This is a genomic window from Agrobacterium sp. O3.4 (assembly GCF_041414895.1).
Taxonomy (GTDB): Bacteria; Pseudomonadota; Alphaproteobacteria; order Rhizobiales; family Rhizobiaceae; genus Agrobacterium; species Agrobacterium cucumeris.
Map to the genome: position 1 here is coordinate 115343 of NZ_JALPZP010000006.1, position 115343 is coordinate 230685.

General features: G+C 60.7%; 101 protein-coding genes (2 of these 101 running past the window's edge). 53 read left to right on the forward strand and 48 right to left on the reverse strand.

Annotated elements, in window-relative coordinates; translation table 11 throughout:
* The 5 genes from M0412_RS22030 to M0412_RS22050 form a co-directional block, all read right to left on the reverse strand.
* On the reverse strand, positions 1–312 hold the beginning of the coding sequence (locus tag M0412_RS22030; protein ID WP_046801001.1) for a carbohydrate ABC transporter permease. The gene continues 516 nt to the left of window position 1, outside the view; the window shows 312 of its 828 coding nt (coding positions 1–312); its start codon is at positions 310–312; its stop codon lies off the left edge, out of view.
* Positions 309–1211, reverse strand: coding sequence for a carbohydrate ABC transporter permease (locus M0412_RS22035; RefSeq protein ID WP_110758742.1), 903 nt, complete (start codon positions 1209–1211; stop codon positions 309–311). Before M0412_RS22035 ends, M0412_RS22030 begins: the two co-directional genes overlap by 4 nt.
* 113 nt (positions 1212–1324) lie before the next feature.
* Positions 1325–2557, reverse strand: a complete 1233-nt coding sequence (locus M0412_RS22040) for a sugar ABC transporter substrate-binding protein (protein ID WP_110758740.1) — start codon at positions 2555–2557, stop codon at positions 1325–1327.
* A gap of 62 nt (positions 2558–2619) precedes the next feature.
* Positions 2620–3522, reverse strand: a complete 903-nt coding sequence (locus tag M0412_RS22045) for a sugar phosphate isomerase/epimerase (RefSeq protein WP_269702424.1) — start codon at positions 3520–3522, stop codon at positions 2620–2622.
* 11 nt (positions 3523–3533) lie between these two features.
* Positions 3534–4568 carry a Gfo/Idh/MocA family protein gene (locus M0412_RS22050; protein WP_269702426.1) on the reverse strand — a complete coding sequence of 345 codons (1035 nt, stop codon included), beginning with the start codon at positions 4566–4568 and terminating at the stop codon, positions 3534–3536.
* Between the two features lie 140 nt (positions 4569–4708).
* On the opposite strand from M0412_RS22050, the gene M0412_RS22055 reads away from it, so the two are divergent.
* The gene (locus M0412_RS22055) at positions 4709–5737 is read left to right on the forward strand and encodes a LacI family DNA-binding transcriptional regulator (protein WP_110758735.1); all 1029 of its coding nucleotides are present in this window, start codon (positions 4709–4711) and stop codon (positions 5735–5737) included.
* A 56-nt stretch (positions 5738–5793) separates the two neighbouring features.
* Here the strand turns inward: M0412_RS22055 and M0412_RS22060 are convergent, their stop codons facing one another.
* A complete protein-coding gene (locus M0412_RS22060; RefSeq protein ID WP_269702429.1) occupies positions 5794–6672 on the reverse strand; it encodes a hypothetical protein in 879 nt (292 codons plus the stop codon).
* Between the two features lie 186 nt (positions 6673–6858).
* A complete protein-coding gene (locus M0412_RS22065; protein WP_174032298.1) occupies positions 6859–7632 on the reverse strand; it encodes an SDR family oxidoreductase in 774 nt (257 codons plus the stop codon).
* Between the two features lie 136 nt (positions 7633–7768).
* Here M0412_RS22065 and M0412_RS22070 point away from each other — a divergent pair, with 136 nt between their 5' ends.
* The gene (locus M0412_RS22070; RefSeq protein ID WP_269702433.1) at positions 7769–8668 is read left to right on the forward strand and encodes a LysR family transcriptional regulator; all 900 of its coding nucleotides are present in this window, start codon (positions 7769–7771) and stop codon (positions 8666–8668) included.
* Positions 8669–8763: 95 nt separating this feature from the next.
* Here M0412_RS22070 and M0412_RS22075 read toward each other — a convergent pair whose 3' ends face one another.
* The 5 genes from M0412_RS22075 to M0412_RS22095 all read right to left on the reverse strand — a co-directional run bounded on the left by M0412_RS22075 (position 8764) and on the right by M0412_RS22095 (position 13333).
* Positions 8764–9765 carry an ABC transporter ATP-binding protein gene (locus M0412_RS22075; protein WP_269702435.1) on the reverse strand — a complete coding sequence of 334 codons (1002 nt, stop codon included), beginning with the start codon at positions 9763–9765 and terminating at the stop codon, positions 8764–8766.
* Positions 9762–10556, reverse strand: coding sequence for an ABC transporter permease (locus M0412_RS22080; protein WP_269702438.1), 795 nt, complete (start codon positions 10554–10556; stop codon positions 9762–9764). The genes M0412_RS22075 and M0412_RS22080 overlap by 4 nt, the downstream gene beginning before the upstream one ends.
* Positions 10553–11377, reverse strand: a complete 825-nt coding sequence (locus tag M0412_RS22085) for an ABC transporter permease subunit (protein WP_269702440.1) — start codon at positions 11375–11377, stop codon at positions 10553–10555. The genes M0412_RS22080 and M0412_RS22085 overlap by 4 nt, the downstream gene beginning before the upstream one ends.
* Entirely contained in the window at positions 11374–12180 is an 807-nt protein-coding gene (locus M0412_RS22090; RefSeq protein WP_269702441.1) for an alkaline phosphatase family protein, read from the reverse strand. The genes M0412_RS22085 and M0412_RS22090 overlap by 4 nt, the downstream gene beginning before the upstream one ends.
* 109 nt (positions 12181–12289) lie before the next feature.
* Positions 12290–13333: an ABC transporter substrate-binding protein gene (locus M0412_RS22095; protein WP_046800982.1), complete on the reverse strand. Its 1044-nt coding sequence runs from the start codon at positions 13331–13333 to the stop codon at positions 12290–12292.
* A gap of 126 nt (positions 13334–13459) precedes the next feature.
* Here M0412_RS22095 and M0412_RS22100 point away from each other — a divergent pair, with 126 nt between their 5' ends.
* The gene (locus M0412_RS22100; protein ID WP_142842918.1) at positions 13460–14221 is read left to right on the forward strand and encodes a UTRA domain-containing protein; all 762 of its coding nucleotides are present in this window, start codon (positions 13460–13462) and stop codon (positions 14219–14221) included.
* A gap of 13 nt (positions 14222–14234) precedes the next feature.
* Here M0412_RS22100 and M0412_RS22105 read toward each other — a convergent pair whose 3' ends face one another.
* Positions 14235–15281: a GlxA family transcriptional regulator gene (locus M0412_RS22105; RefSeq protein ID WP_065117797.1), complete on the reverse strand. Its 1047-nt coding sequence runs from the start codon at positions 15279–15281 to the stop codon at positions 14235–14237.
* A gap of 85 nt (positions 15282–15366) precedes the next feature.
* Here M0412_RS22105 and M0412_RS22110 point away from each other — a divergent pair, with 85 nt between their 5' ends.
* From M0412_RS22110 to purU, 5 genes are all read left to right on the forward strand, one after another.
* Positions 15367–16620, forward strand: coding sequence for a sarcosine oxidase subunit beta family protein (locus M0412_RS22110; protein ID WP_110758711.1), 1254 nt, complete (start codon positions 15367–15369; stop codon positions 16618–16620).
* 65 nt (positions 16621–16685) lie between these two features.
* Positions 16686–17006: a sarcosine oxidase subunit delta gene (locus tag M0412_RS22115; RefSeq protein WP_269702457.1), complete on the forward strand. Its 321-nt coding sequence runs from the start codon at positions 16686–16688 to the stop codon at positions 17004–17006.
* On the forward strand, positions 17003–19993 hold the full coding sequence (locus M0412_RS22120) for a sarcosine oxidase subunit alpha (RefSeq protein WP_269702459.1): 2991 nt from the start codon (positions 17003–17005) through the stop codon (positions 19991–19993). The genes M0412_RS22115 and M0412_RS22120 overlap by 4 nt, the downstream gene beginning before the upstream one ends.
* A 13-nt stretch (positions 19994–20006) precedes the next feature.
* Positions 20007–20561: a sarcosine oxidase subunit gamma gene (locus tag M0412_RS22125; RefSeq protein WP_269702461.1), complete on the forward strand. Its 555-nt coding sequence runs from the start codon at positions 20007–20009 to the stop codon at positions 20559–20561.
* A 56-nt stretch (positions 20562–20617) separates the two neighbouring features.
* Positions 20618–21502: a formyltetrahydrofolate deformylase gene (purU, locus tag M0412_RS22130; protein WP_269702463.1), complete on the forward strand. Its 885-nt coding sequence runs from the start codon at positions 20618–20620 to the stop codon at positions 21500–21502.
* Positions 21503–21529: 27 nt separating this feature from the next.
* On the opposite strand, the gene M0412_RS22135 is transcribed toward purU, so the two are convergent.
* The 4 genes from M0412_RS22135 to M0412_RS22150 all read right to left on the reverse strand — a co-directional run bounded on the left by M0412_RS22135 (position 21530) and on the right by M0412_RS22150 (position 26488).
* Positions 21530–23620 (reverse strand): mechanosensitive ion channel family protein, encoded by a 2091-nt coding sequence (locus tag M0412_RS22135; RefSeq protein ID WP_269702465.1) that lies wholly within the window; start codon positions 23618–23620, stop codon positions 21530–21532.
* Positions 23617–24234: a ParB-like protein gene (locus M0412_RS22140; RefSeq protein WP_269702466.1), complete on the reverse strand. Its 618-nt coding sequence runs from the start codon at positions 24232–24234 to the stop codon at positions 23617–23619. Before M0412_RS22140 ends, M0412_RS22135 begins: the two co-directional genes overlap by 4 nt.
* A complete protein-coding gene (locus M0412_RS22145) occupies positions 24218–25849 on the reverse strand; it encodes a SulP family inorganic anion transporter (protein ID WP_269702468.1) in 1632 nt (543 codons plus the stop codon). Before M0412_RS22145 ends, M0412_RS22140 begins: the two co-directional genes overlap by 17 nt.
* A 243-nt stretch (positions 25850–26092) precedes the next feature.
* Positions 26093–26488, reverse strand: a complete 396-nt coding sequence (locus M0412_RS22150; RefSeq protein WP_269702470.1) for a cupin domain-containing protein — start codon at positions 26486–26488, stop codon at positions 26093–26095.
* Between the two features lie 307 nt (positions 26489–26795).
* Between M0412_RS22150 and M0412_RS22155 the strand changes: the two genes are divergently transcribed.
* The 11 genes from M0412_RS22155 to M0412_RS22205 all read left to right on the forward strand — a co-directional run bounded on the left by M0412_RS22155 (position 26796) and on the right by M0412_RS22205 (position 38460).
* Positions 26796–27818, forward strand: coding sequence for a substrate-binding domain-containing protein (locus M0412_RS22155; protein WP_269702472.1), 1023 nt, complete (start codon positions 26796–26798; stop codon positions 27816–27818).
* A gap of 103 nt (positions 27819–27921) precedes the next feature.
* The gene (locus M0412_RS22160; protein WP_269702475.1) at positions 27922–29415 is read left to right on the forward strand and encodes a sugar ABC transporter ATP-binding protein; all 1494 of its coding nucleotides are present in this window, start codon (positions 27922–27924) and stop codon (positions 29413–29415) included.
* Positions 29412–30356, forward strand: a complete 945-nt coding sequence (locus M0412_RS22165) for an ABC transporter permease (protein WP_269702477.1) — start codon at positions 29412–29414, stop codon at positions 30354–30356. Before M0412_RS22160 ends, M0412_RS22165 begins: the two co-directional genes overlap by 4 nt.
* 1 nt (position 30357) lies before the next feature.
* Complete coding sequence (locus tag M0412_RS22170; RefSeq protein WP_269702479.1) at positions 30358–31326, forward strand: ABC transporter permease; 969 nt, start codon at positions 30358–30360, stop codon at positions 31324–31326.
* 3 nt (positions 31327–31329) lie between these two features.
* Positions 31330–32352 (forward strand): LacI family DNA-binding transcriptional regulator, encoded by a 1023-nt coding sequence (locus tag M0412_RS22175; protein WP_269702481.1) that lies wholly within the window; start codon positions 31330–31332, stop codon positions 32350–32352.
* A 33-nt stretch (positions 32353–32385) separates the two neighbouring features.
* Entirely contained in the window at positions 32386–33435 is a 1050-nt protein-coding gene (locus M0412_RS22180) for a sugar phosphate isomerase/epimerase (RefSeq protein ID WP_269702483.1), read from the forward strand.
* A gap of 11 nt (positions 33436–33446) precedes the next feature.
* Complete coding sequence (locus tag M0412_RS22185; RefSeq protein ID WP_269702485.1) at positions 33447–34616, forward strand: Gfo/Idh/MocA family protein; 1170 nt, start codon at positions 33447–33449, stop codon at positions 34614–34616.
* Between the two features lie 129 nt (positions 34617–34745).
* The gene (locus M0412_RS22190; RefSeq protein ID WP_269702487.1) at positions 34746–35600 is read left to right on the forward strand and encodes a sugar phosphate isomerase/epimerase; all 855 of its coding nucleotides are present in this window, start codon (positions 34746–34748) and stop codon (positions 35598–35600) included.
* Between the two features lie 148 nt (positions 35601–35748).
* On the forward strand, positions 35749–37434 hold the full coding sequence (locus tag M0412_RS22195; protein WP_269702489.1) for a GMC oxidoreductase: 1686 nt from the start codon (positions 35749–35751) through the stop codon (positions 37432–37434).
* Positions 37434–37994 carry a gluconate 2-dehydrogenase subunit 3 family protein gene (locus M0412_RS22200; RefSeq protein ID WP_269702490.1) on the forward strand — a complete coding sequence of 187 codons (561 nt, stop codon included), beginning with the start codon at positions 37434–37436 and terminating at the stop codon, positions 37992–37994. The genes M0412_RS22195 and M0412_RS22200 overlap by 1 nt, the downstream gene beginning before the upstream one ends.
* 70 nt (positions 37995–38064) lie before the next feature.
* Complete coding sequence (locus M0412_RS22205; protein WP_269702492.1) at positions 38065–38460, forward strand: cytochrome c family protein; 396 nt, start codon at positions 38065–38067, stop codon at positions 38458–38460.
* A gap of 39 nt (positions 38461–38499) precedes the next feature.
* Here M0412_RS22205 and M0412_RS22210 read toward each other — a convergent pair whose 3' ends face one another.
* The 3 genes from M0412_RS22210 to nirK form a co-directional block, all read right to left on the reverse strand.
* Entirely contained in the window at positions 38500–39201 is a 702-nt protein-coding gene (locus tag M0412_RS22210; RefSeq protein ID WP_080820468.1) for a Crp/Fnr family transcriptional regulator, read from the reverse strand.
* A gap of 149 nt (positions 39202–39350) precedes the next feature.
* Positions 39351–40268 (reverse strand): formylglycine-generating enzyme family protein, encoded by a 918-nt coding sequence (locus M0412_RS22215; protein WP_269702495.1) that lies wholly within the window; start codon positions 40266–40268, stop codon positions 39351–39353.
* Positions 40269–40377: 109 nt separating this feature from the next.
* The gene (gene nirK / locus M0412_RS22220; RefSeq protein ID WP_269702496.1) at positions 40378–41520 is read right to left on the reverse strand and encodes a copper-containing nitrite reductase; all 1143 of its coding nucleotides are present in this window, start codon (positions 41518–41520) and stop codon (positions 40378–40380) included.
* Between the two features lie 236 nt (positions 41521–41756).
* On the opposite strand from nirK, the gene M0412_RS22225 reads away from it, so the two are divergent.
* The gene (locus tag M0412_RS22225) at positions 41757–42989 is read left to right on the forward strand and encodes an NnrS family protein (RefSeq protein WP_269702499.1); all 1233 of its coding nucleotides are present in this window, start codon (positions 41757–41759) and stop codon (positions 42987–42989) included.
* Positions 42990–43070: 81 nt separating this feature from the next.
* On the opposite strand, the gene M0412_RS22230 is transcribed toward M0412_RS22225, so the two are convergent.
* The 8 genes from M0412_RS22230 to M0412_RS22265 all read right to left on the reverse strand — a co-directional run bounded on the left by M0412_RS22230 (position 43071) and on the right by M0412_RS22265 (position 49809).
* On the reverse strand, positions 43071–43604 hold the full coding sequence (locus M0412_RS22230) for a DUF2249 domain-containing protein (RefSeq protein ID WP_080820475.1): 534 nt from the start codon (positions 43602–43604) through the stop codon (positions 43071–43073).
* A gap of 78 nt (positions 43605–43682) precedes the next feature.
* Positions 43683–43988 (reverse strand): DUF2249 domain-containing protein, encoded by a 306-nt coding sequence (locus M0412_RS22235; RefSeq protein WP_175422202.1) that lies wholly within the window; start codon positions 43986–43988, stop codon positions 43683–43685.
* A 145-nt stretch (positions 43989–44133) separates the two neighbouring features.
* Complete coding sequence (locus tag M0412_RS22240) at positions 44134–46032, reverse strand: nitric oxide reductase activation protein NorD (protein ID WP_269702503.1); 1899 nt, start codon at positions 46030–46032, stop codon at positions 44134–44136.
* 67 nt (positions 46033–46099) lie between these two features.
* The gene (locus M0412_RS22245) at positions 46100–46912 is read right to left on the reverse strand and encodes a MoxR family ATPase (protein WP_153515871.1); all 813 of its coding nucleotides are present in this window, start codon (positions 46910–46912) and stop codon (positions 46100–46102) included.
* A gap of 65 nt (positions 46913–46977) precedes the next feature.
* Positions 46978–48324 (reverse strand): nitric-oxide reductase large subunit, encoded by a 1347-nt coding sequence (locus M0412_RS22250; protein ID WP_110758675.1) that lies wholly within the window; start codon positions 48322–48324, stop codon positions 46978–46980.
* Positions 48325–48348: 24 nt separating this feature from the next.
* Positions 48349–48801, reverse strand: coding sequence for a cytochrome c (locus tag M0412_RS22255; RefSeq protein ID WP_269702508.1), 453 nt, complete (start codon positions 48799–48801; stop codon positions 48349–48351).
* 178 nt (positions 48802–48979) lie between these two features.
* The gene (locus tag M0412_RS22260) at positions 48980–49228 is read right to left on the reverse strand and encodes a hypothetical protein (protein ID WP_269702510.1); all 249 of its coding nucleotides are present in this window, start codon (positions 49226–49228) and stop codon (positions 48980–48982) included.
* A gap of 47 nt (positions 49229–49275) precedes the next feature.
* A complete protein-coding gene (locus M0412_RS22265; protein ID WP_269702512.1) occupies positions 49276–49809 on the reverse strand; it encodes a cytochrome c oxidase subunit 3 in 534 nt (177 codons plus the stop codon).
* A gap of 137 nt (positions 49810–49946) precedes the next feature.
* Between M0412_RS22265 and M0412_RS22270 the strand changes: the two genes are divergently transcribed.
* Together M0412_RS22270 and M0412_RS22275 are read left to right on the forward strand one after the other, a co-directional pair.
* Positions 49947–50102, forward strand: a complete 156-nt coding sequence (locus M0412_RS22270) for a hypothetical protein (protein ID WP_003520964.1) — start codon at positions 49947–49949, stop codon at positions 50100–50102.
* 12 nt (positions 50103–50114) lie between these two features.
* Complete coding sequence (locus M0412_RS22275; RefSeq protein WP_269702521.1) at positions 50115–50792, forward strand: NnrU family protein; 678 nt, start codon at positions 50115–50117, stop codon at positions 50790–50792.
* A 4-nt stretch (positions 50793–50796) separates the two neighbouring features.
* Here M0412_RS22275 and M0412_RS22280 read toward each other — a convergent pair whose 3' ends face one another.
* Genes M0412_RS22280 through M0412_RS22290 form a run of 3 tightly spaced genes read right to left on the reverse strand, consistent with a single transcriptional unit; the run spans position 50797 to position 53305 of the window.
* Positions 50797–51387 (reverse strand): UbiX family flavin prenyltransferase, encoded by a 591-nt coding sequence (locus tag M0412_RS22280; RefSeq protein ID WP_269702523.1) that lies wholly within the window; start codon positions 51385–51387, stop codon positions 50797–50799.
* Positions 51384–52898, reverse strand: a complete 1515-nt coding sequence (locus M0412_RS22285) for a UbiD family decarboxylase (protein WP_269702525.1) — start codon at positions 52896–52898, stop codon at positions 51384–51386. The genes M0412_RS22280 and M0412_RS22285 overlap by 4 nt, the downstream gene beginning before the upstream one ends.
* A gap of 56 nt (positions 52899–52954) precedes the next feature.
* Positions 52955–53305: a DUF488 domain-containing protein gene (locus tag M0412_RS22290; protein WP_269702527.1), complete on the reverse strand. Its 351-nt coding sequence runs from the start codon at positions 53303–53305 to the stop codon at positions 52955–52957.
* Between the two features lie 148 nt (positions 53306–53453).
* Between M0412_RS22290 and M0412_RS22295 the strand changes: the two genes are divergently transcribed.
* The 15 genes from M0412_RS22295 (at position 53454) to M0412_RS22365 (ending at position 67072) form a co-directional block, all read left to right on the forward strand.
* Positions 53454–53969, forward strand: coding sequence for an SCP2 domain-containing protein (locus M0412_RS22295; protein ID WP_269702529.1), 516 nt, complete (start codon positions 53454–53456; stop codon positions 53967–53969).
* Positions 53960–54937 carry a peptidase U32 family protein gene (locus M0412_RS22300; protein ID WP_262517434.1) on the forward strand — a complete coding sequence of 326 codons (978 nt, stop codon included), beginning with the start codon at positions 53960–53962 and terminating at the stop codon, positions 54935–54937. Before M0412_RS22295 ends, M0412_RS22300 begins: the two co-directional genes overlap by 10 nt.
* Positions 54938–54942: 5 nt before the next feature.
* Positions 54943–55881 carry a U32 family peptidase gene (locus tag M0412_RS22305; protein ID WP_269702532.1) on the forward strand — a complete coding sequence of 313 codons (939 nt, stop codon included), beginning with the start codon at positions 54943–54945 and terminating at the stop codon, positions 55879–55881.
* A complete protein-coding gene (locus M0412_RS22310; RefSeq protein WP_080830317.1) occupies positions 55878–56261 on the forward strand; it encodes a hypothetical protein in 384 nt (127 codons plus the stop codon). Before M0412_RS22305 ends, M0412_RS22310 begins: the two co-directional genes overlap by 4 nt.
* Before the next feature lie 97 nt (positions 56262–56358).
* The gene (locus M0412_RS22315) at positions 56359–58512 is read left to right on the forward strand and encodes a TonB-dependent receptor (RefSeq protein ID WP_269702538.1); all 2154 of its coding nucleotides are present in this window, start codon (positions 56359–56361) and stop codon (positions 58510–58512) included.
* A gap of 19 nt (positions 58513–58531) precedes the next feature.
* The gene (locus tag M0412_RS22320; protein WP_269702540.1) at positions 58532–59515 is read left to right on the forward strand and encodes an ABC transporter substrate-binding protein; all 984 of its coding nucleotides are present in this window, start codon (positions 58532–58534) and stop codon (positions 59513–59515) included.
* A gap of 5 nt (positions 59516–59520) precedes the next feature.
* Positions 59521–60330: an ABC transporter permease gene (locus tag M0412_RS22325; RefSeq protein ID WP_269702542.1), complete on the forward strand. Its 810-nt coding sequence runs from the start codon at positions 59521–59523 to the stop codon at positions 60328–60330.
* On the forward strand, positions 60327–61079 hold the full coding sequence (locus tag M0412_RS22330) for an ATP-binding cassette domain-containing protein (protein ID WP_269702544.1): 753 nt from the start codon (positions 60327–60329) through the stop codon (positions 61077–61079). The genes M0412_RS22325 and M0412_RS22330 overlap by 4 nt, the downstream gene beginning before the upstream one ends.
* Entirely contained in the window at positions 61076–62263 is a 1188-nt protein-coding gene (locus tag M0412_RS22335; protein WP_269702547.1) for an NnrS family protein, read from the forward strand. The genes M0412_RS22330 and M0412_RS22335 overlap by 4 nt, the downstream gene beginning before the upstream one ends.
* Before the next feature lie 198 nt (positions 62264–62461).
* Entirely contained in the window at positions 62462–62647 is a 186-nt protein-coding gene (napE, locus tag M0412_RS22340; protein WP_046800942.1) for a periplasmic nitrate reductase, NapE protein, read from the forward strand.
* A gap of 6 nt (positions 62648–62653) precedes the next feature.
* On the forward strand, positions 62654–63154 hold the full coding sequence (locus tag M0412_RS22345) for a ferredoxin-type protein NapF (protein WP_269702550.1): 501 nt from the start codon (positions 62654–62656) through the stop codon (positions 63152–63154).
* Positions 63147–63434, forward strand: coding sequence for a chaperone NapD (locus M0412_RS22350; protein WP_269702552.1), 288 nt, complete (start codon positions 63147–63149; stop codon positions 63432–63434). Before M0412_RS22345 ends, M0412_RS22350 begins: the two co-directional genes overlap by 8 nt.
* A complete protein-coding gene (gene napA / locus M0412_RS22355) occupies positions 63409–65913 on the forward strand; it encodes a periplasmic nitrate reductase subunit alpha (RefSeq protein ID WP_269702554.1) in 2505 nt (834 codons plus the stop codon). Before M0412_RS22350 ends, napA begins: the two co-directional genes overlap by 26 nt.
* The gene (locus M0412_RS22360) at positions 65883–66374 is read left to right on the forward strand and encodes a nitrate reductase cytochrome c-type subunit (protein ID WP_142842879.1); all 492 of its coding nucleotides are present in this window, start codon (positions 65883–65885) and stop codon (positions 66372–66374) included. The genes napA and M0412_RS22360 overlap by 31 nt, the downstream gene beginning before the upstream one ends.
* A gap of 2 nt (positions 66375–66376) precedes the next feature.
* On the forward strand, positions 66377–67072 hold the full coding sequence (locus M0412_RS22365; protein ID WP_269702659.1) for a NapC/NirT family cytochrome c: 696 nt from the start codon (positions 66377–66379) through the stop codon (positions 67070–67072).
* A gap of 30 nt (positions 67073–67102) precedes the next feature.
* Here the strand turns inward: M0412_RS22365 and M0412_RS22370 are convergent, their stop codons facing one another.
* On the reverse strand, positions 67103–67963 hold the full coding sequence (locus M0412_RS22370; RefSeq protein WP_142842877.1) for a LysR substrate-binding domain-containing protein: 861 nt from the start codon (positions 67961–67963) through the stop codon (positions 67103–67105).
* Positions 67964–68216: 253 nt separating this feature from the next.
* Between M0412_RS22370 and M0412_RS22375 the strand changes: the two genes are divergently transcribed.
* From M0412_RS22375 to M0412_RS22385, 3 genes are all read left to right on the forward strand, one after another.
* On the forward strand, positions 68217–74153 hold the full coding sequence (locus M0412_RS22375) for an Ig-like domain-containing protein (RefSeq protein ID WP_269702557.1): 5937 nt from the start codon (positions 68217–68219) through the stop codon (positions 74151–74153).
* Between the two features lie 110 nt (positions 74154–74263).
* Complete coding sequence (locus tag M0412_RS22380; RefSeq protein ID WP_269702559.1) at positions 74264–76015, forward strand: type I secretion system permease/ATPase; 1752 nt, start codon at positions 74264–74266, stop codon at positions 76013–76015.
* Positions 76016–76017: 2 nt separating this feature from the next.
* A complete protein-coding gene (locus M0412_RS22385) occupies positions 76018–77322 on the forward strand; it encodes an HlyD family type I secretion periplasmic adaptor subunit (RefSeq protein ID WP_269702561.1) in 1305 nt (434 codons plus the stop codon).
* Positions 77323–77684: 362 nt separating this feature from the next.
* Here M0412_RS22385 and M0412_RS22390 read toward each other — a convergent pair whose 3' ends face one another.
* From M0412_RS22390 to M0412_RS22415, 6 genes are all read right to left on the reverse strand, one after another.
* Positions 77685–79598, reverse strand: coding sequence for a PhoX family phosphatase (locus M0412_RS22390; protein WP_269702563.1), 1914 nt, complete (start codon positions 79596–79598; stop codon positions 77685–77687).
* Between the two features lie 129 nt (positions 79599–79727).
* Entirely contained in the window at positions 79728–80444 is a 717-nt protein-coding gene (locus tag M0412_RS22395; RefSeq protein WP_269702566.1) for a 4'-phosphopantetheinyl transferase, read from the reverse strand.
* Positions 80445–80470: 26 nt separating this feature from the next.
* Positions 80471–81226 carry a 2,3-dihydro-2,3-dihydroxybenzoate dehydrogenase gene (dhbA, locus tag M0412_RS22400; RefSeq protein WP_269702568.1) on the reverse strand — a complete coding sequence of 252 codons (756 nt, stop codon included), beginning with the start codon at positions 81224–81226 and terminating at the stop codon, positions 80471–80473.
* Between the two features lie 13 nt (positions 81227–81239).
* Positions 81240–82109 carry an isochorismatase gene (locus tag M0412_RS22405; protein ID WP_269702570.1) on the reverse strand — a complete coding sequence of 290 codons (870 nt, stop codon included), beginning with the start codon at positions 82107–82109 and terminating at the stop codon, positions 81240–81242.
* A gap of 84 nt (positions 82110–82193) precedes the next feature.
* The gene (locus M0412_RS22410) at positions 82194–83822 is read right to left on the reverse strand and encodes a (2,3-dihydroxybenzoyl)adenylate synthase (protein ID WP_269702572.1); all 1629 of its coding nucleotides are present in this window, start codon (positions 83820–83822) and stop codon (positions 82194–82196) included.
* 30 nt (positions 83823–83852) lie between these two features.
* Positions 83853–85028 (reverse strand): isochorismate synthase MenF, encoded by a 1176-nt coding sequence (locus M0412_RS22415; RefSeq protein WP_269702574.1) that lies wholly within the window; start codon positions 85026–85028, stop codon positions 83853–83855.
* An 81-nt stretch (positions 85029–85109) separates the two neighbouring features.
* On the opposite strand from M0412_RS22415, the gene M0412_RS22420 reads away from it, so the two are divergent.
* On the forward strand, positions 85110–89564 hold the full coding sequence (locus M0412_RS22420; RefSeq protein ID WP_269702576.1) for an amino acid adenylation domain-containing protein: 4455 nt from the start codon (positions 85110–85112) through the stop codon (positions 89562–89564).
* Between the two features lie 53 nt (positions 89565–89617).
* Positions 89618–90964, forward strand: coding sequence for a condensation domain-containing protein (locus M0412_RS22425; protein ID WP_269702578.1), 1347 nt, complete (start codon positions 89618–89620; stop codon positions 90962–90964).
* A 309-nt stretch (positions 90965–91273) separates the two neighbouring features.
* Here M0412_RS22425 and M0412_RS22430 read toward each other — a convergent pair whose 3' ends face one another.
* The 7 genes from M0412_RS22430 to M0412_RS22460 form a co-directional block, all read right to left on the reverse strand.
* Positions 91274–94099: a condensation domain-containing protein gene (locus M0412_RS22430; protein WP_269702580.1), complete on the reverse strand. Its 2826-nt coding sequence runs from the start codon at positions 94097–94099 to the stop codon at positions 91274–91276.
* A 75-nt stretch (positions 94100–94174) separates the two neighbouring features.
* Positions 94175–94453, reverse strand: coding sequence for a phosphopantetheine-binding protein (locus M0412_RS22435; protein ID WP_142842865.1), 279 nt, complete (start codon positions 94451–94453; stop codon positions 94175–94177).
* Positions 94446–95285, reverse strand: a complete 840-nt coding sequence (locus tag M0412_RS22440) for a siderophore-interacting protein (protein WP_269702583.1) — start codon at positions 95283–95285, stop codon at positions 94446–94448. The genes M0412_RS22435 and M0412_RS22440 overlap by 8 nt, the downstream gene beginning before the upstream one ends.
* A gap of 235 nt (positions 95286–95520) precedes the next feature.
* A complete protein-coding gene (locus tag M0412_RS22445; protein WP_269702585.1) occupies positions 95521–96474 on the reverse strand; it encodes an ABC transporter substrate-binding protein in 954 nt (317 codons plus the stop codon).
* Between the two features lie 22 nt (positions 96475–96496).
* Entirely contained in the window at positions 96497–97561 is a 1065-nt protein-coding gene (locus tag M0412_RS22450) for an iron ABC transporter permease (RefSeq protein WP_269702588.1), read from the reverse strand.
* Positions 97558–98571, reverse strand: a complete 1014-nt coding sequence (locus M0412_RS22455) for an iron ABC transporter permease (RefSeq protein ID WP_269702590.1) — start codon at positions 98569–98571, stop codon at positions 97558–97560. The genes M0412_RS22450 and M0412_RS22455 overlap by 4 nt, the downstream gene beginning before the upstream one ends.
* On the reverse strand, positions 98568–99368 hold the full coding sequence (locus M0412_RS22460) for an ABC transporter ATP-binding protein (RefSeq protein ID WP_269702592.1): 801 nt from the start codon (positions 99366–99368) through the stop codon (positions 98568–98570). Before M0412_RS22460 ends, M0412_RS22455 begins: the two co-directional genes overlap by 4 nt.
* Positions 99369–99582: 214 nt before the next feature.
* Between M0412_RS22460 and M0412_RS22465 the strand changes: the two genes are divergently transcribed.
* Entirely contained in the window at positions 99583–100884 is a 1302-nt protein-coding gene (locus M0412_RS22465) for an NtaA/DmoA family FMN-dependent monooxygenase (protein WP_269702594.1), read from the forward strand.
* Positions 100885–100886: 2 nt separating this feature from the next.
* On the opposite strand, the gene M0412_RS22470 is transcribed toward M0412_RS22465, so the two are convergent.
* Positions 100887–101663 (reverse strand): IclR family transcriptional regulator, encoded by a 777-nt coding sequence (locus M0412_RS22470; protein ID WP_269702661.1) that lies wholly within the window; start codon positions 101661–101663, stop codon positions 100887–100889.
* 300 nt (positions 101664–101963) lie between these two features.
* Between M0412_RS22470 and M0412_RS22475 the strand changes: the two genes are divergently transcribed.
* Positions 101964–104030 (forward strand): TonB-dependent receptor, encoded by a 2067-nt coding sequence (locus M0412_RS22475; protein WP_269702596.1) that lies wholly within the window; start codon positions 101964–101966, stop codon positions 104028–104030.
* 224 nt (positions 104031–104254) lie between these two features.
* On the opposite strand, the gene M0412_RS22480 is transcribed toward M0412_RS22475, so the two are convergent.
* Positions 104255–105442: an acyl-CoA dehydrogenase gene (locus M0412_RS22480; RefSeq protein ID WP_269702598.1), complete on the reverse strand. Its 1188-nt coding sequence runs from the start codon at positions 105440–105442 to the stop codon at positions 104255–104257.
* Positions 105443–105539: 97 nt separating this feature from the next.
* Here M0412_RS22480 and M0412_RS22485 point away from each other — a divergent pair, with 97 nt between their 5' ends.
* The 8 genes from M0412_RS22485 (at position 105540) to M0412_RS22520 (ending at position 114187) form a co-directional block, all read left to right on the forward strand.
* The gene (locus M0412_RS22485; RefSeq protein WP_142842856.1) at positions 105540–106466 is read left to right on the forward strand and encodes a LysR family transcriptional regulator; all 927 of its coding nucleotides are present in this window, start codon (positions 105540–105542) and stop codon (positions 106464–106466) included.
* Between the two features lie 127 nt (positions 106467–106593).
* Positions 106594–107655: a LacI family DNA-binding transcriptional regulator gene (locus tag M0412_RS22490; protein WP_269702601.1), complete on the forward strand. Its 1062-nt coding sequence runs from the start codon at positions 106594–106596 to the stop codon at positions 107653–107655.
* Positions 107652–108674, forward strand: coding sequence for an ABC transporter substrate-binding protein (locus tag M0412_RS22495; protein ID WP_269702603.1), 1023 nt, complete (start codon positions 107652–107654; stop codon positions 108672–108674). Before M0412_RS22490 ends, M0412_RS22495 begins: the two co-directional genes overlap by 4 nt.
* Positions 108675–108852: 178 nt before the next feature.
* On the forward strand, positions 108853–109680 hold the full coding sequence (locus M0412_RS22500) for an ABC transporter permease (RefSeq protein WP_142842853.1): 828 nt from the start codon (positions 108853–108855) through the stop codon (positions 109678–109680).
* Positions 109677–110456: an ABC transporter permease gene (locus M0412_RS22505; protein WP_125146475.1), complete on the forward strand. Its 780-nt coding sequence runs from the start codon at positions 109677–109679 to the stop codon at positions 110454–110456. Before M0412_RS22500 ends, M0412_RS22505 begins: the two co-directional genes overlap by 4 nt.
* Positions 110449–111474 carry an ABC transporter ATP-binding protein gene (locus M0412_RS22510; RefSeq protein ID WP_142842852.1) on the forward strand — a complete coding sequence of 342 codons (1026 nt, stop codon included), beginning with the start codon at positions 110449–110451 and terminating at the stop codon, positions 111472–111474. Before M0412_RS22505 ends, M0412_RS22510 begins: the two co-directional genes overlap by 8 nt.
* 2 nt (positions 111475–111476) lie before the next feature.
* A complete protein-coding gene (locus M0412_RS22515; RefSeq protein ID WP_269702606.1) occupies positions 111477–112397 on the forward strand; it encodes a nucleoside hydrolase in 921 nt (306 codons plus the stop codon).
* Positions 112394–114187 (forward strand): adenine deaminase, encoded by a 1794-nt coding sequence (locus tag M0412_RS22520; RefSeq protein WP_269702608.1) that lies wholly within the window; start codon positions 112394–112396, stop codon positions 114185–114187. The genes M0412_RS22515 and M0412_RS22520 overlap by 4 nt, the downstream gene beginning before the upstream one ends.
* A 27-nt stretch (positions 114188–114214) precedes the next feature.
* On the opposite strand, the gene M0412_RS22525 is transcribed toward M0412_RS22520, so the two are convergent.
* The gene (locus M0412_RS22525) at positions 114215–115138 is read right to left on the reverse strand and encodes a LysR family transcriptional regulator (protein ID WP_269702610.1); all 924 of its coding nucleotides are present in this window, start codon (positions 115136–115138) and stop codon (positions 114215–114217) included.
* A gap of 92 nt (positions 115139–115230) precedes the next feature.
* On the opposite strand from M0412_RS22525, the gene M0412_RS22530 reads away from it, so the two are divergent.
* Positions 115231–115343: the 5' end (the start) of an MFS transporter gene (locus tag M0412_RS22530; protein ID WP_269702612.1), read on the forward strand. 1135 nt of this gene lie beyond the right edge of the window; only the first 113 of its 1248 coding nucleotides appear in the window; it begins with the start codon at positions 115231–115233; the stop codon falls past the right edge of the window.

Sequence of the window (115343 nt, forward strand, 5' to 3'; positions counted from 1 at the left end):
GATATCCACCCAGACATTGCGATAGCGGGCCAGCACATAGGCGCAACCGACACCGAGAATGGTGATCAACAGCACGGCGCCGGAGGCGATCAGCACCGAATTCCACAGATATCGGCCCATGTTGCGGCTTTGCCAGACATAGGCATAGGTTTGCCATTGCGGGTCTGTCGGCCAGAAACCGGGCGGGTTGGCGAACATCTCCGAGCCGCTTTTAAGCGAGGTCAGATACATCCAGTAAAGCGGGAAGAGGTAGATGATGGCGAGCACGATGGCGATTGCCAGCATCAGGCGATTGCGGTTGGTGGTGCTCATCCGCGCACCTCATGCCGTGTGGAACGCACATAAACGATGGAAGCCAGCATGACGAAGACGATCATGATGACGGAGATCGTTGCGCCCTTGCCGAAATCATATTGCCGGAACGACAGGTCCCAGGCCCAATATTGCGCCACGTTGGAGCTGTTGTTCGGTCCACCATCGGTAATGGCGGCGAAAAGATCGAATTGCTGCAGGGTAAAGATCAGCCCGAGCGAGACGATCGCGCCGATGGTGGAGCGCATCATCGGCAGGGTGATGGTGTAGAAGCGTTGCCAGGCGTTCGCCCCGTCCAGCTCCGCCGCCTCGTAAAGATCGCCGGGAATTGAGGCAAGACCGACGGAAAGCAGGATCATGTTGAAGGAGGTGCCGAGCCAGACATTGGCGATGACGACGGCCCAGAGCGAAAAATTCGCATCCGAACGCCAGAAGATATTGCCTGAAATCAGGCCGCTTTCCCGCAGGAAGAAATTCAGCACACCGAAATCGCCGGACAGGATCCAGTTCCAGATGGCGCCGACGACGAGGCCGGGCATGACCCAGGACACGAGGAACAGGCCGCGCAGCCAGGTGGCGCCCGGAAAATTCACCCAGAAGAACAGCGCCAGACCGAAACCGATGGCGAACTGACCGGCAATCGAGGCAACCACGAAGGTGACGGTGTTCATCAGGATCGGCAGGGTTTCCGGCTGCCGGAACAGATCGACGTAATTCTTGAAGCCGACAAACGGACGCACGAAGGTGCCCAGGCTGAACATGTCGACTTCCTGAAAGCTCATGACAATGTTGTAGATGAGCGGTAGACCCGCCATGACGAACAGGAAGCCCAAGGGCAGGGCGACAAGGACGATGTCGAAACCGCGACCGTCACTGACGCTGGAAAACAGTTTTTTCATGAAACATCCTCGCAAGCTCCGCTTGGGGCCGCCGCCGCATTTTGCGACAGGCGACCCCACCGGGAGGAACCCTGCGGATGGGCGTCGGACATTCCGCTCGCCCGTCCATCCAATCAGCCTTCGACCAGCTTTATCTTTTCAGCGGCCTGATCGAGCGCGGCTTTCGGCGTCATCTGTCCCGACAGGGCGCCCTGGATGGCGTCCTGAATGGCCTTGGAAATCTTCGGCCATTCGGGTGAGGGGCCACGTGGCTGCGCATATTTCAGCTGCTCGACAAAGGTCTTCAGCGCCTCATCCTTCAGCGCATTGCCGGTTGGCGGCACGGGAACATCCGAGCGCGCCGGCAATTGACCGAAGTTCTTGAACATGTCCTTGTCTTGAGACGCAAAGAATTCGATGGCCTTGAAGGCCTCTTCCGGGTGCTTGGTCTTGGAGAAAATCGCCCAGTTATAATCGCCCATGGCCGAAGACCGGGGGGCGTCCGGTGTAGGCACCGGCAGCAGGGCAACACCCCAGTCGAACTTGGCGTCCTTCAGCATGCGGTCGATTTCCCATGGGCCGGAAATGACCATGGCGGCATTGCCGGCGTTGAAGGTGGCGGTGGAATCCCACTGGCTGCGCGTCAGCGTGTCAGGTGACGCCAGCTTTTCATCCAGCATCAGTTTCCACGTTTCGAGCGCTTTGACGGCACCCTCGGTATTGATGTTCTTGTAGGTTGCGCCCGCCATCTGCGCCCAGGGAAGGAACTGGAAGGTGCCTTCCTCATTGGCCTTGGCGCTGAAGCTGATGCCATAGACGTTCTTTGAAGGGTTGGTCAGCTTGCGGGCCGCTTCCACCAGCTCGTCCCAGGTCTGCGGCGGTTTTGCCGCATCGAGCCCGGCGGCCTTGAACAGGTCCTTGTTGTAATAAAGCGCAATCGTGTTCGTCGCCTTCGGCACGCCGAAATATTTGCCGTCCCACATCACCGATTTCAGCGGCCCGGGAAAATAGTTTTCCGTCTTGATGACATCCGACTTGGCGATCATGTCGGTCACGTCAAGAAAGGCGCCGCGGGCGGCGAACATGGCGTGGTTGGGGTTGTCGATGGCGATGATGTCGGGCGCATTGCCGGTCGAATAGGCGCGCATCGCTTCGCTCACCACATCATCAAACTGCAATTGCCGATATTCGATCTTGATGCCGTTATTGAGCTTGTTGAACTCGTTTATGAGGTTCGGCGCCGGCTGGATATCACGATCCAGCGACCACAAGGTCAATGTCACGTCCTCCGCGTGGGCGGCAATCGCGCCGGCGGATACGCCCGCCAGCACAAATGCGCCGGCCATCATGCATTTCGCGATACCCATAATCTCCTCCTTTTGGTTATCGTCGCTGCAGTTTTCGGAAATCTTCTCCCCAAAGGTTTCCGTTATGTCGGGTCGACGACGAAATCGCCGCCGCGGCATTTTTTCAGATAGTTCAGACCATGCACCTGGCCCGTCATTTCCAGCGCATCGCGATAAACGGGGTCATGCCAGCCTTCGATGTCGATGGAGCCGGACCAGCCGGCAAGGCGCAGTTCGGAAATAATGTCGGTCCAGTTGCTGTCGCCAAAGCCCGGCGTGCGCATGAAGACGAACTTCTCCTTGCCGAAAATGCCGTGCTCGCGAATGACGTCCCAGCGGATGGTCGCGTCCTTGCCATGCACGTGGAAAATCTTGTCCGCCCATTTGCGGATCTGAGGCAGCGGATCGATGAGATAGACCATCTGGTGGCAGGGTTCCCATTCGATGCCGATATTGTCATCCGGCGTTTCGTTGAACATCAGTTCCCAGGCGTCCGGGTTGTGGGCGATGTTCCAGTCGCCTGTCTGCCAGTTGCCGTCCATGGCGCAGTTTTCAAAGGCGATCTTCACGCCCTTGTCGGCGGCGCGTTTTGCAAGCTCGCTCCAGATTTCCCTGTATCGTGGCAGGCTTTCCGGCAGCGGCCTGCCGCGCAACCGGCCGGTGAAACCCGCAACGCAGGTGGCGCCAAAATGATGGGCATTGTCGATGCAGTCTTTCCAGCCCTGCAATGTCTGCAGGTCGATCTCGGTTTCTTCCAGCGGATTGCCGAACATGCCGAGCGTGCTGATGGTGATGTCGCGTTCGCCGATCGCCTCGCGGCAGCGCTTGCCGAGTTCAGCGATGTCCTGACCGTTGGTCGTCTGCCAGAAGAACGGCTCGAAGCTTTCAAAGCCGAGATCGGCTATCTCGCCGATGCGCTCAGCCGCCTGTCCCTTGGTGGCGCTGACCATGGTGCCGATACGGATGGATTTTGCCGGATTGCTCACGTCTTCAGTCCTTATGCTGCAATGGAAACACGCTGACCAAGGCGGGCGCTTTCAATCGCGCCGATCACCATGGCAAGGCTGTTGATATTGTCGAAAGAGGCTGTCTCCGGCATCCGGCCGGTACGGATGGACTCCAGGAATGACAGAATGACGCTGGCGTGGCCGCGTGTATCCCGTTCAGAAACGGTATCGGAAACGTTTACGGTCGTGAAGCCTCGCAAGAGGCCCTGTTCATCACCCGCCACCGAAGCCGAGAAACCGTCTTCACCATCCCAGAGGATCATTCCCTTCGAGCCGATCAGCCGCCAGCGGGCTTCCCAGCTGGTTCTTTCACCTTCGGCGCACCATGAGCCACGATAGGTGAAGACGACATCGTTGGAGAACTCAAAAATGGCATTGGCACTTGCCCCGTGGGCATACCAGGAACCGGCCGGGTTCTTTTCCACGCAAAAGACGGAGAGGGGCTTTTCATTGGCGACAAAACGGGCTGCGTCAAAGGTATGGATCGCCATGTCGAGAAGCAGGACGTTCTTCATCTCTTCACGGAAGCCGCCGAAATGAGGACCAAGGAAAAAATCACAATGAATGGCCGTCAAATCGCCAATGATGCCGTCTTCCACGGCGCGTCGTAAACGCCGGATACCCGCCACGAACCGCCGATTTTGCACCACCGCGTGGACTTTTCCGGCGTTTTTGGCAAGTTCCACCAGGCTTGCAGCCTCTTCCATCGATGCCGCAAGCGGCTTTTCGCTGAGCACATGGCACCCGGCCTCAAGGCCTGCCGCGACCACGGCAAAGCGCGCCTGCGGAATGACGACGTCAAATAATATGTCTGCTTTTGTTTGCGCCAGCACCTCACGGAGATCGGTGCCGATGACCGCGTCCGCAAGCCCGAATTCTTCGGCAAGTGCGCGGGCCGTGCCCTCGTTCAGATCAACCAGCCCGGCGATCCTGATCGCGCCGGCGATCTCCGGCGTGGATTGAATGGCGCGCAGCCAGCCTTTGGCCATGGCTCCGCACCCGCATAAAACGGCGTTGAATGTCATCTCATCTCCCCGGACTCTTTCGCAAACTCCTCTTTGCGCAAAGCGTCGTAAACGTTTACGAGACTATGACGATGATGTTAGATATGTCAAGACCGTAAAAGGGGCGCGTTGATTGCGCATCCGGTTTGGGAGGGGAATGCATGAAAGGAATCCGTCAGCTTGCCGATTATCTGGAGATATCGATAGGCACCGTTTCCCGTGCCCTCAACGGCAAGCCCGATGTGAACGAGGAAACGCGCCGTCGCGTTCTGGAAGCGGCGGAAAAGCTTGGTTATGTCGCCAATCAATCGGGGCGCAGCCTGCGGCAAGGCACCACCAATGTCATCGGCCTGATGACCGGCAGCGACGCGCAGACGGTAGAGAATTCCGATAACTTCTTCATGGGCGTGACGGATGGCCTGCAAAGCGTGTTTTCAGGCCACAATCTCGATCTGATCGTTCTTCCCTGTCCGGGGGAGGAAGATCCGGACGAATATCTAAAGCGCATGGTGGCGCGCCGCATGGTTGACGCGATGATCATTTCCTCGACCCGTCGGATCGACAAGCGTGTTGATTTCCTGAAACAGACCCGTCTGCCTTTTGTGGCGCTCGGCCGCACCTCGTCCAGCACGGACCATGCCTGGATCGATCTCGATTTCGAAGGCGTGGCGAAAAGCGCCGTCAACCGGTTGGTGGCCGCAGGTCATCGTACCATCGCTGTGGCGGCAGCCGATAACGACATCAATCTCGGTTATGTCTTTCTGGAGGCCTATAAACGCGCCCTCGAGGAAAACGGCATAACATACGATCCGTCTCTGGTTATCCGGACAAAATCGAGCGAGCAGGGCGGATATCATGCCGCCAGTGAGTGGCTGCAGATGCGACCGCGGCCGACAGCCATCGTGCTGATCTATGAGTTGATGGCGGTTGGTCTTTATCGGCGGCTTGCCGAAGTCGGTCTCAAACCGGGGCGCGATCTCGCCGTCATCGGTTTTCGCGATGGTCCGCGCGGCCAGTTTCTCGAACCGCGCTTGACCAGTTTTCGCATGTCGCTGCATGATCTTGGCGTGACGGTCGCCCAGACGCTTTTATCGACCATGCCGGCCTTTGCGCCTTTCTATCCCGATCAGGCCCGCCATTGCATCTGGCCGATGCAGCTTGTGGCGGGAGAGAGTGATCTTGCACCTTAGGTGCTAGCACCCGGGCATCAGGGCGATAGCATCGGTAGCGGCGGCTCGCCTCCATGTCAGAGTTTGTAGTCTTGAATGCTCACGACGCCGAACGGATTAAATTTGTAACTATCGTCCTCATACCGCATGTCATTGGACAGGGTGGCATGATGAGCCGTTACTGTCGTTTCCACACCATTGCGCGCCATCTGATCGGCAATATCGTCCATCAGCGCGGCGATCTTCAATTGCTCCGGATTGGTTGACGGCAGGTTTTCGTCTTTCCGGATGAAGCCCACCTCGATATCAGGCAGCCCGACCAGATGAAATCCGACGCTTGCCATGCCGTTGGCATCGTCGCCGATCGGTCGGCGTGCAAAAGCGAGACGGCAGGTTCTGGCGAGCGCCAGCAGATCACCTGACGCGGCGTCGCTGCGCGACTGCTCGAAAAGCTCTTTCCAGCGCCGTGCTCCATGCGCGACGCCTGCGCTTTCGCCTTTGACGGCGATGGCACCGTGGTCAAGCATATGTTGCACGAACTGCAGGGCCGTGGCCGATGTCGTGACCGCATTTTCCGCGTCCATCGACGGGCCAAGCACATAAAGAACCGAGCCGTGTCCAGCGACCGCCTCTTCGTCGGCCTCTTGATAGGTGTCCGGGTCAACTCGGTCCCAGCAGACATTGAAGGATCGCTCCATCCGGTCGTCCGGTTCATCCTGCGAATATTCCTCATCGATACTGAAATCGCCAGCAAATGTGTCGACTGCGGTGCGAGCGCTTTGTTGGAGCGCTGCCAGACCCTTTTCTGTTCCGAGGAAACACAGAACATGCCGGGGTTTATATTCGGACCGGGATTCGGCAAAGGCCGATGATTTGCTTGCTGCTTTGCCGAGGGATGGCGCGCCCAGAACAAGGCTGCCCAAAAAAGCGAGAACACCGCGACGCCCTGAATTCATCCGCTTCCCCCAAATGGCTCCGTCAACAGGATGGGGGAGTTTTATATCGGTATATTCATGCAGACCATATGACAGGCGTCTTTTTATGGTTCCTCAGCCGTCGAAATTGATCATACCCGCCAAAAGAAAGGTGGCGAAAACGCCTGCGCGCTTCGCCACCACAACATCGAAGAAGACCGACCGGGGTTATTTGGTGGTGTAACCGCCATTGACCAGAACGGTCTGCCCCGTCATCCACCAGCCGTCGGTAACGAGAAAGCGGATATAGGGAACGATGTCCTCGATATCGGTAAGGCCGGTCTTCGAGAAGCCGGAGAGGGCCGCTGCGCTCTTGTGATAGGCCTGTGCTTCCGGCGTCTCCTGACCGTAGAAAAACGGCGTGTCCATTGGTCCGGGGCCGATCGCCGTCACCGAGATGCCACGTTCGCCGAATTCCTTGGCGGCGGCGCGGGTGAAGTGCTCCACCGGTGCCTTGGTGCCGGCATAGCTGGCGTAAAACGGCGTGAATGCTCCAAGCAGGGAGGTAACGAGGGTGCAGATCTTGCCATTGTCATTGACGTGGCGGCCGGCCTGCTGGAGGAAAAAGAAGGCGGACTTGGCGTTGACGGCGGTCATCTCGTCATATTCGGCTTCCGATGTTTCAAGGATCGGTTTCTTCAGCACCTTGCCGACCGTGTTGATGGCGATATCCGGCCGGCCGATGGCGGCGACGGCATCGGCAAACAGTTTTTCGACCGCGCCAGCTGTGGTCAGATCGGCCTGAAGGGCAACGGCCTCCGCGCCGGCTGCCTTCACGGCCGCCACGGTTGCCTCGGCATCGGCCTTTGTGGCGGGGCTGTTATAGTGGATGGCGATTGCGCCTGCGCCCTGGCTGGCAAAATCGCGTGCGATCAGCCCGCCGAGGTTTTTCGCGCCGCCGGCGATGATGACTGTTTTACCTTTGATGGAATGATCGGTCATGGGGTTGGCCTCCTTTGCCGGTACGCAGCGATGACTGCCACGCTTTCATGTCGCAAGGATATCGTCTAGAATTGCGTGATAAAGGCCGCCATTCTGACATGACTTGTCAGAAAATCCGCACAGTGAGGGATGTCCGTTGGATCGCATCGACCTGTTCCGTATCTTCGCGCGCGTCGTAGACTGCGCGAGTTTCACGCGGGCCGCCGATACGCTTGGCATTCCGCGCTCCTCGGTTTCGGCGGCGGTGCAGGAGCTGGAGGCACGCGTCGGCGCCCGCCTGCTCAACCGCACCACGCGCAAGGTTTCTCCGACCGAGGATGGGTCGGCTTTTTACGAACGGTGCCAGCGGCTGATCGCCGATGTTGAAGATGCGGAAAACCTGTTCCGGCAAAGCGCGGCGCAACCCTCGGGGCGGCTGCGGATCGATGTGCCGGGCCGGATCGGTCGTCTTGTCATCGCACCCGCCCTCCCGGAATTCCTCGATCTTTACCCGCAGATCGACATCAGCCTCGGCGTGACGGACCGGGCCGTTGATCTGGTGGAGGACAATATCGATTGTGTGCTGCGCGTTGGTCCGCTCAGCGATTCCGGTCTCATCGCAAGGCCGATCGGCAAGCTGCCGCTGATCAATGTCGCCAGTCCCGCCTATCTGGAGCGTCACGGCACGCCGCAGCTTCCCCATGATCTTTCCCGCCACTGGGCCATCAATTATGCGTCGCCCTCCAGCGGGCGCGTGGAAAACTGGGAATGGCTCGAAGGCGAGGCGCTGCATTCGGTTTCCATGCGCGGCCGCGTCACTGTCAACAATGCCGAGGCCTACATCGCCTGCTGTCTGGCCGGTCTCGGTTTGATCCAGATACCCGCTTATGATGTCGGGCCGCACATCGAGAGTGGTGAACTTGTTGAGGTCATGCCCGCCCATCGGGCTGAACCGATGCCGATGACGCTGCTTTATGCGCATCGCCGGCATCTGTCGCGGCGATTGCAGGTTTTTGCGGACTGGCTGGAGGCTCTGTTGCGGCAACGGCTTCTTTAGGTCCCGGCGCTGGCCAAATCCGCCCCCGCCGTCCTCGCAACAGGCTTGCTACCCAGAGCGGTCGCAACCGGCCTTGCCTCAAGGTTGACGCATGGTCAGATGTAATGCAGCTGACGTTCGGCGACGGTGAGGGTGACGTGCTGGCCGGGCGGCGGGTAAAGCGCATCCTGCGCGCTTGCATGTTCGACCTTGAGTGCCACGCCGGCCGCATCCAACTGGTAACGGACTGTGGGGCCGACGATGCTGATGTCTTTCACCTCGGCAGTAAAGGCCACGCCAGTTCCGTCCGGCGCGTTGCCGATCGTGAAGGCGTGTGGCGGGATGATGCAGGTCCGCTCGAAGCGGTTGCCGGTGATGCGTGACATGTCTTCGGCGGTGATGATGTTGGCGTCACCGATGAAACCGGCGACGAACAGGTCGGCCGGCCGGTAATAAAGCTCCTGCGGCGATGCGGTCTGGGCGATGCGGCCGGCATTCATCACCGATATGCGGTCGCCCAGCGACAGGGCCTCGTCCTGGTCATGGGTGACGAGGATGCTGGTGAGGCCGCTTTCGCGCTGAATGCGTTTCAACTCGTCACGCAGGCGCTTGCGAATCTGGGCATCGAGTGCGGAAAGCGGTTCGTCCAGCAGAAGCAGCTTGGGTTCGAGCACCAGCGCACGGGCAAGCGCCACGCGCTGTTTCTGGCCGCCGGAGAGTTGGTGCGGCCGCCGGTCGGCGCGATCGCTGAGGGAAACGGTTTCCAGCGCGGCGGAGACTTTGTCGTCGATGGTCTTTTTTGCTAGCCGGCGCTGTTCCAGACCAAAAGCGAGGTTCTGCCGCACCGTCATATTGGGAAAAAGCGCATAATGCTGGAACACCATGCCGATGCCGCGATCCTTCGGCGGCAGGGTGTCGATGCGCCGGCCGTCCAGCGTGATCGATCCGGACGAAGGCGAAACGAGGCCGGCGATGGACCGCAGCAATGTCGTCTTGCCGCAGCCGGAAGGCCCCAGCAGCACATGCATTTCACCCGTGTCGATGCCAAGCTCGATAGCGTCGAGAACGGTAGCGTTGCCATAAATGGCGCTGATATTATGGATCGCGAGATGGGTCATGATGCACGCTCCGTTTCCCGGACCATCCGAAAGACGATCAGGGTAAAGGCAAGGATGAGCAGGAAATAGAGAATGACGATGACGCTGGTGATGCGGCCGCTGAGGCTGCGCTGGGCGAACATGTACATTTGCAGCGTTTCGAAATTGCCGCCGACCAGCATCTTGGCGTAGACGAATTCGCTGAACAGCGTCGCGAAATTCAGCACGATGGCAACCGCGATGGACGGCAGGATGCTGGGCAGGACGACGCGTCGCAGAATGGCGAGGTCGCTCGCGCCGATCAGCCGGCCGGCATCCAGAAGCTCGTTGATGTCGAGGTTGCGCAGGCCGTTCTTCACGGCGATGTAGAACATCGAAAAGCAGAGCGGCACATAGGTCAACACCAGTACCAGCGGTGAGCCGCCGATCTGCAGCGGTGGGGCGGAAAATATCCTGAGATAACCGACCACGAGAATGATGCCGGGTGCGGCATAGGGCAAGATCACCAGCCGGGCGAACCAGCGGTCAAGTGAAGGCCAGTAGATATGGGCGGAGACGACGGCAGGTACGATGATCAGGGTCGCGATCGTCAGGGCGGTTGCGGCAACCAGTGTGGAGCGCAGCAATGCCGCATGGAAACGCGGGTCCGACAGGATGGTGACGAAATTATCCGCCGTCAGCCCGGCCGGCAGCAGGGTTCCCGACCAGTCGGTCGCCACCGCATTCAACATCGTCGCCAGCAGCGGCGATATCATGATGAGCGCCATCAGCCACAGAAACAGGCTTGTGCCTTTGAAACCCTGCTGCGTCATCGGCGCTTTTCTCCCGCCAATATCTGGCTTGCGGTTATGGGCACGAGCAACACGAGCAGCAGGCATATGGCGATGGCATTGGCGAGATTGGGATCGGAGAAAATATCGCCGGATACCAGTTCGCTGATGCGGATGGTGACGACATTGATGCTTGTGCCGGTCAGAGCGAAGGTCGTCGCGAAAGTGCCCATGGCATTGGCAAAGAGCAAAATGGCGATTGCCAGCAACTGCCGCGCGACGGTGGGCAGGCCGACCCTCAACCAGAAACGCAGCTTGCCGACGCCGATCAGCGCCGCCGCCTCTTCGATATCCTGACCGACGGCAGCGAGCGCCGGCGTGATCAGCAGTGTGGCCAACGCCACCTGAAAGTAACAGTAAGCGATGATGAGCCCGGTAAAGGAATAGACGTTAAAATCGTCTATCAGCCCCAGTTCCTTCAGCAAAAGCGTGAACATGCCGTTCAGCCCGAAGAGGAAAATCAGCGCCATGGCGAGCGGTACACCGGCGAAGTTGGCGCCAATATTGGCGAAGGCCATGACGATGCGGCGGGTGCCGCCAGACCTTGCCCGCAGCGCCACTGCGACCAGAAAACCGAAAACGAGACCCGTTCCTGTGCTGATGAGCGAAATGATCGTCGTGGTCGCGAATGACTGAAGATAAAAGGCATCCGTGAGAATGGTGCGGTAATTGGTAAGCGACAGCGCACCGCCGGCGAAAAAGCTGTCAGTGATGACACTCGCCAGCGGCCAGAGGACAAGAATGGCGATCACGCCGAGAAACGGCGCTGCCAGCAGCCGCATTTTGCGGTTCTGCACACTCATGCGGATAACAGTCCTTGCGGTACGGGCAGGCCATGATCGGCAATGGCGAGAAGCGTGCAGAGCAGTCCGGCAATATCCGTCTGTGCAAGCTTCGCATCCGCAGCCGGCGTAAAGGCCTCGCCGAATGTATAGAACGGTACCAGAGCCTCGGTCTCATGCGGCCCGCCGTGATTTCCGTCATCGCTCATGCCGTGATCGCTGGTGACGATGATGCTGTAACCCGCAGCGCGCCAGGCTGGCAGATACCGCGCCAGGAGATCGCCGGCATTACGGGCGGCGTTACGATATTCCCGCGAGCTGCCGCCATGCTTGTGGCCTTCATTGTCGATATTCATCGGGTGGATCAGCAGGAAATCCGGGCCATGTCGGCGCAGCAGAACATCCGCATCGGCAAAGACATGGTCGTCCGGATAATGATCGGCCCAATAAAACGAGCCATGATGAATGCCGCCATCGAAATTCTCGATATGGCGGAATTCCGGGGAGAAGGGCGCCTGATTATAAAGTTCGAAATACCAGTGATAGGCGGAGGCGGCGGTGGTGCGGCCGGCCGCGCTTGCCAGCGAGAAGACATTGGGAAAGCGGGAGCGGCGAACCACACCATTGCTGGTGACACCATGAACCACCGGCGGCAGTCCGGTCATCAGCGTTTCGTAAAGCGGTCGCGAAATCGACGGTAATTCGCTGCGTACGGCGTGGATACCGGCCTTTCCGGCCGTTACCAGCCCTTCCATATATCCGAGGCAATCCCTTGCCGCCGCATATCTGAGGCCATCCAGCAGGATGAAGATCGTCTTGTGCATCGCTTTCGTCTCGTCTGTTTGTGGTTCGGTTTGCCCGAGCACTTTTTAGCACGTTCCGCGGGCTCGTTGCCCGCGAAACAGTCGTTCGGTTTTCAGGGCGTTTGCCGGATTACATCTTCGGGGCGACGCTGGCGCGCCAGAGATTGACCAGCTTGCCGGCGGCCTGGGTCCAGACGGCGGCATTGATCGGGCGGGCCTTGGCATATTGTTCCGAAGGCAGCAGGCGTTCCTTCGCCTCGGCCGGCAGGGTGATGCGGTCGACGCGGATCGGACGGGCATAACCATTGGCCAGGTTGATCTGGCCGGCATCGCTGAGGATATATTCGCGCGCCAGCTTGGCGGCATTGGGCTGCTTGGAGAATTTGTTGATGATGGTGGCGTAACCGCTGGTCACAGAACCGTCAGAGGGGATGACGACCTTGAACTTCTCGCGGCCAACCACATCGCGGTAGTTGAGGGCATTGAAGTCCCACATCGGCGCGACCTGGATTTCGCCCTTTTCCATCGTGGCCGGGTTTGCGCCATTGGCCAGCAGGCGGCCTTTTTCCGCAAGCTTGGCGAAGAGGTCGACGCCCGGCTGGAGATTTTCCTCACCGCCGCCCATGGCGATGGCGGCAGCCAGCACGGCGGCATTGTCCTGTGCACCGGAACCGACATTGCCGAGCGAGACCTTGTAGTCGCCCTTCAGCAGATCAGCCCAGGAAGCGGGCGGGTTCTTGACATCGGCGGAGATCAGGAAGGCGATGGTGCCGGTGTAACCGATGACCCAATGGCCGTCCTTGTCCTTGGCCCAGTCGGGGATCTGGTCCCAGGTCGTGGTCTTGTAGGGCTGGGTGACGCCGCGGGCGACAGCGATCGGGCCGAATTCGAGACCGACATCGCCGATATCAGCCGTCGCATTGGCGCCTTCATTGGCGAACTTGGCGATTTCCTCGCCGCTGCTCATGTCCGTATCGGCGTGTTTCAGGCCGTATTTTTCGGTCAGCTGGTTCCAGGTGTCCTTCCAGTTCGCCCAGCCGTCCGGCATGCCGACGCTATAGATGGCGCCTTCTTTGCGGGCGGCCGCTTCAAGGGCAGGAACGTCCTGTGCCTGGGCGGTGAGGGGAAGGGAAAAAACGGTGAGAAGGGAAAGGGAGAGGATGGAATTTTTCACGGGGCTTGCTCCTTGGTCTAGACCAGTTGTATGCTCATTATCGGTTCGCTATGACAGGCCAATGACGTTTTCGGCGCGGACATGACGCGCCCGTTATTTTTTGAGTTCCATCGAATGAGGGCGGCAATGCCAGCCAGAGAAACGACAGGCGGCAACCGCGATATCGAAGCCGGCCGGCGCGGCGGGCTGGAACAGCAATTGCGCCTGGCCATTGCCGCAGGCGAGGTGGTGAAGCATGGCCGGCTTCTCTCCGAGAGACAATTGATCGCGAAATACGCCACCACGCGCATCACCCTGCGCGAGGCGCTTTTCCACCTCGAGATCGACGGCCTGATCTTTCGCGAAAGCCGGCGTGGCTGGTTCGTTTCCGGACCGCGCCTGATTTACAGCCCCCTGCACCGTTCCCACTTCCACCGCATGGCCGCGGAGCAGGGGCGCTCCGCCGAAACCCTGCTGGTGGAGGCCGAGGCTGCAGCGCTGCCCGAAGAGCTTGCGCCCCTCATGCGCTGCGCGCCGGGAACGCCGTTCTGGCGCATCCGCAGAAAGCGCAGCATCGACGGACGGCTGGTGCTTTTCGTCGAACACTATCTTTCGATGGAGATTTTCCCCGATATCGTGCAGCACGACCTCACCCGGTCACTCACGACGATCTATCAGGATACTTATGCCGTCACCTATGGTCCGGCCTATTTCGAAATCAATCCGGTCGCGTTGCGGGGATATCCGGCTCATCATCTCGGTTGCAGCGAAGGGGCTTACGGCCTGAAAATCACGCGCGTCAATCAGGACCAGCATGGCCGCATCATCGATTGCGATCTCGAATATTGGCGCCATGACGCCATATCGGTGCGGGTCGAAACCGGCCAGCCGGCGCAGCCTGCCGGCTGAAGCTCGAATATCTTCAGGATTGCGGCAGGAGCACGCCGACGGCGAATTCCTCGTCCGTCGCGACGTGGCCAATCTGCGTCTTGCGATATTCGCTGGGGCTGAAACCCCGCTCGGCCCGCAAGGTGCGCGAAAGATGTGGCGCGTCGCAAAAACCGGTGGCAAGCGCGATCTGGGTGATCGTGTCTTCCGTTTTGCGTAACAGGGAAAGCGCGCGGTCCAGCCGCAGTTCGAGATAGACTTTCGATGGCGTCGCCTTCAGGTCACCAAGAAAACGCCGTTCGAGGCTGCGACGGCCAAGACCGAGGTCGCGGGCAAGTTCCAGCACGGTTCTCGGCACTTCGATATTCTGCTGCATGCGCAGGATCGCCTTTTTGACCAGCGGGTCCGTGGCTCTGCGTGCGCTCTGCTGGCCGGGCTGGGGTTTTTCGCCGCTCAGTGCGCTGTCGATCATCATGATGTTGAGGCTCTTGATGGCGGCGGACTGGCCGACATGGCGCTCCACCAGGAAGGCCGCCAGATGTGCGGAGCCGTGGCCGCCCGAACAGGTCAGCCGGTCGCGATCGATAACGAAAATCTGGTCGGAGACCATCTGCACCGTGTCGAAACGGTCGAGAAAATCCTGATGGTGGAACCAGCTCACGCAGCAGCGATAACCATCAAGCAGGCCCGCTTCGTGCAGAATGAAAACGCCGGTGCAGAGCCCGATAATGGGAGTGCCGGCCGCTGCACGCTGTTTGAGGAACCGCAGCGCTTCCGGCGGCAGGGCGCTGTGATCGCTGATCAAGCCGCCGGCAACGACGATATAGTCGTAATGCCCGGCGTCGATCAGCCGCGTGTCGGGCTGCACCTTCACACCGCAGCTCGATTGAACGCTGCCCATGGTTGCCGACAGCACCGACCATTCGCAGAGAATTGGGCGCGAGCGATCGGCCTCGTCGGCGGCAAGGCGTAGCACATCGACGAAATTTGCGAAGGCCGACAATGTGAAACGGTCGGCAAGCAGGAAAGCGACGCTGAGGCGTTTCTTGGCGCGGTGAGAGGTCATGGCGCAAATATTCATGCAAAGAGACGCGATTGTCCAGCCGCCGCAACGCAAATCTTCATAGCTTTTGCGACACGAGATTTTTCAACCATCGGGTCCGCTCATGACGCGTTTTAATGCTTTCAATCTTTTGAAGAACGCCCTGACCGGCCACAAGAACTGGGACGAGCAATGGCCGGACAGCCAGCCGAAGGCCGAATATGACGTGGTCATCGTCGGCGCTGGCGGCCATGGTCTGGGCGCTGCCTATTATCTCGCCAGCCAGCACGGCATCACCAATGTCGCCGTCATCGACAAGGGCTGGCTCGGCGGCGGCAATACCGGCCGCAACACCACCATCATCCGCTCCAACTATCTCTATGACGAAAGCGCCCGGCTTTATGATCACGCCGTCGATCTGTGGGAGAATTTGAGCCAGGAACTGAACTACAACGTCATGTATTCGAAGCGCGGCGTGCTGATGCTCGCCCATAACGTTCACGACGTGCAGAGCTTCAAGCGTCACATTCATTCCAACCGCTTGAACGGCGTCGATAATCGCTGGCTCACGACTGAGGAATGCAAGGAATATTGCCCGCCGCTCAGTATTTCCCCCAACGCCCGTTATCCGATCATGGGCGGTGCGTTGCAGGAACGGGCCGGCACGGCGCGCCATGATGCGGTCGCCTGGGGTTATGCGCGTGGTGCCGCTGCCCGCGGCGTCGATATCATCCAGAATTGCCCCGTTACTGCCATTCGCCGCAATGCCGATGGCTCCGTTGCTGGTGTCGAAACGGCGCGTGGCTTCATCAAGGCAAAGAAGGTCGCAGTTTCCGCTGCCGGCCATACATCCGTTGTGATGGACACAGCCGGTGTGCGCCTGCCGCTCGAAAGCTATCCGCTCCAGGCACTGGTGTCGGAACCGATCAAGCCGATCTTCCCCTGCGTGGTCATGTCCAACGCCGTCCATGCCTATATCAGCCAGTCCGACAAGGGTGAGCTGGTGATTGGTTCGGGTACGGACCAGTATACCTCCTATTCGCAGCGCGGCGGCCTGCCGCTGATTGAGCATACCATCGCGGCCATTGTCGAAATCTTCCCGATCTTCAACCGCATGCGCATGCTGCGCAAATGGGGCGGCATTGTCGATGTGACGCCGGATCGTTCGGCCATTCTCGGCAAGACGCCCGTGGCCGGTCTTTACGTCAATTGCGGCTGGGGCACGGGCGGCTTCAAGGCGACGCCAGGCGCTGCCCACACCTTCGCCTGGACCATCGCCAAAAATGAACCGCACCCTATCAACGCGCCGTTTACGCTGGAACGTTTCCGTTCCGGCCGCCTGATCGACGAGGCCGCCGCCGCCGCCGTGGCGCATTAATTCACGCATTTTCCGGACGTAAAACCGCTTCGCACTTTTACTGGAAATGCTCTGAGGATACGACGATGCTTTTGATCCGCTGCCCCTATTGCAACGAAACGCTGCCGGAAGCCGAATTCACCTATGCCGGACAGGCCCATGTCGTCCGCGCCACCGACCCGTCGTCGCAGAGTGATGAACAATGGGAGGAATTCCTGTTCATCCGCGAAAACGTCAAGGGTCCGCATTTCGAGCGCTGGCGGCATCTGCATGGCTGCGGCCGCTTCTTTAATGCCGTGCGCGATACGGTGAGCGACCGGTTCCTTACGACCTATCGCGCGGGTGAACCACGTCCTGAACTGTCTGCCCTGACACGCGCACCAGTAAGCTCCGAGGTGTCGAAATGAATTCCTATCGCGTTTCCGGCCGTGGCCGCGTGGATGCCGCCCGCTCGGTAAGCTTTACCTTCGATGGCAAGACCTATCGCGGCGTGAAGGGCGATACCGTCGCCTCGGCACTTTTGGCCAATGGCGTGCATCTTATGGGCCGCTCGTTCAAATACCACCGCCCGCGCGGCCCGGTTGCGGCGGGTTCCGAGGAGCCGAATGCGCTGATCGGCACCCGACGCGGCGCCGGCCGGTTCGAGCCTAACACCCGCGCTACGGTGCAGGAAATCTGGAACGGGCTGGAAACCACCTCGCAGAACAAATATCCGAGCCTGAAATTCGATATCGGCGCAGTCAACGACATGGCCTACATGCTGTTTTCGGCCGGCTTCTATTACAAGACCTTCATGTGGCCGAAGAGCTTCTGGAACAAGGTCTATGAACCCTTCATCCGCGCAGCGGCTGGTCTCGGCGTTTCGCCGACGGAGGAAGACCCCGACACCTATGCCTCGCGCAACCTGCATTGCGATGTACTGATCGTCGGCGCTGGTCCTGCCGGCCTCGCTGCGGCGCGTGCGGCGGCGGTCGATGGTCTGAAGGTCGTGCTGGTTGATGAAAATGCCGAGGCCGGCGGCACGCTGCTGTCCGAGCCGCAGGCAAAGATCGACGGCAGGCCCGCATGGACCTGGCTTGCGGATGAGTTGAAGGCGCTGAAGGAGCGCGGCGTCAGGGTCATGACCCGCACCACGGCCATTGCCTATTACCACCAGAACATGATCGGCCTCTGCGAAAAGCTGACCGACCATCTGGAAACCGTACCAAAGGACATGCCCCGCGAGCGCCTTTGGCGGGTCAGGGCACGTCAGGTGGTGCTGGCGCAGGGCGCGCTGGAAAAGCCGCTGGTCTTCCACGGCAACGACCGTCCGGGCGTGATGCTTGCAGGTGCTGCCCAGACCTATCTCAACCGCTATGGCGTCAAGGTCGGCAATAGCCCGGTGGTGGTGACGAGCCATGACAGCGCCTGGTATGCGGCCTTCGATCTTCACGGCGCGGGCGCACGCGTTCAGGCGATTATCGATACCCGCGCGACGGTGCGGGAAGAGCTGGTGAATGAGGCACGGGCGCTTGGCATTCCGGTCAAGCTGTCGCATACGGTGACGGCGACCTCCGGGCGGCTGCGGGTCAAGTCGGTTCGCGTCAACCCGGTCAAGGGGGCGATGGTCGGCGCGGGACAGGAGATCGCCTGCGATGCGGTGCTGATGTCCGGCGGCTGGACGCCGTCGCTGCATCTGTTTTCCCACACGCAGGGCAAGCTCGCCTGGGATGACGAACGGACCACCTTCCTGCCTGCCCTCACCAATGAGGATTGCGTGATCGCCGGGGCCGGACGCGGGCTGTGGGGCATCGATGCGGTGCTTAAGGACGGTGCGGAGCGCGGGCGTGAAGTCGCCACAGCACTCGGCAAGGCCGCCAATACCGCCGGCCATGCGGTGGAACATGATCGCACCGGCAGCGGTGTGTCGCACACCGAACTTCCGAGCGACCGCGATGCCGGCAAGGCCAAGGCCTTCGTCGATTACCAGAACGACGTGACCGCCAAGGATCTGAGGCTCGCCGTGCGCGAGGGCATGCGCTCCATCGAGCATGTAAAGCGTTATACGACTAACGGCATGGCCACTGATCAGGGCAAGATGTCCAATATCAATGGCCTCAACATTGCGGCCGAAGCGCTTGGCAAACCCCAGCCGCAGGTGGGTCTCACCACCTTCCGCCCGCCCTATACGCCGACGACCTTCGGAGCCTTCGCCGGTTATCACCGTGGCAGGCATTTCGAGGTGACGCGCAAGACGCAGATCGACGGTTGGGCGGAGGCCCATGGCGCGGTTTACGAGCCGGTCGGACAATGGCGTCGCGCCTGGTATTTCCCCAAACCGGGCGAAGACATGGATGCGGCGGTCGGCCGCGAATGCCGGGCGGTGCGCCAGAGCGTGGGCATTTTCGATGCCTCGACGCTCGGCAAGATCGAAGTTGTCGGGCCGGATGCGGTCGAATTCATGAACCGCATGTATACCAATCCGTGGTCGAAGCTCGCCCCCGGCCGCTGCCGTTACGGCCTGCTGCTCGGCGATGACGGCTTCATTCGTGATGACGGCGTCATCGGCCGTATGACCGAAGACCGCTTCCACGTCACCACCACGACAGGCGGTGCCGCCCGGGTGCTGAACATGATGGAGGATTACCTCCAGACGGAATGGCCCGATCTCAATGTCTGGCTCACCTCCACCACCGAGCAATGGTCCACCATCGCGCTGAACGGCCCGAATGCGGCAAAGCTGCTTGCGCCGCTGGTGGAAGGTGTGGAACTCACGGAAGAGGCTTTCCCGCATATGTCCTGCGTGGAATGCACGGTGGCCGGCATGCCGGCGCGGCTGTTCCGGGTGAGCTTCACCGGCGAGATCGGCTTCGAAGTCAACGTGCCGGCGCGCCTCGGCCGCCAGTTGTGGGAAACATTGTGGGAAGCCGGTCAGCAATACGGCATCACCGCTTACGGCACTGAAACCATGCACGTGCTGCGCGCCGAAAAGGGTTACATCATCGTCGGTCAGGATACCGACGGGACTGTCACGCCCTATGATGCGGCGATGGGCTGGGCCGTGGGCAAGGCGAAGCCTGATTTCGTCGGCAAGCGCGGTCTTGCCCGCCCCGATCTTGTCGCCAAGGGCCGCCGCCACCTCGTTGGCCTTCTGACTGAAGACCGCTCGAAGCTGGAGGAGGGGGCGCAGATCGTCTTCGACCCGAAACAGCCGATCCCGATGAAAATGGTGGGGCATGTGACCTCCTCCTACCATTCGGATGCGGTCGGTCAGCCGATTGCGCTGGCGCTGGTCGAGGGTGGTCATGAGCGGATGGGCGAGACCGTCTATATCCCGATGCTGGACCGCACCATTGCTGCGAAAATCACCGGGATGGTGTTTGTCGATCCCGAAAACACCCGCCTGAAGATTTGACCCGGAGATGACAATGAACATGCGTGTTTCCTCCCCCATTTCCGGCACTTTGGCCGAGAGCAAGGCGGCGCGGGTCAGCATCCTGCCGGCGCAGGCGCGGCTGTCGCTGCGCGCCCGTGGTGATGTCGCGTCACTCAGCGCGGCACTTGGCCTCATCCTGCCCGAGCGGATAGGCGCCCGCGCCTCCGCTGGCGAAAGGCAGGCCGTGCGCCTTGGTCCCGATGAATGGACGATCCTTGTCCCTGCCGGTGAAGTCGGCGAATTGATCGCGGCCTGCGCCGGCGTTTATGCCGGCCATCCGCACAGCCTCGTCGATATTTCCGGTCGGGAAGTGACGTTGCTGATCGAGGGGCCGCGGGCCGCTGAACTTCTGACGCTTGGCTGCGCCCGCGATATTGACACGATTGCGGTGGGCGAAGCCCGCCGGACGATTTTCGACGGCGTGACCGTGGTGCTCTGGCGCGATGCGGAAGACCGTTTTCGAATGGATATCTGGAACAGTTTCCTGCCGCATCTTGGCCATTTGCTTGAAACCGGCTGCAGGGAACTTGCCGCTGAAATCGCCTGAACTCGCCACGGTTTCAAAACTGTCCGAGTGCTGATCCATCAAGGGGGAGCAGGATTTTGACCATCTATGTCATGAAAGTCTCGTGCCCGGCGCGCAGCGGCATTGTTGCCGCCGTATCCGGATATCTCGCGCGGTCCGGCTGCAACATCAACGACAGTTCGCAATTCACCGATCAGGAAACCGGCCGTTTTTTCATGCGGCTGAGCTTCGTTTCGGAACATGGGCTGGAGCGTGACGCCCTCTTTGAAGGCTTCGCACCGGTCGCCGCGGATTTCGACATGGATTACGATTTCCATGATCTCTCCCGCAAAACCAAGGTGGTGATCATGGTGTCGCGCTTTGGCCATTGCCTCAACGATCTGCTGTATCGCTCCCGCATCGGTGCGCTGCCGGTGAAAATCGTTGCGGTGATCTCCAATCATCTCGATTACCAGAAGCAGGTGGTGAACGAGGATATTCCCTTCCATCACATCCGCGTCACGCCGCAGACGAAACCGGAGGCCGAAGCGGAAATACTGCAGGTGGTGCAGGATACCGGTGCGGAACTCGTGGTTCTGGCGCGTTACATGCAGGTTCTGTCGGACCGGCTCTGCCAGGAAATGTCGGGGCGCATCATCAACATCCATCATTCCTTCCTGCCATCGTTCAAGGGCGCCAACCCTTACAAGCAGGCCTATGAGCGCGGTGTGCGGCTGATCGGCGCGACTGCCCATTACGTCACTGCCGATCTCGATGAGGGGCCGATCATCGAGCAGGATACGATCCGCGTGACCCATGCCCAGAGCGGTCTCGATTACGTCTCGCTTGGCCGCGATGTTGAAAGCCAGGTGCTTGCCCGCGCCATCCACGCCCATATTCACCACCGGGTCTTCCTCAACGGTAACAGAACCGTGGTGTTTCCGGCTTCGCCGGGGGAATATGTGTCCGAGCGCATGGGGTAAGTGCAGCAGAGCGCGAGAGCGGGAGCTTTACTCTTCGGGCGGCGGCTCCATGTCGCCGCCCTGCTCCTCCTCCGGGCGCTTCGCGGACCGCGCGGCGGGATAGGCGCCCGTCATGCTGGCGAACTGAATATCGTTTTCGGCAAATGCATCCTTCAACATCGAATAGGCCTTGCGCCGCACCACTGAGGATTGTCCGCCGGCGCGCAGCATCATGCCGAAACCGAGCGTCATGCCATATTCGCCGAAGTGCTCGACACCCTTCAGCTTGACGGTCTCGATGAGGAACGGCCCGAATTCCGGATCCTCTTTCAGTGCCTTGCCGATCTCCTTGGTGATGGCCTTGACCTTGGCGATATCGGTATCGAAGGCGACGGTGACCATGAATTTATCGATCGACCAGTCACGGCTCATGTTTTCGACTGCGCCGAGCGACCCGAACGGCACGGTGAAAATCGGGCCGCGATGGTGGCGCAGCTTGACCGAGCGGATGCTGAAGGATTCCACGGTGCCGCGATAGGAACCGCTTTGAATATATTCGCCGACACGGAAAGCGTCATCGATCATGTAAAACACGCCGCTGATGATATCTTTCACCAGCGTCTGTGAGCCGAAACCGATGGCGATGCCGAAAATGCCGGCGCTGGCCAGCAGCGGACCAATATTGACGCCGAGTTCCGAAAGCGCCGTCATGACGGCGACTGCGGCGATAATGATGCCGAGCATGTTGCGCAGGATCGGCAGAATGGTCAAAAGCCGGTCGTCCTGCGGCTGGCCGCCGGAGTGGCCGCTCATTGCGTCGCCGACAGGGGCGCTCAATTCCAGCCGGCGGGCGATCATCGACTTGATGGCGATCCATATGAGATCGGCAAGCAGCAGGATGAGTGCGCCGTGCAGGACGCCGACGACGATGGAGGTGAGCAGGGCGCCGTCAGGCAGGGAATCCGGATGGGCGCGGACGAGGAAGATCAGCCAGACGATGGCCGTTCCGACGATGGCGAGCCGCACGCCGCGCTCGGCCAGAACGGGGCGAAGGTCGCTCTCACTGTAACCGCCAATATCGGTTGCGAGTTTCCGTGCGGCGATGCCGAGCGTAGAGGCAAGGCCCGGCAGGACAAGCGCATAAAGCCCGATCCAGAACAGCACGCCTGCGCCGGCAAGGCGCAATCCGAAGAGGATGATGAGGCAGAAGATCAGCGCGACATCGATCGCCCGCGTCCGCTCAGAACCCGGATCGCCTCCGGGCCGCCGCCATATCCAGAGGCTGGCGAGCAGAAACAGGAGACCGACCATGCCAGTGGACAACAGACCGAGCGTATCGCGCGGAACGCCGAGATTTTCGAGCGTCCTGAGCAACGCCCAGCAAAACCCGGCAAGCGTTGCAAGCCAAGTCCAGCGGACGATCCAGAAATCACGCCGCGGGCTGGTTTCGCGGCCAACCACCTGTCGCAACAGGCCGGAAACGGCAAAAAGCACCGGCAGGAGAATGCTCACAACGAGCCAGGGCAGTAGAACGGCACTCAAAAGGGGCGGCCACTGGATGCTGAGAAACATGGCGGTTGCGACAAGGCCGTATCCGAACAGGGGCAGAAGCCGCCTCGACACGACAGCGGAGGCATATTTGCCGATATCCCCGCCGTTCCTGCGGGATGCGTGCATGACGATGATGCGGTTGGTGACAATGCCGCCTGCAAGGCCGGCGCCGAAGAGGATCAGCACATGCAGCAAAAAGATGAGGGGGCCGTAGACGCGGATCGCATCGCCGAGCCTCTCCCAGGCGGAAGTAATCTGCGAGGACATGACGGGCAGGTCGCCCATGATGCGGGCAAGATGTTCCCGCCGCTTGCTCGCCCATTGGTCGAGATCGCTCAACTGGCTTTGTGATGCCGTTTGCGGAGGCGGCTCCGCGCCAATTGTCGCAAGTTTCTGCGCGAGCAGGGCACGAACATCGTCCTGCCCGAGAAGTTGCAGCAACTGGTCAACCTTCTGCTCCGTCGTCTGTGCGGGGGAAAGGGCTTTTGCCGGTGGTGGCTCCTGCGCGGAAAGGCCGGTTATTCCCAGCACGAAAAATGCGATGACGGCAGCTGCAATACATCTGCAAAGGGAGGGAAGGGTTGTCATTCGGTTCTCCCACACCAGCCGGGAAGATGTCGTGCGTCATGCGAGCGCGCCAGTTCCACGGCCTCGGCCATCGTCTCATCAAAGGAATGCCGCAGGTCTTTGCCGCTCACCCGGCGGCGAAAAAAATCCGCCCAGAGAAATTCGGTGAAGGGCGCTTCGATCTTGGCGAAACCGCCGGCATCGCGAACCGCGCCAGCCAGCGAGCGGAAAGGGTCGTCCTCGAGATCGACGATCCGTTTTGGCAACTCATCGATGGGACAACGCCTGCCGTCCGCGTTGAAAGGATAAACAAGACTGCGATGATCCATCACTGACCAGAATTCCTGCCGGCCGAGATGGGAGAGATCGGCAACAATGCTGGTCAGCACATGTTTTACGCCCTCGTCATGCAAAGCCAGCGCAAGATGATGGTGATCGACCAGATAGAGACGCTGTTTATAGCCGATGACGACGGGCACCATGTGATGGCCGAGAAAATCAGGCCCTTTTTCTTCGCGGATGGCGGCCCATTGTTTGCGTTTGTTTTCCACCTCGCGAAGGCCGACCGTCATCTGCGTCGGCCTGAGCGCGGTGATTTCAACCGGGTTGAGATGGGGTTCAAGAGGCTGTGGCATGATTGTTCTCCCGGCCCATGGCCGTGGTTACGGCATCATCGACGCTGAAACTGCTGCGCGCAACCAGGTCGCTCCCGCCACCGGCGAGCAGCAGGTCCCGGACATGGTCGTGCACGCGGGCGTAATAGACCGTGGTGTCGCCGCGCTGCATCGCCGCATCGAATTCCAGCAGCGCATCAAGCGCGGTGGAATCCAGTTCGAAACTTTCCTCGAGACTGATGATCGCGACGCGCAGTTCCGGCCTTGCGGCGATGCGTTTGGTGACGGCGGCAAGGATCGGCTCGGCATTGCCGAAAAACAGCGGCTGCGCCGGGCGCAGGATAATCATGCCCGGTATGTCCTTGGCATCCGGATGGCGTTCCATGTCGACGAAATCATGGCTGTCGCCCAGCCTGCCGAGATGCATCACATGCGGCAGGGAAAGCCGACGGACGAAGACGGCGAAGGAAAGCGCGACGGCAACGAGCATGCCGTTCAGAACGCCGAATGCCAGCACGCCGGCGGCGGCGGCAAGTGCCAGCCAGGCATCATTGCCAAGCCGCCACAAGCGGATGATCGGCGTCGGATCAAGCGCGTGCAGCAGGGCGACGGCGATGATGGCTGCCAGCACCGCCTGCGGAATGAAGGCGAACCAGCCGGCGGCGAGCAGGCTGAAGATCGCAAGGCCGATTGCGGCGATGGCCGAGGCGAGGCGGCTCTGCGGGCCGACCGCTTCGCTTGCCGCACCGGCGGAAAAGCCGGCGCCGACCGGCATGCCCTGCACGGCGGCACTGGCGATATTGGCAAGCCCGAACGCCCGCAATTCGCGATTGGAATCGACATTTTCACCGTGCCGAAGCGAAAAGCTGCGGATCGTGCCCCAGGATTCCGCAAAGAGAATGAGGACCAGCGGCGGCGCAAAACGGGCGACATGCGCGACATCATCAAGGGATACCGAAAGCGGGCCTGCCCATATTCCGGCAAGATCGATGGTGCCGACAATGGCGACGCCGCGGCTTTGCAGATCAAGCAGCATCGAGACGGCGATGCCCGCCACAATCACGACAAGGCTGCCGGGAAGGATCGGGCGTTTACGCAGGAGGAGCAGTATGGCAAGCGCCGTGAGGCCGACAGCGATACTTTCGAGGCTCCAGTCTCGCGGATGGGAGAAGATCTGCAACAGGATCGCCAGAGGTTCGCCCGTTTGCTCCTTGATTCCAAAAAGGCTCGGCAATTGCTTGATCGTGATCAGAATGGCGAGACCGAAAGCAAAACCGCGCAGCACCGGACGCGAAATCACGCTCGACAGCGCGCCGAGCCGCGTGGCCGCCGCCAAGAGAAACAGAATGCCCACCAGTGCGACCGAAATGGCGACAAGCAGCATCTTCTGTGCCGGTGTGACGGAAAGCGTCGCGAGCATCGCGGCCAATATTGCGGCGGAGGAGGATGTGGGCGAGACGACCGCAAACCGGCTCTGGCCAAAAATGGCATAAACGATGCAGCCCATGATGGCTGCAAGAATGGCATGCTGGGCTGGAACGCCGGCGATTCCCGAATAGGCGATCGCTTCCGGCAGCATCAGGCCGGCGATCGACAATCCTGCAATCACATCACGCCTGTTGAATGTCACGGACATGGGGTTGCGACCGTATCGGCGCTGATGGAGGCGATAAAACTTTCACCCGCTAAGATCACGATTCTCCACCTTGTATCCGCGATGAGATGAAGGTTTCACCCATTGCGGATACAAGTCAAAGTTTAAATCGCGCGCCTGAAATATTTCGGTCTTTCCGGATTTGGCCATCAACTGCTCATCATCAGGCGGATGATGCGGACGTGCCCGTTTTAGACGCGTAACGGACACACCCGAATGGCAGTGTCAGCCGCCATATTGGTCGTCCGTCACCTTCTCCATCCAGTCCACCACCTTGCCGTCCTTGACCTCCTGAAGCGCAATATGGGTCATGGCGATATTGGGGGCTGCGCCATGCCAGTGCCTTTCTCCGGGTGCGAACCAGACGATATCGCCGGGCCGGATTTCTTCCACCGGGCCACCCTCGCGCTGCACAAGGCCGAAGCCGGAGACGACGATCAGTGTCTGGCCGAGTGGATGGGTGTGCCAGGCGGTACGGGCACCGGGCTCGAAGGTGACCTGCGCACCCTGAACCCGCTCCGCATCGAAGGGATTGAACAGCGGATCAATGCGGACCGTGCCGGTGAACCAGTCTTCAGGCCCTTTGGCGGATACCCGGGTTCCTGCGCGCAATATTTCCATGGTCATTCTCCTGCTTGGAATTGTGTGGTGATTTGAGGCGGGAATTCCACTGTTGTCCACAGCGGCGTTCAAACCTGATGGGGCGAACAGGCTCCAGACGTTTTTAAAAGCCGCAGGCTTCGATCATCTTGAGGATTTATCGCACCCTTTTGCGCGTATTTTGCGACAGTGTCAGCACTGATTTTACCTCCCTTCCAGACACCGCCAGAAAAATCCCGTTCGGGATTGACTCGATTATGAAAACGGTTACATTCGCTCATGTAAACGGTTTCATTGGTTAAAAACCGTGCTTGGAGGAGCAAATTTCATGTTTAGACATTTGATGGCTGCCGCCGCTTTGGTGCTGGCGGCCGGCACGTCCGCGTATGCCCAGGAGCAGAGCTTCAAGATCGGTCTTTCCAACTCGTTCGTCGGCAGCGAATGGCGCACGCAGATGATCGAGGAAGCCCAGGCGGCCGCAAAGGCTTGGGGCGAAAAAGGCGTCAAGGTCGAAGTCGTCGTTCAAAGCGGCAATGTCGATGTGCAGGGGCAGATCGGCCACATCCGCAATTTCATGAACCAGGGCGTTGATGCGATCCTCATCAATCCCGGCAGCCCGACGGCTTTCGATCCGATCTTCGCGCAGGCCAAGGTGCGCAACATTCTCGTTATCGCCACCGACGCCGAAGTGTCCTCGAAGGATGCGATCTATGTCGGCATCGACCAGAAGGCATGGGCGGCACAGTCCGCGCAGTGGCTTGCGGATGCGCTTAAGGGCAAGGGAAGTGTCGTCGCCATCAACGGCATCGCCGGCAACCCGGCAAACGAAGCCCGCGTCGCCGGTTACCGCGAAGTGTTCAAGAAATATCCTGATATCAAGGTGCTGAACGAAGCCAATGCGAGCTGGGATCAGGCGCAGGGCCAGCAGGCCATGCAGAACCTGCTTGCCACCTATCCCGATATCAGCGGCGTCTGGGTTCAGGACGGCATGGCGGACGGCGCATGGCGCGCCATCGAAGCCGCCGGCAAGACCAAGGACATTGCCGCGACCGGTGAAATCCGCAAGGACTTCATGACGCGCTGGGAAAAGGAAAAGTTCAATTCCGGTGCTTCGGTCAATCCTCCCGGTGTCATGGCCAGCGCGCTTAATGTTGCGGTGCTGAAGCTGCAGGGCAAGGAATTCAAGGACGGTATTTTCGGCGGCACCTATGGTAACGCCATCTATATTCCGATCCCCTTCGTCAGCAACGACAACCTTGCCGACAATATCAAGGCCGCCGATGGCAAGCCTGGTTACTGGTCAGTCACGGCAACCGTGACGCCGGAGCAGGCTGGCGAGTTCTTCAAGTAAGACCGCTCTCGGGCTGGCGGTGAACGCCGGCCCGAACCACAATTTCGAGTGCGGAAAGGGCCTTGGCCATCCGCCTGTGACAAGCATTATTCGGGGACTTGCGATGGCGAACGCTTTGGAAGCGGCCGGCATAACGAAGAATTTTGGCGCCGTGCGCGCGCTTTCCGCCGGCAGGCTGACCGTCGGTCGCGGTGAAATTCACGCGCTGCTGGGCGCCAATGGCTGCGGCAAGAGCACGCTTTGCAAGATCGTTGCGGGTGCGGTTGCGCCAACCAGCGGCACGATCCGGTTCAACGGCGCGGAAGTACGCTTCAAAAGCCCACGTGACGCGGAAAATGCCGGCATCGCCCTGTTTTATCAGGAGCTGAGCCTCATTCCGCAGCTTTCCGTCGCCGATAACATCTTTCTCGGCCGCGAGCCGAAACGTGGCATTTTTGTTGACGGCAAAGCCCTGAAAGCCGAAGCGGCGAGACTAATCGCGCTGTTTGACGGCGTGGCGGGCGAGGGGCTGGAGCCGGACGCAATCGTTGGCAATCTGCCGCCGGATCAGCGCCAGCTGGTCGAAATCCTCAAGGTCTTCGCCCAGAATGCCAGCCTGATGATCATGGACGAGGCGACGGCGGCGCTCGATGGCCGCCAGTCCCAGCGCTTTTTCGAGATACTCCGGGCCAAGAAGGCCGACGGTATCTCGACCATCATGATTTCCCACCGTCTCGACGAGGTTTTTGCGGTCTGCGACCGCATCACCGTGATGCGTAACGGCGCGACGATTTCCGAACTCGACACCGCAGCAACCACCCGCGAAGCCGTCGTGCACGACATGGTCGGCGATGTCCGCGCCGCACCCGCCCGCCAGCAGGGACGCGCTGCTGCCGCACCCAGCCTCAAGGTGACTGGTGTTGCGGGTGATGGCGTTCGTGGCGTTACCCTGGAAGCCTATCCGGGCGAAATCGTCGGTCTGGCCGGCCTGCAGGGGCAGGGGCAATCGGCCCTGCTGAAAGGCCTCTTCGGCGCCAGTCCCTTTGCAACAGGCCGAGTCCGCTTCGAGGGCCGTGAAATCACCATCAGCAAGCCTTCGCAGGCGGTTCATAGTGGTTTTGCCTATGTCTCTGGCGACCGTGGCCGTGACGCTTCCCTTCAGGGCCGGTCGATCTTCGAAAATCTCGTCGCGGCGCTGATGGTGCGCGAAAAGATGCGGTTGGTCCGTCCCGCGACTTTGAAGCCGCGGGTGCAGAAGGTCGCTGATGATATGAAGACGAAGTTTGCCGGCATGGACATGGCCATCGGCACGCTTTCCGGCGGCAACCAGCAGAAGATCTTCATTTCCCGCTGGCTTGCGACATCGCCGAAACTGCTTCTGCTGGATGATCCGACCAAGGGTATCGATCTTGGCGCCAAGGCCGACCTCTTCGCGCTGATGCGGCAACAGGCCGATGCCGGCGCGACCATCCTTCTTTATTCCTCGGAGGATGCGGAAATCCTCGAATATGCCGACCGCATTCTCGTGTTCAACGGCGGACGCATCTCTGCGGAACTGACCGGAGCCGACATGACATCCGTCAACATGACCCGCGCCGCCTATGGAGACGCCACATGAATTCCAAAGGCGTTCTGCGCAGGCAACCCTGGATCATCACCCTCGTCGTTCTGGCCGTTCTCGTTGCCGTGAACACGTTTTTGCAGCCATCCTTCGTTCAGCCCTCCGTGCTGCAATCGAACCTGACGACGTTTTTGCCGCTGATCCTGGTCGCCATCGGCCAGACCTACGTCATTCTGGCCGGAGATATCGATCTTTCAGTCGGCAGCATCGTGGCGCTCGCCAATGTCGTCACCGTCAGCGTCATCGCCGCACTCGGCGGCACGACGGGTGCTGTCTTCGCCGGCATGGCGGCGGGTGCGGCTGTCGGGCTGCTGTGTGGACTGGTCAATGGTTTCTTCATTTCCGGCCTGCGCTTCCAGCCTATCGTCACCACTTTCGCGACCGGTATCATCTTCGCCGGTCTGGCGATCTGGGTCTTGCCGCAGGCAGGTCTTCCGGTGCCGGAAGCCTATTGGCAGACCTATTCCGGCAGCTTCATCGGCCTGCCCTTCGTGCTGTGGGTACTGCTGGCGGGCATCGCCTTCACGCTGATCGTGTCGCGCATTCCTTTCCACACGCATCTGCTTGCCGCCGGTGGCAATCGCACCGGCGCCTTCCAGACGGGTCTGCGCCTTTCCGGCATCCGCATCGGCGCATATATGATCTCCGGCCTGTTTTCGGCGCTGGCAGCGCTGTGCCTGACGGGCGAAACCGCCTCGGGCGACCCGCTGCTCGGCGCAAGTCTGGCGTTGTCTTCCATCTCGGCGGTGGTTCTGGGCGGCACCGCATTGTCCGGCGGTTTCGGCAGCTCGACCGGGTCGATTGCCGGCGCGCTGGTGCTGGGCATGATCGGCAATGTGATTTTCTTTGCGGGCCTGCCTTTCGAGTACCAGACACTGGTGCAGGGTTTGATCGTGCTGACGGCGCTGGCCGGCGGTGTTCTGGTGACGAGGCGTTGATATGACCAATCCCGGCTTGCAAATCAAAACCCTCCTCACCGATCCCCTGACCATCGCCATTGGTGCATCGGCCTTCCTGCTGCTGGTCGGCGAATTGCTGTCGCCCGGCTTCGCGCAAGGCTCGCAGATCGTGCGGCTGCTGACGATTGCCGCCATTCTCGGCATCGTCGCGGCGGGCCAGAACCTCGTCATTCTCGGCGGCCGTGAAGGCATCGATCTTTCCGTCGGCGCGATGATCTCGCTTGGTGCCGTTCTTGCCGGTAATATGATGAACGGCCAGAATGCCGGCATTCCGCTCGCCATTCTCGTTGCCGGCGGCATTCCCTTCCTGATCGGCCTCATCAACGGCCTCGGCATCACCTTCGTGCGCATTCCGCCGCTGGTCATGACGCTTGGCATGACGGCCGTCATTCAGGGCGGGCTGGTCGTTTATTCGCAGGGCGTTCCATCAGGTGCGGCAGCGCCCCTGCTGGCGGGTTTCATCAACCGTCCGCTCATTTTCGGTATTCCCGGCGTACTCTTCGTCTGGCTAGGCATCGCCGCGATCATGCTCTTCGTGCTGCGCCGCACCGCCTTCGGTTTCGCCATCTACGCCATCGGCTCCAACGAGCGGGCGGCGACGCTTACCGGATTGCCCGTCTCTTTGATCCGCACGCTGCTTTATGGCCTTTCCGGCCTGTTTGCCGGGCTGACCGGGGTGTGCGTCATCGGTTACACCGGCACATCCTTCATCTCCGTCGGCGACCGATATGTGCTTCCGTCGATCATTGCTGTTGTCATCGGCGGCACCTCGCTTGCCGGCGGTGCGGGTGGATATGTCGGAACCATGGCCGGGGCAGTTGCGCTCACCATTCTGCAAAGCGTACTGATAACGCTCAACCTCGATGTATGGGCACGGCAGATCATATTCGGTGTCACGTTGCTAGCGCTGATGCTGCTTTATGGCCGCCAAAAGCAGTTGCGTGTGTGACAGATGAGCAAAGACCAAGGTTCGAATATCAGGGAAGTTGCAGCTCTCGCGGGCGTTTCCATCGCGACCGTATCGCGGGCGCTGCAGCAACCCGACAAGGTTCGCCCGGAGACCCGCAAGAAGGTTTTCGACGCCGTGCGGCAGGCGAACTTCGTTCCCAATGCGCAGGCGGCCAGCTTCCGCCGCCAATCCAACAACACTGTCATCCTTCTCGTTCGCGATATCGGCAACCCGTTTTATCTCGAAATCTACAAGGGCGTGGAAGAAGCGGCGGGCGAAGCGGGCTTCAAGGTGCTGATGGGCGATGCCCGCAACGACGAGAACCGCGTGGCGACCCATATCGACATGGTGCGTCAGAAACATGCCGACGGGCTTATCCTGATGACCGGCCAGTTTCCCTCCGAGCTTCTCGATCAGGGCGACGCGCTGCCGCCGATCGTCATCGCGTCGGAGACGGTGCCCGGCCTCGCGCTGCCGACCGTCAAGGTGGACAACCGTGCCGCCTCCATGAATGCCATGCGGCACCTCATCGAGGCGGGGCATAAAGAGATCGTGCATCTGGCCGGTCCCGTCCCGGAAAGTCTGGCGCAGGAGCGTTTCGACGGGTACCGCGCAGCACTTGCCGAGGCTGGCATAACTTACACCGACGAACTGGTGGTGACGGGCGATTACAGCATCGAGGCTGGCCGTCAGGCGATAACCGGCCTTCTCGAAGGCGGCATCGCCTTCACCGCGATCTTCGCATCGAGCGACCAGATGGCGATTGGCGCGATCAGCGAGTTGCGGGCGCGTGGGGTTTCGGTTCCGGCCGACGTCTCCGTCATCGGCTTCGACGACATCATCTTCGCCAATGCGTTTGAGCCGCCGTTGACGACGGTGCGCCAGCCCCGCCAGGAAATGGGCCGCAGGGCCATGGCGCTGATGGTGGACAGATTGAACGGAAAACGCACGGCTGAAACCATCGTGCTGGATACGGAACTGGTGGTGCGCGGCTCGGTCGCGCCCTGCCGCCCGCCGCATCGGTAGCGGCCAGACTGTGAATGCAAGGAGTGTAAGGACATGAAGACGATCAAAGGCCCGGCAATTTTCCTCGCGCAATTTGCCGGAGACGAGGCCCCTTTCGACACGCTCGACAATCTCGGCCAATGGGCGGCTTCGCTCGGTTACAAGGGCATTCAGGTGCCGACCGATCCCAAACTCTTCGATCTGGAAAAGGCCGCCGCCTCCAGGACCTATTGCGACGATATCAAGGGCCGTCTGGCCGAGATCGGCGTCGAGGTCACCGAGCTTTCGACACATATTCAGGGCCAGCTTGTCGCCGTTCATCCCGTTTATGATGAAATGTTCGATGGTTTCGCGCCGCCTGAACTGCGCGGCAAACCGCAGGCGCGGCAGGAATGGGCCGTCAATCAGCTGAAGTGTGCGGCGAAGGCGTCGCAGTATCTTGGCCTCAAGAGCCATGCGACTTTCTCCGGCGCGCTTGCCTGGCCGTTCGTCTATCCGTGGCCGCAGCGTCCGGCCGGGCTTGTCGAAATGGCTTTCGCCGAACTGGGCAAGCGTTGGACACCCATTCTCGATACATTCGAGGAGAACGGCGTCGATCTCTGCTACGAGCTGCATCCGGGTGAGGACCTGCATGACGGCGTCACCTTCGAGCGTTTTCTTGAGGCGACCGGCAATCATTCGCGCGCCAACATCCTCTATGATCCCTCGCATTTCGTGCTTCAGGCGATGGATTATCTTGAGTTCATCGACATCTACCACGAGCGCATCCGCGCCTTTCACGTCAAGGATGCCGAGTTCAATCCGACCGGCCGTTCCGGCGTTTATGGCGGTTATCAGAACTGGGTCGACCGGCCGGGACGTTTCCGTTCGCTCGGCGACGGGCATGTCGATTTCGGCGCGGTGTTTTCCAAGCTGACCCAATATGATTTCGAAGGTTGGGCGGTGCTGGAGTGGGAATGCGCGCTGAAACACCCGGAAGACGGCGCGCGTGAAGGCGCAAGCTTCATTGAAAATCACATCATCCGCGTGACGGAGCGGGCCTTCGACGATTTCGCCAAAAGCGGCATCGATGATGCCGCCAATCGCCGCCTTCTTGGACTTTGAAAGGGATAGCCATGTCCTCCGCTACAAAGAAATTCGATAGCCGCCGTATTCGTCTCGGCATGGCCGGTGGTGGTCAGGGTGCCTTTATCGGTGCCGTGCACCGCATCGCGGCCCGGCTGGATGACCGTTACGAGCTGGTGGCCGGCGCGCTTTCCTCCGATCCCGCGCGTGCTAGCGCTTCGGCAACCCTGCTGGGCATTGCGCCGGAGCGCTCCTATGCCTCGTTCGAGGAAATGGCGGCATCCGAGGCTGGTCGGGAAGATGGCATCGAGGCGGTCGCCATCGTCACCCCCAACCATCTGCATTTTGCTCCGTCCAAGGCATTTCTCGACGCCGGCATCCACGTCATCTGCGACAAGCCGGTGACCGCGACGCTGGAAGAGGCGAAGGCGCTTGCCGAGATCGTCAGGGCGTCCGACAGGTTGTTCATCCTGACGCACAACTACACCGGCTACGCGATGCTGCGGCAGATGCGCGAGATGATCGCCGATGGATCCATAGGCAAGCTGCGCCACGTCCAGGCCGAATATGCGCAGGACTGGCTGACCGAAGCCGTCGAAAAGACGGGTGCGAAGGGTGCGGAATGGCGCACCGACCCCAGCCGCTCCGGCGCCGGCGGTGCAATCGGCGATATCGGCACCCATGCCTTCAACGCCGCTGCCTTCGTCACGGGCGAAATCCCGACAAGCCTTTATGCCGATCTGACGTCGTTCGTTCCGGGCCGGCAGCTGGATGACAGCGCCAATATTCTGCTGCGTTATGAAAGCGGCGCCAAGGGGATGCTCTGGGCGAGCCAGATCGCGGTCGGCAATGAAAACGCGCTGTCGCTGCGGGTCTATGGCGATAAAGGCGGGCTTGAATGGCACCACCGGGTGCCGGACGAGCTGTGGTTCACGCCTTATGGCGAACCCAAGCGGCTTATCACCCGCAACGGCGCAGGCGCAGGTGCTGCCGCCAACCGTGTCAGCCGCGTGCCATCCGGACACCCAGAGGGATATCTCGAGGGTTTTGCGACGATTTACCGTGAAGCCGCAGATGCAATCATCGCAAAAAGGGAGGGAAAGACAGCCGCCGGGGATGTGATTTACCCCGGCATAGAGGACGGCCTTGCGGGTCTCGCATTCATCGATGCGGCCGTGCGGTCCAGTGGGACCTCGTCCTGGGTAGGGATCGACATCTAGATCATCGCTTATCGAGGACGGACGACGCAGGGCACAGGAGGTGGTGCCCGGCATAACCTGGCCAGGAGGCCGGGAAAGGCGTGGGCACACGTGTCGTCACATTGATCAAACGGAAAGGGAGTTACGCGTTTGAAAACGTTCAAGTCAAAATTCGTGAAGATGGCAGCCGTCGTCGCATTGGCGGCCGGCATCACGAACCCGGTTCTGGCCGAAGACAGCAAGACGCTGCCGATAGCCGCGCAGATGTACACATTGCGCAACGCGGGAACGCTTGAGGAGCAGCTTGCCATTCTCAACCGCGCCGGCGTTTCGGCAGTTGAAACGGTGGATATGCAGAAGGTCAGCGCCAGCGAGCTGAACGCGCTTCTGGAAAAGCACAAGATCAAGGTCATTTCCTCGCATGTGCCGATCGACAAGCTGCGCGGCAACCTCGATGACGTCATCACCGAGCAGAAAGCCGTCGGCAATCCTGTTGTCACCGTGCCTTTCCTGAAGCCGGAAGACCGCCCGAAGGACGCCGCGGGCTGGACCGCCTTTGGCAAGGAACTTGGTGGTTATGCGGACAAGCTGTCTGCGGCGGGCCTCTCCATGGCCTACCACAATCATGACTTTGAAATGGTCAAGTTCGATGACAAGACGGCACTTGAGCTGCTGCTCGATGCTGCCGGCCCGAAACTGCAGAGCGAGCTCGATGTCGCCTGGGTGGCGCGCAGCGGCAATGATCCGGCCGCGTTCCTCGGCACCTTGAAGGGCCGGGTATTTGCCATCCATGCCAAGGACAACGCGCCTGCGGGCACGGCGGAAAACGAGCGCGGCTTTGCCACACTCGGCACCGGCGTTCTCGACTGGAAGGCAATTCTGCCGGCGGCCAAGCAGGCCGGCGTCAAGTGGTTCATCCTTGAGCACGACCTTCCGCTCGATGCCGAAGCTGTCGTGACCAAGGGCAATGCGTTCCTCAATGAACGTCTTCCGACCCTTCAGTAATCACTGCCAGTAAAACCAGAACCGCTCCCCGGCGGCCGGTTTCGCCGGGGCGCATGAGGTTCGACAGACGCATGGCCAGTTTCCGCCGCACCGCGACGGGAAGTGCTTCGTCTCGTCGTTTTTTCCAAGTCACATCGGAGGAGTTATCATGGCAAACAATCATTATGATGCGATTGTTGTCGGCTCGGGCATCAGTGGAGGCTGGGCCGCGAAGGAACTCACGCAAAAGGGCCTGAAGGTCCTGATGCTGGAGCGCGGCCGGAACATCGAGCACATCACCGACTATCAGAATGCGGACAAGGAGGCCTGGGACTACCCCCACCGCAACCGCGCCACGCAGGAGATGAAGGCGAAATACCCCGTTCTCAGCCGTGACTACCTGCTGGAAGAAGCAACGCTTGGCATGTGGGCCGATGAGCAGGAAACACCCTATGTCGAAGAAAAGCGCTTCGACTGGTTCCGCGGTTATCATGTCGGTGGTCGCTCGCTGCTCTGGGGACGCCAGACCTATCGCTGGTCACAGACCGATTTCGAGGCCAATGCGAAAGACGGTATCGCCGTTGACTGGCCCATCCGATATGAGGATGTTTCCCCCTGGTATGATTATGTCGAGCGTTTTGCCGGCATCTCCGGCAGCCGTGAGGGGCTGGATATTCTTCCCGATGGCGAATTCCTGCCGCCCATTCCGCTCAATTTCGTCGAGCAGGATGTCGCAAGCCGGCTGAAGAAGGTGTTCAATGGCACGCGCCACCTCATCAATTCGCGTTGCGCCAACATCACCCAGGAGCTTCCCGACCAGGAGCGCACGCGCTGTCAGTTCCGCAACAAGTGTCGGCTGGGCTGTCCCTTCGGTGGCTATTTCAGCACGCAGGCCTCGACCCTGCCTGCGGCGGTCGCCACCGGCAATCTGACGCTCAGGCCTTTCTCCATCGTCAAGGAAATCTTGTACGACAAGGACAAGAAGAAGGCGCGTGGCGTCGAGATCATCGATGCCGAGACGAACCTGACCTATGAATACACCGCCGACATCATCTTCCTCAACGCTTCGACGCTGAACTCGACCTGGGTGCTGATGAACTCGGCCACCGATGTCTGGGAAGGCGGGCTTGGAAGCAGCTCGGGCGAACTCGGCCACAACGTGATGGACCACCATTTCCGGATGGGTGCCACCGGCCAGGTGGAAGGCTTCGAGGATTTCTACTTCAAGGGTCGCCGCCCGGCGGGCTTCTACATTCCGCGTTTCCGCAACACCGGCGACGACAAGCGCAAATATCTGCGTGGTTTCGGGTATCAGGGCTCGGCCAGCCGTTCGCGCTGGGAGCGGGAAATCGCCGAACTGAACATCGGCGCCGACTACAAGGAGGCCCTGACCGAGCCGGGTGGCTGGACCATCGGCATGACCGCTTTCGGCGAAATGCTGCCCTATCATGAGAACCGCGTGAAACTGGATCATGAGAAGAAGGACAAGTGGGGCCTGCCGGTCCTGTCAATGAATGTCGAGATGAAGCAGAACGAACTCGATATGCGCGAAGACATGGTCAATGACGCCGTCGAGATGTTCGAGGCGGTTGGCATCAAGAACGTCAAACCCTCCAGGGGCAGTTACGCCCCCGGCATGGGCATTCATGAAATGGGAACAGCCCGCATGGGGCGTGACCCGAAAACCTCCGTCCTCAACGGCAACAACCAGGTCTGGGATGCGCCCAACGTCTTTGTCACCGATGGCGCGTGCATGACTTCGGCCTCCTGTGTCAACCCGTCCCTGACCTACATGGCGCTGACGGCGCGTGCGGCCGATTTTGCCGTTTCCGAACGCAAGAAGGGGAACCTGTGATGAACAGACGCGAACTGCTGAAACTGATAGCCATTGCCACGGGTCTTCCGCTGATCGGCGCGGATATTCTGACGGCCGCCGAAAACGCTACCAAACCAGCCGGTGGTGCTCATGTCTTCACCGCGGAAGAAATCCGGTTTCTGGACGAGGTGGCGGAAACCATCATTCCCCGCACCTCCACGCCGGGTGCGAAGGATGCTGAAGTGGGAGCATTCATGGCCGTCTATGCGGCCGATTGTTATACCGATGAACAACGGACACTCTTCCTTTCGGCAATTTCCGATATCGAAAAGCGCAGCCAGACCGACCACAAGAAGGGCTTTCTGGAACTGACGCCAGAACAGCGGCAGGCGCTGCTTGCCGCGCTGGACAAGCAGGCCAAGGCGGAACAGACGCCGGTAAAACCGCACGCCTTCACGCTGGTCAAACAGCTGACGCTGCTTGGTTTCTTCACCTCGAAGATCGGCGCTACGGAAGTGCTCGTTTATGACGAAATTCCCGGCGGTTTCGAAGACCGCGTTCCCTATAAGAAGGGCACGCCCGCCTGGGGCACGACCTGAACAGAGCAACCTCCGGCCCGTCCGCTTTTGCGGGCGGGCCGTATTTATGCGGCAAGACAAGGATGACACGATGCGCAAGACAATAATCATCGCGGCGGCAATGCTGACTGCAAGTGCCATTCCCGCTCTTTCGGAAGGCGATGTTGCCAAGGGGGAGGCGGTCTTCAAGCGCTGTTCCGCCTGCCACGCCATTGGCGAGGGCGCGAAAAACAGGGTCGGTCCGCAGCTTAACGGCATCATCGGCCGCGCAGCAGGCGGCGTGGCGGACTATAATTATTCGGCAGCGATGAAAAAAGCGGGCGAGGACGGTCTTGTCTGGACGCCCGAAGAATTGCGGGATTTCCTGAGCGCGCCGAAAAAGAAAATACCCGGAAACAAGATGGCGCTGGCCGGCATCAGCAAGCCGGAGGATCTGGACAATCTCATCGCCTATATCGAAAGCGCGGCTTCGAAGCCGGCCGAGTGACAGCGAAAAGCGGAGTACGTGGAGGTCGGCAGTACGCCCTTACACCTGGCTGGTTTCGCCCTCTGCCAACTGAGCAAGCCCCGGCAGATTGCAAACCAGGAGCTTCTGCCGCCCGCCCTGCACCAACCCCTTGCTCTCCCAGCTGGAGAGGATGCGGGAGACGGTGTGCAGTGTGGTGCCGGTCATTTCGGCGATATCCTGACGGGAAATGGGGAAGTCGATACGGATGCCGTCTTCCTCCTTGCGGCCCGCCTGCTGCGAAAGGCGCAGTACGGCATGGGCCACCCGGCGCTCCACTTCCTGCGTCGACATTTCGCGGATGCGCGTATGGGCTTCCTCGAGACGCTGGCCGATCGTCTGCATGGCGGAGACGGCAAGATGCGGGTTCTGTTCGACGAATTGCGGCCAGAGGTCCGTCTGCCATGACAGGATGACGCTTTCGGCCGCCGTCGTGGCGGTGCCGGGATAATCGGACCGTTGCAGTGCTCTTGCGAAACCGAAGAGATCACCGGGATGCACCACGCGCACGATGATCTGCTGGCCGTCATGCGTCACCTGCGTCACCTTCAGGCGGCCGTGGATAAGCAGGAAGAAATGCGTTGCCGACTGGCCCTGCTCGAAAATGGCTTCGCCCGGCGGCACCAGCCGGGATGTGGCGTGGGTCAGCAGGCCGTCCAGCTCATCGTCGGCCATCTTGGCAAACAAGGCCAGCGACCGGATGACGCTTCGGTCAATCTTCACTTGCACCCTCTCCGGTGATCGGACGATCCTCAAGGTGATTGCATTGGCAATCGGGGATCGGCCTTTTCTGTATTGTCAGCATACAGCACTATCACCGGCGGCAGAAGATCAAATGATATGAATCAAGCGTTTGTTTTAATTGATGATTGTCAAGAAAACAGGGTGGTGGCACGAAGCTTTTCGAGAAGCGGCGCGTACCAGCGTGTGTCTCTTACGAGCCTGAACCCGAGATTATCAGGCGGTACGCCAACGGCGCAGCCGCCGCTTTTTGGGTTTTTGACGAAGGCACTCATCGCCGCCCGGTGTTTTCCCGAAGCGACCGGAATACCGCAGGAGGCGACGCTATCGATCGCCTCACCATCCTTGCCAAGTGTCACACGGTGGCTGCAGCTCGAGGTCCATTCCCAGACATTGCCGCCGAAATCGGCAAGGCCATATTCGTTTTCGCCGAAGCTGCCATAGGATTGCGGAACGGGGTTGCCCGAGGCCCTGCGGCTGGTCTGCCGCTCGTAATCCGCCAGCCAGCGCAAAGCCGGGTTTTCACTATCGGCAGCGACACCCAGCGTCTCATCCGGAAAAAGCGAGCCGGCGGCGAAAGCCAGTTCAGCGTCGCTCGGCAGGCGCCAAACCTCGCCTGTCCGCTCGCTCAGCCACTGTGCATAGGCGTGGGCGTCATCCTGGCTGATGCCGGTTGCCGGTATCTCGCCGCCGACCGGAGCGGCAAAGCCGGGTTCCGGCTGCTGGCAGCCACCTTCCGCCACGCAGCGCGCATAATCCGCGCTCGATACCTGATATTTCATGATCGTCAGATTTTGTCGCATCGCCACGTCGACCATCGGCCCATCGACGGCATAACCATTGCGGAAATATTCGCCCTCCGCCCGATAGGTGAAATGTCTGGCGGGCACTGTAACGACCTGTGGAGCCATCATGGCCGCGCGGTCATCAATGCCGCTGCGGATGATCCCGGACTGGAAACCGATGGCCGTTGCCAGCAGCGTTGCAATCGAGAGCGGGAGAAGAAGCGAGACGGCGTTTGGGAAGTGGCTGTTGCCGGGAATGCCCATGGGAACCTGCCTGCGTCGAGAAGACGCCAAAGTTCGGGCCTGCTTTCAGGCCGCATAGCAGAAGGGGGAGCGCGCCGCGACCGCTGGCGGCGGCGCGCTCCCGTTTGTGTCAGATGCTCGAGGGGGCAAGCACCGCCTGCATCAGGCTGTTGTTCCACTCACCGGTCACCTTGAAGTGGGCGGCTGCACCCAGCTCGAAAGCTTCAATGAGGTTGTGGTTGACATAAGCGTAGATGCCGGGCTGCTCGAAGGTGTAGAAGGCCGCACCCGCCGTGCCGCCGGGAATGAACCAGGTTTCCTGGTCGAGATCCGGTGGGTTGCGGAACTTGCCCGTTGCCCAGACATAATCGCCATGGCCGCCGATGAGGTGCGGACGGGTATCACGGTTTGCCTGCGAATGGACGATCAGCACCTTCTCGCCAACGGCGGCCTGGAGGGCATGTTCCCCGGTCAGGGCACCGACTGCGCCATTGAAGACGATGTGGCTCGGTGTCAGCTTGCGCATCACTTCCAGCGTATCGGCCATGGCGTCGCCGGCGCTTTCATATTTCTTGAAATTGCCGTTCTCGTCGCGCGGGATGTAAAAGTCCTGCTCGCCGACATAATAGATCTTGTCATAAACAAGCTCCTTGCCGTGGCCGTCCGTCAGGCCCTCACGCGGCAGCACCATGATCGCGCCATTCATGCCCGAGGTGACGTGCCACGGCACCATGCCGGGAGGTGCGCAGTGATAGACGAAGACGCCAGCCTTGGTGGCCTTGAAGCGCAGGATCGCCTTTTCACCCGGGTTGACGATGGTGAGCCCGCCGCCGCCGAGCGCGCCGGTGGCCGAGTGGAAATCGATATTGTGCTGCAGCTCATTGGTGTCGGGGTTGATAAGGGTCAGTTCGACATAGTCGTCCTGGTGCACCACCATCAGAGGCCCGGGAACCGAACCGTTGAAGGTCATGGCGTGGACCTCGGTGCCCTTGTCGTCGAGGATCATCTTCTGCTCTTTGATCGTAAGCGTGAACTCGACGATCTTCGGTCCGCCTTCGGCTTTCTGCGTGTGGGCATGCACGAAGGGCGGTTTGACGAGATCAACTTTTACGCGAGGCAGCGCCGCAATCTCAGCGCTCGTCAATGGCTTGGCTGCGGCCTTCTTTTCCTCTGCCGCGCTCGCTGCCGATGGCATGATGACGGGAGCTATAGCCCCTGCAAATGCTGCGCCTGCGAGAATATTACGCCGTGTGATGTGGAAGGTTTCCGTCATCATTCTTCTCCTATCCCTCTTGGGGCAGAGCATGTTTCGCTCTGTCACAGCATTTGTAGCGGAGGGGCGGAAATACAATTTGAGATGGAGCAAACTTCGCTTTCGGCACCCTGCGACATTTTGGCAGGCGGCTGAAGGCCGGCGTGGAAGCGTCGCACCGCCTCTTTGCCTGTTCGCAAAGAAGTCGGACGGGCTTGCGTCTAGACATATGTCAAGACCAAGCAAGGAGCATTATAATGAGTGGCAGCGAAACCGTTCTCACCCAAGGGCGCAGCCGGCCAAAGGGCGGCATTCCAAGAGGGCTGGCGCGCACCGGCCCGGTTATCTTTTCGTACGGCTTCCGGCCGTTTTTCCTCGGTGGCGCCCTGTGGGCCATCGTGGCGATGGTGTTGTGGATCGCAGCCCTTTCCGGCTTCATCGACCTCGGCGGGGATTACGGCGCACCGAACTGGCATGCCCATGAGATGCTGTTCGGTTTTGCCTCGGCGGTGCTGGCCGGCTTTCTTTTGACGGCCGTGCCGAACTGGACGGGGCGGCTGCCGGTGTCGGGCAAACCCTTGGTGTGGCTGTTTGCGCTCTGGTGTGCCGGCCGGCTTTTCCTGCTTGTGCCGGACCATGTGGGCGTGGTCACTGCCGCAGCCGTGGACGGGCTTTTCCTGCCGGCACTTCTGGCGATCTGCGCGCGTGAGGTCATTGCCGGGCGAAAATGGAAGGACCTGAAGGTGCTGGGCGGGCTGCTGGCGCTTTCCGTTGCCAACATCATATTCCATGTTGCAGCGATTGGGGGTGATCATAGCTTGATCGCGACCCGCCTTGCGGTCTCGGCCTACACGGTTCTTGTCATCATCGTAGGCGGCCGCATCGTGCCGAGTTTTACCCGCAACTGGCTGAACCGTTTCGGCCGCACGGATTTCCCAGTGCCCTATAACGGCTTCGATACCGCCGCCATCCTCACCGGCATCGCGGCGCTGGCCGTCTGGACGATAGAGCCTGAGAGCATCGTGGCGGTGCCAACGGCGCTTCTGGCGGCTTTCATGCACGCCGTGCGTCTGATCCGCTGGCGCGGCTGGACGACATGGCCGGAGCAGGTGCTGGTGGTGCTGCATGTCGCCTACGCCTTCATCCCCGTCGGTTTCATTACCATAGCGCTGGCGGCTCTTGACGTCATGGACACACGTTCCGTCCTGCATGTCTTCACCGTCGGCGTTATCGGCTGCATGATGCTTGCTGTCATGACGAGAGCGAGCCTTGGCCATACCGGGCGCAAGCTTGCGGCCAGCAGGGTCACCATTGTCGCTTATGTGGCGCTGATCGCCTGCGCGCTGCTGAGACCGGCAGCCGAGTTCTTCCCCGGTGCGATGATGCATCTCTACGCTTGCTCGGCGCTCTTCTGGATCGTGGGTTTCGGTCTCTTCTGCGTTGAATATGGGCCGATCCTGATGCGCGAGCGCAAACCGCTGAAAGCCTAGATTGCTTGCGACGCCGCCAAAACGAAACGCCCCGGAAGCAATTTCCGGGGCGTTTCGTTTTCTGGGGATTTGATTTCCGGCTTAATGCGCGCCGGCACCGGCGCGGATGAATATACGAAACGCCGTGCGCGCCTCGTCGAAATTGCCGGCCCATTGATGACCCCGGGCCAGAAGTTCCGGGTAAAGGAAAGTCGGCTCCTGCGGCATCAGCACGAAGATCACGGCACCCGGCGGAAGACGGTCAAGTGCGGCAAGCGTGCGGCTCGCCTGGCCTTCGGTCGTCTCGTCGCTCAGATCGAGATAGATGACCGGATCGGGCCATATCTGCGGCTCCTCGGCATTACCTGCAAGCGCCGGTGACACGGAAATCTGTTCGGTCTCAGTGGATTGCGGCGTAAACAGCACTTCCCAGTCGCCGCCGCCGATTTCCCTGACCTGATGGTCGAAACCGCGCTCCGCCATCACCTTGAACAGCGGAACGGGCCGGAAGGTGGCGTATAATCGCAGCGCTTCACCGGGAGCAAGCCCGGCCACGGCTTCCATGATGGCCGGAAAGGGCTCGCCGCCGCTCAGTAAAAGCGGCCGCACATCGAGTTCCCTGATCATTTCCGTCATTGCATCACCTCATCTGTCGGCTGGCGGCGGCACGGGCCGTCCGCCAGAGGTCTTTTCACCATGCCGCAGGCGCTGGGGTCAATGCTCGGATCCGCAGCAGCATTCGCAGCCGGACATATCGTCCTCGGAACCTTCGGCCTGTTCTTCCAGCCGGCCGATATCGAGACGCCAGACGTCCGGGCCCTGTTCGAGGTATTCCCAGCCGAACTGGCCGGGGAAATTGGTGGCCAGCTGGTAAAGCAGTGGACGGGGATCGTGATCGCTGGTGATCTGTAGCGATTGACCTTCGGTCAATGCGTTGAGCGCACCGAAAATGCGCGGATGGCGTTCGCGGTGCGGAATGATGCGCACGTCGATATTGGTTGCGGTTTGGGCTTCGGACATAGGCTGGCTCCACGGCCGCGGATGGAATGATGTCCGGCGGTGCGGCCGGCCGACGGACTGGAAAAACCTATCCGCCGGGCGGTCGGGAGACATTGTCGCCGCGCAAACAAACCTGAGATTCGTCAGGTTCGTTGCGCGCCATGCTTCAGCCGGCAAGGCTGCGATAAATCGCCGGCAGCGCCGATGGCAGCTTGGCGATCCTGCTGACGATGGCATAGCCGTTCTGGCCGAACATGGCCGGAATATAGGACTGCGCCTTGCTGTCGACAGTCACGCCGAAGACGCTGACGCCCGAACGTCTGGCTTCGGAAACCGCGCGGCGGCTGTCCTCGATGGCGAAGCGGCCCTCATAGTGGTCGACATCGTTCGGCTTCCCGTCCGTCAGCAACAGAAGCAGCTTGCGGCGCTCCGGCCTCTCATGCAGCTTGGCGCTGGCGTGGCGGATGGCGGGGCCGATGCGGGTGTAGAAACCGGGTTTCAGCGCCGCGATACGCCGCTCGATAGTGTGCCCCATCGGCTCATCGAAATCCTTCACCGTCTCCACCCGCACCCAGGAACGGCGGCGGGAGGTGAAGGTCAGGATGGAGTGACTGTCGCCGCAGGCGGAAAGCCCGTGGGCAAGCACCAGCAGGGCTTCCTTCTCCACATCGAGCACCCGGCGGTTGTCGAACCAGGCATCGGTCGATAGCGACACATCGACGAGGATCGTTACGGCAAGATCATGCGCCTGCGGGCGGCTTGCCATATGAATGCGGTCGCTGCCCTGTCCTCCAGCGGCGATATCGCTTCTGGCGCGAACCACGGCGTCAAGATCGAGATCATTGCCGTCAAGCTGGGCGCGCAGCATCTCGTAGCGTGGCCGCAGCACCTCGAATTGCCGCCTGACCCGGCGGATGAGGCTTTTGGTGTCCGGGTCGGGTTCCGGTGCCGTCTCGGCGTCTTTCGCCGGACCGGCGATGACCCGGCAATGGTCGGCGAGATAGGTACCGCTGCGATAATCCCATTCGGGATAGGTCAGCTCCGCTGTCAGCGGGGAATGGTTCAGTGCTTCAGGCGGCAGGTCGAGATCGAAGCGGAAGCGGGCGGAAGGCCGCCCCTTTCTTTCACCCAGCGTCATATCGTCAAGCTCGTCCGCCGCGCTGCCGTCGGTATCGTCGCTATCATCACCGGGCCGGTCGACATTGACCATCTCTGCCATGGCGAGGATTTTTTCGAAACGGTTGAGGATGAAGGGGCTGCGTTCGGTCTGGCGGTTCTCGGCCTTTTCGCGCACGGCGATATGGCGGGCGGCCTCCGCCCCCTGCGGCGCGGCGCCCGCTGCCGGCTGGTCCTCGCTTTGCCGGGCATCGGATGTTTCGCGCAGCAGCGTGTCCGGCCATAGCGGCACCGGCAGCATCGGCAGGTAGCGCGGCGGCGCTTTTTCCGGAAGACCGGCGGGTGGCGCATGGCCCTCGATCCCTGCCGCATCGGCGAGCATGGAAAGCACCCGTTGTTCCACCTGCTGCTCCGTCTGCGGCAGCGGACGTTTCTGGCGCACCGCGAGCATGGCGGCGCACAGCCGGCGATAACGGGCCTTCATTCCGGGGAAGGCATGGATGACGGCTTTTGTCAGTTCTGCGGCGCGGTCGAGCCGGGCAAGATCGTTGCGAAGCGGGTCGGCGGCCATGACTGGTTCAAGCGGCATCATCGCCATGGCGGCGGCGAGCCAGAGATAGAGATCGCGATTGAGACGCCGGTCGGGAAACAGATCGAGCACCGGCGGCAGCATCAGCGTGGCATGATCACGTCCGGGCTGGGCGAGCTTCTCTTCGCCAAGGCCCATGCGCTGGCGCAGCCTCAGCCGGTGGCTGGAGGTGCGGGCGCGGGCTGGCGCGATCTGCACCGCATGTTCACCACCAAAACCGCGGAAACATATGGCCAGCACGGCCTGCATATCCTCCAGCTTCACGGCATGATCCGGGAAGCGCAGCCATGTGCCGGTTTCGCCGATTAGCCTGTGCCAGGCGCGGCCGACGGTTTCTTCCAGTTCCAGAAAGTCCAGCATGGTTTATCCTCATGGCATCGGACCGGAACGCACGGGGCCGCGCAATCCGGCGTGGATATCAAAGCGCCTATCGAATGATCGCATCCGCGACTTCATGCAGCGCGGCCTTCACATCCGGCTCGTCAGTCAGCGGTTCGATCATGGTCGCGCGCACGGCCTGACGGGCGGGAAGGCCGGTATCGATGAGGCTGGCGCAATAGACGAGCAGACGGGTGGAGACGCCTTCTTCCAGATCGTGGCCTTTCAGGCCGCGCAGCCGGTGGGCAAGATCGACGAGCGGCTCGACATCGCGCGCATCCAGCCCGCTTTCATGCGAAACGACGGCGATTTCCTGCTCCTTGGGCAGAAAATCGAATTCAATGGCGACGAAACGCTGGCGGGTGCTGGGCTTCAGGCTCTTTAAAAGATTCTGGTATCCGGGATTGTAGGACACGACGAGCATGAAGCCAGAGGGCGCTTCCAGCACTTCGCCGGTGCGTTCCAGTGGCAGGATGCGGCGATCATCGGTGAGGGGATGCAGCACGACAGCCACATCCTTGCGCGCCTCAACGATCTCGTCGAGGTAACATATGCCGCCCTGGCGCACGGACCTCGTCAGCGGGCCGTCCATCCAGACGGTTTCGCCGCCTTTCAGCAGGTAACGACCGGTCAGATCAGCGGCAGCAAGATCGTCGTGGCACGAAACGGTGGAAAGCGGCAGGCCGAGTTTCGCTGCCATGTGGCTGACGAAACGGGTCTTGCCGCAACCTGTCGGGCCTTTCAGCAGAAGCGGCAATTGCCGCACCCAGGCGCTTTCGAACAGCGTGCATTCATTGCCGAGCGGGGTGTAGAACGGCGCGTCCGGCAAAGGCTGCGGCGCGGGGCGGAAAATCGTATTCATGGTCATCTCCATGGTTGGTGGTAAGGAACCGGCTCTCCGGGGGAAAAAGAGAGCCGGTCCGTTTCTCATTCGGCGGGCTGCACGAGGCGGGCAACGTCGCCCTGTTTCTGCTTGCCCGGTACCAGGATTGCCCAGATGAACATGACCGCCGAAATGAGAACCGCGAAACCAGAACCGAGACGGATCCAGTAGAAGATCGCCAGCTGGTCCTGCACATCCATGAAGCTTTCGCCCATGACCCGCTGAAGCTGGATCTGCACCACGCCGGCGAATGTCAGCGCGAAGGTCATCACCGACATGGCCGTGCACATGACCCAGAAGCTCGTCATCGAAAGCCACTGGTTGTAGGGCGCGCGTTTCTTCATTTCGGGTATGGCATAGGCCATCATCGCAAGGTTCAGCATCACATAGGCGCCGAAGAAGGCGAGGTGCCCGTGGGCGGCGGTAAGCTGCGTGCCGTGGGTGTAATAATTCACCGACGACAGCGTGTGCAGGAAGCCCCAGACGCCGGCGCCGAAGAAGGCCATTACCGAGCAGCCGATCGACCACAGAAGCGCGGCGCGGTTCTCATGCTTGCGGCCAGCCTTCCAGGTCATGACGAAGGTGAAGATGACCATGGTGAAGAAGGGGGCCACTTCCAGCGTCGAGAACAGCGAACCGATCCACTGCCAGTAACCCGGCGCGCCGATCCAGTAATAATGGTGACCCGTGCCGAGAATGCCCGAGAACAGGGCAAGACCGACGATGACATAGAGCCATTTTTCCACCACTTCGCGGTCGATGCCGTTGAGCTTGATCATCAGGAAGGCGAGGATCGACGCCATGATCAGTTCCCACACGCCTTCCACCCACAGATGGATGACGTACCACCAGTACATCTTGTCGAGCGCCAGATTGATGGGGTTGTAAAAGGCGAAGAGGAAGAAGATCGCCAGACCCCAGAGACCGAAGAGCAGGATGTTGATGACGGTGGTCTTGCGGCCCTTCAGCGCCGTCATGGTGATGTTGAACAGGAACATCAAAACGACAAGCACGATGCCGACCTTGATGGCGAAGGGCTGTTCGAGGAATTCGCGGCCTTCATGGATGCGGAACATATAACCGACCACGGCAACCGCGGCGGCCACCAGGAAGATCCAGAACTGCGCGATGGCGAGCTTGGGGCTGTAAAGCTCCGTTTCCGTCTCTTCCGGCAGAAGATAGAAGGTCGAGCCCATGAAGCCCATCAACAGCCACACGACCAGTGCATTGGTGTGGATCATGCGCACGATGTTGAAGGGCAGAAGCTCTGAAAGCGTGTTGGGCAGCACGTAGATCGTCGCGGCGATGACGCCGAACAGGATCTGCGCCACGAACAGCCCGATTGCGCCGTAAAAATACAGCATGGCGACTTTTTGCGTCTGGTATTTCATCTCGTCATCTCCTTGCCGTCAACCTCAACCCGCATCGTTCGGTGGCCAGTTCTGCGTCTTGATCCGGCTCGTCCATTCGAGGAAGTCGACGAGATCATCGAGTTCCTGTTCGGAGAGATTGAACTGCGGCATCTGGCGCCGGCCCTCGATGCCGGTGGGCTGGGCGGCCATCCAGGCCTTGATGGAATCGCGCGCCGTCTCCTTGTCTTCCACGCCGCCATAGCGCTTCCAGACATTGCCGAGTTCGGGTGCGAAATAGGCGCCTTCGCCGAGCAGCGTGTGACAGTTGATGCAGGAATTTTTCTCCCACACATGTTTGCCGCGCGCGACGCTTTCCGTCAGTGTGCTTTCATCCGTCGAGGTGGTGCGCATGTAATAATGGCTATGGGCGGTCAGCCCGACGAATATGGCGAAGAAGAAGATGGAGCCGCCGTAAAAGACGTTTCTCGCTCCTGTTTTGGTCAGGCGTTCTGCCATGCCAATGGTCCTTTCCATCCGAAAGACCGCTTATGCGGACTGGCTTGATCGAACCCTCTTGCCGGGATTTGCCAGCAGGCTGGCGGAATGCGGTGGGGTCTGAAGCCTTTCTAGCCGCTGGCCGCCGGCGTTCTTTGCCATTTGGCAAACAAGTGGAGAGGTGGTGTGGTCCGCCTTTTCAGAGCGACAAAATGCCCTGCAGGAACGCCCGCAAAAGGGCTGCGGCGGCGAAGATTGCGGGCCATGCCAGAAGTGCCGTGCGCAGCAGGCCTCGCTCTTCGCCAAAACCCAGAAAGTCGTCGATGACGCGTCTGGATTTCATGAGCGCGAAAAGCAGCATCAGGCAGGCGACGGCAACCGGCGGCAGAAACGCCGCCTTCCACGATGTAACGACGGCCGTGCCGGCGAGAACAAGAATGGCTAGCATTGCAAAACTTCTTGCGAGCTGGCGGGAGGTGCGGTGGATCATAATTGTCAAACCAGATAGACGATGGGAAAAATGACGATCCAGACCAGATCGATGACATGCCACAGCGTCGTCACCAGCGTGACATTCTCGTTTTTCGGGAAGACTGCGACGAGAAACAGCAGCATGGCCACGAAGACGACATGCAGCAGGTGGAAGCCGGTGAGCAGAAAATAGAGCTCGAAGAACGCGCCATAGGCTGGATCGGACGCGAAGGCGATTTCGGTGGAATATTCATGGAGCTTCACTCCGACGAAAGCGAAACCCAGCAGGCCGGCAAGGACCAGCGCCCGCCTTTTGCCCGGCAGCGCGGTGTGGCGGCTGGCCGCGACGGCCGCCTGCCAGCCGCTTGCCAGCAAAATCAGGGTGTTGAGGCCGGCAAGTTGTGGCTGCAGATGCTGGCGCGCGGCGGCGAACGCATCAGGGTTGAGGGCGAAGGCGATGATGAACGCGCCGGTCAGCGCGCCGAAGGCGGCAAGTTCGCTCCAGACCAGAATCCATAAAAGCAGGTTTCCGCTTTCCTCTTCCGTATTTATCGCCATGGCCTCGCCCGTAATTGTAAAACAGCAAGCCACGCTTAGGCGTCCTCAAACCCCGCTTCTTTGCGGTCGGTCAAAGAAGGGAGCGCCCAAAGCCCTATTGTCATGACAAAGCGCAACTCTGGAAAATGGAGCTTCCCATGAACGACGCGCAGGTCGGGCTGATTGTCGCAACCCCTATTATCATTGGCTTTGCGGTGCTGTTGTACCGTATGGGTGTGCTGCAGCGCATGGGTGCAGTTTCCGCCGTACTTGCCTCCGTGGCCATTGCTTCGGTGCTGTTCCTGAACCAGTGAGAAGGCAGTCGCATGCTTGAACTTGTCGCCGCTCTTTCGCTTTTTGTGGCGCTGCACTCCATTCCCGCCGTGCCTGCCGTGCGCGGCCGGTTGATCGCGGCCATTGGCCGGCCCGCCTATTTCGGGGCTTATTCCGTGGTCTCGCTTCTGGCGCTGGGCTGGGTGTTTTATGCCGCGCTGTCGGTTGATTATATTCCGCTCTGGGATGTCGCGCCCTGGCAGGCGCATGTCACCTTTCTGGCCGCGCCGATTGGTCTGTTTTTCGTGCTGGCCGGTCTTCTCAGCGTCAATCCGCTTTCCATTTCCGTGCGGCAGGGAGATAAACCGGGGGCAATCGTGCGCATCACGCGGCATCCGGTGCTTGTCGGTTTCCTGTTTTGGTCGCTCGGCCATGTCGTGCCGAATGGCGACCTGCGTTCCGTTATTCTCTTCGGCGGTTTTGCGCTGTTTTCGCTTGGCGGAATGGCGATGACTGAAAAACGTGCCCGCAAAAGAATGGGTAATGCGTGGAGCGCGGCGGCTGCTAAAAACGCAACGATCCCTTTCGCAGCAATCCTTTCCGGCAAGACGAGCCTCGCCGTGGACGGGCCGATGTTGCTAGCCGCGGTGCTGACAGGGTTGACGGTCTGGTGGCTGCTGGCCGGCGGCCATGCCGCGCTCTTTGGCGCAGACCCCATGGCCTATTTCTGATCGCTCACGATGGCTTCACCACATGCGGCTGCCATATCGGCGCCTGCGGTGCGGGCGCGATACCGAGCTGATCGATAGCGCGGGCGGCGAACTGATCGACAATATCGAAGACGCTGAGCGGCCTGTTGTAAAAGGCCGGCACTGGCGGCATGACGATCGCGCCTGCCTCTGTTACCGCGCACATATTGCGCAGATGGATGAGATGCAGAGGCGTCTCGCGAGTCATCAAAACCAGCTTCCGGCGTTCCTTCAAATGCACGTCGGCAGCGCGAGTGACGAGATTGTCCGAAAGCCCGGTTGCAATGGCCGCGAGCGTCCGCATGGAGCAGGGGGCGACGATCATGCCTGTTGTCGGGAAGGAACCGCTGGCGATTGCCGCTCCGATATCATCGACAGCGTGATTGATGCTGGCGAGTGACAGCATCCGCCCCATGGCTTCAGCACCTTCCTCATGCAACACGGTCCGCTTGGCCGATTGCGACAGGACGAGATGGATTTCGACGCTTTTCATCGCGGCGAGGCGCTCGATGATGCGCAGCGCAATGCCGGCACCCGATGCACCGGTGACGCCGACCACGACGCGGCACGGCTTCATGGTCGTTCTCCAAGGCCAAGATCACGCCACATCAGATCCACCTTTGCGATGACGTCAGGTGTCATGGAGAGCACGCGACCCCATTCGCGCTCCGTCTCCGGCGAAAGCTTGCGGGTGGCGTCCAGACCCATCTTGCCGCCGAGGCCGGTTTTCGGCGAGGCGAAGTCGAGATAATCGATCGGCGTATCGTCGATGATCGTTGTATCGCGCGAGGCATCGAAACGGGTGGAGAGCGCCCAGATCACATCCACCCAGCTGCGCACATTGATGTCGGGATCGACCAGAATGATGAGCTTCACATAACTGAACTGCGGCAGCATCGACCACAGGCCCATCATCACCCGCTTTGCCTGGCCGGGATAACGCTTGTCGATGGAGACGACCATGACGCGGTAGGAACAGGCCTCCGGCGGCATCCACAGATCGACGATTTCCGCAAACTGCCTTTTGACGAGCGGCAGGAAAATCTCGAGCATGGCTTCGCCGAGAACCGAGGGCTCATCGGGCGGCCGACCGGTATAGGTGGAAAGATAGATCGGATCGCGGCGCATGGTGATGGCCGACAGCGTCATGATCGGAAAGGCTTCGACCGAATTATAGTAGCCGGTGTGGTCGCCATAGGGGCCTTCGAGTGCCGTTTCCGTTGCTGAGACGGTGCCTTCCAGCACGATCTCGGCATTGGCGGGCACCGGCATCGGCACCGTCAGGGCCTTCGCGATGCGGCTTTTCGAGCCGCGCAGCAGGCCGGAAAAACCAAGCTCGCTGATATGTTCGGGAAGCGGCATGACGGCGGAAAGAATGGTGGCGGGATCAGCGCCGATGGCGACGGTAACGGGCATATCCAGCCCGCGCGCCTGCCACAACCGGTGGTGCTGCGCGCCGCCGCGATGCGCCAGCCAGCGCATGATCACCCTGTCCGGCCCCAGCACCTGCATGCGATAGATGCCAACATTGATATCGTCGGGATCATCAGGCGAACGGGTGATGACCAGCGGCCAGGTGATGAGCGGGGCCGGCTCGCCCGGCCAGCACCATTGCACCGGCAGGCGGGCAAGATCAACCGCATCGCCCGTCAGTACCTTTTCCTGCACCGGCGCGCGCGAGACGTTGCGTGGCCGCATGGACAGTGCTGCCCGCAGCAAAGGCAGCTTACCCCATGCCTCGGCCATGGATTTCGGCGGCCGTGGCTCGCGCAATTCGGCAAGCTTTTGTCCAAGTGCTGGCAGGCCGCCCGTTTCCAGCCCCAGCCCCCATTCGATGCGTTGCCGCGTGCCGAAGAGATTGGCAAGCAGCGGCGTGTCCCGCACCTTGCCCTCATGGTCGACGGGTTGCTCGAACAGCAGCGCCGGCCCGCCATCGGCGAGCACCCGGCGGTGGATTTCGGTGATTTCGTGCACCAGTGAGACCGGCTGGCGAATTCGCCGCAGCTGCCCGCGTTCTTCAAGCAACCGTACGAAACTGCGCAGATCGCTCGCGTGGGCGGGTTTAGTTTCTGTTTTCTCGTCTCTCATGCCGCCTGTTTGCCGGTGGCGGTGCGGCATGTCCTTGCGCTGCCGCAAATGCGGCTTCAGTGCGAACGAAGATAGTCGGCAAGAACAAGGGCGTGGTTGTGTTCGGTGTCATGGGCGGCGTAAAGCAGCGTGACGCGGCCCTTCGCCATCAGCTCCTTCATGCGCGCCACGGCATCGGGATTGGCGGCCAGCTCCTCATGATAGTGCCGGGTGAATTCCGCAAAACGCGATGGCATATGCGAGAAATTCTTGCGCAATTCGTTGCTGGGCGCGATGTCCTTCATCCACAGCGAAAGCTGTGCGGTTTCCTTGCGCATGCCGCGCGGCCACAGCCGGTCCACCAGAATGCGTGCGCCGTCATCATCGCTGGCGGCATCGTAAATCCGTTTGATCCTTATATCGGGCATGGCGGCCTCCTTCGCTTCGCAAGTGAATGATTTATAGCGGCTTTTGTGAAGCCGCACCCGAAAATCTCTCTGTCTTTGCGTTCGCTCAAACCGGTGCCGGCGCGCTGCGGTTAGGTTCCTGCCCGCAACTGACCTGACAGGACCATCTATGAGACCGTTTCCCGCCGCCATCGCTACCCCCATGAATTTTCTGCCCCTTGCCGTGGTGCAGCGAGCGACAGCGGCGATGCTGGCGCAGATCATGAAACGGCACCCTGATCTGTTCGGCCGGCTCGGTGAACATTGCTGCAAACGTTATGCCTTCCTGCCCGTCGATCTGCCCTTCGCCTTCATGGTCGAGCCGGCGCGTCCGGCCATCACCGTCAGCCGAAAGGGCCGCTTGCCCAAGGTGGATGCGGCGGTGGAAGGGCCGCTTTTCATGCTGCTGGCGCTGATGGAGGGGCGGCAGGATGCCGATGCGCTGTTCTTCTCGCGGGATCTCAGCGTGACCGGCGACATGGAGGCGATGCTGGCACTGCGCAATGCGCTCGATGACAGCAGCATTGATCTGCCGCGCGATCTCGGTGCCTTTGCCGGGCATTTTGCGCCTGTCGTAACGGGGCTTGCGAACCGCCTGCGCGGCCATGTTCTTTCGGAAACACGGGGAGGTGAGGCATGGAGCTGATCTGTCCTGCGGGAACGCCCGCCGCCTTCCGCGAGGCCGTCGATGCCGGCGCGGATGCCGTCTATTGCGGCTTTCGCGATGAAACCAATGCCCGCAATTTTCCCGGCCTCAATTTTTCCCGCGAAGAGCTTGCCGAAGCCATCGCCTATGCGAAGAAGCGCGGCGTCCAGACTTTCGTCGCGCTCAACACCTTCATGCGCGCGGGCAATGAGGATATCTGGTATCGCGGTGCGGCCGATGCCGTGAAGGCGGGGGCGGATGCGCTGATCCTTGCCGATTTCGGTCTGATGGCGCATGTGGCGGAACACCACCCGCAGCAACGCATCCATGTCTCCGTGCAGGCCTCCGCCTCCAATGCGGACGCTGTGAACTTTCTCGTCGATGCCTTCGGCGCGAAACGCGTGGTGCTGCCGCGCACCCTGACCATTTCCGACATCGCCCGGCTGGCGCGGCAAATCCGCTGCGAGATCGAGATATTCGTATTTGGCGGCCTCTGCGTCATGGCGGAGGGGCGCTGCTCGCTCTCGTCTTACGCCACCGGAAAATCACCCAACATGAACGGCGTCTGCTCGCCAGCAAGCCATGTGCGTTACCGGCAGGACGGGCCGGAGCTGGTGTCGGAACTCGGCGATTACACCATCAACCGTTTTCCGGAAGGCGAAGCGGCGGGTTATCCGACGCTCTGCAAGGGCCGTTTCGAGATTGCCGATGACAAGTCCTATGCTTTTGAGGACCCGGTGTCGCTTGATGTGATGGACCAGATCGATGCGCTGCGCGAAGCGGGGGTCAGCGCGCTGAAGATCGAGGGCCGCCAGCGCGGCAAGGCCTATGTGGCGGAAGTGGTGTCCACCCTGCACCGGGCGCTGGCCGCCAGTGCCGAAGAGCGGGGACGGCTGCTCTCGCGCCTGCGGCTTTTAAGCGAAGGCCAGCGCACCACCGTTGGCGCTTATGAGAAACGCTGGAGATGATGGCGATGGCACACACTGCAAAGGCCACATTGGCGCTTGGCCCGGTCCTCTATCTCTGGCAGGGCGAGAAATGGCGCGATTTCTATTTCCGCATCGCCGATGAAGCGCCCGTCAGCCATGTCTATCTCGGCGAAACCGTCTGTTCCAAACGGTTCCATTTTACCGAGCCGCATCTGGCCGAGGTGATCGAGCGGCTGGAGAGTACCGGAAAGCAGGTGATCCTCTCGACGCTTTCACTGGTAACGCTGGAGCGCGAAAGCCGCCAGCTGCGCGGCCTGATCGCCGACAGCCCCTATCCGGTCGAGGCGAACGATCTTTCCGCGCTCGGCATGTTACATGGCACGCCGCATGTCGTCGGGCCGATGGTGAATGTCTATAATGCCGCCACCGCGCGGTTGCTCGCCTCGCGTGGGGCAAGCGCCATCTGCCTGCCGCCGGAACTGCCGGTGACTTCGGTGGAGCGCATCGTGGCGGAAACACCGGATGTGAAGTTCGAAGTCTTCGCGTTCGGCCGCCTGCCGCTCGCCATCTCTGCACGCTGTGCCCATGCCCGCGCCAAGGGCAATATCAAGGATAATTGCCAGTTCGTCTGCGGTGACGACCCGGATGGATTACCGGTGCGCACGCTTGACCGGCAGTCGTTTCTGGCGCTGAACGGCGTACAGACGGTGTCGCACACCTGCCAGTCGCTGCTTGGCGAATTGCAGGATCTGGCGGCCGCTGGCATCGCCCGATTCCGGCTGTCACCACAGGATTGCGACATGGTGGCGGTGGCGCAGATCCATGACGATGTCCTGGCCGGCAGGCGGGATGCGGCAGATGGTCTTGCACGTCTCGGGCAAATCTATCCGGATGTGCCTTTTTCCAATGGTTTCCACCACGGGCAGGAAGGGGCGACCTGGGTCGCCCGTGCCCGCAATACGGCGCATGGGGTGAATGCATGACGATGAACAGGCAAGAGCCGCAATCGCTGTCTGTGGCAGCGCCGGGCGGGGCGGATATCGCTGCTGCGATCCATCTGGTGCGCAACGTGGTTTTGCAGAGCGCACTCGATTGCGGCTGCCGTGACAAGGTCCATGAGGCGCTGCGCGAGCTTGAGGATTTCGAGCGCCAGCGCAATATCGTCAAGCTTCTGGCCGCCGCCCGCGAGGAGCGGCGCAAGATCGGGCTTCTGACCGAGATGCTGGCGGATTTTGCCGAGGACGATACGGTCGATGAAGGCATCGTCGAAACGGCGAGCCTGATGTTTCTCGACATCGCCGCCGCCGCTCAGGAAGGATCGCGAATTCTGCGCGACGCCCTGTCTCTTAAAACATGTAAATAAAACTCATGTTTTTGGTGTTGTTTGATCCAGCGCAAAGAGGCCGTTCTTGCAAAATGTCATCCCCGGTACACGCAGGTTATGACTGAAGGGGTGGCATATGCGGGTGCTGAAGGCGGGGTTTTTCACGATAACAACGGGTTTGATGGCAGGGGTTTCCGGTGTTGCGCTTGCGCAATCGGCCACACCGGGCTCGACCACGGTTCTGGAGACGATCACGGTTGAGGGGGCGAGATGGGCGGATGGCGTGGAGCAGGCGCGCAAGCGTCTGAAGGCCATTCCGGGTGGTGTCTCTGCACTCCAGCCGCAGGACCAGACCTCAAAGGCCGTGCCGACGCTTGCAGATGCGCTTGCTTCGGCGCCCGGCGTGGTCGTGCAGCGCTTTTTCGGCGGCAATGACCAGCCGCGCATTCAGATCAGAGGCTCCGGGTTGCAGCAGAACCCGGTCGAACGCGGGGTTCTGGTGCTGAAGGACGGATTGCCGATCAACCGTGCCGATGGTTCCTATATAGTTGGGCTCGCCAACCCCGGTCAGGCCAGCCTCATCGAAATTTACCGCGGTTACACCGCCAACCGGCTGGGCGCCAGCGTTCTGGGCGGGGCGATCAATTTTGCTTCGCCGGTGGAGAAGGGAACCAGCATTTCTGCCGGCGGCGGCAGTTTCGGTCAGGCAGATGCCTCGCTGCGCACTGGTTTTGATGCAGATCGCTTCGCTGCCGGTTTTTATGCCGATGTCAGCCGTCGCGACGGTTATCGCTTCTATAATGATTCCCGCCGGGTAAGTGTCGGCGGGGTGATTGAGGCGGAGGTGTCGGACGCTGTCAAGACGCGGGTTTTTGCCAGCTATACCGATCTGGGTTTTGACGTGGCGGGACCCCTGACGAAAAGCGCCATGGATGCTGATCCCAGACAGGTTTCGCCCGGTCCGCCAATCAGCCTCGGCCCGAATGTGACGCGTGACAAGCCACGCCGGGAAGCCAGCCAGTTCGTCATCGGTTCCCGCAGCTCGATCGAACTCGGCGATCATCTCTTCGATATCGGATTGGGTTACACCTATACCAGGGATATGTTCCGGTTCCCGGTCTCAAGCGGCGTTCGGCGCACGGATGGCGGCGATGTGACGGGGCTGCTGCGTTATGCCTACCAGCCCGATGCCGATGCCCTGCTGCCGCTTTTCGAAGCTTCGGCGCTCTACACGGTCGGTTCGGCGGAAAGGACCTATCACATCAACCGGGCAGGCGGCGATGGTCCGGCCTTTTCCAGCAATGATCTGGATGCTTCGACGCTGTCTTTGAATGCGGGGCTGAATATTCCGCTTTCCGAAACGGTGACGCTGTCGCCATCGCTTTCCTACACCCATGCCACCCGTGACAATGACGATCTCTGGCAGGCTGCTACTCGTCCTAGGCTGAGCTTTGGACCGGGTGGCGCGGCCACCTCTGCCGTGGCTGCGGTGGATACGAGCTATGAGCGCAGCTACAGCGGCTGGTCTCCGGCACTCGGTATCAGCTGGCGCCCGGACGATAACAACATGCTGTTTGCCGCCGTCAGCCGCAGTTTCGAACCGCCGACCCATGACGATCTTCTCGGCACCACCGGCGGCACGCCGAATGCATCGCCCACCGGCTTTTCGACGCCCGATCTTGAGGCGCAGACGGCGACCACGGTCGAGGTCGGCTGGCGCGGCGAGCGCGGCTCGTGGAATATCGACGCCACCGCCTATTATTCCTGGGTGGAGAACGAATTGCTGAGCCTGCGCGACACGAGCGGTTCGCTGCTCTCCGCTTTCAACGCGGATGAAACCGCGCATGCCGGTCTGGAGCTTGGCGTTTCCGGCGAGGTGCTGGATGGTCTGACCGCTCGTCTGGCCTATGTGCTGCAGGATTTCCGCTTCCGCGACGATCCGGTGCGCGGTGACAACCGGCTTGCCGGCGCGCCGCGCGATGTCGTCAATCTCGCCCTGCAATATGCCATTTTCGAACAATGGGATATCGGCGCGGTGCTGCAATGGGTACCGTCCAAAACCCCGGTCGATAACATGAATACGATGTATGCCGATCCCTATGCCGTGGTCGATCTCAAGACCGAATATCGCGTCAATGACAGGTTCTCGATCTACGGCGCGGTCACCAACGTCTTCGACAAGACCTACGCCTCATCCACACTCATTCTCGACCAGGCAAGCGCCGGTCAGGCGGTCTATCTGCCGGGCGACGGACGCGGATTTTATGCCGGCATCAAGGCGCGTTTCTGAACGCGGAAAGGATCTGATCATGACGAGTTACACACGACGCCGGGCGCTGTCGCTGCTTTCCGGGCTGACCGTCGCGGGCCTTGCCGCGCCGTCGATTTTGAAAGCAGAAGCTCCGCTTGTCTTTTACGGTCCGCCCGCAGCACCTTCGGCGGTTCTGGCGCATGCCGTAAAAGGCGGTTTCCTGAAGGATGTCGCGTCCGGGGCCGTCTTCAAGGCATGGAAAACGCCGGATGAAATGCGCGCCGCCGTCGCCTCCGGCTCCATGGGAGCGGTGGTGATGCCGAGTTACGGTGCTGCCAATCTCCATAATCGCGGCCTCGGCCTTGGGCTTTTGAACGTGCTGACAACGGGTCTGCTCTACATTGTGTCGAAGGACGAGACGCTGACGTCGCTCGAAAGCCTTTCCGGCAAGACGCTGGCCCTGCCGTTCAAGAACGATATGCCCGATTTCGTTCTGCGCCGGCTGGTCGCTGAAAAAGGCTTGAAGCCCGGCGATATCAAGCTGGAATATGCCGCTTCGCCACCGGAAGCCGTGCAATTGCTGCTGACGGGGCGGGTGGATGCGGCTCTTTTGAGCGAACCGGCCGCGACCGCTGTACTGATCAAGGCAAAGTCGTTTTTCATGACCGTTCACCGCACCATCGATATCCAGAAGGAATGGGCAAAGGTGGCGGGCAAGCCGGAAATCCCGCAGGCGGGTCTCGCCCTGACGTCGCAGGTTCAGCAAAAGCTCGGCAAGGCGGGTATAGGGGCTTTGCAGGCGGGCATGGAAGCGGCACTTGCCAGTGCCACAGCTGACCCGCAAACGGCGGCAGCCGCCGCGGCCGATGCCCTAGGTTTCCCGCCGGAAATCATCGCCGCCTCCTTTCCGACAAGCCATTTGTCGGCATTGAAGGCGAGTGCGGCACGCGCCGATCTCGAGGCATTTTACGACGAACTCGCCAAGGCCGACCCGGCAATCATCGGCGGCCGGCGGCCGGATGACGGCTTTTATCTGGTGTAGCAGGCATGAACCGCATTCTTGAAAGTCTTGGCTGGACCGGTCGCTATCTCTGGGCGGGCTGGGCCGGGCTTTCCGGCATTTTCTGTTTTCTCGCCGCCTGGCAGGCCGGGCATGAGATTTACGGCTCCTTCATATTGCCCTCGCCGGGGGAGACTTTCGCGGCAATCGGGCTTCTGGCGGCGCGGCCGGATTTCTTCGCCATCCTGTCGCAGAGTGCCATCAGGGCATTGACCGGTTTTGCCATTGCCGCCGGCATCGGAACGGTGGCGGGTGTGGCGGCGGGCTACTCATTTGCCGCCATGCGGCTAATGAAGCCTGTCGTCACCGTCCTGCTCGGCGTGCCGCCAATCGGCTGGATTGTGCTGGCGCTCATCTGGTTCGGCTCGTCGGGCGGCACGGCCGTCATGACCGTTGTCATTGCCTCGGCGCCCGTTTCCTTCGCAGGCGCGCTGGAAGGGGTGGCCAAGCGCGACCGTCAGCTGGAGGTGATGGCGCAGGCCTTTGGCGCTTCGTGGTTTTACCGGCTGCGCACCGTCACCATGCCGCATGTGCTTTCCTATCTCTTTCCGGCATGGACGACCACGGCCGGAAGCGCCTGGAAAGTAACTGTCATGGCCGAGCTTCTGTCGAATTCCGGCGGCATCGGCGGTGAACTGGCCACCGCACGGGCGCTGTTCGATATCGCGCAGGTGAGCGCCTGGCTCACCATCACCGTCGCGCTGGCGCTCATCACCGATTACGGCCTGCTGCATCTGCTGCGCGAAGCGCTGGAACGCTGGCGCGCCGCCGGATTGCCATGGGGTGTCAAACGATGAGCGACCATTCCGCCTTGAGTTTCGAACATGTCGGCCACGCCTTTCTCGGCCGCAGCCTGTTCGAGAATTTCGATCTCCGCATCGCACCGGGGGAAACCGTGGCGTTGCTCGGCCCTTCCGGCAGCGGCAAGACGACGATTTTGCAGATCGCGGCGGGTATCATCGATCCCGTTCGCGGGCGTGTGCGGCGCAATTACCACCGGCAGGGTCTGGTGTTTCAGGAGCCGCGATTGCTGCCATGGATGACGTTGATCGACAATATCGCTTATGGCCTTGCGGCAGCCGGCATGCCGAAACGGCAACGGCGGGAAACCGCCGGGCAGTTTGCCCTGGAAGTCGGTCTGGAAGAGACGGATTTTCACAAATATCCGGTCGAGCTTTCCGGCGGCATGCGCCAGCGTGCCGGGGTGGCGCGGGCGCTCGCGGTGGAGCCGGACATGCTGTTTCTGGACGAACCCTTCAGTGCTGTTGATGTCGGCCTGCGCCGGCATTTGCAGGAACTTCTGGTGGATGCTGCTCGCCGGCGTGGTTTCTCCACGCTGCTCGTAACCCACGATCTTCATGAAGCGCTGTTGGTGGCCGACAGGCTGATCGTGCTCTCCGGCGTCGATGGCCGGGTTGTTGCCGCGCATACTCCGGCCGGTTCGCCGGGGCGGCGCATGGCGCGCGCGGTATTCGACGAAGTGGAGTTCCTGTCCGAGAGCCCGGCTTTCGCCGAATTGTTTTCGGCAAAGGAGCGGATGCGATGAGACAGCCACCAATCCTTTCGGAAGCCCTGCGGCTGTTTTTTCCTTTGGCCGCCCTGCATGGCGCGGTCTGGCCGTTCTTGTGGGTCGCCATCGGCGGCTACGCCTTACCTTTTGCCGATGCCGTTCCGCCCTCGCAATGGCATGCCCATGAGATGATTTTCGGCACCTATGGCATGGCGCTCGCGGGTTTTCTCGGCTCGGCAGTGCCTGAATGGACCGATACGAAAGCGGCGGCGGGTCGCACACTTGTTTATTTTGCCGGTCTCTGGCTGCCGGCTCGCCTGATCGGTTTCGTGGGGGCCGATGGGTGGAGCCTGCTGGCGGGCTTTTTTGATCTGGCGTTTCTACTCGCGCTCTCCGTCCTTATCGGCAAGGCGATGCTCGTGCGGCGAACGACGAAACATCTGGCGTTCCTCGTCTGGCTCATTCTGTTCGCGGCGATGGAGACCGGCGTGCGCTATGCCTGGTGGATTGGTGATCTGGAACTGGCAGCCCGCTGTCTGGAGGCGGCGCTGTGCATCTTCACCGTGCTGTTTTCGCTCTCGGCGGCGCGCATCAATGTAGTCGTCATCAATATGGCGCTCGATCCGAGCGGCGAGACCACGCCTTACCGGCCCCATCCCGGCCGCCAGCACATGGCGGGCGCCATGGTGACGCTTTACATGGTGGCGAAACTCTTCTTTCCGGAAAGCGATGTCTGCGCCTGGTTGGCGCTGGCGGCCGGTGCGGCATTTTTTGACCGGCTGGCGGAATGGTTCATCGGGCGTGCCGCCTTCAAAACCGAGGTGCTGCTGCTCGGCCTTGGCAATGCCTTTGCCGGTGCGGGTTTTCTGGCGCTCGGTGCGGTGCGGCTCGGTTTTTCCGTCACGCCCGCCGCTGGCCTGCACCTGTTGTCGGTGGGCGCGCTTGGCTGCGCCATCATGGCGGTGTTCATCATCGCCGGGCTGCGGCATACCGGACGCAACCTGACATATCTGCCGTGGCAGGCGCATATGGCCGCCGCCCTGATGGTGGCGGCCGGGCTGATCCGCATCCTGCCGGAATTCGATTTCGCAGCATCCCTGTCACCCTATCATCACGGCCTCAGTGCTATCCTGTGGGCGGCAAGTTTCGGGGTCTGGCTTCAGGGCTTCCTGCCCTTCATGCGTGCGCCCGGAGTTGATGCAGCGGGAGCTTGCGGCTGAGGCGCAACGTGTTCCCCCCGCCTTCGACGCTTTCGTGTGGCCTGATTATTTTTTCGGCAAAAGCACAATATGAAATCAGTGACTTAGGTCAGCACTATTGATGAATGTTATTTCTAATAAATAATCAATAAAATCAAGTGGTTGAATATTTCTGCCTTTTGGCCGATGATAACTCGAACCGAACAGGGAAACGCGAATATGCCCAAAATAGTCGCGCCTCTACACGCAGATGGAAAGCCGAGCAGGACGAGGGAGCTTATTACCTTCGCCGTTCTGGCCTTTGGGATCTGGCCTGTGCTGGCGGTCGGATTTGTCGGAGCCTATGGCTTCATCGTCTGGATGTTCCAGATCATTTACGGGCCGCCGGGGCCGCCCGGCCATTGAGGGCGAATGACGATGCAAGTCTCTCTCAGCCGGCGTGACTTTCTGCGCGGCGGACAAAAACGGGAAACACGTACCTGTCCCCCCGGGGTCGCGTTGAGCGACCTCGCCGCCTGCAGCGGTTGCGCAAAATGCGTTGAAGCCTGTCCCACCGGCATCATCACCATGTCGGGTGGCTTGCCTTCGGTCGATTTCTCGGCCGGGGAATGCACCTTTTGCGGCAAATGCGCGGAGGCCTGTCCCGAGCCGGTTTTTGCCGTCCCTGCGGCGCAGCGCTTCGATCATGTCATGGCGATTGGCGATGGGTGTCTCGCCTTCGGCAATGTCGATTGCCAGGCCTGCCGCGATGCCTGTCCGACCGAGGCCATCCGGTTTCACCCCCGCCGCGGCGGCCCCTTCGTGCCCGAGCTTATCGCGGATGCCTGCACCGGCTGCGGGGCCTGTGTGTCCGTCTGCCCGACGGGTGTGATCAAGATCAAGGAAACAGCCACGGAGATGCAATATGCCTGAAAATACAGGCCGGTATCATGTCTCAAGCGCTGTCGTGGCGGTGATGCCGCAGGTGCGGGACGCCGTGTTCGCAACGCTTTTAACGCTCGACAATGTCGAGGTTCATGGCGAGGGCAACGGCAAGATTGTCATCGTCATAGACGGCACGAGCACCGGCATGCTGGGCGATACGCTCACTTATATTTCGACACTCGACGGTGTGATTGCCGCCAACATGGTTTTCGAACACGTCGACACAGAGGAGACAGGCGGCGATGAGCAGCGAACTGACGCGGCGTGATCTATTGAAGGCCCATGCCGCCGGCATTGCGGCGGCAACGGCGGGCATTGCGCTGCCGGCCGCCGCCCAGCCAGTGCCGGGCGGTGTTTCCGCATTGCAGATCAAATGGTCCAAGGCGCCCTGTCGTTTCTGCGGCACAGGCTGCGGCGTCATGGTTGGCGTCAAGGAAGGCAAGGTTGTCGCCACCCATGGCGACATGCAGGCGGAGGTCAATCGTGGCCTCAACTGCATCAAGGGCTATTTCCTGTCCAAGATCATGTACGGCAAGGACCGGCTGCAGACCCCGCTTCTGCGCAAGAGAAACGGCGTCTACGCCAAGGACGGCGAGTTCGAGCCGGTGAGCTGGGACGAGGCCTTCGACGTGATGGCGCAGCAGTGCAAGCGGGTGTTGAAGGAGAAGGGGCCGACAGCCGTCGGCATGTTCGGCTCGGGCCAGTGGACGATCTTCGAAGGTTATGCAGCAACCAAGCTGATGCGCGCCGGTTTCCGCTCCAACAATCTTGATCCCAATGCCCGTCACTGCATGGCTTCGGCCGCTTACGCCTTCATGCGCACCTTCGGCATGGACGAGCCGATGGGCTGTTACGACGATTTCGAACACGCCGATGCTTTCGTGCTCTGGGGCTCGAACATGGCGGAGATGCATCCCATTCTGTGGACCCGCATTGCCGACCGGCGTCTGGGTTTTGACCACGTGAAGGTGGCGGTGCTTTCGACCTTCACCCATCGCAGCATGGATCTGGCCGATGTTCCGATCATCTTCAAACCGGGTACGGACCTCGTCATCCTCAATTACATCGCCAACCACATCATCAAGACCGGCCGCGTCAACGAAGACTTCGTGAAGAACCACACGAAATTCGTGCGCGGTGTCACCGATATCGGTTATGGCCTGCGGCCCGACAATCCGGTGGAGGTGAATGCCGCCAATTCCGCCGATCCGACCAAGACGGAAGCGATCGATTTTGAGACCTTCAAGGAATTCGTCTCCGAATACACGCTGGAAAAAACCGCCGCCATGACCGGGGTTGAAGCCGGTTTCCTGGAAGAACTGGCCGAGCTTTATGCCGACCCGAAACGCAAGGTCATGTCGCTCTGGACCATGGGTTTCAACCAACATGTTCGTGGCGTCTGGGCCAACCAGATGGTCTATAATATCCACCTTCTGACCGGAAAGATTTCCGAGCCGGGCAACAGCCCGTTCTCGCTCACCGGCCAGCCATCGGCCTGCGGCACGGCGCGTGAGGTGGGAACCTTTGCCCACCGCCTGCCGGCCGACATGACGGTGACCAACCCGGAACACCGCAAACATGCCGAAGAAATCTGGCGCATACCGCACGGTGTCATCCCGGAAAAGCCGGGTTACCACGCCGTGCAGCAGGATCGTATGCTCCATGACGGCAAGCTGAATTTCTACTGGGTACAGGTCAACAACAACGTTCAGGCCGGTCCCAACACAAAGAACGAGACCTATCTCGGTTATCGCAATCCCGAAAACTTCATCGTGGTCTCGGATGCCTATCCGACCATCACCGCCATGAGTGCCGACCTCATCCTGCCCGCCGCCATGTGGGTGGAGAAAGAAGGGGCTTACGGCAATGCCGAGCGGCGCACCCATGTCTGGCACCAGCTGGTGGAGGCGTCGGGCGAGGCGCGTTCCGATCTGTGGCAGCTGGTGGAGTTTTCCAAGCGCTTCACCACCGATGAAGTGTGGCCGGCGGAACTGCTGGACGCCAATCCGGACTATCGCGGCAAAACGCTGTTTGAGGTTCTCTACAAGGATTGCGATGTCGGCAAGTTCCCGCTGAGCGAAATCAATGCGGATTACAAGAACCAGGAATCCACGGATTTCGGTTTCTACCTGCAAAAGGGTCTGTTCGAGGAATATGCCGCTTTCGGGCGCGGTCACGGCCACGATCTGGCGCCTTACGATGCCTATCACGAGGTGCGCGGCATGCGCTGGCCTGTGGTGGACGGCAAGGAAACGCTGTGGCGTTACCGCGAGGGTTACGACCCCTACGTCAAGCCGGGCGAGGGCGTGAAGTTCTACGGCAACAAGGATGGCAAGGCGGTCATCATCGCCGTGCCTTACGAGCCGCCGGCGGAATCCCCGGATGAGGAATTCGACACCTGGCTGGTGACGGGCCGCGTGCTGGAGCACTGGCATTCCGGCTCCATGACCATGCGCGTGCCGGAACTTTACAAGGCCTTTCCCGGCGCTCGCTGTTTCATGAATGCCGCCGATGCGCGCAAGCGCGGGCTCAATCAGGGTGCGGAAATCCGCATCGTCTCGCGCCGTGGCGAAATCCGCTCCCGCGTGGAAACGCGCGGCCGCAACCGCATGCCGCCCGGCGTCATCTTCGTTCCCTGGTTCGACGCCAGCCAGTTGATCAACAAGGTGACTCTCGACGCAACCGATCCCATCTCCAAGCAGACGGATTTCAAGAAATGCGCAGTCAAGATAGAGCCAGTCGCATGATCAGGAAACACGGATGGATCGCCGCCACGCTTCTGGTCGTGGCGCTGGCGACGGGGGCCGTTGCGCAGATGGTGCCGGAACTGTCCGGCCCGCGCGGCGATGCCATGAGGACCGAGCCGGCCAAACCCCTGCCGAAATGGGTGATCGACGATTTCAGGCGCATGCGTGCCTATCCAGAGCAGCCGCCGGTCATCCCGCATTCGATCGACGGTTACCAGCTTTCTGTCAATACCAACCGCTGTCTGTCCTGTCACAAGCGCGAATTCACGCAGGACTCCGGCGCGCCGATGATCAGCGTCACCCATTACATGACGCGGGAAGGCCAGATGCTGGCGGATGTTTCACCACGTCGCTATTTCTGCACAGCCTGCCATGTGCCGCAGGCCGATACGCGGCCGCTCGTGCCCAACACCTTTCAGGACATGAGCGAAATGGGTGTCAAACCGGCGGGTAGCGAATGATGATCGCCCGTGTGAAAAAGCTCCTCGCCTGGCTGTGGGTGGTTCTGACGACGCCGGCCGCCACGCTCAGCCTTGCTTTTCTAACCCTCGGCGGCTTCGTTGGCGGGGTGATGTTCTGGGGCGCCTTCAACACCGCGCTCGAAATGACCAACAAGGAGGCCTTCTGCATTTCCTGCCACGAGATGCGGGCGAATGTTTATGAAGAGCTGACGCGGACGGTGCATTTCTCCAACCGTTCCGGCGTGCGCGCCTCCTGCCCGGATTGCCATGTGCCGCATGAATGGACGGACAAGATTGCCCGCAAGATGCAGGCTTCCAAGGAGGTCTGGGGCAAGATCTTTGGCACCATCGATACGCGCAAGAAGTTTCTCGACCATCGCCTTGAGCTTGCACAACACGAATGGTCGCGCCTCAAAGCCAATGACAGCCTGGAATGCCGCAATTGCCATTCCTCCGCCGCCATGGACTTTACCAAGCAGACGCAGCGTGCTGCCGACATTCATTCAAAATATCTGCTGACGGGCAAGGCCACCTGCATCGATTGCCACAAGGGCATCGCCCATGAATTGCCGAATATGGAAGGCATCGATCCCGGCTGGAAAATGCCGCCGGCGCTCAACGATGAACCGGGACAGACGGCGTCTGCGGTCGATGACTTGCGCCGCGCCATGAGCGATGTGCACAGGAACGTTTTCTGAGCATCAGATGCGGGGCATGGGAAGCCGGGGTCAGGCCCGTCCGGCTTCCTCGATGAACCGGCGCAATAGCGGCAGATGCCGCCTCTCGGCAAGGCAGACGGCGTATTCGTCGATCAGTTCGCGGGCGTCGCCCAGAGGAACGAAGGAAAGTCGCGCATCGTGGCCGAACTCCAGATCGGCGACCACACCGCACCCCACCCCGTTGGCAATCGCTTCCCGCACGCCTTCTCTGGAGGAGATTTCGATCACCGGCTGGATGGAGATGCCGTGATCGGCGAGGTTCTTTTCGAAGATTTCACGCGTGCGCGATCCACGCTCGCGCATGACGAAGGACAGACCTTCCAGTTCGGCCATAAGGACGTTCTGCCGCGCAGCCAGCGGATGCGAGACGGGTACGCATAAACCAAGCCGCATGCTGAGAAATTTGACACCGTAAAGGCGCGGATCGTCGGGTGCGCGGGCGGTGATGGCGACATCGGCCCGGTAGTCGATGATCTGCTCCACTACCCGTGCCGAATTGTCGACCGAAAGGGAAAAGGTCAGCTGCGGCCGCTCGGCCTTCAGCCGTGAAAGAATGGGAAGCGGCAGGATGGGGCCATCGGCTGCAACGCGCAGGTGCCCGCCGGCGGCACTTTCCCCACCGCGAAGCAGGGCCTTCGCCTCATTTTCCGCCTGGAACAGGCGAGCGGTGATTTCGAACAGGCGTTCGCCCTGCGGACTGAGGCTCACCCCCCGCGGTTTTCTTTCCAGAAGGTTCACGCCGCTGATCGCCTCCAGTTCCCGAACATGGGCCGAAAGCGTGGACTGGCTTATCGCCATGTCCCGTGCAGCCTGGGAAAAACCGCCCGATTGCGCGACGATATGAAAGGCCTTCAGCTGCGTGGTCGACATGGGGTCCTGTTCTGCCGCCGGTCGACACGACTGGCGCCGATGCGGAGTAATTATCGGTGAAAACGCTGACAACTCCATGACGCCTGCGGGAAGGTTTCGTTTACCCCGCTGCGAAACCGATGGCGGGCATGGGAAATCTCTATGGCGCGTTTACACTTTGTTAGGAATTCGTCATCGGCGCGTTAGTCCCGGCCTCTAATCGTCCCGGTATGGCCAAAGGGCCAATCCGTTTCAGACAAAAAAGGCCAATGAGATGACGACACCTCAAAACTCAATCGCCAATCCCATCGAATCCTCCTCCGACTGGCTGCTGACCATTCCGCGGCTGTCGCAGCAACAGGGCATTCTGGTCTCGCCGAATGGTACCGGCATGGCGACGTCCTACAGCCTCGTTTATGACGTTTATTTCCCGAAGAATGGCTCCTCCGGTTGGATGCCATTTCTGCAGACCGACCTTACCAACGTCAGCGACGGTGATATTTTCGGCAAGGCAAGCGGTGACAGCTATGGTCTCGGCATCAGCAGCGATTATCGCGGCACCGCCAGATTGGACGCGTGGAACCGCATAGGCCTGACAATCGAAACGGACGCCAGCGGTGCGGTTTCGATGAAGAAATATATTAATGGGGAATTCGTCGCCGAGCAGAAGATTGCGGCATCCGGTGCTGGTCGCTTTGCCATCGACATGACCAAGGGCTTCCTGATCTTCTCTGACGAGGATGGTGAGACTTCGCCCGGTTATCTTAGCAATTTTCTGTTCCTCAAGCAGGCTCTGACTGCTGACGAGGTATCCTATCTCGGAGGCCCCAAGGCCACTGGCATTTTGCCGGTCGAGATGAAGTTGGAGGCCGAAAAGGTTGGCGTCCTCGAAACCCGTTTCGCCGAAGGCTCGGCCTCACCGGTTATGGGAGGTGGTACAGTCACTGGTAAAGGTACGACCCTGGAATTTAAGACACCGGCCCAGGCCGGTATTCTTGCCATCGGTGAAAAACCCGCAGTCGATACGGCCGCAGTTATTAAAACGTCTGCGATCAAGGACATGATGGTTACGCCGGATACGGCGAATGTGACCATTGATCTGTCGAAGCATTTCTCCGGTGAGAAGCTCACATTTACGGTTCAAAACAGTAAGAACGAGACTGTGGATGCGGTATTGACGGACGGCAACAAGCTGACGCTCGATTTTGCCGCCCTTGGTCATTCCGATATCCGAGTGACTGCAACTGACAGCGTCGGCAAGAGCGTTACGGACGACTTCCGCGTGCGTGTCGCCGGCCCGAATGCCTACACCATCGCAGTGTTCCCTGACACGCAGGACTATACCTCCAATGACGGTATCAAGCACCTGTTCGGCGAGATGACGCAATGGCTGGTCGACAATCGCGATAGCCACAAAATCGTCTTCATGAGCCATGTCGGAGATATAACCCAGAACAACCGCCCGGCCGAATGGGACATCGCCGAACCGGCGCTGCGCAAGCTTGACGGTAAGGTGCCTTACGCGCTGCTTCCGGGCAACCACGATCAGGCTAATGGCGGAAGCGCGGCTGACCACACCTCCGTTGAACTGGACCGCCGCTTCTCTGCCGAAAAGCAAGCTGCGACCAATGCTGGCGTCTTCGGCGGCGCCTACGATCAGGAACAGGCCGCCGCGCGCAATACCTACAGCACCTTTACCGCGCCTGACGGCACCAAATGGCTGTCGATCTCGCTCGAATTCGGCCCGCGCGACGACGTGATCCGCTGGGCGGGCGATGTCATCGAGAAATTCCCCGACCACCGCGTCATGCTCGCCACTCATTCGCTGACGAGCTATGCAACACGCCAGGACAATCTGGCCCTGCCGCTTTACGACGAAGGTGCGGGTTACGACTATGGCATGCGCACCGATCAGCGGGGTGCAAACGACGGCGAATATGTCGCGCGCGCCCTGCTGTCGCGTTATCCAAACATCGTCATGACCTTCTCCGGCCATATTTTCGGCGACGGCGCGGAAACCGACATCACGTACAACCAGTATGGCGAGCCAGTCTTCCAGTTCTTGGTCAACTACCAGAACGGTGTATCGCGTGAAATCACCGGAAACGGCGTCGAATCCCGCGGTAATAATGGCGGTAACGGTGCGATGCGCCTGATCACCATCGATCCCGACAATAACCGCATCACCACCGAAACCTATTTCACTGCCTTCGACGACTATCTCGACGGTTATCGCACCAAGCCGGAACTCGATCGCGATGGCCTGACCGGTTATTATCGCGGCCATCAGGAAGTGTTCGAGAACGTCCATGTCGGCCACGGCACGGCGCGGGCCATGGCTGAGGCCGGGGATGACATCGTCGCCAACGCCTCCACCGGCGCATCCTCCGCCGCTGTCTCCCTGTCCGCCGCAAAGTCGCTGTTGGCTGGTGAGATTCAAAGCTTCGTATGGACAGATAAAAATGGTGACGTCGTTGCAGAAGGCAGGGAGGCTTCAGTTGATCTCGCTCTTGGCAAACACCAGCTGACGCTCACGGCAACGGACGCCAATGGCGTCAAGACCACTGATAAAGTCGATGTTCTGGTACGCGGCGACCGCACCCTGCTCATTGAAAACTTCAACGACGGCAAAGCCGACGGCTGGGCCACCGATTTCGGGGCTGCCGATGGCAATACCGGCCGGTTCCTGCTGAAGGGCACGGTGTTTTCCCGTCCGACCGCGACCGCTGGTCTTGCCGCCCCCGAAGCCGCGCTTTTCGACCAGAGCGATGCGGCCGGCAACAAGCTCGTTTATATCGGCGCCCAGTCAGCGACCTGGAACGACTACGTCTTCGAGGCGACGCTGACGCAACTCGATAACGATGCGATGGGCGTCTACTTCTATTATAAGGACGCGAACAACTACTACCGCTTCGCCATGGATGGCGAAACGAACCGTCGCCAGCTCGTAAAGGTCGCCGACGGAAAGTCGGTCGTGCTTGCCGAGGTGAAGGAAGGCACCCCCTACAATATGGAAATTCCGCTGACCGTTGCAATGGTCGGCGGCTCCATCAACGTCTTCCTCGGTGACAAGAACGTCTTTGGCGGTCCTGTCGTGGATACAAACGCGCCGCTTTCCGGCGGCACCGTCGGCGTCTATTCCAGCGGCCAGCGGGCTTCGGTTTTTGACGATATCGTTGTGACGAAGGCCGTCACGACCGCGAAAGCAGGTATCGACCAGCGAACCTATGACATCGATGGCGACGGCAAGGCGTCCGTGACACTCGACGCGTCGGGTTCTTTCGGGCCAGAGCAACTGACCGACTTCACCTGGACCGACCTCAAGGGCAATGTCGTCGCAACCGGTAAAAAGGCCGATGTCGTCCTTGATGCGGGCGTGAATAAACTGCTCCTCAAGGTTACGGCTGCTAACGGCTCCATTTCAACCGATCGCATCGACATCACCGTCGTCGAAAGGACGAAAATCCTTGTTGTCGAGGATTTCTCTTCCGCCGCGGCAATGGCGCGTTTCAAGATCGTTGATGAGGGCGAGTTCGGCGGTATCGGGCCGGATGGCAAGTCGTCTGAATGGCTGATTTCCAACGGCAAGCTGCTTCAGACGACGGGACTTGCCAGCCGCGAACTGACCTGGAGCGGTGCAACCAACTCCGACTACTACAAGCGCGGATGGAGCCCCATGGGCGATGGCGTCAACGTGCTGCGTCTCGGCACCTATGCGCTGTTTCAAGATCCGGCGGCGCTTGCCTGGACGGATTATGCCGTTGAGGCGACGTTCCAGACCCCGGACAAGGACGGCCTCGGCTTCCTCTTCCGTTACAAGGACAGCAAGAATTACTACAAGCTGGAACTTGATGCCGACGGCATTCTCGACCGTAGCCCCGGCAACGGCGCCGGCAGCATCTTCAACCTCGTGCGCATGAAGAACGGCATCGAGGAAATTCTTGCCCAGGTTCCGGGCAAATACGAGCCCGGTCAGGCGATGAAGCTTCGCGCCGAAGTCGTCGGCGACAAGATCACAGCCTTCCTCAATGACGAGGCGCTGTTCGCTTATCCGATCGGTGACCGCGAACTCGATGCCGGTACCTTCGGTCTTTATTCCTGGGGCAATGCCGGTTTGACTTTCGACAATCTGACCGTCGTCGACCTGAAATCCGGGCTTGATGCAGGAAATATTATCAGCGGTACAGACGGCCACGACTTACTTGAAGCCAAAACCGCTGATGCGACCATCCTCGGCCACGACGGTAACGATACGCTTCTCGGCTCAACGGGCGATGATCGTCTGGATGGCGGCAATGGTGATGATGCGCTGATCGGTGGTGCTGGCCGCGATGGGCTCTCCGGCGGTGCCGGTGATGACAAGCTCTGGGGGGATGCCGGCGACGACATGATTTCAGGTGGTCTTGGCGACGATTTCATCGAGGGCGGCCGTGGCAACGATCTGCTGATCGGTGGCGATGGGTCGGACCTTTATCGTTACGGGCGCGGTGATGGTTCCGACATCATCATCGAGGCTGCGCCGGCAGCTCGTGGGACTGATATTCTTTACCTGCACGATATCAACAGAAGCGAGGCTGTTCTGCGCAAATATGGCCAGTCCGTCGAAATCGAACTGGCGGGCGGCGAAAAACTGTCGCTGCGCAACCAGCTGGCGGATGGCGGTATCGAAATGCTGCGTTTCGCTGATGGTACAAACCTCGGCCGCGAGGCCATCACCAAGGGTCTCGTGAACCGGGGTCCGGTCGCGGTGTCCGAAACGCTTGCCGCGATCAATGAGGATGCCGTGTCCTTCCTCATTCCGTTCAGCGCCCTGCTTGCGAATGACAGGGATGCCGATCTGGACGTATTGGCAGTGGCCAGCGTTTTCCGTGTCATTGGCGGAACGGCGGTTCTGGAGGAAACCGGCATCCGCTTTACCGCGGCCGCCAATTTCAACGGCAAGGCGTCCTTAAGCTACAAGATCGCCGACGGTCGCGGCGGTTCCAGCGAAGCGACTGCGGCCTTCACCATCAAGCCGGTCAATGACGCGCCTGTCACCGCCTCCATCGCCGTGACAACCGACGAGGATATCGCCCTTAAAGGCACGGTCGTCGCCTCCGACGTCGATGGCGACACGCTTTCCTATGCCATCAAGACGGGCGCAAATGCCTCGAATGGCACTGTCGCGATCGATGCCGCAACCGGTGAATGGACCTATACGCCGAACACAAATGTCAACGGAACCGACAGCTTTACGGTTGTCGTTTCTGACGGTAAGGGCGCCAGCGTCGAGAGCGTGGTGACCGCGACGGTCGCTCCCGTCAACGACGCGCCTGTTGCTGTTGCAGACAGGATTACGCTCCCCGAAAAGGACAAAGCCGCCTTCGATCTCGTCGCCAACGACACCGACGTGGAAGGCGACCGTCTTGCGCTCGTCAGCATCGCCGTGACGGCGATTGCGGGCCTTGCCATAACCAATCAGCAGGCGGCTGCCGCCTTCTCGGTGGTGGACGGCAAGCTGGTTGTCGATCCTTCCTCCGCCTTTGCGGCGCTGGAAGATGGACAGCAGGCGACCGTGACGCTCAGCTACACGGTTCGTGACACAAATGGCGGCGAAGCCAAGGGCACGACAACGGTCACCGTGGACGGCTATACCGAATACAACATCGTTGAAGGCGGTAATGGCAACGACATGCTGATCGGGACCAGCCGCAAGGATATGCTCGAAGGCGGCGACGGTGACGACACGATGGTTGCCGGCGAAGGCAACGACATGGTGGATGCCGGAGCCGGTAACGACCGTGTTCTCGCCGGCGAGGGCAATGATGTGATCGACGGCGGCGCAGGCAATGACGTGCTGATGGGCGGATCCGGTAACGACGTTATAAGCGGTGGAGCCGGAAACGACACGCTGAATGGCGGCGCAGGCGATGACACGCTGAGTGGTGGCATCGGCAATGATACCCTGACGGGTGGCAGCGGCGCCGACACCTTCGTCTTCGCCGCCGGTAATGGTCGCGATGTTGTCACTGACTTCGAGGCCGGTGCCGAGGGCAAGGATGTCGTTCAGCTCTCGAAGGATATCTTCTCGGACTACCAGGCACTCATCGCGTCCGGCTCCTTTACCAATGGGGAAAACGGCGCTGAGATTGCCTTCAACGACGGCTCTTCCATCACCTTCGCCAATGTGAAAACGGAACAATTCGCCATCGACGACTTCCGCTTCGCCTGAACCATGAAAGGCGCATCCGATCGGATGCGCCTTTTTTCGCTCGCAGGCACCTGTCACCGGCACGTTATCGCCGGCTGATACCGCCATCGCGATCTCAACGGATAGTAAAAATGCGTTTTCATTCTGCCAATAACAATGTTCGCCAGATCAAGGGTGTGTTCGCCGGCTGTGCCGGCGCTTTCATCGGCATCGGGCTGATGAGCGCTCTGGTCAATATTCTTTATCTCACCGGCTCGCTGTTCATGATGGAGGTCTATGACCGCGTCCTGCCGAGCCGCAGCCTGCCGACGCTGGTCGCCCTGTTCGGCATCGTCGTGGTGCTTTACGCGTTTCAAGGCCTGTTTGACGCCCTGCGCGGCCGTTTGCTGGTGCGGCTTTCCGATCGTCTCGATCAGGCGCTGTCATCGAAGATTTACGATGCGGTTATCGGCCTTCAGCTGCGCCTGCCCGTCAGCGGCCGTCAGGCGCAGCCGCTCCGCGACCTCGATACGATCCGCTCGTTCCTGTCCGGCAGCGGGCCGCTTGCGTTGTTCGATCTGCCGTGGTTGCCATTTTACATAGCCATCTGTTTCGCTTTCCATTTCTGGCTCGGTGTCACCGCACTTGCCGGCGCCGCCATTCTTACGATTTTCACGCTGATGACGGAGCTGGTGTCACGGCGTCCGGTGGAAGAGGCGGCGTACCACTCCGCCAAACGTAACCGACTGGCCGAAACCAGCCGCCGTAATGCCGATATTATTTCCGTCATGGGAATGGCTTCGCCCCTACGCGCACGCTGGCAGGCGGATAACCGCGCCTATGTCCGCGAGCAGAGATCGGCAAGCGACATCGCCTCCGGTTTCGGCGTGGCAAGCAAGGTGCTGCGCATGCTGCTGCAATCCGGCATCCTCGCGGTCGGTGCCTGGCTCGTCATCAACGAACAGGCAACGCCAGGCATCATCATTGCCGGTTCCATCCTGTCTGCAAGGGCGCTGGCGCCGGTCGATCTTGCCATCGCCAACTGGAAAGGTTTCATTGCTGCCCGGCAAAGCCGCCGGCGTCTCGAAAAAACGCTGGCGCTGCTGCCGGACGGGACCGCGCGCATGGATCTGCCCGCGCCGCACGCCCTTTTGTCGGTCGAGCGGGTGGGCGCCATGCCGCCTGAAGCAACTGAACCGGTGCTGCAGGACATCGTCTTCACACTCGCAGCCGGCAGCGCCCTTGGTGTGATCGGCGCAAGCGGCTCCGGCAAGAGTTCACTGGCACGGCTTCTCGTCGGCCTCTGGCGGCCGCTCAAAGGTGCCATTCGGCTGGATGGTGCGACGCTCGACCAATGGCCGGCGGAGGCCTTGGCCCGCCATATCGGCTACATGCCGCAATCTGTCGAACTGCTGGACGGCACGATCGCCGAAAATATCGCCTCCTTCGATCCGGAAGCGCGTTCGGAGAAGATCATCGCGGCGGCGCGCGCGGCCCGAATTCACGATCTCGTCGTCAGCCTGCCGGATGGTTATTCCACCGAGGTCGGAGAAACCGGACGGCAATTGTCGGCGGGGCAGAAACAACGGATCGCCCTTGCCAGAGCGCTTTATGGTGAACCGTTTCTGGTTGTGCTCGACGAACCGAATTCCAACCTCGATTCAGAGGGTGAGGATGCGCTGACCGCAGCCATTCTCGGGGTTCGCGAACGTGGCGGCGTGGCCGTCATCATCGCCCACCGTCCAAGCGCGCTTTTTGCCGTGGACAAGGTGCTGATGCTTGCCGACGGACGACAGCAGGCTTTCGGTCCGAAAGAGGAGGTGCTTGCCAAGGTGCTGCGCCCGGTTGGCGGCACGGCAGGCGCGCTTAAGGTCGTGCAGGCGGCGGAAACAGGAAAGGCTTGAAAATGGATGAATGGCAGACACTCAGGCGCTCGATCCGCAATCACCTTGTTGTCGGAGGTCTCGGATTTCTGACGCTGACAGGCCTATTCGGCGGCTGGGCGGTTGGCACGGAGATCGTCGGCGCGGTGATTGCGCAGGGATCGCTGGTGGTTGAAACCAGCCTTAAGAAAGTCCAGCATCCGGCGGGCGGTGTCGTCAGCGAGCTGATGGTCCGCGACGGCGATCGGGTGGAGGCCGGTGATGTGGTGATGCGCATCGATGCGACAATGACCAAGGCCAATCTGGCCATCGTCGTCAAAAGCCTCGATCAATTCACCGCCCGCAAGGCGCGGCTTGAAAGTGAGCGCGACCGGGCCGGCAGCGTGGTGTTTCCGCAGGCTTTGCTTGTTCGGGCCGATGACGCAGAGATTGCCGCGATGATGAACGCGGAACAGCGTCTTTATGACACCCGCAAGGCTGTCCGCGAGAGCAAAAAAAACCAGCTCGAACAGCGCGTGCGGCAGCTTCGTGATGAGATAACCGGCATGGAAGCCGAGCGTGCAGCGAATTTCCGCGAGCAAGGGATGGTCGATGAGGAATTGAACCGCTTTCGCTCCCTGCATGAAAGGGGCCTGATGGAAAGAAGCCGACTCAGCACGCTGGAGCGTCAGGCAACGGATATTGAAGGGGATATCGGCCGGCTGATGGCGGGCATTGGCGGCGTCGAGGCGAAGATCAGTGAAACGGCACTACAGATTCTCCAGGTTGATGAGCAATGGTCGGAAGAAGTCGGCTCGGACCTGCGTGAAATGGAAGCCCGCATCGGCGAATATGTCGAGCGGCGCGTGGCGGCTGAAGACCAGCTAAAACGTGTCGATATCATCGCGCCGCAGGATGGTGTCGTGCATCAGCTTTCAGTGCACACCGTCGGCGGAGTCGTGGCACCCGGTGAGCCGATCATGATGATTGTCCCTGAGGTCGACAAGCTGGTGGTTGAGGCCAAGGTTGCGCCGCAGGATATCGACCAGATCTATCATGGTCAGCGGACAAACCTGCGTTTCTCTGCCTTCAACCAGAAGACCACGCCGGAAATTACCGGAACGGTGGAGCGCATTTCTGCGGATGTTACGGTGGATCAGCGAACGGGTGCCAGCCATTACGTGGTGCGTGTCGCAACCTCTCCGGAGCAGATAAAGCGGCTTGGGGAATTCAGCCTGATGCCCGGCATGCCGGTGGAGGCCTTTATCACCACCGGCGAGAGAAGCGTTTTGTCGTATTTTCTCAAACCTCTGCTCGACCAGGCCAACCGGACGTTCCGCGAGGTTTGAGAGGCTGCGGCACCGAACCAAAAAATGGAGACGGTCTATAAAGGCTGCGTGTCCTTCGCATATGCGGTGCCGGACCGCCGACGGAGCCATGCAAAGCCCGGGCTTCGAGCTGATCCGCAATATCCGCATGCACCTCCGTCATCGCGAAGCGGTACGGCAGGGTGATCAAGTCGTCGATTGCAGGAGAAGTTGTCTCGTGGCGCAGGCGCGTTGCAGCTGGAGCCGGTTGGAGATCGGCATGACGACAAGGCTGCTCGTACTTATCGTCAGCCTCACACCGTGTGCCCATCAGGCGCACGGTGCTTTTTATTGCGGGACCGGATCGCGATCTATGGCGATCCGGCTCCGTTCGCACGAAAATGTCAGCCGATCTGCGCGTTATCGTCACGCTTGATGGCGATGACGGCCGAGCGTGGCAGCTTGCCTTCGCCATCCGGGAAGGGGGCGTCGGGGTGCTGGATGCCGACGAAGTGGGTGCGCTTGTCGCCGGACCAGGTCTGGCCGGTGACTTCGGAACCCTTAGGCGCAGTCAGGAAACGCTCGATACGGCCGGTGGCCGGGTCGCCCGCCAGCATCTGGTTGTTGCCCTGGCCGGCGAAGTTGCCTTCGTTGCTGTCCTCGCCATCGGTCTGGATCCAGAGGAGACCAGTACTGTCGAACATCATGCCGTCGGGCGAGTTGAACATGTTGCCTTCGTTGATGTTCGAGGAGCCGGCAAAGGCGTCCTTGTGCACGGCAGGATTGCCGGCCATGCAGAACAGGTCCCACTTGAACTTGCCGTCCGCATGGTCGTCATTTTCCGGATGCCAGCGCACGATCTGGCCGTATTCGTTCTTCTCGCGCGGGTTGGCAGCATTGATGGCCATGGCGTCGCCGCCGGCGTTGGAACGCAGCTTGCCGTCTTTGACTTCGCCGCGGCGGCTATTGTTGGTCAGCGCGCAATAGGCTTCGATGGCGACCGGGTTGATGGCGACCCATTCCGGACGGTCCATGGTGGTCGCACCCACCTTGGAGGCGGCCTGGCGGGTGAAGACGCAGATTTCGTCGATCTTCATGCCGGTGCTTTCAGGCGTCAGAGCCACCCATTCGCCTGCGCCGTCATCGGCGAACTTGGCGACATAAAGCGTGCCTTCGTCGAGCAGCCTGGAGGTGTCGCCGCCCGGCACGTAAATGCCGTTGGAGACGAATTTATAGAGGAATTCGCCACGCTCGTCGTCACCCATGTAAACGACGACGCGGCCGTCACGGGCAATCACCACGGCGGCGTTTTCGTGCTTGATGCGGCCAAGCGCGGTGCGTTTGATCGGGGTGGAGGAGGCGTCCGAAGGATCGATCTCGACCACGTAACCGGCGCGGCGCGGCTCGTTCGGGTTCTTGGCAACGTCGAAACGCGCGTCGAACTTCTCATAGGCGTAGCGGGTCTCGGCGACGATGCCATAACGCTTGTAGTCCTCAGGCAGCTTGAAGGCGGTATCGGTGGTGCCGAAATAGCCGTTGAAGTTTTCTTCGCAGGTGAGGTAGGTGCCCCATGGCGTGCGGCCGGCACCGCAATTGTTGAAGGTCCCGAGACAGTCGATACCATCAGGATCGGCGGCGGTCTTGACGAGCTCGGAGCCTGCGGCCGGGCCGGAAAGCTTCATCGGCGTGTTGTGGTGGATACGGCGGTTGAACGGGCTGTCGAGAACGATTTCCCAGCCCTCGTTGCCTTCCGCCACTTCCATGACGGTAACGCCCTGCATGTTCTGCAGGATCTTCACGTCGTCGGCCGTCTTCGGGTTGCCCTTGTCCGCGTGCGGCAGGTTGATTTCAGGGTTCACATATTCATGGTTGACGGCGATCAGCTGGTGAGCGCCGACCATGAAGAGTTCCATGCCGTCGGTATTTTCACCAAAGACCTTGTCGGAGTTTTCAACGCTGACACCCTTGGCCGCGTCGAGATCGGGAACGTTGGAAAACAGCGGCTGGCCCCATTTGGCAACCGGCTTCCAGCTGTAACCTTCCGGCACGTGAATGGTGTGGTCGGTTGCGGCCGCCACCGGCTTGAAGGGGAAGCGGCCAGCGGCGGCTTCCTGCGCTTCGGCCGAAGTGCTTGCCATCAGGTTGCCAAGCGTGCCCATGGCAGCTGCAGCCGAGCCGAAAGCCAGCACGCCGCCGAGGAAACCGCGGCGGGAAATCGCGGTTTCGACCACGCGGTCGAAATCGGTTTCGGCCGGCGGCGGGTTTTGCAGTTCATCCCATTCGTCCCAGGACAGCTTGCTCGTATCGATGTCGGTCATGTCGTGTCTCCACCGTTGCATGTTTGGAATCATTCCAACAAGCTGCGTACCGTTTGAGTATTTCACACGGATGACGGGAGGAGTGGCTTTAAATATGAGTTTATGGGAACAGAAACCGTTGTTTTTCCCTCATTGCGGGAGAAGGATGCGGGTGAGAAGGAGGTCTTCGAAATGGCCGAAGCGGAAGGCGATCTCCGTTCCCTCAAGCCAGTTACCGGTAAGGTCGGCGGTCAGGCGAAGCGACCCCGAGCCATCCGCGTCGTAAGCGGATAATTCGGCTGCTTCGAAAAAGAAAAGCCGTTTCACCGTCGGATAAAGCGCCTTGAACAGGCTCTCCTTGGCCGAAAAAATGAGCCCGGTCATGAAGGGATCGACAATGTTGCCGAGGCTGTGAAGCTCATGCGCCGTCAAGGTCTGCGAAGCGATATCGCGGGCTTCTTCTTCGCTCAGGCGTTTCTCGATATCGATGCCGATGCCGAGAAACCTGCTGCTGGAGCCGGCAAGCGCAATTGCACGATCACTGCTATGAGAAATCGCGCCGACCACCCCTTCGGGCCAGATCGGCGCGCGGTCCTCTCCCATTCCGGGAAATGATGCGTGGCCGGTAAGGCGGCGTATGGCTTCCGCCGCGCATCTGCGTCCCGCCAGAAACTCCGCCTTGCGTCTCGGCACCGCCCGCAACAGCTGTGCGGGCAGGGCAGGGGCGATGCTGCCACCGGTTTCGTCGTCGGGGCTGTAACGAAGGGTGAGGCAATGGCAATCGCTGCCGTCATCCGGCCACGGCCAGACGGCTTCCGGCTGGTTGCCAGAAACAGTCTCGTTATGCAATGCCGGCATGATCGCCATATCTGTCCCTCACTACGCCGGCGAGATCAGGCCGCGAGCGTTGCGCCGCCATCAACCACGATCTGCTGCATCGTCACGTGGCCAGCCTGATCGGAGGCGAGAAACAGCACCGTATCGGCTATATCATCCGGTCTTGCAATCTTGCCAAGCGGAATACCGAGCTTGAACTGCTCCGGCAGGCCGGCGATGAGCCGTTCCTTGCCGGTGGGATCGCTCAGCATGCCGGCCAGCATCGGCGTATCGGTGGAGCCGGGCGAGACCACGTTGCAGCGCACGCCATAGGGCGCAAGCTCTAGGGCGGCGCAATGGCTGAGGCTGACCAGCGCCGCCTTGGAAGCGCAATAAGCCATCATGCCGATGCGCGGCACCACGGCTGCATTGGAGCCGACATTGACGATCGCGCCACGCCGCTGCCGTTTGAAGGCGCCACTCCATTGCCGCAGCAGATGGAACGGGCCTGCGGCATTGACATCCATGCAGGCTTTCCAGTCCTCCGGCGTCAGGCTTTCGCTGTCGCCAAGCCGCAAAATGCCTGCGGCGTTGACGAGGATATCAAGACCGCCCCATTCGCTTTCGATTGCCTTGCATACTCCCTCCACCGCCGCGGCGTCGGTGATATCGAGGGCAATATGGCGGAATGGTGCTTCCGCTGTGCCGGCCAGTAGGTCGAGGCCGATGACTTCGGCCCCTTCCTCGATGAAACGTTCGGCGATGCGGCGACCAATGCCCTGGGCCGTGCCCGTCACCAGCACACGCCGCCCGGTAAATCTCTGTTGCGTCATCTTGTCCGTCCGCTCAGGCTGCAAGCCGCTTTTCTTCGATCAGTGTCCACCAGGCGGAAAGTGTGGGCACACGCGCCAGCTCATCGAAGCCGACGGTGACGCCGCGTTCCTTCAGCTCGCCGGCAAGTTTCATGACCTGCAGGGAATCCAGCCCGTAAAAGATCAGGTTCTCGTCGGGGTCGATGTCGCTTTCGTCTTCCACAAGCTGCAGGACACGGGCTTTCAGCCATTCGCGGGTGTCGGCAACTTCTCCCGCGCCGACAAGGCTTGCGGTGTCGATAACCACGCCGCAGCGTGTCGCCACATATTGCAGCGCCATGCGATGTTCGGCTTCCGAAAAATCGGCAACCCCGTCGCCGATCATGAAGGGCTGGATATCCTTCATGAAAGCTTCGACGGCCGTCATCATGCAGCCGATATGGGCGTAAACGCCGCCGACGATGATCTGGTCGCGGCCCCAACCCTTCATGCGTTCGGCAAGATCGGAACGCTGGAAGGCGCTGTAGCGCCATTTGGTCAGCACCACGTCATCAGGTGTCGGGGCAAGCTTATCCACCACCTTCTGCAATTCCGGGTCCACGACGGTGAGGCCCGGTCCCCACATGTCGTTCAGCAGCGCCCGGTCGCCCGGCGGCTGGTCATGTGGTTGAGCCGTGTAGATGACCGGTACGTCGTTCTGAACCGCCCATGCCTTCACCTTCGCGAGATTGTCGATGAGGGTCGTCATCAGCTTGCCGTCTGCCTCGTAGAACCGCAGGAAATAACGCTGCATGTCGTGGATGAGCAGTACGGCGCGTTTCGCGTCAGGCTGCCATTTTGTCTTGTTGGCCGGAAAGCTGGCGGCAACCGGCATCGGATAATCGGAAATAGTGGGGATCGTCATGAAGACCTCGGTGGTTTGGCGCGCCGGGCGGCGCATAGTGATTTGGGACGCCCTGTCGAGCGTCCCTTTCGATAAGAGCGCGTGTCAGGCACTGACGGCGACAGGGGGCGCCGCAAGCAGGTCGCGCAGGTGTTTCTTGTCGATCTTGCCGACGGCGGTAAGCGGCATGGCGTCGATGAAACGCACCCGGTCCGGCAGCTTGTAATCCGCGACGCCGAGCGCGGCGAGATGCTGGCGGATGGCCGGCGCTTTCAGCGCGGCATTGCGCGAGACGACGAAGACGCAGCTTTTCTCACCGAGAAGTTCGTCCTGCATCGCCACCAGTGCGGCATGCGTCACATCAGGATGCCGCAGGATCAGGTTTTCCACCTCTTCCGAGGCAACCTTTTCGCCGCCGCGGTTGATCTGGTCCTTCACCCGGCCGACGACCCGCAGATACCCTTCGGGCGTGCGCTGCACCACATCGCCGGAGTAATAAAAGCCCTGTTTGTCGAAGACCCGGGCGCTGTGTTCTGGCGCGCGGTAATAGCCCCGGAACGTATAGGGGCCGCGGGTTGCCAGCATGCCAGCCTCGCCCTCGGGCACATCATTGCCATCTTCGTCGACAATGCGGATTTCGTCATCCGGGCTAATCGGCCGCCCCTGAGTGGTGAAGACGAGATGGTCGGGATCACCAGCGCGGGTATAGTTCACCAGACCTTCGGCCATGCCGAAGACCTGTTGCAGCGCGCAACCCAGCACCTCCGGCACCTGGCGGGCCAGCGCTTCGGCGAAGCTTGCGCCACCAACCTGCAACAGCCTGAGGGATTTCAGCCTTTGGCGATGTGCGGGTGCTGCCTGCAACCACAATGCCACGGCCGGCGGTACCAGCGGCACCATGTCGATGCCGTGTTTCTCGATGAGGTCGAAGCAGGCGAGCGGCTCCGGATTGGCGGCCATGATTACCGTACCGCCGGCGTGAAATACACCGAGCGCACCGGGTGAACTCATCGGGTAATTATGAGCCACCGGAATGGCACAAAGAAAACGGGTTTGCGGCGAGAGTTCGCAAATCTCCGCGCTGGCCCGGGCGCTGTAATCGTAATCGTTATGCGTCCGGGGGATCAGTTTCGGCGTTCCGGTGCTGCCGCCGGAGAGCTGGAACAGCGCCACCTCGTCTGCCGCCGAAGGGGCGTAGGCCGGCGGATTTTCCGCAGGCGCGGCAAGCATCCGTTCAAGGCTGCGTTGCGGCTCCGTCGCGCCCAGCAACAGGGTCAGGGAGAGCTGCGGAGAGGAAGCCTTAAGCCCGTCCAGAAACGCGTCACTGGCGAAAAGCTCATGGCTGCGCGAGGCAATCACCAGTTTGGGCGCGATCTGTTCCGCATAGGAGGTCATTTCCAGCCGGCGGTGGCTGAAGAGCGCGTTGACGGGTGCTGCGCCGATTTTGATCAGTGCAAAAAAGACGAGATAAAACTCGGCGATGTTAGGCAATTGCACCAGCGCCGTGTCGCCCTTGCCGATGCCTGCGGCCGCAAGATGGCCTGCGAGATTGGAGGATTGCCGGTCGAGTTCGGCATAGGTAAAGCGGCGCTCACCGCAGATCAGCGCCGTCGCATCCGGCTGGCGCTGCACCTGTTCGGTAAGGATGCGGCTCAATGGCCTGTCGATCCAATAGCCGCGCTCGCGGTATAGGCGCGCCAGGTCGTCGGGCCAGCGTTCAAATTCGATTGTCATGGTTTGTCCCCGGGGAAAGTTCGGTCGCGCTCAGGCGGAAAGACCGCAGGCATTCAGCATGGTCTTGAGCTTGGTCTGCACCTCGGCCCATTCGGATTCGGGTTCCGAGGCCTCCACGATGCCGGCGCCGGCGAAAAGCCGCACGGTCTGGTGCTGCACGGTGCCGCAGCGGATCGTCACTACCCATTCGCCATTGCCCTGCGCATCCGTCCAGCCCACCATGCCGGTGAACAGGCCACGCTCGAAAGGTTCGACGAAACGGATGAGGCGATGGGCGCGTTCGGTCGGGAAACCGCAAACGGCCGGTGTCGGGTGCAGCAGGCACGCCAGTTGCAGCGCGTTGGTTTCCGGGTCGGCAAGACGGCCTTCGATACGCGTCGAAAGGTGCCAGAGCGCGGCCGTATTGATGAGGGAGGGTTTTTCCGGAACGTCGAGTTCCGCGCAGCATGGCGAAAGCAGCGAGCGGATATCCTCGATGACCAGACTATGCTCGTAGTGGTCCTTTTCCGACTCCGAAAGCCGGTCCGCATTGGCTTTGTCCGCCACCGGGTCGGTCATGCGTTTCGCAGATCCGGCCAGGGGGTTCGAGATGATCTTCTCACCCTGCTTGCGGATGAGCAGTTCCGGGCTGACGCCGATCAGGTCGCCGCCCTCCGGAAGCGGAATACGGAACTGGTAACCCTCGCGATTCTGCTTGGCGAGGCTGGCCAGCAATCTCTCGACATTGACCTCGGAGGCGAAGGTCAGTTCACGCATGACGGAAAGCACCGCCTTGCGTACTTCGGAATGGCGGAAATTGAGAATGGCATGCTCGACGGCATGTTTGAAACCGGCCTCGTCCGGCAGGCTGTTCTGGCCAATAAGCGCCGGCATGGCCGAATCAGTGGCGACCGGAACCGCGTCGCGCGGACTCCACTCATGGTTGTTGGGGACGTAAAGGCATGATGGTTCGCTGACATCGAAGGGGATTGCGCCAATCGCGATCGGATTGTCCTGTCCAGCCCGGCGTGCCCGTTCAAAAGCGCCCTTAATCGCCTGCTGTAAAGGGCTTGCCGTGTCTTCGCCACCGCGGGCTGGAAGAGTTATCCTTTCGCGAATTCCTTCGGCCCGCAACTGCCCAGTGCCGGAGGTAAACAAAAATTCTCTATTAAAATCAGTAATTTCGTCGGATTCGACGTCATTCGTCCTGAGTGCTCCCGTTTTCATGGGATGCCTCCTGTTCGAGTGGTTGACGATGGCTTATACTTGATTATGATAATCATGTTTTGTCAATCGGTGCAAACTCACATGCTAAATTTAACCCCGATGCAGGTGGCCTATTGGGTCGGTCGAGAGGCGGATGGGATACTCGGAAAAGTTACGCCCCATCTTTACCTCGAGTTCGACGGGCAGGGATTTGTCGCGGAAAAACTGGCCATTGCGGTCGAAAAACTCTGCCGGCGTCACCCCATGCTGAGCCTCAGGATCGATGCGGAAGGGCGCCAATCCGTCGACCCCGTCGGCCGGCCACTCCGCCTTGATGTCGAAGACCTGACCGCCCTCGATTCGGAGGCTCTGGCGCACCGGCTCGAGGCAAAACGGCGGGACTGGAGCCATCGGCAGACCGATCTGCGCACCGCATCCCCGGCGGCGATCTCGCTCAGCCTGCTGCCGCAGGGACGCAGCCGGTTGCATGTGGATACCGATATGCTGGCGATTGATCCCGCCAGCGTGCGGATCGTGATGGAAGACCTCGCCCGCCTTTACGAAGAGGGCGAAGGAAAAGACGAAACCGCGCTCTCGGGAGAGGTGGCGCCCTCCTTTTTCGACTGGGTGGAGCGTCTTGCCTCCGATCCGGAGCAGAGGACCCTGCGTGAAAGAGACCGATTGTGGTGGCGGCAGCATGTTGCGGATATTCCCGATACGCCGCCGCTGCCATTTTTGCCGGAAGACGCCACCCGTGCCGTTCACACGGATCGCTTCGCCACCACGCTTTCAGTGGCCGAACGAGGCAGTCTGGAGCAGGCGGCGCGGCGTTGCTCGGTGACGACATCGGCCCTGCTGCTCGGCATTTTCGCCGTGGCACTGTCGCAGGCGACACAGGCGCAAAAGTTCAGGCTGTCCGTGCCGGCTTTCTGGCGCGCGCCGCTGGTGGAAGGGGTCGATGGCGTCGTCGGCGAATTTTCCAATGTGCTGGTACTCGGCGTTGAAATCAGGCCCGATGAAAGCCTGGAATCGCTGCTCGGCCGCCTTTTCGGCGAGATGAACGGACTTCTCGCCCACCAGTCCTATCCGGGCGTCAGCGTCATGCGCGACCTCTCCCGTCTGCGCGGCGGTTTGCAGAACTCACCCGTGGTCTTTACCGCCGGCGTCGATCTGGTGGGCGGGGAATTGTTTTCGGAAAGGGTCGGGCGTGTGTTCGGCCCCATGGTCCACACCGTCTCGCAAGGGCCGGGGGTCGCGGTGGATGCGCAGGTTGCGGCGCTCGATGGGGGTCTGCTGATCAACTGGGATGTGCGGCTCGATGCGCTGCCGGAACATTGGTTACGCGCCCTTTTTGAAGCCTACACAGGCCTTCTTCGCCAGCTGGCGGATAGTCCTGATCTCGTTTCCGAAAGCGTGGAACGATTTGGCGCACAGCAGCCGAAACCGGCAGCCGAGGCAAAAGGAACACCGATGGAACGTCCTCTCTCACCCCTGCAACAGGCCTATCTGCTGGGGCGCGGCACCCATCTGCCGCTCAGCGGCGTGGCGATGCAGGAGTTTCGCGAGTATCGCGGTAATATCGACCCGTCCCTGCTTCAATCACGTCTCGCCGCCATGGTGGAGCGACATGAGAGCCTGCGCACCCGCATCGATGAGCGACGTCTGGTGCAGGTCGTCAGCGACGAGTTGAAGATCAACCTTGATATTGTTGATCTTTCCGCTTTGTCTTCTACCGAGGCGGAAGCGCGGATGAACGCCGTGCGACGGGATTTTTCCCATGCCCATTTCGATCTTGCTGCCTCTCCCTGGCAGGTTACGGTCTTCCGCCTGTCGGATGTCGATCCGGTGGCGCAAAAAGTCGCGGTCTTCCTGCGTTTCGATGCGCTGATCCTCGACGGACGGGCCATCGCCAGTCTGGCGGCGGAACTTTTCGACGGCGTCGTGCCGGCGGAAACTGCTGTGGCCAAAACGCCGAAAGAAGATATGGCGGCGGCCCGTGCCGAAGATGCCGCCTATTGGACGGAAAAGCTGAAAACTGCTGAAGTGCCGTCGCAGCTGCCGTGGAAAGCCCCGCTCGAAACCATCGCCGTCTCGCGTTACAGCCGTCAGAGCCTGACCGTTGAAAAACAGCGCTTTGCCGCCTTTTCCCGCATCGGCGCAAAAGAACGGCTGTTCAAGAATTCGGCGCTGACGGCGGTGATCCTCGATGTGCTGTCGCGCTGGCTGAATGAAGGCGCCCTCGTTGTCGGCGTTCCTGTCGCCCCGCAGGTGGAAGGGGCCTTCGCCAATCGTTCGAGCTTCATTGCAGTCGAATGGAATGCGGCAAAAGGTAACTTTGCCGAGCGTGCGGCGGGGCTGCAGACGGATGTGCTGGAAGGCCTGAACCACCTTGCTTTTTCCGGCATCGACCTCAACCGCGTGCTTCTTAATGCCAATGCGGGCGGGCTCGCTTTGCCGGTGGTCATCACCAACGGCCTGAGCTGGCCGACACTGTCGCCCGAATCGACCATGCGCTGGACGGACGGTCTCACGCAGACGCCGCAGGTGGCGCTGGACTTCCGCTTTTCGCAAAATCCGCAGGGTGATCTCGTCCTCGATATCGACTATGCCGAAGAGGCGATCGATGCCGCGATGGTCGGGAATATTCTCGCGGCCATCGAGCGTACGATTGCCGCGATCACGGATAACGGCGCTTACGCTTTCAATGCACGGGATATTGTCGACCTGTCCCATTATCGGTTGAACGGTGACGAGCGGAGTTTCGTCTGCCCGCCATTTCTGGAACGGATCGCCGCGCATCTTTTCGAGGGTGACCCGTCGCGCACCGCGCTCATCAGCGGTAAAAGGCGCATCTCTTACGGTGAACTCGGTGAGATGGTGGCCGGTGCGATGGCAGGCCTCAAGGCCCGTAATATAGGTCGAGGAGATGTCGTGGCGGTGTGCCTGCTGCGCAGCCCTGAACATACGGCCATCACGCTTGCCGCGGCACTGACAGGCGCCATCTGGGTGCCTGTTGATGCCGGCTCGCCGGAAGACCGACTGCGCTATCTGCTGACCAATTGCCGCCCGGCCATCATCGTTGCCAGCAGCGTTCCGCAGGGCTTCGAGGCCGTCGAACCGGAGGTGCTTCTCGCCACGCCCGCACCGGCGGGAACGCCTGTTGCCCTGGCGGAACTGGGGGCGCTGTCGCGCAGCGAGGAACCGGCTTATTACCTCTACACGTCAGGCACCACCGGCAAGCCGAAATGCGTCGTGCTTTCCAACCGCGCCACCGCCAATGTCATCGGCAGCACGCTTGCGGAATGGGCGGTTACGGAAAAGGACGTGTTCATTTCGGTCACGCCGCTGCACCACGACATGTCGGTCTTCGATGTTCTCGGCGCGCTGGTCGCAGGCGCGACGCTGGTGCTGCCGGAACCGGGCGAGGAAAAGGATGCGGTGCGCTGGAACGAACTTGTGGCCGAACATGGTGTGACGCTCTGGTGCTCGGTGCCGGCCATCCTTGAAATGCTGCTGTCCTGCCGCCGTGGCGACCAGCTTGCGTCAGTCCGGCTCGTGGCGCAGGGCGGCGATTACATCAAGCCCGTCATCATCGAGGACCTGCGCCGGCTGAAGCCCGATCTGCGGCTGATATCGCTCGGCGGCCCGACTGAAACGACGATCTGGAGCATCTGGCACGAGATCGTTGCGGAGGATATTGCGTCCATACCCTACGGCCATCCCCTGCCGGCCAATCGTTATTTCATCCTCAACGATCAGGGCCAGCATTGCCCGGCCGGTGTGGTTGGCCGCATCCATACGGTCGGCGTGAATGTGGCGATCGGTTATCTGGAGGACGGTGCCGTCACCCAGACGGATTTCGTCACGGTGGATGATCCCGAAGGCAAGCCGGTGCGCGCCTTCCGTACCGGTGACCGGGGTCGCTACCGGCCGGATGGCAAGATCATGTTTGCAAGCCGGGTCAATGGCTACGTCAAGGTGCGTGGTGTGCGCGTCTCGCTGCCGGATGTGGAAAACGAACTCATTCGCCATCCCGCCATCCAGCGGGTGCTGGTGGTGGACTATGGCGTCGAGCAAAAGGGCGAGGCGGCCATTGGCGTGCTTTATGTCACCGCGCCCGGCCTTGAACTCTCCAGCGCTGATCTGCGCAATTTCGCCCGCAGCCATCTGCCGGAATCGCATGTGCCTGGCCGGTTTCTCAAGGTTGATGACCTGCCGCTTTCGGCCAATGGCAAGCCGGATCGCCGCCGGGCGCGGGAGTTGCTGATGGCTGCGGTGGGTGGCGCGGAACCGGTAAAAATCTCCGCACCTGCGGCTGCTGCCGTCGATCAGGGCGACCGCCGGGTGCTGGATATCTATCTCGGTGTGCTGGGCAAAAAATCGGCGACGGTGGATGCAGGCAGCGACCTTCTCGCGCTTGGCCTCCTGCCATCGCATCTGAAGGCCGTTTCGGCGGAAATCCGCACCGCCTTTGGCGTTGAACTGACGCCGCAGCAGCTTCTGCGGTGCCGCAACGCCAGGCAGGTGACTTCGCTTCTGGCTGTGAAGGCGGCGTGATCCCAACCATTTCGGGCGGCGCCCGGCAACAGGAATAGTTCAAGGAAAAACAGATGGCGCATATCGATCCTGCCGGCGGCTGGCTTCCACTGACCCAGCCGCAACTCGATTTCTGGGAGGAGTTCTCCTTCCATCCAGACGAGCCGGTTTCCACGGTCGCCCATTACATCGATCTTTCGGGTGCGGTGAACGAAGGCGCGCTCCTTCAGGCGATCACCCGCACGGTGCGCGAGTCCGAGGTTCTGTCGATCCGTTTTCGCATCGGTGAGGATGGCGAGACGCCGCAGCAATGCTGCGATGCCGGCCATGCCCCGGTGGTGACGGTTGTTGATCTCCGCACGGATCCATCGCCCTTTGAAGAGGCGCTGCGGCGCATGAACGCCGATGTGGAGGCGAGGCTGGACCTCAGAACCGACAGGCTTTCCGCGCAGCTGCTCTACCGCATCGCCGATGATCGTTATCTCTGGTACATCCGCGCCCATCACATCGTCGTGGATGGCTACGGGCTGACGCTGGTGGAGCAGCGTTGCGGCCAGCTTTACGGGTATTATTGCGGTAAGGGCGAAGCGGGACCGGATTTCCACCCCTTCGCCAGTTTCCTCTCCGAAGAGGATGCCTACAGGCAGAGCCGGCGTTTCGAAAAGGACCGCGATTTCTGGGCGGCCTATCTTTCAGCCTCCGCCGATCTGCCCGTGCTGGACAAGGATTGCGAGGATTACGGCGGCGGCGGCCTGCATGCCGATGCGGCCCTGCCGCAGGGTTTCAGCGCGCGGTTACAGCAGATAGCCGGCCGTCTGGAAATCGGCTGGCCTGATCTTCTGGTATTGCTGTCCGGCCTTTATCTTCACCGGGTTCTGCCACGTCCGGACCGTGATGTGCTGACCTTGTGGCTGCCTTTCATGAGCCGCTGGGGCAGTGTCGGCGCGCATATGCCGGCCATGCTCGTCAATATCCTGCCCTTCCACCTCACGATCGAGCCACAGGAAAGCGTCGGCGCATTTCTGGCGCGCAATGCCGCCAATCTGCGCCGCCAACGCCTGCATGGCCGTTACCGCATCGAGCAGATCGCCGCCGACCGGGAAATCTCGAAGGGCCGGCGCTTCTTCTTCTCGCCGCTCATCAATGTCCTGCCCTTCAGCGCGCCGGTCTTTGCCGGGCTCGGCGTCGCGCGGCACATTCTGGCCAATGGTCCCGGCGATGGATTCAACCTCACCTTCCGCGGCGAAGATGACGGCAGCGACCTGAACCTGCATATCGATGCGGATTCGGTACTGACGCAAGCGGAGGATTTCGCCCGTTATCGCGCGGAACTGCCATTGTTCCTTGATGCCATGCTGCGCGAAGAGGTGCTGACGCTTGTGGCGGCGGAGGCGTCTACGGCGTTCCGTTTGGCGGTTTGAGGGGGGGGGGACGACTGTGGGTGAATGCCAGGCCGGCTTCAGGGTGTGAGGCCGGGTATATGTTGCCGATAAAGACGGATAATCCCTTTTCCGTCATGCCGGACTAGATCCGGCATCCAGCCACGGCGCGTCTGCGCCGTGAAAGGCCTCTCTCGCGATCAAGGACTTGATCGCACTGGACCCCGGACCAAGCCCGGGGTGACGGCGTGCGGATGCAGGGGCCGCGTCAATACATTCTCATCAGCATTCATAGGCAAAAATAACCCAGCTCCGCTAAGCGAAGCCGGGTTTTCCTTGCCCAAGTCCAGCTCAGGCGAGGGTTGTCAGCACCTTGCTCGAAGCGCCGGCTTCGGCAAAACGGCTGAAGACGCCGCTCGTGGTGTTGCGCAGCCGCTCGACTGCGTTGGGTCCGTAGCGGTCGGAGCGGTAGCTCATCAGTACGCGAATGGAGCGCTCGCCGCCGATCGTCTCTTCCATCACCTCGAATTGCAGTCCCAGCATGGATTCGTGTTTGTCGGGATCGATCTGGCGAAACTCCACCGGTTTGCCATCTGGTCCGGCAAGCATGCCATTCAGCTTGTTCCTGGCGTGAATCTGGATGAAGACCTCGAACAGATGGTCGCGGCCGGGCGTCATGCCCAGCGCTTCCTCGACGAGATCGATCGGGATTTCGCTGTGTTCCAGTGAGCCGTTGATGGTGTTCTTCACCGAAGAAATCAGCTCGCCAACGGTCATGTTCTCGCCGAAGCGCACGCGATGGGCGACGACCGTGGTGAAATAGCCGATGGTGTCGAAATATCCGCTATCCGTACGGCCCGAAGCCGAGGTGCCGACCACGAGATCGTTCAAGCCACCCAGATGGCGCAGCGATGCGGCGATTGCCGCATAAACCACGTTGAACAGCGAGGCGCTGTTCTGCTTGGCAATGGCGTAGAGGCCGTCGCTCACGTGCTTCTCAAGCTTGAATTCGACCCAGCCGCCCGCCGGCGCCTCGTCCTGCGATGCCTCGTGCGGGGTGCTATCCTGCCCGTTGAGGGCAAGGCCCTTCGGCGCATCCCGCAACATGTCGGTCCAATAGGCAAGGTGGCCGGCATTGACGCCTGAGGCGACCTGTTTTCTGGCAAATTCATGGAAGGGCGCAGGTTTGGTTGTAAAGACCGGCGCCTTGCCGGCCACTCTTGCCCGGTAGGCTTCGGTCAGTTCGTCCATCATCAGGTTCACCGACCATTCGTCCAGCACGATGTGGTGGAAGAGGAAGGACAGCACCTGCCGGCCGGTCTGTGCATCCCGCAGGAAGCGTAGCCGTATCGGCAATTCACGCGCAAGATCGAACCGCCAGCCGGCCTCTGCGTGGCGGTCCACACCCTGGCTTTCTTCGCTGGTCCAGAACCATTTGTAACCGGGCATGTCGTGCATCGGCACGATCTTCTGCAGAACCGTGTCGTTTTCGACGTAGAAATGGGTGCGCAGGCCGGGGTGGCGCTCGATGATGTCGAGGAAGGCGCATTCGAAAGCGTTTTCATCGACGGGATCGAGGAAATCGAGTGCGAAGGGAATATTGAATATCTCGCCGAAACCGAAGGCGGCATAGGCCTTCCAGAGCGACATCTGCGCCAGCGAAAGCGGCGCGGTCAGCGAGCCGGTTTCCGTCGCTTCCGCATGTGCGGGCGCAGCAGTTTCGAGGCGGGTCGCCTGTGTGGCGAGCGCGGCGGCGCTTGGATAGCTGAACAGATCGTTGAAACGCAGCTCTATGCCGTGATTGGCGAGCAGACGCCCGATGATGCGGGTGGCGATCAGCGAATGACCGCCGAAATCGAAGAAATCGTCGTCCGGTCCCATATCGGGTGAGGCAAGCGCCTCTCGGAATTCGGCAAGGATGGTCGTGGCGGTGGCGTCATCGCCAGGGTGGGCGGATAGGCGAGCCGGCTGCTCCGATGCTGCGGAGGCATTTTGAGGTACGATGCCGGAAAAATCTGCGCCGCCTTCGAGATGGCTGACGAAACGCTCCAGCAGGAAGGCCGTCGCATGCGGCGACATTTCCTTCCCGCCCGTCAGTTCGAGGCGGATGTCGCCAGCGACTGTCTGGCCAGCGGCAAGGGTGAGGCCAAGACCGGATTGCAGGGAGGGCAGAAGCAGGGGTTCGAACTGGAGGCCATGCTCCGATACGGGCTGAACAGGCGCCGCCAACGCATGCAGTGTGAAGGTGACGGGCTCGTCATCATTGTCGTTTCGCTGTTTCAGTCCCGCCAGTACGGTTTTTTCAGCCTGTTCGGGCGATTGGTGACGCGAGATCGATATCCGCGATGCAGCCTCCGCTGAAGGTGGCGTAGGGGCATCGTTTTGCAGGCGGAGCGTCACGGTTTCGGGACCGTCGCCTGCCGCGAGGAACAGGGCGAAACGCGCACCGGCACGCGCCAGAAGCGCATTCGTCGCGGTAGAACTGTTGAGGTCGAGCAGCGTGGCGGGAAGATCGACGCCATGGCTGTGGCTTGCCGGCCTCTCCAGCCTGTTTTGCCGCAACGCCACGACGGCTGAGCCGGAGGCCGGGCGCTGCAGCCAGCCGAGTGGAAGCGGGTTGATACCGCCATCTTCGACCTTGCGAGCGGAAAGCGGTTTTGGTGTCTCACCGGCATAGGCGGCGGAAATGCCATCCAGCAGGATTTGCGGCGAGAGGACTTCGCCGAGCAGGCCATGGACCAGGAAGGCCAACAGGATTTCCCCTTCATTCAACAGCACCACCGCCTGGAAGGACGGGTCGGTTTCGGCGTCGAAGGGCCTTGCCTGAAGGTCGTGCAGAAGGGCGAGGGCTTCCGCTGACGATGGCACCTGCAGCAATTGCACATCGGAGGCGGACAGGGCTTCGATGCTTTTTGAAAGGGCGCCATCCTCTCCGAAGGCAAAGCGTGCGCGAAGCTCGGGCCAGGCTTCGCCGATCGTCTTCAGCGCTGCGGTCAGGCGCAACAGGTCGCATTCTTCGCCGATGCGGTAGGCGAGAAGATGCCGGAAGACCTGATCGGGGTCCTGAAACTGCTTGAACCAGATCTGCTCTTCATATTGGCTCGGCGGTGCTGCGTCGCCTCTGTCGAAGCTCTCTTCGACGCGACGTGCGAGCATACGCGTATTGTCTGCTGCCATGGTCCTCTCCTTGGACATGTTCTGGGAAATGTTCAGGGACATCGCGCCAGGCGCGAAAAATCCTGTTGGCGGGGATCAGTCTCCCACGCGCGCCCGTTCGATCAGCGCCTGCCAGGCGGCAAGAGTGGGCTGCCGGGCCAGCTCGTCATAGTCGAGACGCGTTCCGGCAAGCTGCGAAAGCGGCGGGATGAGGCGCATGAGGGCGAGCGAATGAAGCCCGTGGCCGAACAGGTTGTCCCCCGGTTCGATATCGTGCGCCTCATCCTCCAGAACCTCGGCAAGAAGGGCCTTGAGGTCTGTCAGCATCGTTCCCGCCTCCAGCATGACATCCGCCGCCGCCGTGGGCTCATTCATCGAAATGATCGTGAACGCCGCTGGCGCCGCGCCGCCAGTAACCGGAGGCGCGCGTCCATTTCGGGTTTGCGCCGAATTCTTCGATCAGGAGGGCACGAATCTCCTTTGCGGTCTTGGATTCGCAGGCGACCCAGCTGCAGAAATCGCCCTTCGGCAGCTCAAGCTTGCGCAACGCGTCAGTCAATGCGTCGTGATCGGTCCCGCTCGCGGTGTTTTGCGTCACCCAGACGATCGAAGCGTCAGCCTTTGTGGCGATATCCAGACGGTCCGCATCCGTTTCAACCTCGATCAGCGCCACAGCCCGTGTGCCTTCCGGCATTTCTTCCAGCCGCCGCGCCAGCGCCGGAAGGCCGGTATCGTCGGCGATCAGCAAATGCCAGTCATAGGTGAAGGGAACGGTGAAAGAGCCGCGTGGACCGGCGATCCAAGCCCGGTCGCCCACCTTTGCGGCTTTCGCCCAGTTGCTGGCGGGGCCGTCATGATGGGTGGCGAAATCGATTGCGAGTTCGCCCTTTTCGGCATCGAAGCTGCGCGGCGTATAATCGCGCGCCAGCGGGCGCGGCGCGCCTTCCGGTAATTCAAGGCCGTTCGGGCCGATCACCGGCAAATTCGGCTCGGTTTCGCCGGGAAGCGGGAAGAACATCTTGACGTGGTCGTCAAAACCGAGGCTCGCAAAGCCCTCCAGTTCCGGTCCGGTGAGGACGATGCGCACCATGGACCGGCTGAGCTGTTCCACCCGCGCAACATCGAGGCAGCGCAGCTTGACGGCGTGGCGATGACGTTTCGGAGTACGGTCCGGAACGGCGGTTTCAATGCTGTCGGTTATGCTCATGCTGTTGTCTTTCGTGGGATGTTGCCGACGGGTTCGGCAGTCTCGCTGTCCCGGATCGGCGTGCGGGATGATCGCTAATCGGAAGTGTCATCCGGCGCGATAATCCGGCATCGTTGCTTCAAGATGTGCAAACCATAACAGGCGCTTCCGGCCGTCGCAATATAACTTTACACAAAAACTCAAGTTTATGGCCGGCGCATGAAATACGCGCCGGTACGCGCCGTTTTCAAGACTATCAGGGGCGGCCCGCCCAGCCTTCCACCGCGTCCAGCGTGTGCAGGGCGCTGGGAATGGAAGGCGTCGTGACCCTGGTGGAATCGAGGAACACGATTCTGCCTTCGCGGGCCGGTTTCACGAAACGTTCCCAGCCGGGAATGATCTTTTCCAGTGCCGCGCGCGTTCCATCCTCGCCGCGGGTAGGGCTGTTATAGCTGTTCATCACCACCAGCAGATCGGGATTGAGCTTGCCGAAAGCCTCGGCACTCAGCGGCATGGTAAGGGTGGAGCCAAGCCCGCCGGAAGAGGCGGCGTTATCGATTTTCAGCCGGGCATAACCGAGATCCTCCAGTGCCTGCACCGCGCCGGACATGTCGCCGACAGCATTGATCTGGTCGGTCAGCAGGATCGCCAGATAGGTCTTGCCCTTGACATCTTCGCCCAGCGTCTTTTTGACGGCGGCAAGTTTGGTGTCATAGGCTTTCCGGCGTTCAGCGAAAGCGTCGCTCCGACCGACGAGACCGGCAAGATTTTCTTCCACGTTGAAACCATAGGCATGGCCGGTGCTGACCTTTTGCAGATAGACGGGCGCTATGGTGGAAAGCTGCTCGGCCTTGCCGCCATCCATTTCCGTTGCCACGATCAGATCCGGCTGCAGCGCCCGCAGTTTTTCGAGATCAATCTGGCCGACTGCGCCAAAACCCTTTGGTTTCGTACGGCCTTCGCCAAGAACGGTATCGATAAAATCGACGGCGGTGGCGAATTTGCCGTCGCTATTGCGGCCATAGGCGCCGACCACATTGGCGTCGATATCCATCAGCGGCACGCCCAGGAGCGGCTCATGCATGACGACGATGCGTTGCGGCTTTTCCGGAACGGAGACGGTGCGGCCGGCGGCATCGGTCACGCTGCGCTCGGCGGCAAGGCTCGTTCCAGCGGTCAGAAAGGCGGCGAGTAGGATGGCAATTCGCATGGTATTCCCTTTATTCAGTCATTCAATGGCTGTTGGTTCTGCGCAGCGCCTGCAGTCGCAGCGTGAGGATGAAAAGCGGCACGCCGATCAGCGTCAGCGCAAGGCCGATCGGCATCGGCGTATCAGCCACCAGCCCGCGCGACAGCGTATCGGCGGTTACCACCAAGATGCCGCCGGTCAGCCCCGACAGGAAAAGCCTGGCGCGGCCAACGGCGGGCGAAACGAAAGTGGCGAGATGCGGGGCGATGACGCCGAGAAAGGTGAGTGGGCCGACCGCCGTGACGGCTGAGGCACTGAGGATGACCGCGAAAACAATGACGAGCGGGCGCGAATGCCGGACGGTTTCGCCAAGCGCCATGGCCATCTCGTTGCCGAGATCGAAGACCGCAAGCGCCCGACCGATGAGGAAAATACCGGCAATGCTTCCGGCAAAGAGGGGCGCAAAAACGAGGATGGTGGACCAGCTTGCCTGAAACAGCGAACCCGCCATCCAGTCGGCCAGTGAAAGCGACGTTTCCGCCGGCGTGTAGAGCAGAAGCACAGATGAGACGGAGGAAAGGGCGGATTCGATCGCTATGCCCATCAGTAGAATGGCAAGTCCGCTGGAGCGTTCACGTCCAACAAGCGCGATCAGGAGGAAGGCCACAACCAGACCGCCGCCGACGGCCGCCAGCGCTACCATGGTTTTCGGCGCGGCCGGCACCAGCACCAGAAGCAGCATGATGGTGGTCATCGACCCTTGGCTCAGACCAAACAGGCCGGGATCGGCGAGCGGATTGCGGGCGACGGATTGCAGCATGGCGCCTGCCAGTGCCACACTCCAGCCGGCCATGAAGCCGAGCAGAATGCGCGGCAGCCGCACCGTCCATAGCGCATAGGCCTGATCGTCGCTCAGATGCCCGCCGGCAAGGCCGCGCAAAAGGTCGAACAGACCGGTTTGGGTATTGCCGAGGCTGACGGATATGGCGGCGAGCACAAGCGCCAGCCCCATCAGCGCGAGGCCGGCCTTCAGATTGCCGATGCCGATTTGCAGACCGCTCGGCAGCCTGAGCACCGCTTTGCCATCGGTGGCGAAATGTCGTTTCATGACAGCCCTCTTTGCGAAGGCGAAAGATAAAAGCGCTTGACGATGACGATGAAGACGAGGCCGCCGAGCAGGTCCATGAACAGCCCGGTATTGACCACATAGGGCGCAAACAGCGTCTGCGCGCCAAGGTCGGCCAGCACGCAGAGGCCCGCGCCGACAAGGGCGGACGCCGGCAAAGCGAGCGTGAAGTTCACGCCGACCAGCGGCCGGATCATATGCGGCACGATGAGGCCGACGAAACCGATCGGGCCGCAGATCGCCACGGCCGAACCTGACGCCAGCATGGTGGCGAACAGCGCGACCCGGGAAATACGCGTCACGTTCACACCGGCGGAGGCGGCCTTTTCCGCACCCAGCAGTGCGAGCGTCAGCGGTCGTGCTACCGACAACAAAATCACCAGCGCAATGGCTCCGATCCACCAGAAATCGGTAAGCCGCGCGGCATAGACGTGGTTGATATTGCCGCCGACCCAGCTCAGAAATTCGCTGCGCCGTGTGGGGTTTGATAACAGCAGGGCATTGGTCACGCCGATCAGCAGCATCGAAACCAGAGCACCGGCGAGGATGAGCGACAGGCCGCGCGGATCGTTCGACCGTCCGGCGAGACGGGCGACGAAGAAACAGGCGCCAAAGCCAAGCCCGGCGCCGACGAGTGCCGCTAATCCCTGCATCTCCGGAGAAAGATCGAACACCAGCGCGCCGGCAACCACAAAAAGCGTCGCGCCGGCATTCAAGCCCAGAGTAGAGGGTGAGGCGAGGGGATTGCGGACAAGCCCTTGCAGCACGCAGCCGCTGACGGCGGTGGTGGCGCCCACATAAATCGCGATCAGCGAGCGCGGGATTTGCTGGTAGAGAAGCACCGACTGTTCATAGGTGTCGGCCTCGCCGCGCCAGAGCGTTGCCGCGATTTCGGCAAGCGGCATGTTGCCGCTCATGACGAGCAGATTAATAGTGAGGATGGCGGCCAGCAGCAGCGCGGCGGCAAAAATCGGCGTTATTTTCGAGGTCATGCCGGAATGGCCTGTTCCTGCCGCTCCAGCCTGGGCACGCAGATGAGCCGCCCCTGACGGGAGAAGATATCGGCTTCGAGATCGAAGACCTCAGCAACATTTTCAGGGGTGACTGTTTTTTCAACCGGCCCTGAGGCCAGAACCCGTCCGGCTTTCAGCATGATGACATCATCGGCGAAAGTGGAGGCGAGGTTGAGATCGTGCAGTACGACGATCACGGTTTTGCCGTGCCTGTCGGTCAATTCGCGCACGAGGCCGAGAACGGCATATTGATATTTCATGTCGAGATGATTGACCGGCTCGTCCATCAGGATCACGTCGGTATCCTGCGCCAGCACCATGGCGATGAAGGCGCGCTGGCGCTGGCCGCCGGACAGCGTGTTGACCTGTGATTTCGCCTTGTCTTCCAGCCCGACGGTCTTCAGCGCCTCGGCAAAAAGTGTGCGGTCGCGCGCGGTCGGGCCGCCGCCAAGCCCGTAACGGGCGTAACCGGCAAGCTCAACCAATTCGCCAAGCGTCATATAGTCAGGGCAATGGCATTCCTGCGGCAGATAGGCGATGCGGCGGGCGAGTTCCCGGCGCCCGATTTCGCCGATAAAACGCTCGCCAAGCCTTATTGTGCCTGATGACAAAGGCAGGAAACCCATGATGGTTTTCAACAGCGTCGACTTGCCGCAGCCATTGGGGCCGACCAGCGCCGTCACCCGCCCGGCCTGGAAACGGGCGGACAGTCCTCTCAAGACGGGGACGTGTCCGTAGCTGGCGTGAAGGTCCGTCGCATCAAGCACCGGATACAACTCCTGTTATTCATTCGGCCATGCGTCGAGACGCCGCACAGCCGTTATAAGTATTTGAATGTAAATATCGATCTTGCGAAAAACGGATCTCGTTCCGGCAAGCGCGACGCTCTGATCTTGAAGCGACACTAAACTATAGTAAAACTCTCCACAAATCGAAATTTGCCGATTCAACCCGCAGATTTCTTCCCGGTTATTTCAGTCGAGGTGCATTATGTCAGTCGCAGCCAAGCTCCATGTCGGCATGTCGCTGGCCCCAACCTGGCTCAGCGGCGAGGCGTGGCGGCGTGCGGACAGCGATATAGATGGGGTGTTTTCCAGCGATTATTTCGTCGATTTGGCGCAGCGCGCCGAGGCGGCGCATGTGGATTTCGTCTTCCGGCCCGATACGCTTTTTCTGCGCACCGAAGGGCTGGAAACCGGCGGCGGATTTGCCAGCATGGACCCGACCATGCTTCTCGCCGCAATCGCCCGGGAGACCAGTCGCGTCGGCCTGTTATCCACGGTTTCGACGACCTTTTTGCCACCCTATGTGGTTGCCCGCCAGATTCAGTCGCTGAACTGGCTGAGCAACGGCCGGGCGGGCTGGAACATCGTCACTGCCCTCGACGGCCACGAAAATTTCGGCCTCAAGCAAATGCCGTCGCCGCAGGAGCGTTATGAACGCGCCGCCGAATTCACGCAGGTGGCGCGGCAGCTCTGGGCAAGTTTTCCGAACGAGGCGTTGAAGCTCGACAGGGAGAGCGGGTGTTTTGCCGATTCCTCGCTGGTGCGGCCGGTTGCGCATGAAGGGCCGCACTTCAGCGTTAAGGGCCCGCTCAACCTGCCGGCCCATGCCAGCCGCATTCCTCTGGTGCAGGCGGGTGCTTCTCCCGAGGGCCGTGATTTCGCTTCATCTGTCGCGGATGCGGTCTTTGCCTCCACGCCGGATATGCAGGCGGCCATCGAACTCAGGGCGGATCTGCGCCGCCGTGCCGAGGGGCATGGCCGCAAGCCGGATGGAGTGAAGCTGATGCCGGGCCTCAGCCTCTATCTGGCGGAGACCCAAAAGGAGGCGCTGGAACTCTTCGCGGAGACCCATGCTCGCGCCAACCGTGCCCGTGCCTTTGCCTCCATCCGCGACATGACGGGCCTCGATCTCTCGGATTGGCCGCTCACACGGATCGTTTCCGCTTCGGATTTGCCATCGTCGCCTGAAACACCCAGAAGCCGCACCCATGCCAACCTCTTGCGCCGGTTGATCGAGCGGGAAACCCTGAGCGTCGGGGACCTGCTGCAAAGGCCGGAAGTGATGGGGTCCGGCCACTGGCAGGTCATCGGCACCGTGGAGGATGCTTTTGAAACCATTCGGGAATGGGCGCAGGCCGGTGCGATAGACGGTTTTGTCGCGGTGCCCGGCGGGTCTGTCGCGTCAATGCGGCTGGTATTGGAGCGGTTGCTTCCCAGGCTTGGCGATGCCGGGCTTTTCCGCACCGGCTATTCTGGCCACACCTTTGCGGAGCATCTGGCCGAATAGGATTACGATCCGCCGGATTCGCCCGTTGCCTTTGTGGCCGCTTCGAGCAGTCGCGAAAAATGTCCCTCGGCCTCGGCGGTCGCCAGGAAGGATACGGTGGTGACGACACAACAGATTTCGCGCTGGGCGTCGAAAACCGGGGCCGCCTTTCCCGTCAGAGCGGAAAACAGATGTTCGTTGAGTTCCGCACCGCCTGCCTCGCGGATGGCGTTGAGAACCTTCACCTCCGGTCGTGCACCGCGAAAGGCGGCCGGCTGTAATTTGCGCACGGCGGCAATCCTGTCAGCCGGCAGGTGAGCCTGAAAAACCAGCCCGCAGGCACTGTTGTCCAGCGGCAGAACATCACCGAGCGCCACGGTACTGATGGAGAAGCTGGCGCTCCTGTGCCATTGCACCACGGTCGGGCCGCGATCGGTCCAGATCGCTACGCCACAGCTGGCGCCAATCTGCGAGGCCAGATTTTTCATCTGGCGACCGGCAGTCTCGACCGGATTGATTCGTCGCAGCGCGCTGATGCCTATCCCAAGTGCCGCCGGCCCGAGATCGTAGCAACCGCTTGCCGGATCCTGGGTCACCAGTCCTTCCCGCACCAGGCTTTGCATATAACGGTGCGCGGTCGAACGGCCGGTGCCGGCGCGTTTGGCCAGTTCGCCAAGCGCGACTGCCGTCTCCGATTTTGCGAGAAGATCGAGGAAACGCGCCGCGATCGACACGGATTGAATGAGCGCCGAACGCTTCTCGCCCTCGTTCTCAGGCAGATCATCGGCATCATCATTCATGGCGTTCAAGCCTGTTCCCTCATTTTTGGACTGAACATGCCTAACGCATCGACCGGAAAATCGGAATTGATTTCTGACAGGAAAACCGGCCGTTGCGATGCTTTGCCAATCTTGGCGCTGAGGGATGGTCGATAAATTTTGTTGTAAATATGGCACATCCCGTTACGGAACCCCGATTGTCCGCAATGCAGAACGTATTCTCTATTGCGAAACAGATAACGGTTCCGTTACTTGAATATGACTTTAATACTCATGTTTATTTAGGGGTGTGTTATGGGGTTTCGCTCTAACGGTCGTTTGATGAACGGGGTCAGCGTTCTGACGCTGGCGACGCTGTTTGTAACGCCGGTCCTGGGTCAGGATCAGCAGGCTGAGACAGCGGGGACGACCGTTCTCAAACCGATCGTCGTGACCGGTGAAAAAGTGGCGCGTGATATGAAGAATACAGCGTCGTCCGTTTCGGTCATATCCAGCGAGAAAATCAAAAAGGAAAAGACCGGCGACCCGACCGTTTCGGATGCGATCAAGGATATTCCGAACGTCGTTTACACCGACAATGTCAGCGCCCCGATCATTCGCGGACAGGACACGCAGGGACCGAATACGGGTTCCATCGCCTTCTTTACCGGCACGGTGCCGCGCGCCACGATCAATGTCGACGGTCACTATCTCGGTTATAACGAGTTCATCTATGGCGCGACCTCCATCTGGGATGTCGACAGCATCGAGGTCTTCCGCGGTCCGCAGACCACCTCACAGGGCGCGAACGCCATTGCCGGCGCCATCCTCGTCAATACCAAAGACCCGACGTTTACGCCGGAAGCGAGCTATCAGGCCGAGATCGGCAATTATCACCAGAAGCGTGGTTCCTTCGCCTTTTCCGGTCCGCTGATCGAAGATGAACTGGCGGCACGCATGGCGATCGACTACTCCGGTCGTGATACCTTCATCGACTATATCAATTCTGCTTTCGCCCATGACGGCACGGATCAGAACTTCAAGGAGTTCAACGGTCGTTTCAAGCTTCTGTGGGAACCTTCGGAAATCCCCGGCCTTTCGACCAAGCTGACCTATTCCTATAACGCTTCCAATCGTCCAAGCCAGGAAGCGGCATCGCGTCCTTTCGAGGATCTGAACCACATCACCAACACGATGCCGAGCTTCAGCCAGTATACCAATACCGGCATTCTCGATATCAATTATGATTTCGAGAACGGGGTGAAACTGTTCAACCAGACGCAGTTTTCCTCCTCCATCGCCAAGCGCAGGGTCGGTATTGCCAATACCGGTGATGCCGATATCGACCTGAAAAACACCTCCCACGAAACCCGTGTGACCTTCGGTGATCAGGAGGATGTGCTGAGCGGCGTAGCGGGTATTTTCTACGCGCATACGAAAGCCGATGAAGTGCTTTATCTGCGCGGAACATCGCGCTTCAACGACACCAAGGATAATCTCGGTCTCTTCAGCGAACTGAGCTATCGCCTGACGGATCAATGGACGCTGACCGGTGGTCTGCGCTACCAGCAGGACCAGATTCAGCGCAACGGTTACAGAACGCTGAGCGCCACAAGCAGAAGTTCGGTCAATTATGATGAGACTTTCTCTGAAATTCTGCCGAAGGCCTCGCTTGCTTATGCCGTGAATGATGACTGGACGGTGGGCGGTTTAATCAGCCGCGGTTACAATCCCGGCGGTGTCGCATTTGACCTGACGACCAGCAAATGGCGCACCTTCGACAAGGAAACCATCTGGAACTATGAGCTCTTCACCCGCGCCAGCTTGCTGGATGATACGCTGACGATCAACGGCAACCTGTTCTACATGGACATGAAGGATGCGCAGTTCAACGTGCCGATCGTCGTGTCCACGGGCATCAGCGAATCCTACACCGTCAATGCCGAAGAAGCCCACGCTTACGGCCTTGAAATCGGTGCCGATTATCAGGTTCTCGACAATCTGACGCTCAAGGCCAGCGCCGGTTTGCTGAAGACGAAAATCGACGAAATTTCCAGCAATTCCGCCTATCTCGGCAAGGAATTCGCCAAGTCACCCGGTTACAGCTTCACCATCGGCGCCAGCTGGGACGTGACGGACAAGTTCACCGTCTCGGGGCAGGTGCGCCATCTCGACGGTTATTACTCCGACACGGATAACAAGGCCGTTTATGCGATCGAGCCCTATACGATCGCGGATGTGCGGGCGAGCTACAAGTTCCAGGAGGAGCTTGAATTCTACGCTTACGTCAAGAACGTCTTCGACGAGCGTGCGCCGACGCTTATGAAGGAGAACCGCGGTATTGGCGGCATCGAGGCCAGCATGACCGAACCGCGCATGTTCGGCATCGGCGTTCGCGGCACCTTCTGAGCCGTCACCCGAACTGAAAACAAAAAGGCCTCCGAAATGATTTTCGGAGGTCTCAAGCTGCGGCAAAACTTGTCTTCCGCTTGCCGTCATCCTCGGGTTTGTCCCGAGGATCCAACCACGTAGCGTAAAATCAATCCGCCGCAGATGCTCGGGTCAGGCCCGAGCGTGACGAAGGAGAAGTTTTGGGCTCTCGTAAAACCTTGCTTCTCGATCCTGACAAAGCCTCAGAAAAACGCCTGAATGCCCGTCTGCGCCCGGCCGAGGATCAGCGCGTGAATGTCATGCGTGCCCTCATAGGTATTGACCGTTTCAAGGTTCTGGGCGTGGCGCATGACGTGGTATTCGATCTGGATGCCGTTGCCGCCATGCATGTCGCGGGCCTGGCGGGCAATATCCAGTGCCTTGCCGCAATTGTTGCGCTTGACGATGGAGATCATTTCCGGCGCCATCTTGTGCTCGTCCATCAGCCGGCCGACGCGCAGCGACGCCTGAAGGCCGAGTGCGATTTCGGTCTGCATGTCGGCGAGCTTCTTCTGGTAAAGCTGCATGCCGGCGAGTGGCTTGCCGAACTGCTTGCGGTCAAGGCCATATTGAAGGGCACGGAACCAGCAATCTTCGGCAGCGCCGAGCACGCCCCAGGAAATGCCGTAGCGGGCGCGGTTGAGGCAGCCGAACGGGCCCTTGAGACCGGAAACATTCGGCAGCAACGCGTCTTCGCCGACTTCGACGCCATCCATGACGATCTCGCCGGTGATCGAGGCGCGCAGCGAGAGTTTGCCGCCGATCTTGGGGGCGGAAAGGCCCTTCATGCCTTTTTCCAGTACGAAGCCGCGGATCTGGTTGTCATGGGCTTCCGATTTCGCCCAGACGACGAAGACATCGGCGATCGGCGCGTTGGAAATCCACATTTTCGAACCGCGCAGGCGATAGCCGCCGGCGATCTTTTCGGCGCGGGTCTTCATGCCGCCCGGATCGGAGCCGGCATCCGGCTCGGTGAGGCCGAAACAGCCGATAAGTTCACCGGAAACGAGGCCGGGCAGATATTTCTTCTTCTGCTCGTCCGAGCCATAGGCGAAGATCGGGTGGATGACGAGCGAGGATTGCACGCTCATCATCGAGCGATAACCGCTGTCGATCCGCTCCACCTCGCGGGCGACGAGGCCGTAAGCCACGTAGCTTGCATTGGCCGCGCCATATTCTTCCGGCAGGGTGACGCCGAGCAGGCCGGTGCGGCCCATCAGCCGGAACAGTTCCGGTTCGGTCGTTTCAGAAAGATAGGCTTCCGATACGCGCGGCAGGAGTTCGGATTTGCCGAAGGCGGCGGCGGCATCGCGGATCATCCGCTCGTCGTCGGTCAGTTGGTCTTCGAGCAGGAAAGGGTCCTGCCAATTGAATGCTGCGCGTTCGCTCACTTTATGCCTCCGGATTTGCTGACCGGATTATTGGTAATCGCCCCAGATGGCACAAGCCATGTTTACTCATTTTTGCATTACCTTTAGTAATAGCCGCATGACATCTCTCAGTCGCAAACTCCTGCCCTCCACCAGCGCGCTTGCCGCCTTTGATTCCGTTGCCCGGCTTGGCAGCTTTTCGGCTGCTGCGGACGAACTGGCCCTGACGCAAGGGGCGATCAGCCGGCAAGTTATGTCACTGGAAGAGCAGCTTGGCGTGCGCCTGTTTGAGCGCGGCGCGCGCGGCGTGGCGCTGACGGCGGAGGGTAAAACTTACGCGAAATCGATTGCCTCGGCTCTTGGTGAGATACGCTCCGCCTCCCTGCAGCTCATGACCAAAACGCATGGCAATACGCTGAACCTCGCGATGTTGCCCACCTTTGGCACCCGCTGGCTTCTGCCGCGCATCCCCGATTTCGTCTCCAGCCATCCGGAAATCACCATCAATTTCGCCACCCGCATCGGCCAGTTCGATTTCGAGCGTGAACAGTTGGATATGGCAATCCATATCGGTCAGGCGGATTGGCCGGGGGCGGAAAGCACCTTTCTGATGCATGAAATGGTGGCTCCAGTATGCAGCCCCCAGTTTCTCAATACGCATCCAGTGGAAAAGGCAGGGGATCTCGCCGCCCTGCCGTTGCTGCACATGGCCTCGCGGCCGGGGGCGTGGGGCCACTGGTTTGAAAGCCTTGGCCTGTCGCTTGCCCTGCCGCAGGGCATGCGGTTCGAGCAGTTTTCCAGCGTGGCGCAGGCCTGCATCGCCGGGCTTGGCGTGGCGCTGATGCCGCTTTTCCTGATCGACAACGAGTTGAAATCGCGGCAATTGGTGAAGGCCTTCGATCATCAGGCCAAAAGCCCAAGCTCCTATTATGCGGTGGCGCCGCTTTCTCGCGCCAATCACGTTCCGGTCGTGCTGTTTCGCGACTGGCTGGTGCGACAGGTGGAGGCCTATCGCGCGACAAATGGTTTGCCGCTGCAAAAATAACCGCACTTTTTTCGGGCATTTATGTCTTATGCCCAGCTTTTCGCCCATTTTGCCGCCCGGTGGACTCGACAGGGCGGTTTCACTCGACTATCGTGATTAAACGTTTAATCAGCCCTTTCGGTCCATCATGGCGTCTTCACGGCCTGCCACCAATCTGAGCGCGATAGCAGCGGCACTCGGCGTGTCGGTGGCAACCGTGTCCAATGCGCTTTCGGGCAAGGGCCGGGTTTCGCCTGATCTGGCGGAGCGTATCCGCAAGACGGCAAGCGAACTTGGTTATGTGCCGAGTTCGGCGGGCAGGGCGCTGCGCACCGGCAGATCAGGTGTTCTGGGGCTGGTTCTGCCCGATATTGCCAATCCTCTCTTTCCACAGATTGCGCAGGCCATCGAAAAGGCCGCGGTGAGTGCCGGTTACGGCGTGCTGATCGCCGACGCGCGTGGCGAGATCGCCATGCAGACGGATGCCATCAACCGGCTTATCGAGCGCGGCGTGGATGGAATGGTCATCGTTCCCCGCCGCGGCACGCGCATTACCGATGTTGATTGTCCCGTTGCGGTGATCGACAGCCCTTCGACCCCCGGAAACACTGTCGCAGCCGACCATTGGGATGGCGGCCGGCAGGTTGGCGAATATCTGGCGGCACTTGGCCACAAAAAGGTGGTGCTGGTCGGCAAAAACCGGGATTCCAACGTGCAGAACGACCGCCTCGGTGGCATTCGCGATGGTCTTGGCAAGGCCTGCGTTGCACGGACACTGTGGATAGACGCCCTCGAAAAAGCCGATGGCGCGGGTTGCCGGCTTGGCCTTGCCGACAGGGTCGCTGAGGGTTTTACCGCTTTTGCCGCCGTTTCCGATCTGCATGCGCTGCGGGTGCTGACCGAATTGCAGCGCGAGGGCATCGAAGTGCCGGAAAAGGCCAGTGTCACCGGCTTCGACGATCTGATTTTCTCGGCCGTGGTCACGCCGCCGTTGACGACGATGCGCATGGATATGGGCCGCATCGCCGATCTTGCGGTTGGAGCGCTGCTGCGCGCCATTGACGATGTCAGCGAAGGCGGCCTCGCCGTCGATGTTACGGCAGAAATCTCGAAAGTACCGATGGCGCTGATCATGCGCGGCTCCACCGGCAAAGCAAAGCATGATGCGATTGAAGCCAAAAAAATCACAGCAGGAGAACTCACACCATGAAAAAGATCATTCTTGCATCGGGCGCTGCCCTGATGCTGACGATGGGAGCCGCTGAGGCGCAGGACAAGACGCTGACGATTTCGGTCTACGCCTTCGCGCAGGACGAATTCAAGGAACTGGTCTATACGCCGTTTGAGCAGAAATGCGGCTGCAAGCTGGTCGTCGAGACCGGCAACAGCGTCGAGCGTCTGGCCAAGATGGAAGCCAACAAGGCCAATCCGGTAGTCGATCTTGCCATCGTCTCCATGGCGGATGCTCTTTCCGCCACCCGCAAGGACCTGATCCAGAAGATCGATGCGTCCAAGGTACCGAACATCGAAAACCTCTATGACATCGCCAAGGACCCGAATGGCGACGGCATGAGCGTCGGCGTCAATTTCTACGCCACCTCCATCGTCTACCGCACCGACAAGATGAAGATCGACAGCTGGGCCGATCTCCTGAAGGACGGCATTGTCGATCACGTCGCCTTCCCGAACGTCACCACCAATCAGGGCCCGCCGGCGCTCTATATGCTCGGTAAGGCCATCGGCAAGGACACGCCTGATCTTTCCGGCGCCATCGAGGCCGTGGGTGAAAAGAAGGACGAGATCGTCACTTTCTACGTCAAGTCCTCGCAGCTGGTGCAGCTGATGCAGCAGGAAGAAATCTGGGCAGCGCCGATTGGCCGCTTCTCCTGGGCGCCCTTCACCAAGCTTGACCTGCCGCTTGCCTGGGCCACGCCCAAGGAAGGCCAGACCGGCGGCATGAACGTGCTCGTCGTGCCGAAGGGCACCAAGAACGAGGACCTTGCCCTGCAATTCATGGATTTCTGGCTGTCGACTGACGTTCAGAAGGCGCTTGCCGAAAAGCTGGTGGACAGCCCGACGAACAAGCAAGTCAAGGTATCCGACGAGGTGGCGAACAACATCACCTATGGCGATGAAACCGCTCGCAGCCTGCAGCTCATCCCGTCCGACGTGACGCTCGATAACCGCGACAAGTGGCTGTCGGAGTGGAACTCCAAGGTCGGGCAATAAGCCAAAATAGTCGAATTCAGTCAGGAACGGGGTGATTTTCAGCGTCCGCAAGGGCTCGCCCCGTTTCAGGAAAAGCGGTTTGGTCGTCCCCTGACCGCTTTTCCAACCTTCTAAAGCCGCAAGCCGGTATTCCGGCTTCAAGCGTAACCGGCCACAGCGCCGTTCAGGGAATAAACCAATGTTTCAGAACCGGGCCGAAGCGCTGGCGCTTGCCTTGCCCGCCGCGATTTTTGCGGCGGCGGTTTTTCTTGTGCCGGTCTTCATGCTTTTGTCGGAGGGCTTTCGCACCGCTGACGGCTGGACATTCTCCGCTTATGCCGATTTCTTCTCCGATCCGCTGAACCAGACGGTTTTCCTGCGCACCCTGAAACTCGGCGCGCTCGTGACCGTTGTTTCGGCGGTGGTGGGCTATGCGGCGGCCTTCGCCATCATCAACCTGTCGCCAGGAACGAAGGGCCATGTGGTCAATCTCGTCGTATTGCCGTTGATGATTTCGCCGGTTGCCCGCACCTATGCGTGGATCGTCATTCTCGGCAGAACCGGCATCGTCAACCAGGCGCTGCAGGCGGTGGGGCTGAGTGATGCGCCGATCCGTATCCTGTTTTCTGAAACGGCTGTTTTTATCGGCCTTCTGCAGCTGTTCCTGCCGTTGATGATCATCTCGCTCATCAGCGCGCTGGAGAACATGCCGAAGGATACGATCGCGGCTGCCCGCGTTCTCGGCGCAAACTGGCTGCAGGTGTTCTGGAAAGTCATCCTGCCGCTCACCAAGGAAGGATTGGTGGTTGGCGGCACGCTGGTCTTTACCGGTTCGCTGACGGCCTATATCACGCCAGCCATCCTCGGCGGCTCCAAGGTGTTGATGCTGGAAACCCTGCTTTACCAGCAGGTCACGGTTTCCAACAATTTCGTCGCCGCCAGCGTCATCGCCTTCATCCTGATCGTCATGAGCTTTGCCGCCAATATCCTGCTGAAGCGCATCGCCACCGCAAGGAACAAGAAATGACCCGGCAGCTCTTCATTCCGCTCACGCTTCTTCTCGTTGTCGGTTTCCTCATCGGGCCGTTCCTCATCATCGTTGCTGCCTCGTTTTCGGCCGGCGATACGCTTGCCTTTCCGCCGCAGGGCTTTTCGCTGAAGTGGATCGCCAAGGTCTTCACAGTCGAAAGCTTCCGCGAAAGTTTCGCGATGTCGATGTTCCTTGCCATCGGCGGCACGTTCACGGCGCTGATCCTCGGCATTCCCGCCTCCTACGCCATGTCGCGCTACAAACTGCCCTTCGCAGAAACCGTACGCACCATCGTTTCGGCGCCGATCATCGTGCCCGGCATCATCGTTGGTCTGGCGCTGCTGCGCTATTTCGTCGTGCCTTTCGGCATCGGTATTACGCTTGCCCTGTTTCTCGCCCACACAGCGCTCATCCTGCCCTATGCGGTGCGGGTGGTGTCAGCCAGCCTCAACAATCTGCGCTCGGATATTGAGGAGGCTGCGGTGCTGCTCGGCTCGTCGCGGGTCGGCGCGTTTTTCCGGGTGGTGCTGCCGAATATTCGCGGCGGCATTCTCTCCGCCTTCATTCTCGGTTTCGTGACGAGCTTCAATCAGGTGCCGGTATCGCTGTTCCTGTCGGGTCCCGGCGTGCGCACGTTGCCCATCGACATGCTGGGTTACATGGAAATCGTCTTTGATCCTTCCGTGGCCGCCCTTTCTTCGCTGCTCGCCTTCCTTTCCATCGGCATCGTCTTCATGGCCGAACGTTTTCTGGGGTTCTCCCGTTATGTCTGACGCAAATTATCTTTCGCTCAACAAAGTCTCGCTCGCTTATGGCAATAGCATTGCCGTCAAGGATCTCGATCTTGATATCCGCAAGGGCGAACTTCTGGCCTTGCTGGGGCCTTCCGGCTGCGGCAAGACGACGACGATGCGCGCCATTGCCGGGCTGATGCCGGTGGCTGGCGGGCGCATCGATCTCGACGGGGCCGATATTACCCGTGTCGCCGCCAACAAGCGCGCCGTCGGTCTGGTGTTCCAGTCTTACGCACTCTTCCCGCATCTGACGGTTTATGAAAACGTCGCCTTCGGCCTGAAACTCAAGGGCATGGGCGGCAAGACGCTGGAGGACAAGGTCGCCTCCGGCCTGAAGTCGGTGGGCCTGTCCAACTTCGCCTCCCGCAAACCGGCCGAGCTTTCCGGCGGCCAGCAGCAGCGCGTGGCACTGGCGCGCTCCATGGTCATGGAGCCCAAGGTGCTGTTGCTCGATGAGCCGCTCTCCAATCTCGATGCCCGCCTGCGGCTTGAAATGCGCACCGAATTGCAGCGTGTGCAGAAGGAAACCGGCGTGACGATGATCTTCGTCACCCACGACCAGATCGAGGCGCTTGCCCTCGCCGACCGCATTGTCGTCATGAAGGGCGGCAAGATCGAGCAGATCGGTACGCCGGAAGAAATTTACAACGCGCCGGTTTCATCCTTCGTGGCTGACTTCGTTGGCTTTGAAAACATCTTCGCGCTGGAAGGCGGCGCGCTGAAAACCGCAAACGGTACAACACCGCTTTCCGGACCAGTCCCTTCAGCATCTGGACTGGCCTGGCGGCCGCGCATGGTCACCCTCGGTTCAGGTCCTTTCCAGGGAACCGTGCGCGGCACATCCTTTGCCGGCAACACCCGCGAATATCTGCTGGATACGCCGCTCGGACCCATCAAGGCGGAAACCGATGCGGCGCTTGCCGCGCATGTCATTGGTGATACGCTCGCCTTTGATCTGCCGGTCGAAAAGGCGGCGAGCCTCAAGGTGTTTAACTGACCATGGGTGTATGGATCGATACCGATATGGGCTTTGACGACATTGCCGCCATCATGGTGGTGCAATCGGCAGGCCTTGCCATCGACGGCATTTCGCTGGTGTTCGGTAATACGACGCTGGAAGCGGTGTGCGGCAATGCCGCCGGAGCGGTCTCAACCTTCGGCTGGTCGATGCCGATCCATCAGGGCCGTGCCAAGCCCGTGCTTGGCGCACTCGAAACCGCGCAATGCATTCTGGGCGATAACGGCATTCCGACCGTCGGCCAAAACTTGCCGGATGCGCCAGCCTTGCCGAAAAGCGATGCCTTTGCCGCCCTGTGCAACTGGCTTGAGGGTGATGGCGAAAAGCGCATTCTGGCGCTCGGCCCGCTCACCAATATCGCCGCGGTTTGCCTTGCCCGGCCTGATCTTGCCGCCAGAATTTCCGATCTCACCTGGATGGGTGGCGGCGTGACCAGCGGCAACCATACTGCATCGGCGGAATTCAACGCCTTTGCCGATCCGGAAGCGCTGGCAATCGTTCTGTCCCACGGCCTGCCGTTGCGCATGGTCGATCTCGACACCTGCCGCAAGGTTATGGCCTCGCCGGCCGATGTGCTGCCGATCCGCGATGCCGGCGGCAAAAACGCTGCGCTGATTGCCGATCTGCTGGAAGGTTTCATCGGCATCGCCACCCGCCGTGGCAGAGCCGCCATGGCGCTTTACGATCCCGTTGCCGCCGTTGCCTTTACCTCCGGTCTCATTGGCTGGCGGCAGGCGCGGATCGATGTCGAACTTCATTCCGCCTTGACCCGGGGCAGAACCGTGGTCGAGATGCGCGCCGACAAGGTGGAAACCTTCAATGCGCACTTTGCCGAAACCGTTGATGCCGAAAGTGCGAAGACGGCGATTCTCGAGGCGTTGCGCCGGGAGGCCGCCCGATGAGCGCGAACTCTCCAACACGCGAGCCTGCCGATCTCACCGATGATGCGCTGCGCAGCCGCGCGGTCGCCGTCGCACGTGGCGATGCGCCTTTCGATGTCCTCATCACCGGCGGAACATTGGTGGATGTGGTGACGGGAGAGCTTCGCGCCGCCGATATCGGCATCGTTGGCGCTCTGATCGCCAGCGTGCACGAGCGGGCAAGCCGCAGCGACGCTGTACGGATCATCGATGCGGCAAACGCCTTTGTCTCGCCCGGCCTCATCGATACACATATGCATATTGAAAGTTCGATGGTCACGCCGGCCGCCTATGCGGCGGCAGTGGTCGCCCGTGGTGTTACCACCATCGTCTGGGACCCGCATGAATTCGGCAATGTGCATGGCGTGGAAGGGGTGCGCTGGGCGTCGAAGGCAATCGAAAATCTGCCATTGCGCGCCATTCTGCTCGCACCTTCCTGCGTGCCATCAGCTCCGGGGCTGGAGCGTGGCGGCGCGGACTTTGACGCGACCATTCTCGCCGATATCCTGTCATGGCCGCGGGTTGGCGGCGTTGCGGAAATCATGAATATGCGCGGTGTCATCGAGCGCGATCCGCGCATGGGCGGCATCGTGCAGGCCGGGCTTGCCTCGGGCAAACTGGTCTGCGGCCACGCCCGCGGCCTGAAAGATGCCGATCTCAACGCCTTCATGGCGGCGGGTGTCTCCTCCGATCACGAGCTGGTGTCGGGTGAAGACCTGATGGAAAAGTTGCGGGCCGGGTTGACCATCGAGTTGCGCGGTTCGCATGATCACCTGCTGCCGGAATTTGTGGCGGCGCTGAATGCGCTGGGCCATCTGCCACAGACGGTGACACTCTGCACCGACGATGTCTTCCCGGATGACCTGTTGCAGGGCGGCGGGCTTGACGATGTGGTGCGCCGGCTTGTGCGTTACGGTCTGCGCCCCGAATGGGCGCTGCGTGCCGCTACGCTGAATGCCGCGCAGAGGCTCGGCCGTGCCGATCTCGGCCTCATCGCCGCCGGCCGCCGCGCCGATATCGTCATTTTCGAAGATCTGAGCGATTTTGCGGCCCGCCAGGTGATCGCAAATGGCAGGGCTGTCGCTGAAGGCGGCCGCATGCTGGTGGAGGTTCCCGCCTGCGACGCAACCGCGCTCGAAGGCTCGATGAAGCTGCCGCTTCGTGAGCCCAATGATTTCCGGGTCACATCCGAAGGCACGAAGATACGCCTCGCCACCATCGACCGCCCGCGCTTCACGCAATCGGGAGAGATGGAGGCCGAGGTGAAGGATGGTTTCGTCGTTCCGCCCCAGGGTGCGACGATGATTTCCGTCACCCATCGCCACGGCATGGCCGAGCCGATCACCAGAACCGGATTCCTTACCGGCTGGGGAAACTGGAACGGCGCCTTCGCGACCACCGTCTCGCATGACAGCCACAACGTCACCGTTTTTGGTGGTAATGCCGAGGACATGGCGCTGGCCGCCAATGCGGTGATAAAAGCGGGTGGCGGCATGGCCGTTGCCTCAGAGGGCAAGGTCACCGCACTTCTCCCGTTGCCGCTTTCCGGCCTCGTTTCCGATGCCCCGCTTGAAGACGTGGCAAAGGCTTTCGAAGAATTGCGCGAAGCCGTCGGCAGGGTGGTGGAATGGCAGCCGCCCTATCTCGTCTTCAAGGCCTGCTTCGGCGCCACGCTCGCCTGCAATATCGGCCCGCACCAGACGGATATGGGCATTGCCGATGTGTTGACAGGCAGGGTGATGGAAAGCCCGGTGATTGCCGTTCTCGAATAGCGGCGGCCCGCATCTGCGGGCTGCGGTTCATTCGACCCCGGCCACGTCAGGCGTCTGTGTTTCGCGCGCGGCAATGCGCGCCGCCAACACGAAATTCTTCACCACCGGCGATGTCGTTCCGCGCCGATAGGCGAGCGATATGGAAAGCCGCGGCGGCGGGCCGCTGGAAGGTAATAAGACGATGTTCTGCATTTTGACCTGCGCGACGGATTCCGGCAGGAGGGAAACCCCGAGTTCGGCCGCGACCAGCGACAATATCGAGGCGATTTGCGGTGCCGCCGGCCCTAAGTGCGGCGTGAAACCGGCCTCCTGGCAGGCTTTTATCGATGCATCGTGAAGGCTGGTGCCGACGCTGCGTGGCGTCAGAATGAAAGGGTCGTCGCGCAATTCCATCAGGTCTATGGCGGTGCCGCGCCGCGCGAGCGGATGGGATGCAGGCAGGGCGACCAGAAGCGGTTCGTCAGTGAGCACTTCCTCGAGCAATGTATCGGGATCGGATTGAGAAGGGCGCAAAAGCGCCACGTCCAGCCGATCTTCGAGCAGGGCCGGTGTCAGTGCCAGGGCGGCTGCCTCCATCACCTGAAGCTCCACGTCGGGATATTGGCGTCTGTAGGTGCGGATGCAGGCCGGAACCAGAGGGTTGAGCGCCGCCGTGCCGGTGACGCCTATTCTCAGAATGCCGGTTTCACCGGCCGCCGCCCTGCGGGCGAGCCGGACACCTTCACCCACCTGATGCGGAATATGGGTCACCGCAGCCCGAAAGGCATGGCCCGCCGGTGTCAGTTCCGCACCATGCGCAAGACGCCGGAATAGCCGCACGCCGATTTCCTGTTCCAGAACCTTTATCTGCTGACTGAGCGGCGGCTGCGCGATTCCCAGATGTTCTGCCGCCCGCGTAAAACTGCCCTCATTGGCAATGGCCAGAAAATAACGGATGTGCCTGAGTTCCATGATATTAGATCCAGATATGATGGGAACGCCTTCCATATATTAGAATGAAAGACGGAGCTGCGCTATAGCTGGGAGCGAAAGGGACAAACCCGATGCGCCAGCTCAAAAAACAGGATTTCACCCCGCCGATCGTCATGACGGAGGAGCCGCCGGATGTGCTCTGGATACGGCAGGGAAGCCGTCAGTTTCGCCGGGCGAGTTGGGC

Excerpts from the sequence above, each read along its gene's own strand:
- M0412_RS22185 (WP_269702485.1), top strand. The coding sequence starts at position 33,447 with ATGTCCTCCGCTACAAAGAAATTCGATAGCCGCCGTATTCGTCTCGGC.
- M0412_RS22160 (WP_269702475.1), top strand. The coding sequence starts at position 27,922 with ATGGCGAACGCTTTGGAAGCGGCCGGCATAACGAAGAATTTTGGCGCC.
- M0412_RS22270 (WP_003520964.1), top strand. The coding sequence starts at position 49,947 with ATGAACGACGCGCAGGTCGGGCTGATTGTCGCAACCCCTATTATCATT.
- M0412_RS22475 (WP_269702596.1), top strand. The coding sequence starts at position 101,964 with ATGAACGGGGTCAGCGTTCTGACGCTGGCGACGCTGTTTGTAACGCCG.
- dhbA (WP_269702568.1), bottom strand. The coding sequence starts at position 81,226 with ATGACGCAACAGAGATTTACCGGGCGGCGTGTGCTGGTGACGGGCACG.
- M0412_RS22345 (WP_269702550.1), top strand. The coding sequence starts at position 62,654 with ATGACGATGCAAGTCTCTCTCAGCCGGCGTGACTTTCTGCGCGGCGGA.
- M0412_RS22255 (WP_269702508.1), bottom strand. The coding sequence starts at position 48,801 with ATGGCAGAACGCCTGACCAAAACAGGAGCGAGAAACGTCTTTTACGGC.
- M0412_RS22415 (WP_269702574.1), bottom strand. The coding sequence starts at position 85,028 with ATGAAAACGGGAGCACTCAGGACGAATGACGTCGAATCCGACGAAATT.
- M0412_RS22035 (WP_110758742.1), bottom strand. The coding sequence starts at position 1,211 with ATGAAAAAACTGTTTTCCAGCGTCAGTGACGGTCGCGGTTTCGACATC.
- M0412_RS22390 (WP_269702563.1), bottom strand. The coding sequence starts at position 79,598 with ATGACCGACATCGATACGAGCAAGCTGTCCTGGGACGAATGGGATGAA.
- M0412_RS22275 (WP_269702521.1), top strand. The coding sequence starts at position 50,115 with ATGCTTGAACTTGTCGCCGCTCTTTCGCTTTTTGTGGCGCTGCACTCC.
- M0412_RS22395 (WP_269702566.1), bottom strand. The coding sequence starts at position 80,444 with ATGGCGATCATGCCGGCATTGCATAACGAGACTGTTTCTGGCAACCAG.
- M0412_RS22280 (WP_269702523.1), bottom strand. The coding sequence starts at position 51,387 with ATGAAGCCGTGCCGCGTCGTGGTCGGCGTCACCGGTGCATCGGGTGCC.
- M0412_RS22425 (WP_269702578.1), top strand. The coding sequence starts at position 89,618 with ATGGCGCATATCGATCCTGCCGGCGGCTGGCTTCCACTGACCCAGCCG.
- M0412_RS22455 (WP_269702590.1), bottom strand. The coding sequence starts at position 98,571 with ATGACCTCGAAAATAACGCCGATTTTTGCCGCCGCGCTGCTGCTGGCC.
- M0412_RS22165 (WP_269702477.1), top strand. The coding sequence starts at position 29,412 with ATGAATTCCAAAGGCGTTCTGCGCAGGCAACCCTGGATCATCACCCTC.
- M0412_RS22265 (WP_269702512.1), bottom strand. The coding sequence starts at position 49,809 with ATGGCGATAAATACGGAAGAGGAAAGCGGAAACCTGCTTTTATGGATT.
- M0412_RS22230 (WP_080820475.1), bottom strand. The coding sequence starts at position 43,604 with ATGACGGAAATGATCAGGGAACTCGATGTGCGGCCGCTTTTACTGAGC.
- M0412_RS22385 (WP_269702561.1), top strand. The coding sequence starts at position 76,018 with ATGGATGAATGGCAGACACTCAGGCGCTCGATCCGCAATCACCTTGTT.
- M0412_RS22100 (WP_142842918.1), top strand. The coding sequence starts at position 13,460 with ATGCCAGCCAGAGAAACGACAGGCGGCAACCGCGATATCGAAGCCGGC.
- M0412_RS22295 (WP_269702529.1), top strand. The coding sequence starts at position 53,454 with ATGAGACCGTTTCCCGCCGCCATCGCTACCCCCATGAATTTTCTGCCC.
- M0412_RS22500 (WP_142842853.1), top strand. The coding sequence starts at position 108,853 with ATGTTTCAGAACCGGGCCGAAGCGCTGGCGCTTGCCTTGCCCGCCGCG.
- M0412_RS22250 (WP_110758675.1), bottom strand. The coding sequence starts at position 48,324 with ATGAAATACCAGACGCAAAAAGTCGCCATGCTGTATTTTTACGGCGCA.
- M0412_RS22245 (WP_153515871.1), bottom strand. The coding sequence starts at position 46,912 with ATGAATACGATTTTCCGCCCCGCGCCGCAGCCTTTGCCGGACGCGCCG.
- M0412_RS22180 (WP_269702483.1), top strand. The coding sequence starts at position 32,386 with ATGAAGACGATCAAAGGCCCGGCAATTTTCCTCGCGCAATTTGCCGGA.
- M0412_RS22330 (WP_269702544.1), top strand. The coding sequence starts at position 60,327 with ATGAGCGACCATTCCGCCTTGAGTTTCGAACATGTCGGCCACGCCTTT.
- M0412_RS22060 (WP_269702429.1), bottom strand. The coding sequence starts at position 6,672 with ATGAATTCAGGGCGTCGCGGTGTTCTCGCTTTTTTGGGCAGCCTTGTT.
- M0412_RS22470 (WP_269702661.1), bottom strand. The coding sequence starts at position 101,663 with ATGAATGATGATGCCGATGATCTGCCTGAGAACGAGGGCGAGAAGCGT.
- M0412_RS22120 (WP_269702459.1), top strand. The coding sequence starts at position 17,003 with ATGAATTCCTATCGCGTTTCCGGCCGTGGCCGCGTGGATGCCGCCCGC.
- M0412_RS22450 (WP_269702588.1), bottom strand. The coding sequence starts at position 97,561 with ATGAAACGACATTTCGCCACCGATGGCAAAGCGGTGCTCAGGCTGCCG.
- M0412_RS22050 (WP_269702426.1), bottom strand. The coding sequence starts at position 4,568 with ATGACATTCAACGCCGTTTTATGCGGGTGCGGAGCCATGGCCAAAGGC.
- M0412_RS22085 (WP_269702440.1), bottom strand. The coding sequence starts at position 11,377 with ATGAGTGTGCAGAACCGCAAAATGCGGCTGCTGGCAGCGCCGTTTCTC.
- M0412_RS22240 (WP_269702503.1), bottom strand. The coding sequence starts at position 46,032 with ATGCTGGACTTTCTGGAACTGGAAGAAACCGTCGGCCGCGCCTGGCAC.
- M0412_RS22440 (WP_269702583.1), bottom strand. The coding sequence starts at position 95,285 with ATGAGCATAACCGACAGCATTGAAACCGCCGTTCCGGACCGTACTCCG.
- M0412_RS22490 (WP_269702601.1), top strand. The coding sequence starts at position 106,594 with ATGGCGTCTTCACGGCCTGCCACCAATCTGAGCGCGATAGCAGCGGCA.
- M0412_RS22205 (WP_269702492.1), top strand. The coding sequence starts at position 38,065 with ATGCGCAAGACAATAATCATCGCGGCGGCAATGCTGACTGCAAGTGCC.
- M0412_RS22525 (WP_269702610.1), bottom strand. The coding sequence starts at position 115,138 with ATGGAACTCAGGCACATCCGTTATTTTCTGGCCATTGCCAATGAGGGC.
- M0412_RS22115 (WP_269702457.1), top strand. The coding sequence starts at position 16,686 with ATGCTTTTGATCCGCTGCCCCTATTGCAACGAAACGCTGCCGGAAGCC.
- M0412_RS22405 (WP_269702570.1), bottom strand. The coding sequence starts at position 82,109 with ATGACGATCCCCACTATTTCCGATTATCCGATGCCGGTTGCCGCCAGC.
- M0412_RS22065 (WP_174032298.1), bottom strand. The coding sequence starts at position 7,632 with ATGACCGATCATTCCATCAAAGGTAAAACAGTCATCATCGCCGGCGGC.
- M0412_RS22105 (WP_065117797.1), bottom strand. The coding sequence starts at position 15,281 with ATGAATATTTGCGCCATGACCTCTCACCGCGCCAAGAAACGCCTCAGC.
- M0412_RS22110 (WP_110758711.1), top strand. The coding sequence starts at position 15,367 with ATGACGCGTTTTAATGCTTTCAATCTTTTGAAGAACGCCCTGACCGGC.
- M0412_RS22515 (WP_269702606.1), top strand. The coding sequence starts at position 111,477 with ATGGGTGTATGGATCGATACCGATATGGGCTTTGACGACATTGCCGCC.
- M0412_RS22125 (WP_269702461.1), top strand. The coding sequence starts at position 20,007 with ATGAACATGCGTGTTTCCTCCCCCATTTCCGGCACTTTGGCCGAGAGC.
- M0412_RS22225 (WP_269702499.1), top strand. The coding sequence starts at position 41,757 with ATGAGTGGCAGCGAAACCGTTCTCACCCAAGGGCGCAGCCGGCCAAAG.
- M0412_RS22320 (WP_269702540.1), top strand. The coding sequence starts at position 58,532 with ATGACGAGTTACACACGACGCCGGGCGCTGTCGCTGCTTTCCGGGCTG.
- M0412_RS22315 (WP_269702538.1), top strand. The coding sequence starts at position 56,359 with ATGCGGGTGCTGAAGGCGGGGTTTTTCACGATAACAACGGGTTTGATG.
- napA (WP_269702554.1), top strand. The coding sequence starts at position 63,409 with ATGAGCAGCGAACTGACGCGGCGTGATCTATTGAAGGCCCATGCCGCC.
- M0412_RS22445 (WP_269702585.1), bottom strand. The coding sequence starts at position 96,474 with ATGCGAATTGCCATCCTACTCGCCGCCTTTCTGACCGCTGGAACGAGC.
- M0412_RS22285 (WP_269702525.1), bottom strand. The coding sequence starts at position 52,898 with ATGAGAGACGAGAAAACAGAAACTAAACCCGCCCACGCGAGCGATCTG.
- M0412_RS22150 (WP_269702470.1), bottom strand. The coding sequence starts at position 26,488 with ATGGAAATATTGCGCGCAGGAACCCGGGTATCCGCCAAAGGGCCTGAA.
- M0412_RS22040 (WP_110758740.1), bottom strand. The coding sequence starts at position 2,557 with ATGGGTATCGCGAAATGCATGATGGCCGGCGCATTTGTGCTGGCGGGC.
- M0412_RS22520 (WP_269702608.1), top strand. The coding sequence starts at position 112,394 with ATGAGCGCGAACTCTCCAACACGCGAGCCTGCCGATCTCACCGATGAT.
- M0412_RS22175 (WP_269702481.1), top strand. The coding sequence starts at position 31,330 with ATGAGCAAAGACCAAGGTTCGAATATCAGGGAAGTTGCAGCTCTCGCG.
- M0412_RS22420 (WP_269702576.1), top strand. The coding sequence starts at position 85,110 with ATGCTAAATTTAACCCCGATGCAGGTGGCCTATTGGGTCGGTCGAGAG.
- nirK (WP_269702496.1), bottom strand. The coding sequence starts at position 41,520 with ATGACGGAAACCTTCCACATCACACGGCGTAATATTCTCGCAGGCGCA.
- M0412_RS22465 (WP_269702594.1), top strand. The coding sequence starts at position 99,583 with ATGTCAGTCGCAGCCAAGCTCCATGTCGGCATGTCGCTGGCCCCAACC.
- M0412_RS22350 (WP_269702552.1), top strand. The coding sequence starts at position 63,147 with ATGCCTGAAAATACAGGCCGGTATCATGTCTCAAGCGCTGTCGTGGCG.
- M0412_RS22360 (WP_142842879.1), top strand. The coding sequence starts at position 65,883 with ATGCGCAGTCAAGATAGAGCCAGTCGCATGATCAGGAAACACGGATGG.
- M0412_RS22055 (WP_110758735.1), top strand. The coding sequence starts at position 4,709 with ATGAAAGGAATCCGTCAGCTTGCCGATTATCTGGAGATATCGATAGGC.
- M0412_RS22300 (WP_262517434.1), top strand. The coding sequence starts at position 53,960 with ATGGAGCTGATCTGTCCTGCGGGAACGCCCGCCGCCTTCCGCGAGGCC.
- M0412_RS22485 (WP_142842856.1), top strand. The coding sequence starts at position 105,540 with ATGACATCTCTCAGTCGCAAACTCCTGCCCTCCACCAGCGCGCTTGCC.
- M0412_RS22505 (WP_125146475.1), top strand. The coding sequence starts at position 109,677 with ATGACCCGGCAGCTCTTCATTCCGCTCACGCTTCTTCTCGTTGTCGGT.
- M0412_RS22155 (WP_269702472.1), top strand. The coding sequence starts at position 26,796 with ATGTTTAGACATTTGATGGCTGCCGCCGCTTTGGTGCTGGCGGCCGGC.
- M0412_RS22430 (WP_269702580.1), bottom strand. The coding sequence starts at position 94,099 with ATGGCAGCAGACAATACGCGTATGCTCGCACGTCGCGTCGAAGAGAGC.
- M0412_RS22195 (WP_269702489.1), top strand. The coding sequence starts at position 35,749 with ATGGCAAACAATCATTATGATGCGATTGTTGTCGGCTCGGGCATCAGT.
- M0412_RS22170 (WP_269702479.1), top strand. The coding sequence starts at position 30,358 with ATGACCAATCCCGGCTTGCAAATCAAAACCCTCCTCACCGATCCCCTG.
- napE (WP_046800942.1), top strand. The coding sequence starts at position 62,462 with ATGCCCAAAATAGTCGCGCCTCTACACGCAGATGGAAAGCCGAGCAGG.
- M0412_RS22495 (WP_269702603.1), top strand. The coding sequence starts at position 107,652 with ATGAAAAAGATCATTCTTGCATCGGGCGCTGCCCTGATGCTGACGATG.
- M0412_RS22305 (WP_269702532.1), top strand. The coding sequence starts at position 54,943 with ATGGCACACACTGCAAAGGCCACATTGGCGCTTGGCCCGGTCCTCTAT.
- M0412_RS22235 (WP_175422202.1), bottom strand. The coding sequence starts at position 43,988 with ATGTCCGAAGCCCAAACCGCAACCAATATCGACGTGCGCATCATTCCG.
- M0412_RS22075 (WP_269702435.1), bottom strand. The coding sequence starts at position 9,765 with ATGACCCATCTCGCGATCCATAATATCAGCGCCATTTATGGCAACGCT.
- M0412_RS22435 (WP_142842865.1), bottom strand. The coding sequence starts at position 94,453 with ATGAATGAGCCCACGGCGGCGGCGGATGTCATGCTGGAGGCGGGAACG.
- M0412_RS22410 (WP_269702572.1), bottom strand. The coding sequence starts at position 83,822 with ATGACAATCGAATTTGAACGCTGGCCCGACGACCTGGCGCGCCTATAC.
- M0412_RS22135 (WP_269702465.1), bottom strand. The coding sequence starts at position 23,620 with ATGACAACCCTTCCCTCCCTTTGCAGATGTATTGCAGCTGCCGTCATC.
- M0412_RS22310 (WP_080830317.1), top strand. The coding sequence starts at position 55,878 with ATGACGATGAACAGGCAAGAGCCGCAATCGCTGTCTGTGGCAGCGCCG.
- M0412_RS22145 (WP_269702468.1), bottom strand. The coding sequence starts at position 25,849 with ATGTCCGTGACATTCAACAGGCGTGATGTGATTGCAGGATTGTCGATC.
- M0412_RS22510 (WP_142842852.1), top strand. The coding sequence starts at position 110,449 with ATGTCTGACGCAAATTATCTTTCGCTCAACAAAGTCTCGCTCGCTTAT.
- M0412_RS22375 (WP_269702557.1), top strand. The coding sequence starts at position 68,217 with ATGACGACACCTCAAAACTCAATCGCCAATCCCATCGAATCCTCCTCC.
- M0412_RS22200 (WP_269702490.1), top strand. The coding sequence starts at position 37,434 with ATGAACAGACGCGAACTGCTGAAACTGATAGCCATTGCCACGGGTCTT.
- M0412_RS22335 (WP_269702547.1), top strand. The coding sequence starts at position 61,076 with ATGAGACAGCCACCAATCCTTTCGGAAGCCCTGCGGCTGTTTTTTCCT.
- M0412_RS22370 (WP_142842877.1), bottom strand. The coding sequence starts at position 67,963 with ATGTCGACCACGCAGCTGAAGGCCTTTCATATCGTCGCGCAATCGGGC.
- M0412_RS22080 (WP_269702438.1), bottom strand. The coding sequence starts at position 10,556 with ATGACGCAGCAGGGTTTCAAAGGCACAAGCCTGTTTCTGTGGCTGATG.
- M0412_RS22140 (WP_269702466.1), bottom strand. The coding sequence starts at position 24,234 with ATGCCACAGCCTCTTGAACCCCATCTCAACCCGGTTGAAATCACCGCG.
- M0412_RS22260 (WP_269702510.1), bottom strand. The coding sequence starts at position 49,228 with ATGCTAGCCATTCTTGTTCTCGCCGGCACGGCCGTCGTTACATCGTGG.
- M0412_RS22215 (WP_269702495.1), bottom strand. The coding sequence starts at position 40,268 with ATGGGCATTCCCGGCAACAGCCACTTCCCAAACGCCGTCTCGCTTCTT.
- M0412_RS22325 (WP_269702542.1), top strand. The coding sequence starts at position 59,521 with ATGAACCGCATTCTTGAAAGTCTTGGCTGGACCGGTCGCTATCTCTGG.
- M0412_RS22090 (WP_269702441.1), bottom strand. The coding sequence starts at position 12,180 with ATGCACAAGACGATCTTCATCCTGCTGGATGGCCTCAGATATGCGGCG.
- M0412_RS22380 (WP_269702559.1), top strand. The coding sequence starts at position 74,264 with ATGCGTTTTCATTCTGCCAATAACAATGTTCGCCAGATCAAGGGTGTG.
- M0412_RS22290 (WP_269702527.1), bottom strand. The coding sequence starts at position 53,305 with ATGCCCGATATAAGGATCAAACGGATTTACGATGCCGCCAGCGATGAT.